This is a genomic window from Burkholderia sp. MSMB617WGS (assembly GCF_001532025.2).
GTDB classification, from domain to species: Bacteria; Pseudomonadota; Gammaproteobacteria; order Burkholderiales; family Burkholderiaceae; genus Burkholderia; species Burkholderia savannae.
On the sequence record NZ_CP013458.1, the window covers coordinates 629,603 to 742,641 of the forward strand.

The 113,039-nt window shown below is 66.6% G+C and carries 111 protein-coding genes, 1 tRNA gene and 1 pseudogene (2 of these 113 running past the window's edge); 71 read left to right on the plus strand and 42 right to left on the minus strand.

The genetic code is table 11. The features are described 5' to 3' along the window. Positions 1-1,045 carry the 3' portion of a CHAD domain-containing protein gene (locus WT60_RS23015; RefSeq protein WP_059671602.1) on the plus strand. 851 nt of this gene lie to the left of the window's left edge, so the window shows 1,045 of its 1,896 coding nt (coding positions 852-1,896); its start codon lies beyond the left edge, outside the window; the stop codon is at positions 1,043-1,045. 34 nt (positions 1,046-1,079) lie between these two features. After that, entirely contained in the window at positions 1,080-1,928 is an 849-nt protein-coding gene (locus WT60_RS23020; protein ID WP_038748124.1) for a TOBE domain-containing protein, read from the plus strand. A 330-nt stretch (positions 1,929-2,258) separates the two neighbouring features. Here WT60_RS23020 and WT60_RS23025 read toward each other — a convergent pair whose 3' ends face one another. From WT60_RS23025 to WT60_RS23045, 4 genes are all read right to left on the minus strand, one after another. Then, complete coding sequence (locus WT60_RS23025) at positions 2,259-2,960, minus strand: ATP-binding cassette domain-containing protein (protein WP_060355640.1); 702 nt, start codon at positions 2,958-2,960, stop codon at positions 2,259-2,261. A gap of 1 nt (position 2,961) precedes the next feature. Next, entirely contained in the window at positions 2,962-3,636 is a 675-nt protein-coding gene (gene modB, locus WT60_RS23030) for a molybdate ABC transporter permease subunit (protein ID WP_038748128.1), read from the minus strand. Positions 3,637-3,648: 12 nt separating this feature from the next. Further along, positions 3,649-4,458: a molybdate ABC transporter substrate-binding protein gene (gene modA, locus WT60_RS23035; RefSeq protein ID WP_060355641.1), complete on the minus strand. Its 810-nt coding sequence runs from the start codon at positions 4,456-4,458 to the stop codon at positions 3,649-3,651. A 407-nt stretch (positions 4,459-4,865) separates the two neighbouring features. Next, positions 4,866-5,564: a phosphatase PAP2 family protein gene (locus WT60_RS23045; RefSeq protein WP_059581261.1), complete on the minus strand. Its 699-nt coding sequence runs from the start codon at positions 5,562-5,564 to the stop codon at positions 4,866-4,868. Between the two features lie 250 nt (positions 5,565-5,814). On the opposite strand from WT60_RS23045, the gene WT60_RS23050 reads away from it, so the two are divergent. Next, a complete protein-coding gene (locus WT60_RS23050; protein ID WP_038755407.1) occupies positions 5,815-6,963 on the plus strand; it encodes a PHB depolymerase family esterase in 1,149 nt (382 codons plus the stop codon). Positions 6,964-7,060: 97 nt separating this feature from the next. Next, complete coding sequence (locus WT60_RS23055) at positions 7,061-7,219, plus strand: DUF3563 family protein (RefSeq protein WP_038755405.1); 159 nt, start codon at positions 7,061-7,063, stop codon at positions 7,217-7,219. Between the two features lie 116 nt (positions 7,220-7,335). On the opposite strand, the gene WT60_RS23060 is transcribed toward WT60_RS23055, so the two are convergent. The 5 genes from WT60_RS23060 to WT60_RS23085 form a co-directional block, all read right to left on the minus strand. Then, positions 7,336-7,755, minus strand: a complete 420-nt coding sequence (locus WT60_RS23060) for an organic hydroperoxide resistance protein (RefSeq protein ID WP_038755403.1) — start codon at positions 7,753-7,755, stop codon at positions 7,336-7,338. Positions 7,756-7,902: 147 nt separating this feature from the next. Then, positions 7,903-8,355, minus strand: a complete 453-nt coding sequence (locus WT60_RS23065) for a MarR family transcriptional regulator (RefSeq protein WP_038755401.1) — start codon at positions 8,353-8,355, stop codon at positions 7,903-7,905. Between the two features lie 497 nt (positions 8,356-8,852). Next, complete coding sequence (locus WT60_RS23075) at positions 8,853-9,662, minus strand: BPSS1780 family membrane protein (protein ID WP_038755397.1); 810 nt, start codon at positions 9,660-9,662, stop codon at positions 8,853-8,855. Continuing rightward, on the minus strand, positions 9,653-10,648 hold the full coding sequence (locus tag WT60_RS23080) for a homoserine kinase (RefSeq protein WP_060355642.1): 996 nt from the start codon (positions 10,646-10,648) through the stop codon (positions 9,653-9,655). The genes WT60_RS23075 and WT60_RS23080 overlap by 10 nt, the downstream gene beginning before the upstream one ends. Positions 10,649-10,744: 96 nt before the next feature. Then, entirely contained in the window at positions 10,745-11,143 is a 399-nt protein-coding gene (locus WT60_RS23085) for a hypothetical protein (protein WP_038755411.1), read from the minus strand. A gap of 156 nt (positions 11,144-11,299) precedes the next feature. Here WT60_RS23085 and WT60_RS23090 point away from each other — a divergent pair, with 156 nt between their 5' ends. Beyond that, positions 11,300-12,826, plus strand: coding sequence for an AMP nucleosidase (locus tag WT60_RS23090; protein ID WP_038755393.1), 1,527 nt, complete (start codon positions 11,300-11,302; stop codon positions 12,824-12,826). A gap of 233 nt (positions 12,827-13,059) precedes the next feature. Here the strand turns inward: WT60_RS23090 and WT60_RS23095 are convergent, their stop codons facing one another. Continuing rightward, positions 13,060-13,344 (minus strand): hypothetical protein, encoded by a 285-nt coding sequence (locus tag WT60_RS23095; protein ID WP_059581275.1) that lies wholly within the window; start codon positions 13,342-13,344, stop codon positions 13,060-13,062. A 430-nt stretch (positions 13,345-13,774) separates the two neighbouring features. Then, a complete protein-coding gene (locus WT60_RS23105; protein WP_038755390.1) occupies positions 13,775-14,524 on the minus strand; it encodes a TIGR00730 family Rossman fold protein in 750 nt (249 codons plus the stop codon). A 1-nt stretch (position 14,525) separates the two neighbouring features. Between WT60_RS23105 and polA the strand changes: the two genes are divergently transcribed. Both polA and WT60_RS23115 read left to right on the plus strand, forming a co-directional pair. After that, positions 14,526-17,297: a DNA polymerase I gene (polA, locus tag WT60_RS23110; protein ID WP_060355643.1), complete on the plus strand. Its 2,772-nt coding sequence runs from the start codon at positions 14,526-14,528 to the stop codon at positions 17,295-17,297. A 294-nt stretch (positions 17,298-17,591) separates the two neighbouring features. After that, positions 17,592-18,965 (plus strand): NAD(P)/FAD-dependent oxidoreductase, encoded by a 1,374-nt coding sequence (locus tag WT60_RS23115; RefSeq protein ID WP_059671318.1) that lies wholly within the window; start codon positions 17,592-17,594, stop codon positions 18,963-18,965. Positions 18,966-19,348: 383 nt separating this feature from the next. Here WT60_RS23115 and WT60_RS23125 read toward each other — a convergent pair whose 3' ends face one another. Both WT60_RS23125 and WT60_RS34675 read right to left on the minus strand, forming a co-directional pair. Continuing rightward, positions 19,349-21,145: a TadG family pilus assembly protein gene (locus WT60_RS23125; RefSeq protein WP_059671319.1), complete on the minus strand. Its 1,797-nt coding sequence runs from the start codon at positions 21,143-21,145 to the stop codon at positions 19,349-19,351. Between the two features lie 271 nt (positions 21,146-21,416). Next, a complete protein-coding gene (locus tag WT60_RS34675) occupies positions 21,417-21,866 on the minus strand; it encodes a hypothetical protein (RefSeq protein ID WP_059576443.1) in 450 nt (149 codons plus the stop codon). 48 nt (positions 21,867-21,914) lie between these two features. Between WT60_RS34675 and WT60_RS23135 the strand changes: the two genes are divergently transcribed. Further along, positions 21,915-22,790 (plus strand): dienelactone hydrolase family protein, encoded by an 876-nt coding sequence (locus WT60_RS23135; RefSeq protein WP_038743363.1) that lies wholly within the window; start codon positions 21,915-21,917, stop codon positions 22,788-22,790. Between the two features lie 52 nt (positions 22,791-22,842). Here WT60_RS23135 and WT60_RS23140 read toward each other — a convergent pair whose 3' ends face one another. Together WT60_RS23140 and WT60_RS23145 are read right to left on the minus strand one after the other, a co-directional pair. Beyond that, entirely contained in the window at positions 22,843-23,712 is an 870-nt protein-coding gene (locus tag WT60_RS23140) for a sulfurtransferase (protein WP_038743365.1), read from the minus strand. A 147-nt stretch (positions 23,713-23,859) separates the two neighbouring features. After that, entirely contained in the window at positions 23,860-24,966 is a 1,107-nt protein-coding gene (locus WT60_RS23145) for an aromatic ring-hydroxylating dioxygenase subunit alpha (RefSeq protein ID WP_060355644.1), read from the minus strand. Between the two features lie 269 nt (positions 24,967-25,235). On the opposite strand from WT60_RS23145, the gene WT60_RS23150 reads away from it, so the two are divergent. The 4 genes from WT60_RS23150 (at position 25,236) to folE2 (ending at position 29,348) form a co-directional block, all read left to right on the plus strand. Then, complete coding sequence (locus WT60_RS23150; protein WP_059576440.1) at positions 25,236-25,529, plus strand: exodeoxyribonuclease VII small subunit; 294 nt, start codon at positions 25,236-25,238, stop codon at positions 25,527-25,529. Beyond that, positions 25,526-26,410 carry a farnesyl diphosphate synthase gene (locus WT60_RS23155; protein ID WP_059576436.1) on the plus strand — a complete coding sequence of 295 codons (885 nt, stop codon included), beginning with the start codon at positions 25,526-25,528 and terminating at the stop codon, positions 26,408-26,410. The genes WT60_RS23150 and WT60_RS23155 overlap by 4 nt, the downstream gene beginning before the upstream one ends. Before the next feature lie 84 nt (positions 26,411-26,494). Further along, a complete protein-coding gene (dxs, locus tag WT60_RS23160; protein WP_038743373.1) occupies positions 26,495-28,399 on the plus strand; it encodes a 1-deoxy-D-xylulose-5-phosphate synthase in 1,905 nt (634 codons plus the stop codon). A gap of 139 nt (positions 28,400-28,538) precedes the next feature. Then, positions 28,539-29,348 carry a GTP cyclohydrolase FolE2 gene (gene folE2, locus WT60_RS23165; RefSeq protein WP_038743375.1) on the plus strand — a complete coding sequence of 270 codons (810 nt, stop codon included), beginning with the start codon at positions 28,539-28,541 and terminating at the stop codon, positions 29,346-29,348. Positions 29,349-29,726: 378 nt separating this feature from the next. Here the strand turns inward: folE2 and tsaD are convergent, their stop codons facing one another. Further along, a complete protein-coding gene (gene tsaD / locus WT60_RS23175; protein WP_059671323.1) occupies positions 29,727-30,767 on the minus strand; it encodes a tRNA (adenosine(37)-N6)-threonylcarbamoyltransferase complex transferase subunit TsaD in 1,041 nt (346 codons plus the stop codon). Positions 30,768-30,888: 121 nt separating this feature from the next. Here tsaD and WT60_RS23180 point away from each other — a divergent pair, with 121 nt between their 5' ends. From WT60_RS23180 to WT60_RS23215, 8 genes are all read left to right on the plus strand, one after another. Next, entirely contained in the window at positions 30,889-32,121 is a 1,233-nt protein-coding gene (locus tag WT60_RS23180) for an NAD(P)/FAD-dependent oxidoreductase (protein ID WP_226377332.1), read from the plus strand. 79 nt (positions 32,122-32,200) lie between these two features. Further along, positions 32,201-32,413, plus strand: a complete 213-nt coding sequence (gene rpsU / locus WT60_RS23185; RefSeq protein WP_004190342.1) for a 30S ribosomal protein S21 — start codon at positions 32,201-32,203, stop codon at positions 32,411-32,413. A 170-nt stretch (positions 32,414-32,583) separates the two neighbouring features. Continuing rightward, positions 32,584-33,030: a GatB/YqeY domain-containing protein gene (locus WT60_RS23190; protein WP_038743383.1), complete on the plus strand. Its 447-nt coding sequence runs from the start codon at positions 32,584-32,586 to the stop codon at positions 33,028-33,030. A 94-nt stretch (positions 33,031-33,124) separates the two neighbouring features. Further along, complete coding sequence (gene dnaG / locus WT60_RS23195) at positions 33,125-35,005, plus strand: DNA primase (RefSeq protein ID WP_060355646.1); 1,881 nt, start codon at positions 33,125-33,127, stop codon at positions 35,003-35,005. Between the two features lie 83 nt (positions 35,006-35,088). Beyond that, complete coding sequence (gene rpoD, locus WT60_RS23205; protein WP_326929467.1) at positions 35,089-37,491, plus strand: RNA polymerase sigma factor RpoD; 2,403 nt, start codon at positions 35,089-35,091, stop codon at positions 37,489-37,491. 123 nt (positions 37,492-37,614) lie between these two features. Then, positions 37,615-37,690, plus strand: a tRNA-Ile gene (locus tag WT60_RS23210). A gap of 182 nt (positions 37,691-37,872) precedes the next feature. After that, positions 37,873-38,205 (plus strand): hypothetical protein, encoded by a 333-nt coding sequence (locus WT60_RS33915; RefSeq protein WP_145986859.1) that lies wholly within the window; start codon positions 37,873-37,875, stop codon positions 38,203-38,205. Positions 38,206-38,392: 187 nt separating this feature from the next. After that, complete coding sequence (locus WT60_RS23215) at positions 38,393-39,007, plus strand: GNAT family N-acetyltransferase (protein WP_038743391.1); 615 nt, start codon at positions 38,393-38,395, stop codon at positions 39,005-39,007. 68 nt (positions 39,008-39,075) lie between these two features. On the opposite strand, the gene WT60_RS23220 is transcribed toward WT60_RS23215, so the two are convergent. The 11 genes from WT60_RS23220 to WT60_RS23275 form a co-directional block, all read right to left on the minus strand. After that, entirely contained in the window at positions 39,076-39,723 is a 648-nt protein-coding gene (locus tag WT60_RS23220) for a 2OG-Fe(II) oxygenase (RefSeq protein WP_060355647.1), read from the minus strand. 61 nt (positions 39,724-39,784) lie between these two features. Further along, positions 39,785-41,098 (minus strand): hypothetical protein, encoded by a 1,314-nt coding sequence (locus tag WT60_RS23225; protein WP_060355648.1) that lies wholly within the window; start codon positions 41,096-41,098, stop codon positions 39,785-39,787. Positions 41,099-41,596: 498 nt separating this feature from the next. Next, positions 41,597-41,953 (minus strand): Mor transcription activator family protein, encoded by a 357-nt coding sequence (locus tag WT60_RS23230; RefSeq protein ID WP_038743397.1) that lies wholly within the window; start codon positions 41,951-41,953, stop codon positions 41,597-41,599. 292 nt (positions 41,954-42,245) lie between these two features. Next, positions 42,246-42,860, minus strand: coding sequence for a DUF3164 family protein (locus tag WT60_RS23240; RefSeq protein WP_038743399.1), 615 nt, complete (start codon positions 42,858-42,860; stop codon positions 42,246-42,248). 73 nt (positions 42,861-42,933) lie between these two features. Next, positions 42,934-43,296 (minus strand): hypothetical protein, encoded by a 363-nt coding sequence (locus tag WT60_RS23245; protein WP_052144968.1) that lies wholly within the window; start codon positions 43,294-43,296, stop codon positions 42,934-42,936. Position 43,297: 1 nt separating this feature from the next. After that, positions 43,298-44,575: an AAA family ATPase gene (locus WT60_RS23250; protein WP_100185380.1), complete on the minus strand. Its 1,278-nt coding sequence runs from the start codon at positions 44,573-44,575 to the stop codon at positions 43,298-43,300. Further along, positions 44,572-46,371, minus strand: coding sequence for a DDE-type integrase/transposase/recombinase (locus WT60_RS23255; RefSeq protein ID WP_060355678.1), 1,800 nt, complete (start codon positions 46,369-46,371; stop codon positions 44,572-44,574). The genes WT60_RS23250 and WT60_RS23255 overlap by 4 nt, the downstream gene beginning before the upstream one ends. 14 nt (positions 46,372-46,385) lie before the next feature. After that, positions 46,386-47,471 (minus strand): DUF3102 domain-containing protein, encoded by a 1,086-nt coding sequence (locus WT60_RS23260; RefSeq protein ID WP_236860913.1) that lies wholly within the window; start codon positions 47,469-47,471, stop codon positions 46,386-46,388. 13 nt (positions 47,472-47,484) lie between these two features. Next, positions 47,485-47,796, minus strand: a complete 312-nt coding sequence (locus WT60_RS23265; protein ID WP_038743842.1) for a helix-turn-helix domain-containing protein — start codon at positions 47,794-47,796, stop codon at positions 47,485-47,487. Further along, the gene (locus WT60_RS34680; protein WP_156432513.1) at positions 47,793-48,251 is read right to left on the minus strand and encodes a hypothetical protein; all 459 of its coding nucleotides are present in this window, start codon (positions 48,249-48,251) and stop codon (positions 47,793-47,795) included. Before WT60_RS34680 ends, WT60_RS23265 begins: the two co-directional genes overlap by 4 nt. Before the next feature lie 46 nt (positions 48,252-48,297). Next, positions 48,298-48,540: a DNA-binding protein gene (locus WT60_RS23275; protein ID WP_038743404.1), complete on the minus strand. Its 243-nt coding sequence runs from the start codon at positions 48,538-48,540 to the stop codon at positions 48,298-48,300. Positions 48,541-48,655: 115 nt separating this feature from the next. On the opposite strand from WT60_RS23275, the gene WT60_RS23280 reads away from it, so the two are divergent. The 12 genes from WT60_RS23280 to WT60_RS23345 all read left to right on the plus strand — a co-directional run bounded on the left by WT60_RS23280 (position 48,656) and on the right by WT60_RS23345 (position 56,859). Continuing rightward, positions 48,656-49,099, plus strand: a complete 444-nt coding sequence (locus WT60_RS23280; protein ID WP_038743406.1) for a helix-turn-helix transcriptional regulator — start codon at positions 48,656-48,658, stop codon at positions 49,097-49,099. A 65-nt stretch (positions 49,100-49,164) separates the two neighbouring features. Further along, positions 49,165-50,004, plus strand: coding sequence for a hypothetical protein (locus WT60_RS23285; RefSeq protein ID WP_059671327.1), 840 nt, complete (start codon positions 49,165-49,167; stop codon positions 50,002-50,004). Between the two features lie 599 nt (positions 50,005-50,603). Beyond that, the gene (locus tag WT60_RS23290) at positions 50,604-50,951 is read left to right on the plus strand and encodes a putative holin (RefSeq protein ID WP_038743408.1); all 348 of its coding nucleotides are present in this window, start codon (positions 50,604-50,606) and stop codon (positions 50,949-50,951) included. Positions 50,952-50,953: 2 nt separating this feature from the next. Further along, positions 50,954-51,562 carry a transglycosylase SLT domain-containing protein gene (locus tag WT60_RS23295; protein WP_059576497.1) on the plus strand — a complete coding sequence of 203 codons (609 nt, stop codon included), beginning with the start codon at positions 50,954-50,956 and terminating at the stop codon, positions 51,560-51,562. Then, complete coding sequence (locus tag WT60_RS23300; protein ID WP_038743410.1) at positions 51,559-52,161, plus strand: hypothetical protein; 603 nt, start codon at positions 51,559-51,561, stop codon at positions 52,159-52,161. Before WT60_RS23295 ends, WT60_RS23300 begins: the two co-directional genes overlap by 4 nt. After that, on the plus strand, positions 52,158-52,496 hold the full coding sequence (locus tag WT60_RS23305) for a hypothetical protein (RefSeq protein ID WP_038743412.1): 339 nt from the start codon (positions 52,158-52,160) through the stop codon (positions 52,494-52,496). The genes WT60_RS23300 and WT60_RS23305 overlap by 4 nt, the downstream gene beginning before the upstream one ends. After that, complete coding sequence (locus WT60_RS23310; protein ID WP_059576390.1) at positions 52,493-52,825, plus strand: hypothetical protein; 333 nt, start codon at positions 52,493-52,495, stop codon at positions 52,823-52,825. Before WT60_RS23305 ends, WT60_RS23310 begins: the two co-directional genes overlap by 4 nt. 114 nt (positions 52,826-52,939) lie before the next feature. Next, entirely contained in the window at positions 52,940-53,527 is a 588-nt protein-coding gene (locus tag WT60_RS34685) for a hypothetical protein (protein WP_186448651.1), read from the plus strand. Positions 53,528-54,191: 664 nt separating this feature from the next. Next, positions 54,192-54,656, plus strand: a complete 465-nt coding sequence (locus tag WT60_RS23330) for a Gp37 family protein (RefSeq protein WP_038743848.1) — start codon at positions 54,192-54,194, stop codon at positions 54,654-54,656. Next, positions 54,653-54,895 (plus strand): hypothetical protein, encoded by a 243-nt coding sequence (locus WT60_RS23335; protein WP_038743417.1) that lies wholly within the window; start codon positions 54,653-54,655, stop codon positions 54,893-54,895. Before WT60_RS23330 ends, WT60_RS23335 begins: the two co-directional genes overlap by 4 nt. Before the next feature lie 4 nt (positions 54,896-54,899). After that, positions 54,900-56,333: a phage tail sheath subtilisin-like domain-containing protein gene (locus tag WT60_RS23340; RefSeq protein WP_038743419.1), complete on the plus strand. Its 1,434-nt coding sequence runs from the start codon at positions 54,900-54,902 to the stop codon at positions 56,331-56,333. A gap of 1 nt (position 56,334) precedes the next feature. Next, on the plus strand, positions 56,335-56,859 hold the full coding sequence (locus WT60_RS23345) for a phage major tail tube protein (RefSeq protein ID WP_038743421.1): 525 nt from the start codon (positions 56,335-56,337) through the stop codon (positions 56,857-56,859). Positions 56,860-56,873: 14 nt separating this feature from the next. On the opposite strand, the gene WT60_RS33920 is transcribed toward WT60_RS23345, so the two are convergent. Further along, on the minus strand, positions 56,874-57,116 hold the full coding sequence (locus tag WT60_RS33920; RefSeq protein ID WP_145986860.1) for a hypothetical protein: 243 nt from the start codon (positions 57,114-57,116) through the stop codon (positions 56,874-56,876). A 155-nt stretch (positions 57,117-57,271) separates the two neighbouring features. On the opposite strand from WT60_RS33920, the gene WT60_RS23350 reads away from it, so the two are divergent. From WT60_RS23350 to WT60_RS23415, 15 genes are all read left to right on the plus strand, one after another. Next, positions 57,272-57,601: a phage tail assembly protein gene (locus tag WT60_RS23350; RefSeq protein WP_038743850.1), complete on the plus strand. Its 330-nt coding sequence runs from the start codon at positions 57,272-57,274 to the stop codon at positions 57,599-57,601. Then, positions 57,582-57,731 carry a hypothetical protein gene (locus tag WT60_RS34690; protein ID WP_162836167.1) on the plus strand — a complete coding sequence of 50 codons (150 nt, stop codon included), beginning with the start codon at positions 57,582-57,584 and terminating at the stop codon, positions 57,729-57,731. Before WT60_RS23350 ends, WT60_RS34690 begins: the two co-directional genes overlap by 20 nt. 374 nt (positions 57,732-58,105) lie before the next feature. Beyond that, complete coding sequence (locus WT60_RS23355; protein ID WP_060355650.1) at positions 58,106-60,664, plus strand: phage tail tape measure protein; 2,559 nt, start codon at positions 58,106-58,108, stop codon at positions 60,662-60,664. A gap of 1 nt (position 60,665) precedes the next feature. Further along, on the plus strand, positions 60,666-61,568 hold the full coding sequence (locus WT60_RS23360) for a phage tail protein (protein ID WP_038743424.1): 903 nt from the start codon (positions 60,666-60,668) through the stop codon (positions 61,566-61,568). Next, positions 61,568-61,774, plus strand: a complete 207-nt coding sequence (locus tag WT60_RS23365; RefSeq protein WP_059642363.1) for a tail protein X — start codon at positions 61,568-61,570, stop codon at positions 61,772-61,774. Before WT60_RS23360 ends, WT60_RS23365 begins: the two co-directional genes overlap by 1 nt. Further along, on the plus strand, positions 61,762-62,982 hold the full coding sequence (locus WT60_RS23370; protein ID WP_060355651.1) for a contractile injection system protein, VgrG/Pvc8 family: 1,221 nt from the start codon (positions 61,762-61,764) through the stop codon (positions 62,980-62,982). The genes WT60_RS23365 and WT60_RS23370 overlap by 13 nt, the downstream gene beginning before the upstream one ends. Beyond that, complete coding sequence (locus WT60_RS23375) at positions 62,979-63,581, plus strand: phage baseplate assembly protein V (RefSeq protein ID WP_038743429.1); 603 nt, start codon at positions 62,979-62,981, stop codon at positions 63,579-63,581. The genes WT60_RS23370 and WT60_RS23375 overlap by 4 nt, the downstream gene beginning before the upstream one ends. Before the next feature lie 42 nt (positions 63,582-63,623). After that, positions 63,624-63,875, plus strand: a complete 252-nt coding sequence (locus WT60_RS33925) for a hypothetical protein (RefSeq protein ID WP_145986861.1) — start codon at positions 63,624-63,626, stop codon at positions 63,873-63,875. Positions 63,876-64,012: 137 nt separating this feature from the next. Next, on the plus strand, positions 64,013-65,095 hold the full coding sequence (locus tag WT60_RS23385; RefSeq protein WP_060355653.1) for a hypothetical protein: 1,083 nt from the start codon (positions 64,013-64,015) through the stop codon (positions 65,093-65,095). Positions 65,096-65,097: 2 nt separating this feature from the next. Beyond that, positions 65,098-65,535: a phage tail assembly chaperone gene (locus tag WT60_RS23390; RefSeq protein WP_231752025.1), complete on the plus strand. Its 438-nt coding sequence runs from the start codon at positions 65,098-65,100 to the stop codon at positions 65,533-65,535. A gap of 199 nt (positions 65,536-65,734) precedes the next feature. Further along, positions 65,735-66,088: a GPW/gp25 family protein gene (locus WT60_RS23395; protein WP_059670435.1), complete on the plus strand. Its 354-nt coding sequence runs from the start codon at positions 65,735-65,737 to the stop codon at positions 66,086-66,088. Next, complete coding sequence (locus WT60_RS23400) at positions 66,085-67,236, plus strand: baseplate J/gp47 family protein (protein ID WP_059642355.1); 1,152 nt, start codon at positions 66,085-66,087, stop codon at positions 67,234-67,236. Before WT60_RS23395 ends, WT60_RS23400 begins: the two co-directional genes overlap by 4 nt. Beyond that, complete coding sequence (locus tag WT60_RS23405) at positions 67,229-67,810, plus strand: phage tail protein I (protein ID WP_059576370.1); 582 nt, start codon at positions 67,229-67,231, stop codon at positions 67,808-67,810. The genes WT60_RS23400 and WT60_RS23405 overlap by 8 nt, the downstream gene beginning before the upstream one ends. Then, positions 67,810-69,768 (plus strand): phage tail protein, encoded by a 1,959-nt coding sequence (locus WT60_RS23410; RefSeq protein WP_060355654.1) that lies wholly within the window; start codon positions 67,810-67,812, stop codon positions 69,766-69,768. Before WT60_RS23405 ends, WT60_RS23410 begins: the two co-directional genes overlap by 1 nt. Positions 69,769-69,783: 15 nt before the next feature. Then, positions 69,784-70,593 (plus strand): tail fiber assembly protein, encoded by an 810-nt coding sequence (locus WT60_RS23415; RefSeq protein ID WP_060355655.1) that lies wholly within the window; start codon positions 69,784-69,786, stop codon positions 70,591-70,593. A gap of 286 nt (positions 70,594-70,879) precedes the next feature. Here WT60_RS23415 and WT60_RS23420 read toward each other — a convergent pair whose 3' ends face one another. The 3 genes from WT60_RS23420 to WT60_RS23430 all read right to left on the minus strand — a co-directional run bounded on the left by WT60_RS23420 (position 70,880) and on the right by WT60_RS23430 (position 74,910). Beyond that, on the minus strand, positions 70,880-71,230 hold the full coding sequence (locus tag WT60_RS23420) for a hypothetical protein (RefSeq protein ID WP_059642350.1): 351 nt from the start codon (positions 71,228-71,230) through the stop codon (positions 70,880-70,882). 242 nt (positions 71,231-71,472) lie between these two features. Continuing rightward, positions 71,473-72,303, minus strand: coding sequence for a class I SAM-dependent methyltransferase (locus WT60_RS23425; protein ID WP_060355657.1), 831 nt, complete (start codon positions 72,301-72,303; stop codon positions 71,473-71,475). Positions 72,304-72,921: 618 nt separating this feature from the next. Then, positions 72,922-74,910, minus strand: coding sequence for an acyltransferase family protein (locus tag WT60_RS23430; protein WP_082759325.1), 1,989 nt, complete (start codon positions 74,908-74,910; stop codon positions 72,922-72,924). Positions 74,911-75,662: 752 nt separating this feature from the next. Here WT60_RS23430 and WT60_RS23435 point away from each other — a divergent pair. Genes WT60_RS23435 through WT60_RS23445 form a run of 3 tightly spaced genes read left to right on the plus strand, consistent with a single transcriptional unit; the run spans position 75,663 to position 78,679 of the window. Next, positions 75,663-77,087 carry a cytosine permease gene (locus WT60_RS23435; protein WP_059642344.1) on the plus strand — a complete coding sequence of 475 codons (1,425 nt, stop codon included), beginning with the start codon at positions 75,663-75,665 and terminating at the stop codon, positions 77,085-77,087. Then, positions 77,084-78,013 carry an NAD-dependent protein deacetylase gene (locus WT60_RS23440; protein ID WP_038743449.1) on the plus strand — a complete coding sequence of 310 codons (930 nt, stop codon included), beginning with the start codon at positions 77,084-77,086 and terminating at the stop codon, positions 78,011-78,013. Before WT60_RS23435 ends, WT60_RS23440 begins: the two co-directional genes overlap by 4 nt. 30 nt (positions 78,014-78,043) lie before the next feature. Beyond that, complete coding sequence (locus tag WT60_RS23445; RefSeq protein WP_060355659.1) at positions 78,044-78,679, plus strand: DUF938 domain-containing protein; 636 nt, start codon at positions 78,044-78,046, stop codon at positions 78,677-78,679. Between the two features lie 291 nt (positions 78,680-78,970). Here the strand turns inward: WT60_RS23445 and WT60_RS23450 are convergent. Next, positions 78,971-79,069 (minus strand): annotated as a pseudogene (locus WT60_RS23450) (6-phosphogluconate dehydrogenase); the annotation flags it as partial. Here WT60_RS23450 and gndA point away from each other — a divergent pair. From gndA to WT60_RS23470, 4 genes are all read left to right on the plus strand, one after another. After that, positions 79,058-80,473 (plus strand): NADP-dependent phosphogluconate dehydrogenase, encoded by a 1,416-nt coding sequence (gndA, locus tag WT60_RS23455; protein ID WP_038743453.1) that lies wholly within the window; start codon positions 79,058-79,060, stop codon positions 80,471-80,473. The pseudogene WT60_RS23450 and the gene gndA overlap by 12 nt on opposite strands. Positions 80,474-80,672: 199 nt before the next feature. Then, positions 80,673-81,005: a DUF4148 domain-containing protein gene (locus WT60_RS23460; RefSeq protein ID WP_038743454.1), complete on the plus strand. Its 333-nt coding sequence runs from the start codon at positions 80,673-80,675 to the stop codon at positions 81,003-81,005. 417 nt (positions 81,006-81,422) lie between these two features. Further along, complete coding sequence (locus WT60_RS23465; RefSeq protein ID WP_059576346.1) at positions 81,423-81,734, plus strand: cupin domain-containing protein; 312 nt, start codon at positions 81,423-81,425, stop codon at positions 81,732-81,734. A 322-nt stretch (positions 81,735-82,056) separates the two neighbouring features. Continuing rightward, complete coding sequence (locus tag WT60_RS23470; RefSeq protein ID WP_186448652.1) at positions 82,057-82,806, plus strand: peptidoglycan DD-metalloendopeptidase family protein; 750 nt, start codon at positions 82,057-82,059, stop codon at positions 82,804-82,806. 99 nt (positions 82,807-82,905) lie between these two features. On the opposite strand, the gene WT60_RS23475 is transcribed toward WT60_RS23470, so the two are convergent. After that, positions 82,906-83,541 carry a Pr6Pr family membrane protein gene (locus WT60_RS23475; RefSeq protein WP_038743460.1) on the minus strand — a complete coding sequence of 212 codons (636 nt, stop codon included), beginning with the start codon at positions 83,539-83,541 and terminating at the stop codon, positions 82,906-82,908. A 275-nt stretch (positions 83,542-83,816) separates the two neighbouring features. On the opposite strand from WT60_RS23475, the gene WT60_RS23480 reads away from it, so the two are divergent. Further along, a complete protein-coding gene (locus WT60_RS23480) occupies positions 83,817-84,353 on the plus strand; it encodes a cytochrome b (protein ID WP_038743462.1) in 537 nt (178 codons plus the stop codon). Here WT60_RS23480 and WT60_RS35315 read toward each other — a convergent pair. Continuing rightward, positions 84,308-84,622 (minus strand): hypothetical protein, encoded by a 315-nt coding sequence (locus tag WT60_RS35315; protein ID WP_100185382.1) that lies wholly within the window; start codon positions 84,620-84,622, stop codon positions 84,308-84,310. The genes WT60_RS23480 and WT60_RS35315 overlap by 46 nt on opposite strands. A gap of 60 nt (positions 84,623-84,682) precedes the next feature. Here WT60_RS35315 and WT60_RS23490 point away from each other — a divergent pair, with 60 nt between their 5' ends. The 4 genes from WT60_RS23490 to WT60_RS23505 all read left to right on the plus strand — a co-directional run bounded on the left by WT60_RS23490 (position 84,683) and on the right by WT60_RS23505 (position 89,874). Further along, complete coding sequence (locus WT60_RS23490; protein ID WP_038743464.1) at positions 84,683-85,072, plus strand: DUF2946 domain-containing protein; 390 nt, start codon at positions 84,683-84,685, stop codon at positions 85,070-85,072. An 87-nt stretch (positions 85,073-85,159) separates the two neighbouring features. Further along, on the plus strand, positions 85,160-87,412 hold the full coding sequence (locus tag WT60_RS23495) for a TonB-dependent copper receptor (RefSeq protein ID WP_100185383.1): 2,253 nt from the start codon (positions 85,160-85,162) through the stop codon (positions 87,410-87,412). Positions 87,413-87,741: 329 nt separating this feature from the next. After that, positions 87,742-88,836: a triacylglycerol lipase gene (locus WT60_RS23500; protein WP_059576334.1), complete on the plus strand. Its 1,095-nt coding sequence runs from the start codon at positions 87,742-87,744 to the stop codon at positions 88,834-88,836. Between the two features lie 3 nt (positions 88,837-88,839). Next, a complete protein-coding gene (locus WT60_RS23505; RefSeq protein ID WP_060355661.1) occupies positions 88,840-89,874 on the plus strand; it encodes a lipase secretion chaperone in 1,035 nt (344 codons plus the stop codon). 120 nt (positions 89,875-89,994) lie between these two features. On the opposite strand, the gene WT60_RS23510 is transcribed toward WT60_RS23505, so the two are convergent. Further along, positions 89,995-91,524 (minus strand): PLP-dependent aminotransferase family protein, encoded by a 1,530-nt coding sequence (locus WT60_RS23510; RefSeq protein WP_038743473.1) that lies wholly within the window; start codon positions 91,522-91,524, stop codon positions 89,995-89,997. Positions 91,525-91,632: 108 nt separating this feature from the next. Between WT60_RS23510 and WT60_RS23515 the strand changes: the two genes are divergently transcribed. From WT60_RS23515 to WT60_RS23530, 4 genes are all read left to right on the plus strand, one after another. Next, entirely contained in the window at positions 91,633-92,733 is a 1,101-nt protein-coding gene (locus WT60_RS23515) for an ABC transporter ATP-binding protein (RefSeq protein WP_059576327.1), read from the plus strand. Between the two features lie 74 nt (positions 92,734-92,807). Beyond that, on the plus strand, positions 92,808-93,854 hold the full coding sequence (locus WT60_RS23520; protein ID WP_059670440.1) for an ABC transporter substrate-binding protein: 1,047 nt from the start codon (positions 92,808-92,810) through the stop codon (positions 93,852-93,854). Between the two features lie 108 nt (positions 93,855-93,962). Next, positions 93,963-95,222 carry an ABC transporter permease gene (locus WT60_RS23525; RefSeq protein ID WP_038743858.1) on the plus strand — a complete coding sequence of 420 codons (1,260 nt, stop codon included), beginning with the start codon at positions 93,963-93,965 and terminating at the stop codon, positions 95,220-95,222. Between the two features lie 28 nt (positions 95,223-95,250). After that, positions 95,251-96,090, plus strand: a complete 840-nt coding sequence (locus tag WT60_RS23530; protein WP_038743860.1) for an ABC transporter permease — start codon at positions 95,251-95,253, stop codon at positions 96,088-96,090. Between the two features lie 126 nt (positions 96,091-96,216). Here WT60_RS23530 and WT60_RS23535 read toward each other — a convergent pair whose 3' ends face one another. Beyond that, a complete protein-coding gene (locus WT60_RS23535; RefSeq protein WP_038743478.1) occupies positions 96,217-97,965 on the minus strand; it encodes a S53 family serine peptidase in 1,749 nt (582 codons plus the stop codon). Between the two features lie 360 nt (positions 97,966-98,325). After that, on the minus strand, positions 98,326-98,931 hold the full coding sequence (locus tag WT60_RS34695) for a hypothetical protein (RefSeq protein WP_186448674.1): 606 nt from the start codon (positions 98,929-98,931) through the stop codon (positions 98,326-98,328). A 368-nt stretch (positions 98,932-99,299) separates the two neighbouring features. On the opposite strand from WT60_RS34695, the gene WT60_RS23545 reads away from it, so the two are divergent. From WT60_RS23545 to WT60_RS23575, 7 genes are all read left to right on the plus strand, one after another. After that, positions 99,300-100,007 (plus strand): hypothetical protein, encoded by a 708-nt coding sequence (locus WT60_RS23545; RefSeq protein WP_060355662.1) that lies wholly within the window; start codon positions 99,300-99,302, stop codon positions 100,005-100,007. Continuing rightward, positions 99,994-100,743, plus strand: a complete 750-nt coding sequence (locus WT60_RS23550; protein ID WP_060355663.1) for a DJ-1/PfpI family protein — start codon at positions 99,994-99,996, stop codon at positions 100,741-100,743. Before WT60_RS23545 ends, WT60_RS23550 begins: the two co-directional genes overlap by 14 nt. Positions 100,744-100,794: 51 nt before the next feature. Continuing rightward, positions 100,795-102,414, plus strand: a complete 1,620-nt coding sequence (locus WT60_RS23555) for a tyrosinase family protein (protein ID WP_059670443.1) — start codon at positions 100,795-100,797, stop codon at positions 102,412-102,414. A 122-nt stretch (positions 102,415-102,536) separates the two neighbouring features. Further along, positions 102,537-102,971 carry a hypothetical protein gene (locus tag WT60_RS23560; protein WP_059642306.1) on the plus strand — a complete coding sequence of 145 codons (435 nt, stop codon included), beginning with the start codon at positions 102,537-102,539 and terminating at the stop codon, positions 102,969-102,971. Positions 102,972-103,460: 489 nt separating this feature from the next. Beyond that, positions 103,461-103,835: a DUF2784 domain-containing protein gene (locus tag WT60_RS23565; protein ID WP_038743862.1), complete on the plus strand. Its 375-nt coding sequence runs from the start codon at positions 103,461-103,463 to the stop codon at positions 103,833-103,835. A 294-nt stretch (positions 103,836-104,129) separates the two neighbouring features. Next, entirely contained in the window at positions 104,130-104,630 is a 501-nt protein-coding gene (locus WT60_RS23570) for an inclusion body family protein (protein WP_038743491.1), read from the plus strand. Between the two features lie 130 nt (positions 104,631-104,760). After that, positions 104,761-105,303 (plus strand): AidA/PixA family protein, encoded by a 543-nt coding sequence (locus WT60_RS23575; RefSeq protein WP_186448653.1) that lies wholly within the window; start codon positions 104,761-104,763, stop codon positions 105,301-105,303. 236 nt (positions 105,304-105,539) lie between these two features. Here WT60_RS23575 and acnA read toward each other — a convergent pair whose 3' ends face one another. From acnA to WT60_RS23600, 5 genes are all read right to left on the minus strand, one after another. Further along, complete coding sequence (gene acnA, locus WT60_RS23580; RefSeq protein WP_038743494.1) at positions 105,540-108,257, minus strand: aconitate hydratase AcnA; 2,718 nt, start codon at positions 108,255-108,257, stop codon at positions 105,540-105,542. A 47-nt stretch (positions 108,258-108,304) separates the two neighbouring features. Then, positions 108,305-109,756, minus strand: coding sequence for a bifunctional 2-methylcitrate dehydratase/aconitate hydratase (locus WT60_RS23585; RefSeq protein ID WP_060355665.1), 1,452 nt, complete (start codon positions 109,754-109,756; stop codon positions 108,305-108,307). Positions 109,757-109,834: 78 nt separating this feature from the next. Next, a complete protein-coding gene (locus WT60_RS23590) occupies positions 109,835-110,344 on the minus strand; it encodes a hypothetical protein (protein ID WP_038743498.1) in 510 nt (169 codons plus the stop codon). 148 nt (positions 110,345-110,492) lie between these two features. Then, a complete protein-coding gene (locus WT60_RS23595; RefSeq protein ID WP_038743500.1) occupies positions 110,493-111,512 on the minus strand; it encodes an aldolase/citrate lyase family protein in 1,020 nt (339 codons plus the stop codon). A 200-nt stretch (positions 111,513-111,712) separates the two neighbouring features. Further along, complete coding sequence (locus WT60_RS23600) at positions 111,713-112,696, minus strand: malate dehydrogenase (RefSeq protein WP_038743502.1); 984 nt, start codon at positions 112,694-112,696, stop codon at positions 111,713-111,715. Positions 112,697-112,994: 298 nt separating this feature from the next. On the opposite strand from WT60_RS23600, the gene WT60_RS23605 reads away from it, so the two are divergent. Next, positions 112,995-113,039 carry the 5' portion of a GntR family transcriptional regulator gene (locus WT60_RS23605; protein WP_081989283.1) on the plus strand. Its footprint extends 756 nt past the window's final position, so 45 of the gene's 801 nt are visible here — the first part of the coding sequence; its start codon is at positions 112,995-112,997; its stop codon lies beyond the right edge, outside the window.

Below are 113,039 nucleotides of genomic sequence, written 5' to 3' on the forward strand. Positions count from 1 at the left end.
CGCCGATGCGGACGAACCCGACGCGCGCGCCGCCGCGCTGCGCGCGCTCTTTCGCGCGGCCCGCGAGCTGAGCGGCGCGTGGCCGGCGTCGCTGTCGCTGACGAGCGTCCTCGATCGCGCGTGCGCGGGCGAGGCGCCGGACGCAATCGGGGCGCCGATGAAGGCGCAATCGGCCGATTTGTCGAACACGCGCACGCAGCGCGCGGCGTTTTTCACGCTCGGCTGCAGCGTGACCGGGCAGTGGCTCGGCAACGAGGCCGGCGTGCGCGGCGGAGCCGATCCGGAATACGTACATCAGATGCGCGTCGCGCTGCGCCGGCTGCGCACGCTCGCGCGACTCTTCCCGCGCTACGCGGACACCGCCTGGAAGGACGCGTTCTCGGGCGACCTTCGCTGGATCGCCGCGATGCTCGGCGCGGTGCGCGACTGGGACGTCTGCATGACGTCGACGCTGCCCGCGCTCGCCGCAGCGCACGGCGAGGACGCGACGTGGGCGGGCACGCTCGATGCGGCCCGCGCGCAGCGCGACGCGGCGCACGTCGAGCTGCGGCAGGCGCTCGGCACCGCGCGCTATGCGCGGCTCGTGTTCGCGTGGCTCGAATGGCTGAGCCTGCTGCCGCTCACGCGGGACGATCCGGCGCACGGCAAGGCCCCGTCGCTCAAGCGGCACGCGGCGAAGCGCGTGAGCCGGCTGTTCGGCCATCTTTACGGCTCGGGGCGGCTGACGACGCTCGACGCCGCCGCGCGCCACCGCGTGCGGATCGACGCGAAGCGGCTGCGCTACGCATTGGAATTCTTTTCGTCGCTCGCGTCGCGCCGCACGCGCGTGGACACGGTGCGGCTGCTCGCGCGCGTGCAGAACGCGCTCGGCGACGCGAACGACGCGGCCGTCGCGCTGCGCTGTCTCGAGCAACTGTCCGCGCCGCCGTATCAGCTCGGTTTCGCGCGCGGCTACGGCGCGGCGGCGCAGCGCTACACGGCGGAGGCGGCCGAGCAGATGCTGCGCGGATTGCGGCCGCCGAGGATCGGCGGCAGAAAGGCGTGACTATAATGGCCGTTCGTCCTGTTTGGCTGCGTCGATGACCGCCGATTCGTCCTCTTCCCGTTTCGATGCGCGCGCCGCGCGCGAGCCGCTCGCGCTGCGCGGCGAGCTGTGGCTGCGTGCGGGCGCCGAGACGCTCGGCGGCGCGGCGCGCATCGCGCTGCTCGCCGCGATCGGCGAAACCGGCTCGATCACGCGCGCGGCGAAGGCGGTTGGCCTGAGCTACAAGGGCGCGTGGGACGCGATCGACACGATGAACAACCTTGCGGGCGAGCCGCTCGTGCTGCGCTCGACAGGCGGCAAGGGCGGCGGCGGCACGACGCTCACGCCGCGCGCAACGGCGCTGATCGCGGCGTTTCGCGCGATCGAGCGCGAGCATCGACGCTTCATCGACGCGGCGAGCGCGGCGGTCGAAGGCTTCGAGGTCAATTGGGAACTTATCGGGAGAATCGGCATGAAGACGAGCGCACGCAACCAACTGTTCGGCAAGGTGCTGGCGGTCAAGCATGGCGCGGTGAACGACGAAGTGGTGCTCGCGCTGCCGGGCGAGCACACGATCGCGGCGGTGGTGACGCACGAGAGCACGCAGGAACTGGGGCTCGAGCCGGGCGTCGACGCGTGCGCGCTCGTGAAGGCGTCGTGGATCGTGCTCGCGGTCGAAGACGGTGCGCCGCTCAAGTTGTCGGCGCGCAACCAGTTGCGCGGCGTCGTCGAGGCGGTCACGCGCGGCGCTGTCAATAGCGAAGTGGCGCTTGCGCTCGACGGCGGCATGACGCTCGCCGCGATCGTCACGAACGACAGCGTCGATGCGCTCGGGCTCGCGAAGGGCGTGAACGCGGTGGCGGCGTTCAAGGCGTCGAGCGTGATTCTGGCGGTCAACGGATGATGTCGCGGCCGCGCCTGCCGAGCGGGACTCGGCGGCGCGGGCGGCGGTGGTACGAAGCCGGCGTGGTGCCGGCTTTTTTTGCGTCCGTCCGCCCGCCGGTTCGATCGGCGAGCGAATGCGCGATCCTGAGTTTTCGTGAGAGAAGGCGTCAAGAACGTCGCTAAATTCTGTTGGATGGCTGGCGTTGCTGAAAGATCGCGGCGGCTGACGATAGGCGTGAGCCGGGTTGTCGGACCGCGTGATGAGCAATCGCGTCCGGGCTCGGCGAGCGGCAAGTGGGGAGCGGTGAACGGTGAACGGCGCTCGCGCGGAAGGTGCGAGCCGATCCCGTCACCGGACGCTCGTCACCCATTCGGCGATCGGCGTGTCGGGCAGCGCGCGGCCCTCCTGAAGCCGCACGACCTGATCGCCGAACGCGGCGACGTCGTCGGGATCGTGCGTGATCAGCACCATCGGAATGTCGAGCCTCATCTGCAAGTCGGTCAGTTCGCGGCGCATCCGCTGGCGCATCGCGACGTCGAGCGCCGAGAACGGCTCGTCGAGCAACAGTATCCGCGGCTGCGCGATCAGCGCGCGCGCGAGCGCGACGCGCTGCTTCTGCCCGCCCGACAACTGCGCCGGATAGTGCCCGGCGAGCGCTTCGAGCTCGAACGCGCGCAGCCAGTACGCGGCGTCGTCGGGCAGCTCCTTCGCGCGCGGATTGCGCCAGCCGCGTTTCAGGCCGAACGCGAGATTCTGCCGGACGTTCAGATGCGGGAAGAGCGCGTAGTCCTGGAACAGGTACGCCACGCGGCGCGCCTGCGTCGGCACGTCGATGCCGCGCGCATCGTCGAACAAGGTGTCGCCGCCGATCGAGATCGTGCCTTGGTCGGGCGCGAGCAGACCGGCGATCGCTTGCAGCGTGAGGCTCTTGCCTGCGCCGGACGGCCCGAACAGCACGATGCGCTGCGCGGTCGACGCGAACGACACATCGAGCGTGAAACGCCGCTCCGGCGTGACGAGCGTCTTGCGGATGTCGACGACGAGGCTCATCTCACCGTGCTCCGACGAGCGCGCGCTGCGGCACGAGCCGCCCCGCGACGAGAAGGATCAGCACGCAGGTCGCCGACGTGACGAGCACAAGGAAGTTCGCGGTGGCGTCGTCGCCCGCCTGCACGGCCGCGTAGACGGCGACCGACAGCGTCTGCGTGCGTCCGGGCAGGTTGCCCGCGATCATCAGCGTCGCGCCGAATTCGCCGAGCGCGCGCGCGAACGCGAGCAGCGCACCCGCGAGAATGCCGCGCGCGGCGAGCGGCAGCGTCACGCGAAAGAAAATCCCGGCTTCGCTGATGCCGAGCGTGCGCGCCGCACGTTCGAGCTGCGGATCGACCGCTTCGAAAGCGGCGCGCGCGGACTTCAGGATCAACGGAAACGCGACCACCATCGACGCGATTACCGCGCCTTGCCACGTGAACACGAGCTGGATGCCGAGCTCGTCGAGCCACGCGCCGAACATGCCGCGCCGGCCGAGCAGCACGAGCAGGTAATAGCCGAGCACCGTCGGCGGGAGCACGAGCGGCAGCGTCAGCAGCGAATCGATCACGTCGCGCGCGCCCGAGCGCCAGCGCGCGAGCGCGTAGCCGGTCGCGACGCCGAGCACGAGATCGAGCGCCGTCGCCCAGCCGGCCACCTTCAGCGACAACAGCAGCGGAACCCAGGCGTCGTGCATCGCGCGTCCCGATCAGTTCGCGGCGCTCGTCGCGTTCGCGGCCGGCTTGAAGCCGTATTTCGCGAGCACGGCCTGGCCCGCAGGCGACAGCACGAACGCGACGAAGCCCTGCGCGGCGCCCGCGTGCCGGCTGTCCTTGACGACGGCGATCGGATAGGTGATCGGCGTTTGCGTCGGGACGGTCAACGCGACTTTCACGCGCTCGGGCATCACGGCCGCATCGGTGCCGAACACGAAGCCCGCGTCGACTTCGCCGCGCGCGACGTAGTCGAGGCTTTGGCGCACGTTCGCGGCGAGCACGCCCTTCGCGCTGACGTCGCTCCAGACGCCGGCCGCCTTCAGCGCGCCCTCGGTGTAGCGGCCGACGGGCACCGACGCCGGATCGCCGAACGCGACGCGCTTCACGGCGGGCGACGTCAGGTCGCGCAGCGAGCCGAACGTCGCGCGGCTGTCGGCGGGCACGATCAGCACGAGCGAGTTCGCGGCGAAATCGCGGCGCGTGCCGTCGGCGATCACGTGTTCGGCGATCGCGCGATCCATCGCTTTCTGGTCGGCCGATGCGAACACGTCGGCCGGCGCGCCCTTCGCGATCTGCTGCATCAGCACGTCGGACGCGCCGAAGTTGAACAGGATCTTCGTATCCGGATGCTGCTTTTCGTATGCGTCGCCGACCGCCTTGAATGCGTTGGTGAGGCTTGCCGCGGCCGACACGACGAGTTCGTCGGCGGCATGCGCGGCCGGCGCGGCGAAACCGGCGGCGAGCGCGGACAGCGTGACGAGACGCAGGAACAGACGGCGGGCGGAGCGGGCGGGAGCGGACATGGCGGGAAACACTGACGTGGGCGGAAACCGTAATCGTAATATACGCGAGGTTATAACGGATTGGATTTCCGAACTGTGCCGGTGCTGCATGACGCCGCAGTGCGGCGGGCGGCGCGGCTGGGGCGGGAAAAGGCGGGGATGGTGCGATCCGCGGTGGAACGGTGGTGCAGCGCAGATGCGGAAAAGCTGAGAAGCTGAGAAGTGGTCGGCTGTTGAGTGGTAGATCAGTTGACTGATAAACCGATTGACCATCGCCAGATCAATAGATCGACGAACCCGCGAACCGAAGAACCGAGGAGAAGAACCGAAGAACCGAAGAACCGAAGAACCGAAGAACCGAAGAACCGAAGAACCGAAGAACCGAGCCGGCAGCCCGACAGCCCCGCACGGCGCAACCCGCGCTCGCGTTACACGTGCTCGACGATCGCGGGCAAGCCGAGCGTCTGCTGCTGGGCCGGCCGCGACGCGGGCCGGTAGTTCGGATTCGCCTTCCAGCGCGCCCGCACGTACGGGCGTTCATGGCCGGAAAGATGCAGCGCGACCGCGGTCACCCACCGATGCGACGGCACGGTAACGCCGTGCAGCGCGATCGTGACGGCCACGAGGCTCGTCGCGACGGCGGGCGCGGACCAGCGGTGCGGCATCGCGCGCCATGAGCCGGCGATGAACGACATCGCGGCGACCGCGCCGATGACGCAGCCCGTCACCGCCTCGGACGGCGAATGCGCATCGAGCGCGACGCGCGACAGTCCGACGGCGACGCCCGCCGCGAGCCCGACGATGATCCCGCCGATGCGCACGACGGGTTTCGCGCGGGCGAGCGCGAGGAACATCGCGACCGGATAGACTGACGTCGACAGCATCGCGTGGCCGCTAAAGCCCGTGAAATCCCACGCGCGCACGCCGATGCCCCAGCCGAGGAACGCGATCTTCGTGAGCGCGACGACGCCGATCGCGACGCCGAGCACGGCGAGCCATGCGGCGGCGCGACGAAGCGAATAGCCGAGCGCGAGCCAGACGGCGATCGTGACGGCGAGGGGCAGTGTCAGGCCGGCACCGCCTAGGGCGGTGATCGAGATCCACAGACGGGGCGGCAAATCGAACATCGGAAGCTGCGGGCGGATACGGGGAATGCGGGATACTTGCTTAACGCATGAGCCGTGAATAGCGACTACAACGAAGACAAGCGCGAGCGCCCAGTATACCGGTCGTCGCGGGCCGCGCTCCGTTCGGACGCCGGCAGGGAACTATCGGGTGTCAGGATAAATCCCAGAAATAGTGCTATTGTGCATTGCACAATCCTGAATGGTCGCGCCCACTGCGGCGTCCCTAATTTCTGACTGCGAGCCCCGACCGATGACCAAAAGTCTGACGAAATTCTGGCTGGGCGGTGTGAAACGCATGCTGCACTTGCCGAACGCGCGCACGCCGAAGTCCGCCGCGCCCGAGTCCGTATTGATGGCGGCCCAAAAGATGGCGGCCGACTGGCCGTTCGCCGATTCGATTTCCACTGCGGCTGCCGTCGCGATGCCCGTCGAGCCGGCCCCGCCCGTCGCGCGCGAATCGCGCGTTCGGCCGCGCGCCGCCGCATGGGCGGCCGGTGAATGGACCCGTGCCGACCACCCGCTGCCGCCCGCGTTCGGGCGCTTCGTCAAGCATCTCGAATATGGGCTGTACGTGCCGCCCGGCGCGGATACGGACGGCCTGCCGCTCGTCGTGATGCTGCACGGCTGCAAGCAGGACATGGATCAGTTCGCGCAAGGCACGCGGATGAACCTGCTCGCGGATCGGCACGGCTTCGCCGTGATCTATCCGGAGCAGTCGCTCAACGCGCACGCGCACGGCTGCTGGCACTGGTACGACGACACCGCGCGCGGCGGGCGCGGCGAGGCGCAAGCGGTCGTCGCGCTCGTCGACACGCTCGTTACCGAGCGGGGCTTCGACGCGTCGCGCGTGTACGCGGCCGGCCTGTCGGCGGGGGCTGGACTCGTGTCGCTGCTCTCGCTGCACTTTCCGCAGCGTTTTGCCGCCGTGGCGCTCCATTCGGGGCCCGCGTTCGGCGACGCGCATTCCGGGATCACCGCGATGGACGTGATGCGCCGCGGCCTGCATCGCCATCCCGCCGTCGTCACTGACGCGCTCGTCGCGCCGGGCTCGCATCCGGGGATGCCGGCCCTCATCGTGCACGGCGACGACGATCGCGTCGTCGCGCCGAAGAATGCAGACGAACTCGCGGTCCAGTTCCTGCGGCTGAATGGCCTCGCGAACGCCGAAGGCGAACCGGCCGCCGTCGAGCGCGTCGAGACGAGCGCGGCGGACGCCCGCACGATCGATTATCGTCGCGACGGCGAGTCCGTCGTGCGCCTCTGCCGGGTCCACGGCCTTGCGCACGCGTGGGCGGGCGGCGACGACAGCGTGCCGTTTCACTCGGCGGCCGGCCCGGACGCGAGCGAGTTGATTTGGTCCTTTTTTGCGTCGCGCACGCGGGCGGTTGTCGCGTCGTAACGACGCACGATTCGAGAACGGCTGGAGTCGGCTCGGGGTTTTCCCTATAATGCGGGTAAATACCTAAGTGAAAGCCCTTGGATTGGAGTGACCGATCATGTACCTGTTGAGCCGCCTGTTCCTGTTTCTGACGAAGTCGCCCGAACAACGCGCGAAGGAGCGCGCCGATGCGTATCTCGCCGGCGCATCCGATCTGTATGACCTCGAATTCCGTATGCGCAAGCTTGATCGCGAAGCCGCACTCGAACGCTCGTGATTTCGCGTTAAGCGCGTACTAAATTTATACGCATAAAGTTGTAAAGTCGAAGAGGGCGCGCCGGCTTGATGGCCGGCGCGCCCTCTTTGTCATTTCGGCGCGTGCGCACCGCGGCGTCAAGCGACGACGAGGCGTACCGCGACGTTGTTGCGCGTCGCGTTCGAATACGGGCACACCTGGTGCGCGCGATCGACGATTGCCTTCGCGGTCGCCACATCAAGGCCGGGCAGCGCGACGCGCAGCTCGACGTCCAGCGCAAATCCGCCTTCCTCGTTCGGGCCGATGCCCACTTCCGCGGTGACGGTCGTATCCGCGGGCAACGTCTGCTTGCTTTGGCCCGCCACATACTTCATTGCGCTCAGGAAGCATGCGGAATAGCCTGCGGCGAACAGCTGCTCGGGATTCGTGCCGTCCGCGCCCGTACCGCCGAGTTCTCGCGGCGCGGCAAGCTTCACGTCGAGCTTCTGGTCTTGGGACGTCGCGCGGCCGTCACGGCCGCCGGTGCTGGTTGCTGCCGTCTTGTACAGAATGTTCATGCTGGACTCCTGTGTCGTGAGAGAAAGGGCCTCGGCGAATCGGGACGCGCGGGCCACGGCACAAATATAGTTCACTAATCATTAGTGTGCAAATTATTTTTTTAGGGCGTGACTTACCGGGCAGAGCGCGGGCAGAGCGACAGTCGATCAGGCGTCGCTGGCGTCCGTCAGCGCTTGCCGCAGCCGCGTCAGATCTTCGCGCAGCCGGATCAGGAAATCGGGCGTCTGGCGCATCGCGCAAAACAGCTCGGCGGGCACGGATCGGGCCTTTTGCTTCAGCGCGGCGCCTTCTGCGGTGAGCCGCGCGTGGACGATCCGCTCATCGTTCGTGTCGCGCACCCGCTCGATGTAGCCGAGCGCCTCCAGGCGCTTGAGGAGGGGCGTGACCGTCGCGGGATCGAGGCTGAGCCGGGCGGCGATGTCCTTGACGGCCATGTCGTCGGATTCCCACAGCACGAGCATCGCGAGGTACTGCGGATACGTGAGCGCGAGCTTGTCGAGAAGCGGTTTGTAAGCCTTCGTCATCGCGAGCGACGTCGAATAGAGCGCGAAGCAGAGCTGGTCGTCGAGCGTGAGCGGGAAGGTTGGCGAATCGTTCATGATGGAGTTTTGGTAAAGCGCAAAAGATTTGTATGCAAATGATTTTGCGCCTAACTGCGACGATTGGCGAGAGGCGCCGAGCGCTCAAGAAGGGGATGAATCGAAAAGGGGATGAATCGATGGTCGACGACGAAGAGGGCGGCGAACTTGGCCGCGACTTCGTTGGCATAAGGCCGGCCCGGCAAGGCGCCGCGGCGACACCGGCGCCGGAGGCCGAATCGGCGGGGCGCGCGAGGGGTGCCAGGTAGCGGCGAAAGGTCGAAAGAAGAATCGGAGAGCGTGCTCTATGGCTAGCGGCGCCTATGTGTCTCGCTTCGGCGGCGAAGCGGCACCGGATGCCCGACGCCAGGCAGGCGGCGATCTTCACTCGTGCGCTGCGTGAACGCCGCTTTCTCCGTCGAAGCATCCGCCGCGTGTGCGCCGGCGATTCCGAACCGCGCGACGACACGCGAAACGCGCGTGCATCGGCGCGGCCGCGCCGATGCCGCTTGCGGCGATTACCGGGAAGAATCCGGCAGTGTCGGCGCGCCCGGCTCCTGCACGCCGTAGCAGCCGCGATAGGTTGCGTAGAACGAGCAGTAGAGCATCGCCGTGATGACGATCGATGCCGGCATCATTACCGTGAGCGCATACGCGCTGGCGCCGAGCGCCTGCATCAGCGCGGCGAGCCCGAACGACACGCCGAGCGCGACCGCGAACCACAGCAGCCCGTAGACGGTGAACGCCCCCTTGTTGCGCCAGCAGCTCACGATGCTGAAAAACAGCGCCTTCATCGGCGGAACGTCGTGCCATGCGGTCAGCACCGGGGCGAACCAGAACATCATCGCGACCGGCACGTACAGCGTGGCCGCGATCAGTACCGCGACGGCGACGCCCGGCGACGCGAGCGCTTCCGATTCGAGGTTCTCGGCGCCTAGGCCGAACATGATCTTCAGCAGCGTGCCGCCGTCGCCGAGCGACGAGCAAGCGAACACGAGCGCCATCGACACGATATAGATTCCGCCGAGCGCGAGGAGCCGCTGCGTGACGACGGGGCCGTATGAGCGGAAGCCGTCGATCAGGATCGTCGGCAGCACCTGCTTGCCGGCGATCGTATCGCGGCACGCCGCCATGAAGCCGACCGCGATGCCGGGAATGAACAGGAGCGGCAGCGCCGCGCCGATCACCGGCACGAGCGACACCAGCATCATCGCGAGCAGGTACGTGAAGAACAGCGTGACGAACGCGAGCGGATTGCGCCGGAACAGCCAGATGCCCTGGCGGAACCACACGTAGCCGGTCTTGGCGGAGACTTCGATCAGTTGCATGCGTGGGTCTCGGGGAGCGTGCCCGCGTGCGCGATGCGCTCGCGCAGGATGCGTTCGAAATGGCCCGGGTCGTGCGGCTTGAGCATCTGCGCGGCGCGGGGAAGATGGAAATCATACAGGCGCGACACCCAGAAGCGGTACGCGCCCGCGCGCAGCATGTCGCCCCAGTGGCGGCGCTCGCTGGCCGTGAACGGACGCACCGTCTGGTATGCGCGCAGCAGCGCGCCGGCGCGTGCGGCGTCGAGCGCGCCGCTCGAGAGGTCGACGCACCAGTCGTTGACCGTCACGGCGACGTCGAACAGCCACTTGTCGCAGCCGGCGAAGTAGAAATCGAAGAAGCCGCCGAGCCGCACCGCGTGGCCGGTGTCCGCATCCGCGTGCGCGAAGAGCGCGTTGTCGCGGAACAGGTCGCAATGGCAGGGGCCTTCGGGCAGCGCCGCGTAGTCGTCCGATGCGAAGAACGCGGCCTGGTGCGCGAGCTCGCTTTCCAGCAGCGCGCGCTGCTCGCCGGTGATGAGCGGCGCGATCTCGGGCACCGTCTCGCGCCACCACGACAGGCTGCGCAGGTTCGGCTGATGCCGCGGATAGTCGCGGCCGGCGAGGTGCATGCGCGCGAGCATCTGGCCGACTTCGACGCAGTGCTCGACGCTCGGCGCGAGCTCCGCCGCGCCCTCGAGCTTGGTGACGATCGCGGCCGGCTTGCCGTGCAGCTCGCCGAACAGCGCGCCGTCGTCGCGCGCGACCGGAGCGGGCACGGGCACGCCGTGCTTCGCGAGATGGCTCATCAAGTCGATGTAGAACGGCAACTGCGCGGCCGTCAGATTCTCGAAGATCGTGAGCACGTATTCGCCGCGCGTCGTCGTCAGGAAGAAGTTGCTGTTCTCGATGCCGGACGGGATGCCGCGGAACGCGACAACGTCGCCGAGATCGTAGTGGCGCATCCAGAGTGCGAGGTCAGCGTCGGAAACTGCGGTGAAAACGGCCATGCAAGAGACGTCGGATCGGGTTGGCGTGCCGGCGGCGCGCCGGTGTCGCAAAAAGGGCGGAAGAGGAGCCGGCGCCGCGGGGCGCCGGCGGTGGCGTCAGTAGTGCAAGTTGACCGACGGCAGGCGCGTGATCGGCACGCCCGCGTCGTGCGGACGCGGAGACGTGTCGGGCGACGCGCTCATCTGATATCGGGTGCCGAAATTCGATTTCACGTTGATCTCGACCGGCTTGCCGCGATCGCGGTATTCGGTGACTTCGGTGCCGTTCTTGCTTTTTTCGTGAAAGCTCGGCGTGCGTCGCACGTCGTTGAAATCGACCTTCGACGTCACTTCGGCGCCCGGGCGGTTGATCTGCGCGAGATCGGGCAGCCCGGCCGCCTCGTTGGCCGCGGCCTGGGCCTTTGCGTCGGCGGCCGCTTGAGCGGCGTCGGCGGCGTAGGCGGGGCCGCCGAGAGCGAGTGCCGTCAGGGCGGCGGCGAAAAGGAGCGGCTTCATCGTGTTTCTCCCAGTGAACCATTGGATTTTAGCAAATACCGGCGTCGTGCCGATGCCGTTCGTCGATGCGCGGCCGGCCTTGCCGCCGCGAAGGGCATCGGCCGCGCGCGCAGGTTCCGTGGTAATGTCAAAGCGATCTTGAAGAGGCATTGCTACATGAAGAACGATCCCAATCGCCGTTCCCGGATGCACATGCCGGGCAGTCCGTCCGTCGAAGCGTTCGATGACCCGATCGCCGCCGTCGCGCGGCTCTCCGAGATCTACGAGACGAACACCGCGTTCCTGCGAGACGCGTTTGCGCGCTACCGCCGCAACGACTCGTTCGACGAGCGCGTGCGCGCATGCTATCCGTTCGTGCGCATCCGCACCGACGTCAACACGCACGTCGATTCGCGCCGCTCGTACGGCTTCGTCGCGGGCCCGGGCGTGTTCGAGACGACCGTCACGCGCCCGGATCTGTTCGCGAGCTACTACCGCGAGCAACTGCGCCTGCTCGCGAAGAACCATCATGTGCGGATCGAAGTGGGCGTGTCGACGCAGCCGATTCCGGTTCACTTCGCGTTTTCCGAAGGAATCCATCTCGAAGGCGAGCTCGACCGCGACCGCCTCGTCGCGATGCGCGACGTGTTCGATACGCCGGATCTCACTTACCTCGACGACCGGATCGTCAACGGCACGTACGAGCCCGCGCCGGGCGAGCCGCACCCGCTCGCGCTCTTCACGGCCGCGCGCGTCGATTTCTCGCTGCATCGGCTGCGCCACTACACGGCGACGCTGCCGACGCATTTCCAGAACTACGTGCTCTACACGAACTACCAGTTCTACATCGACGAATTCGTGAAGCTCGGCCGCGCGATGATGTCGGAGAGCGACGATCCGCAAGTGCGTGCGTACCGCAGCGAATACACGGCGTTCGTCGAGCCGGGCGACGTGATCACGTACAACGCGAACCTCGGCGACGAGGCGACCGAAGGCACGCCGCCGCCGCGCGGGCCGCAGATGCCCGCATATCACCTGAAGCGCGCGGACGGCAGCGGGATCACGATGATCAACATCGGCGTGGGGCCGTCGAACGCGAAGACGATCACCGATCACATCGCGGTGCTGCGTCCGCACGCATGGGTGATGCTCGGCCACTGCGCGGGGCTGCGCAACACGCAGCGCCTCGGCGATTACGTGCTCGCGCACGGTTACGTCCGCGAGGATCACGTGCTCGACGCCGATCTGCCGCTGTGGGTGCCGATCCCGGCGCTCGCCGAGGTGCAGGTCGCGCTCGAGCGCGCGGTCGCGCAGGTCACGCAGCTCGAAGGCGTCGAGCTCAAGCGCGTGATGCGCACGGGCACCGTCGCGAGCGTCGACAACCGCAACTGGGAATTGCGCGATCATCGCGAGCCGGTGCAGCGGCTGTCGCAGAGCCGCGCGATCGCGCTCGACATGGAAAGCGCGACGATCGCCGCGAACGGCTTCCGCTTCCGCGTGCCGTACGGGACGCTCTTGTGTGTGTCGGACAAACCGCTGCACGGCGAGCTGAAGCTGCCTGGGATGGCCGATCAGTTCTATCGCGCGCAGGTCGATCAGCATTTGCAGATCGGCGTGAAGGCGATGGAGATTCTTCGCACGAACGGGCTCGACCGGTTGCATAGCCGCAAGCTGCGCAGCTTTGCGGAAGTGGCGTTTCAGTAACGCGCCACGGCGGCGGCGCGGGGCTGCGGCGATCGCACGAAACACGACGAGGCCGCCCATGATCGATTCATGGACGGCCTCGTCGGGAACATAGTCAGCCTAACTGAAACAGCCCGATCGGTTCGCACCGATCGGGCTGTTTCGTTTCGCATCGGCGGGCTGCGTCGACGGCGGCCGCCGATGGTCTTCGCGCGGCGGCGTCGCGCCGCGCGGCGCGATTCAGGCGCGGCGCATCAGCACTCGCCCTTCTTCGCGTGCCCCGGCGGGCAGAAGCCGCGGTGACGGTGATGCTCTTCCCACTCGCGGCGCTCCCAATAGCGGTGGCCGTCCCAGTAGCGGTCGCCGTGCCAGCCGACGACGACGACGGGCGCGGGGGCGACAATGACGGGCGCGGGTGCCGGCGCGACCACGACGGGCGCGGGCGTGCCGATGTTGACGTCGACGTTTACGGCGTGCGCCGCGCCGGACAGCGCGATGCCGATACCGGTCAATGCAAAGGCGATCAACGAGCGTTTCATGTTTTTTTCCTCACGAGTTGAGACGAGCGTCCGTTCCGACGTGTGCGGGCTTCGAGCCCCGAACCCGCCGCGTCCGTTCCGACGGACACGCTGCAGGACGAAGTGTGGCGGCGTGGCGGATTAATTGGCGTGTGGATTTGTAACGGTGCGTTCGCGCACGGTTCGCGTGGCTGGATGCGGCTAGAGCGTCGCTTGACAATTCGATTGACGCACGCGTCGATCCACGGCGCGTCGCGCGCCGAATTTGACATTTACCCTGCGGTCCGCGAAATGAGCGGTTACGAAGTGCGCGGCGTGCCGCGTTCCGCTCGCCGGTTTTCGATCGCGGCAACGCACAAGAAAAAACGGGCGGGCGCCTGATCGGCCCCGCCCGTGCGCGTGTGGCGATGCGCGCCGCGCGCGCCGCAACGGCATGCGGCGCGCGCGTTCGTCACAGATAGAACATCCGGTCCTCTTCCGGCCGCGGCGGGTGCGCCTCCTCGGCCTCCTCGCCGCGATCCTCGTAGAACGCGAGCACCGCTTCGAGCACCTGATCCGGATCGTCGATCACCTTCATCAGGTTCATGTCGTCCGGATTGATGAGGCCCATCGGGATCATCTGGTCGCGGAACCATTGCAGCAGGCCGCTCCAGAATTCGCTGCCGACGAGCACGATTGGCACGAGGCGCGATTTCTTCGTCTGAATCAGCGTGAGCACTTCGGACAGCTCATCGAGCGTGCCGAAGCCGCCCGGCATCACGATCACCGCGTCCGAGTTCTTCACGAACGTGACCTTGCGCGTGAAGAAGTGGCGGAAGCGCAGCGAGATGTCCTGGAAGTGGTTGCCGGCCTGCTCGTGCGGCAGCTCGATGTTCAGGCCGACGGACGGCGCCTTGCCCGCGTGCGCGCCCTTGTTCGCCGCTTCCATGATGCCCGGGCCGCCGCCGGAGATCACGGCGAAGCCCGCGTCGGACAGCTTGCGCGCGATCTGCACGGCGAGCTTGTAGTGCGGCGAATCCGGCTTCAGACGCGCGGAACCATAGATGCTGACGGCAGGGCGGATCTCGGACAGGTACTCGGTCGCCTCGATAAACTCTGCCATAATCGTGAACATCTGCCACGAAGCGCGGGCCTTCTTCGCCGTCGCGCGTTCTTGATCTGCGAGCGAACGCAGACTCGGAATCACTTTTCTCTTATTCATAATGCCTGAAGAACGAAATCTGGAAGGTAAGACCCTGCTATTGGTTGATGGTTCAAGCTATCTGTATCGGGCTTACCATGCGATGCCTGATTTGCGCGGCCCTGGCGGGGAGCCGACCGGAGCGCTCTACGGAATCATCAATATGCTGCGCCGCATGCGCAAGGATGTCAGTGCAGAGTATAGCGCGTGCGTGTTCGACGCAAAGGGCAAAACCTTCCGCGATGATCTGTACGCCGAATACAAGGCGCACCGCCCGCCGATGCCGCCCGATCTCGCGCTGCAGATCGAGCCGATCCACGCGGCGGTGCGTGCGCTCGGCTGGCCGCTCCTGATGATCGAGGGCGTCGAGGCCGACGACGTGATCGGCACGCTCGCCAAGCAGGCCGAGCGGCGCGGGATGCAGGTGATCGTGTCGACGGGCGACAAGGATCTCGCGCAACTCGTCACCGATCGCGTCACGCTGATCAACACGATGACGAACGAGGCGCTCGATCGCGACGGCGTGCTCGCGAAATTCGGCGTGCCGCCGGAACTGATCGTCGATTACCTGTCGCTGATCGGCGACACCGTCGACAACGTGCCGGGCGTCGAGAAGTGCGGCCCGAAGACGGCCGTCAAATGGCTGACGCAGTACGGCTCGCTCGACGGCGTCGTCGAGCACGCGGGCGAGATCAAGGGCGTCGTCGGCGACAACCTGCGCCGCGCGACGGATTTCCTGCCGCTCGCGCGCAAGCTCGTGACGGTCGAGACCGCATGCGGTCTCGCGCCGCACGTCGAATCGATCGAGACGTCGCTCGCGACCGGAGGCGAAGGCCGCGAAGCGCTGCGCGACATCTTCGCGACTTACGGCTTCAAGACCTGGCTGCGCGAGCTCGACAGCGAGCCCGCCGCAAACGGCGCGGGCGCGGCGGCGGGCGCGGTGCAGGACCCGGCGGGCGGCGCGACGGCCGAGCTGCCGCTCGCCGCCGCGCGCGACTATGCGACCGTGCAGACATGGGAGCAGTTCGACGCGTGGCTCGCGAAAATCTCGGCCGCCGGGCTGACCGCATTCGATACCGAGACGACTTCGCTCGATCCGATGCTCGCGCAGATCGTCGGCCTGTCGTTCTCGGTGGAGCCGGGGCAGGCCGTGTACGTGCCGCTCGCGCATCGCGGGCCGGATCTGCCCGCCCAGTTGCCGCGCGACGACGTGCTCGCGAAACTGAAGCCGTGGCTCGAGGATGCAGGCAAGAAAAAGCTCGGCCAGCATCTGAAGTACGACGCGCAGGTGCTCGCGAATTACGGGATCGCGCTGAACGGCATCGAGCACGACACGCTGCTCGAATCGTACGTGCTCGAATCGCACCGCACGCACGACATGGACAGCCTCGCGCTGCGCCATCTCGGCGTGAAGACGATCAAGTACGAGGACGTCGCGGGCAAGGGCGCGCAGCAGATCGGCTTCGACGAAGTGCCGCTCGACAAGGCGTCCGAGTACGCGGCCGAGGACGCGGACGTCACGCTGCAACTGCATCACGCGCTGTATCCGCAGATCGCGCGCGAGCCGGGGCTTGCGCGCGTGTATCGCGACATCGAGATGCCGGTGTCGCTCGTGCTGCGCAAGATGGAGCGCACGGGCGTGCTGATCGACAGCGACCGGCTGAGCCGGCAGAGCAGCGAGATCGCGACGCGGCTCGTCGAGCTCGAGCAGGGCGCGTATGCGCTCGCGGGCGGCGAATTCAATCTCGGCTCGCCGAAGCAGATCGGCCAGATCTTCTTCGAGCGGCTGCAACTGCCCGTCGTCAAGAAAACGCCGAGCGGTGCGCCGTCGACCGACGAAGAGGTGCTGCAGAAACTCGCGGAAGACTATCCGCTGCCGAAGCTGCTGCTCGAGCATCGCGGCCTATCGAAGCTGAAGTCGACCTACACCGACAAGCTGCCGCGGATGGTCAATCCGAACACGGGCCGCGTGCATACGAATTACGCGCAGGCGGTGGCGGTCACGGGGCGGCTCGCGTCGAACGATCCGAACCTGCAGAACATCCCGGTGCGCACGCCCGAAGGGCGGCGCATCCGCGAGGCGTTCATCGCGGCGCCGGGCTGCAAGATCGTGTCGGCCGACTATTCGCAGATCGAGTTGCGCATCATGGCGCACATCTCGGAGGACGATTCGCTGCTGCGCGCGTTCGCGCAAGGCGAGGACATCCATCGCGCGACCGCGGCCGAGGTGTTCGGCGTGACGCCGCTCGAAGTGACGTCCGATCAGCGGCGCATCGCGAAGGTGATCAACTTCGGCCTGATCTATGGGATGAGCTCGTTCGGCCTCGCATCGAACCTCGGCATCACGCGCGACGCGGCGAAGCTCTACATCGACCGCTACTTCCTTCGCTATCCGGGCGTCGCGCGCTACATGGAAGAGACGCGCGCGCGCGCGAAGGAGAAGGGCTACGTCGAAACCGTGTTCGGCCGCCGCCTGTGGCTGCCCGAGATCAACGGCGGCAACGGCCCGCGCCGTCAGGCCGCCGAGCGCGCGGCGATCAACGCGCCGATGCAGGGCACGGCCGCCGACCTGATCAAGCTGTCGATGATCGCGGTCGACGATTGGCTCGAGCGCGGCGGCTTCGGCGCGCGGATGATCATGCAGGTGCACGACGAACTCGTGCTCGAGGTGCCGGAGAGCGAACTGTCGGTCGTGCGCGAGAAGCTGCCCGAGATGATGTGCGGCGTCGCGAAGCTGAAGGTGCCGCTCGTCGCCGAAGTCGGCGTCGGCGAGAACTGGGAAGAGGCGCACTGACGCGCGGCGCTCGCGTCGCGGGTATGCGCCGTGCATCGCGCACGGTGCGTACCGTTTCCATCGTGCCGCCCACGGTTTCCTTCGCGCCCGATTCGTTTTGAGCGCTTGCGGCCGTCACACAAACTCCGTGACAATGCAGACACAGGCGCCGCCGCATTCGTGCCGCACGGATGCGCGACGCCGAGGCGCTCGCGTGCCTGAAGTGTCCGAACTAGTTAGGATGTCGATTGGCGGCGAATGCAGTCGCGCTCGCCGCCTTGACCGCAAGCAGTCTCGAATCGTAAGGGGAATCGGATGCATCGTTTCATCATCGTCGGCGGCGGCGCGGGCGGACTCGAACTGGCGACCCGCCTCGGGGACCGCTATGGCGCGCGCGGCAACCGGCCCGCGCGCGCGCTCGTGACGCTCGTCGATCGTTACCCGACCCATATCTGGAAGCCCCTGCTGCACGAAGTGGCGGCGGGCAGCATGGACCCGTTCACGCAGGAGCTCGAATACGCGGCGCAGGCGCGCTGGCACGGCTTCGAATTCCATCAGGGCGAGCTGATCGCGCTCGACCGCGCGTCGCGGCGCGTGACGCTCGCGCCCGTTGCCGACAATGACGGCGCCGAGCTGCTGCCGCAGCGCGAGCTTGAGTACGACACGCTCGTCATCGCGATTGGCAGCACGACGCATTATTTCGGTGTGCAGGGCGCGCAGGAGCATTCGATCGCGCTCGATACGGTCGCGGAGGCAGAGCGGTTCCGCAAGCGCCTGATCGCGGCATGCATGCGCGCCGAGCACCAGCCCGCCGAGCCCGTCGCGCAAACCGTTTCCGCGACGGATTCCGCGGACCCGGCAGATCCGGTGGACGCGGGCGCGCCGCGCATCCAGGTCGCGATCGTCGGCGGCGGCGCGACGGGCGTCGAGCTGTCGGCGGAACTGCGCAACACCGCGCAGGTGTTGTCCGCGTATGGGCTGCATAAGCTCGATCCGCGGCACGACGTCGGCATCGTGCTGATCGAATCGGGGCCGCGCATCCTGCCGGCGTTGCAGGAGCGCGTGTCGACGGCGACCGCCGAACTGCTCGAGAAGCTTGGCGTGCGCCTGATGCTCGGCGAGCGCGTGACCGAAGTCGCGCCGGGCGTCGTACGCACCGCGAGCGGCAAGAGCGTGCGGGCGGACTTGACGGTGTGGGCGGCGGGCATCAAGGCGCCGTCGGTGCTCGCGAAGCTCGACGGCCTCGAGGTGAACAAGCTCGGTCAACTGACCGTGCGCCGCACACTTCAAACCGAGACCGATCCGAACGTGTTCGCGCTTGGCGACTGCGCGGGTTGCGTGTGGCCGGGGCACGACCGCAACGTGCCGCCGCGCGCGCAGGCCGCGCACCAGCAGGCGAGCTTCATGCTGCGCGCGCTCGGTTGCCGGCTCGAGGGCCGGCCGCTGCCGGAATTCACTTATCGCGATTTCGGCTCGCTCGTGTCGCTCGGGCACTTCAGCGCGGTCGGCAATCTGATGGGCGGGTTGATCGGCGGCAATATGTTGATCGAAGGGCTCTTTGCGCGCTTCATGTACATGTCGCTGTATCGGCTGCATGTCGCGGCGCTGCACGGCTACCCGCGGATGGTGCTCGACACGATCGCGCATTGGCTGCGGCGCTCGACGCTGCCGCGCGTGAAGTTGCACTAGCGGAGCGAGGCTGCGAGCGGCGGCGTGGCGAGAGGATGCTGACGCCTGCCGCTAGTCGTTCGACGTTCGACGTTCGACGTTCGACGTTCGACGTTCGACGTTCGACGTTCGACGTTCGACGTTCGACGTTCGACGTTCGACGTTCGACGTTCGACGTTCGACGTTCGACGTTCGACGTTCGACGTTCGACGTTCGACGTTCGACGTTCGACGTTCGACGTTCGACGTTCGACGTTCGACGCGTGCGTGACCCCCGATCGGCATGTTTGGTTCAAAGCGATTGCAAGCCGTGGAGTCGCTCCGACGCGCGCCCGCCGTCACGTCACTCGATCGCCGCGCGAATCCACCCGTACGCCGCGCTCCTCTTCACTCGCACTCGCATCGTCAATACACGAGCTGCGACACGCCGCAAGTCAGCGACATGTCGTGGATCGTGCTTTCGCCGATCTGCACGCCGAGCAACTGCAGGAGCGGCACGACCGCGGCGTCGAGCCCCGACAGCATCGGCGGCAGCACGCCGCCCAGGAACGAGTTGAGATCGGTCTGAATCGGGCCGAGCGGCAGGCTGACGCCGAGCAGCGTGATCTGCGTCTGTTGCAGCGAGGTGCCGAGGCCCGACAGCGCATTGCCGAGCACGCTGCCGACGCCGTTCGAGTTCGTGCTCTGATAGCCGCCTGTCGTGCCGTAGAACGTGAGCGGCGGCGCGCTGCCCGCGGGCACGTCGGCCGGTAACGACGCGAGCGCCTTGATCGTCACGAGGTTCGCGACGTTGACGAGCGTCGCGGGTGTCGAGCAGGTGAAAGGCAGCGATGCGGACAGATTGGCCGGCGTGTCGCCGATGCACAGGTTCGCGAGGCCCGTCTGCACGCCGATGGCCGATGCGCAGGTTGAAGGCGAGGACGTGCAGCTCGCCGACTGGAGCCACGCCTGCCCCGGCGCGATCTGCATCGACAGCGGCAGGTTCACCTGCACCGGCACGAGCGCGCCGAGGGTGCCGAGCGGCAGGTTCGCGGTGCCGAGACCGATGTTCAGATAGAGCCGCACCTGTGCCGTGCGCGCGATCGTACGCCATGTCTTCGTGACGGGATCGATGCCCGCTTCGCCGATGCCGAGCACGGGCGGCTGGATGATCTGCACTTGCAGAGTCGCATTCAGCCCGCCGATGTTGAGCCCGTTCGCCAGCGAGAACGCGTTCTGGCCGGTGGCGATCTCGGCCGCGACGAACAGCGCGTCGAACGGGCTGAACGTTGCGTCGAGCGCGGCCTGCGGGTCGGACAGGCCGATCGAGAAGATGCCGGGCGAATTCGCGGTGCCGCCGATCGTGAAAGTCTGTCCACCCGCGATGTTCGCGCTGACGATCGTCTGCAATGCGCCGAGGCTCGTCTGCAGGTTCGCATTCGCAACCGAGGTTTGCGACAGCGCGGTTAACATCCAGCTGGCGAGTTGAGGGACGCTCGTCTGCGTGTTCAGCAGCGCGTTCACGGTGCCGACGTTCGCGGCGGCCATCAGGTCCTTGATCTTGATCCGCGAATTCGCGAGCCCCTGATACGACAGCACCGACAGATTCAGATTCGTACCGAGCAGCCCGTTGAGCAGCGCGTTCACGACGCCGCCTTGGAGTTGCGCGAGCGTCGTGCCGATCGAGTAGGTGCCGACATTGGTCGCCTGCGCGGTGCTGATTGCCGTAACCGTGCGCTGCGAGCCGAGAAAGTAGTACGGCACGCTGCGCGTGACCGTTACCTGAACCGCATTGAGCTGTGCGTCTGCGCCCGTGGCCGTGCCCGACGCCGAGCCCGCGAAGAAGCTCGGCCCCGCGTTGTCCTTCACGTCCCATCGGCCGCAGACGACCGTCATCGATTGTCCCGACGCGGTGCTGTCGAAGCCGTTGCCGAGCGCCGCCGATTGCGCCGTTGCGGTGGGTTTCGCGCAGCCGTCGTCCATCGTCTGGGCGGCCGCGAGCGCGGCCATGTCGGCGCTGCTTTGCAGCGCGCGGCGCTGATAGAACAGATTGCCGAGATCGACCGCGCCGAGCGCGGCGATCACGACGCCGATCGCGATCGCCGCGATGACGGCGAGCGAGCCGCGCTCGCGGGTGGGCGAACGTCGCGGGCGGCGCGGCCGATTCGGCTCGCGACGGTTGGAAAGATCACCGGTGGTCGGGCGGCGTGTCGGCTTGTTCATTCCAACCTCGTCGTGCTTCGTCGGCGTTGCGTATTCTGATGCGCCGATGCGAGATCGATCGGCATCGGACGTTCGTTGTCGCCGACGACGCTCCCGGGCCATATGAATCGCGCGATATTCGCGCGTGCGGGCGTTTTCCATTCCGCCGAGATCGTTGGCGGGAGCGTCGTCGGCTGCGCGCAGGGCGCGCCAGCGAATCATGCGGGCAATCGTGCTTGTTTTGCAATCCGATGTTTTCCCGAAATGCGTGTGTCGACGGTGACTTATCTCGTTATAAAAGGAGAAAAGAAATGTGTGGATAGGAATCCGTATGAATGTGAATGAGAAATTGCAAGTGCGATTCGACCATCGCCGCGGCGTGAACGTGGCGATGCGCAACGCTTGCGTTGCGCGCGCGTCGCGACGGCCGATCGTTCGTGTCGCGCTCGTGCGTCGCGCGGCGTTCGAGGGCGTTGGCAGTTTGCGGATGCGCGCGTGCGTCGTCCGTCGCCGAGCTGCATCTCGACGCGGCATACCGGAATCGCAGGAAAAGGCGATTCGGCGGCGGCGCGCGATTATCCGCTCGCGAACGCGCGGCCGGCGCGGCGATCGCTTTAACTTCTGACAAAAGGTTGACGCCTTTCCGTATGGCGGGCATCGTGTGCGGGTTCCGCTTCGGCGGGGCGGGCGGCGACGCCCGGCGCGGCTGCGTCGCGCGCGGGCCGCCGCGGTTCGAATTCATGTCGCCGCCGCGTGTGCCGCGCGACCACGAGAGGAGAGGAGCGCATCCATGTTGAAACCCGAAGTCGACAGCCTAGTTCCGCACGTTCCGTTCAGCCGTCGCACGTTCGTCAAGGCGGCGCTCGGCGGCACCTTCGCCGCCGCCGTGCTGCCCGTGTCCGCGCAGACGATCACGACCGACAGCGCCGGCCTCGACGTCGATACCGTCGAGATCCGCTCGGGCGATTCGAGCGTGCCCGCCTATCGCGCGCAACCGGCCGGCAAGAGCAACTTGCCCGTGATCGTCGTGATCCATGAGATTTTCGGCGTGCACGCGCACATCGCCGACATCTGCCGACGCTTCGCGAAACTCGGCTATCTGGCGATCGCGCCGGATCTGTTCGCGCGGCAGGGCGATCCGTCGAAGTATCCGTCGATCCAGGCGGTGCTCGAGCAGGTGGTCGGCAAGGTGCCGGATCGCCAGGTGAGCGAGGACCTCGACGCGACGCTCGCGTGGGCGGGAAAGAACGGGGGCGATCTATCGCGGCTCGGCGTGACGGGTTTCTGCTGGGGCGGCCGGCAGGCGTGGCTGTTCGCCGAGCACAACCCGCACGTGCGCGCGGCGGTCGCGTGGTACGGCAGGGTGGTCGGCGAGACGAGCGAGATGACGCCGTTCAACCCGGTCGATCATGCGGCGCAGTTGAAGGCGCCGACGCTCGGGCTGTACGGCGGCAAGGACGACAGCATTCCGCAGAGCTCGCTCGCGCAAATGCGCACGCGTCTCGCGGCGGCCGGCACGAAGGCGGCGCGCGAATCGGAAATCGTCGTGTATCCGGACGCGGGCCACGCGTTCTTTGCCGACTATCGTCCGAGTTACGTGAAGGCGGATGCCGACGACGGCTGGAAGCGCGCCGTCGCCTGGTTCCGGGATCACGGCGTGATGTGACGCCGCCGCGCGCCGCCGCCGCATTCGAGCGGCGGCGCGCGTGCCGTGTCGCTTACGGATTCGCGCCGGTCGCGACAGGGCGGGACGGATCGGCGCTCCACTCGCTCCACGAGCCCGCATAAAGCGCCGGGTCGTGCAGGCCGGCGATCTCCATCGCGAGCGCATTGTGGCATGCGGTGACGCCGGAGCCGCATTGCAGGATCACCTTGTTCGACGGCGTCGAGCCGAGCAGCGGATTGAAGGCCTCGCGCAGTTCGTGGCCGCTCTTGAAGCGGCCGTCCGCCGTCAGGTTGTCCTTGAAGAAGCGATTGAGCGCGCCGGGGATGTGCCCGCCGACGCGATCGATCGTTTCGTTCTCGCCGCGATAGCGGTCGGCGGCGCGCGCGTCGATCACGAGGCGGTCTTTCGTCGAGAGATTCGCGAGCACTGCCTGCGCGTCGACGACCGTCGCGAGCGGCGCGGCCGCGCGGAAATCGCCCGTCGATCGTTGCGGCGTGTCCTGCGACACCGCGTGGCCCGCCGATTGCCACGCTTGCAGGCCGCCGTCGAGCACCGCGACGGAATCGTGGCCGAGCCAGCGCAGCAGCCACCACAGGCGCGCCGCGTACATGCTGCCTTGCGCGTCGTATGCGACGACCTGCTGATTCTGCCTGAGCCCGTGCGCCTTCAGCGTGTCGACGAGCGCATCGCGCGCGGGCAGCGGGTGACGGCCGTTCGTGCCGGTTTTCGCGCCGGACAGGTCGCGGTCGAGATGCAGATAGTGCGCGCCGGGAATGTGGCCGGCCGCGTACGCTTGCTCGCCCAGGTCGGTATCGGCGAGATCGAAGCGGCAATCGAATACGAGCACGCTGCCCGGCGCGGCCGCGATGCGTTCGGCGAGATTGTCGGCCGAGATGAGCGTGGTGTAGTGAGTGTGTGGCATGACGCCTCCCTTGGAGATACGGGCCAGATGCTCTAAGTCTAAACAAAAAAAGACGGGCCGCAGCCCGTCTTTTCCGTGCCGGCCCGGCGCGAGGCCGGATCGAGCGAGGTTTCGGCGAATGTCGCGCGCGGCGTTTCGAGCTCCCGCTCAGATCGCGTCGAGCTGCCGGCGCAGGAACTCGTGGAAGTGCTGCATGCCGTCTTCCATCGGGCTCTGATACGGGCCGACCTGCGATTCGCCGCGCTCCATCAGCGCGCGGCGGCCCGCGTCCATGCGCAGCGCGATCTCGTCGTCCTCGATCGCGGTTTCCATGTAAGCGGCGCGCTCCGCCTCGACGAACTCGCGCTCGAACAGCGCGATTTCCTCGGGATAATAGAATTCGACGATGTTCGTCGTTTTCTGCGGGCCGCGCGGAATCAGCCACGACACGACGAGCACGTGCGGATACCACTCGATCATGAGGCCCGGATAGTAGACCATCCAGATCGCGCCGAACTCCGGCGGCACGCCGTTGCGATAGCGGAGAACCTGATCGTGCCACTTCTGGTACGTCGGGCTGCCCGGCTTCGCGAGCGCATTGTGCACGCCGACCGTCTGCACGCTGTACCAGTCGCCGAACTCCCACTTCAGGTCGTCGCACGATACGAAGCTGCCGAGACCCGGATGGAACGGGACGACGTGATAGTCCTCGAGGTAGACCTCGATGAAGGTCTTCCAGTTGTAATTGCACTCGTGGATTTCGACGTGATCGAACATGTAGTCCGAGAAATCGAAGTGGTGCTTCGTGCCGAGCGTCGCGAGGTCGTGCGCGACGTCGCGGCCCTCGGCTTCGAACAGCAGGCCCTGCCAGTTCTGTAACGGCGTCGCGTGCAGATTCAGACAGGGCTTGTCCGGAAAATGCGGCGCGCCGAGCAGTTGGCCCTCGAGATCGTAGGTCCAGCGATGCAGCGGGCAGACGATGTTCTGCGTGTGCCCGCGACCGTTCAGCATGATCGCCTGGCGGTGGCGGCACACGTTCGAGAGCAGCTCGACCTGCGAAGCCTGGTTGCGAACCAGCACGCGGCCTTCGTTCTCGGAGGGCAGCGCAAAATAGTCTCCCGCTTCGGGCACCATCAATTCGTGCCCGACGTAGCGAGGTCCTTTCTTGAAAAGTGTTTCGATTTCGCGCGCAAGGAGCGCCTCATCGAAATAAGCGGTGACGGGAAGTTGGCTGTGTGCCGACTTCAATTGCAGTGCGTCGCTCAGATTGGACATTCCCACTCCCGGTGAAAGCGTGAAAGCAGTGAACAACCCAACCATCGAAAATTCGATTTAGGGGAACCGGCGATTATACCCGGATCAACTTTCTTGGGGTGATATAAGTGACTGATTTGTGTCAAATTTTTCCCGGAATTCGGACGCACTTCGTGCGATTTGCACACGCGGCGCGCGGCGATCGGGCCCTGCGAAGCCAAGTCAGCAGGTCGGAAAATTTGCTTTTGCCGTAGAATGTCCGACTTGTTTTGAATTTTGACACCCCGTCCATGGCGAAAACCGCAACCCCAGGCGCGTCCGCGTCCGACCCCGGTTCCGGGCCGCTGCCTGAAAACTACGAGATGGCGCTCGCGGAACTGGAGGCGCTCGTCGCCCGAATGGAGGGCGGGACGCTGAGCCTCGAGGATTCGCTTGCGGCGTATCGCCGCGGCGCAGCGCTCGTTGCGTTTTGCCAACAACAATTGGAAAAAGCGGAGCAGCAGGTGCGCGTGCTCGACGGCGCCACGCTCAAGCCGCTTTCCGCCGGAACGGCCGCCGCGGACGGCGAAGACGACGATCTATGACATTCGACCAATGGATGCGCTCGGTGCTCGAGCGCGTCGAGACGGCCCTGGGCCATTACTTGCCGGCCGAGACTGCGGCGCCCGCGCAACTGCACGAAGCGATGCGCTATGCGGTGCTCGGGGGCGGCAAACGGGTGCGTCCGCTGCTGTGCCATGCGGCGGGCGAGCTCACGGGTGCGTCCGAGGCGGCGCTGAACGCCGCCGCGGCGGCGCTCGAGATGATTCACGTGTATTCGCTCGTGCACGATGATATGCCGTGCATGGACGACGACGCGCTGCGTCGCGGCAAGCCGACCGTCCACGTCAAGTACGACGAGGCCACCGCGCTGCTCGTCGGCGACGCGCTGCAGTCGCAGGCCTTCGTCGCGCTGACGGACGCCGCCGCGCTGCCGGCCGGCAGGCAGGCCGCGCTCGTGCGCGAGCTCGCGCTCGCGAGCGGCTCGATCGGCATGGCGGGCGGCCAGGCGATCGATCTCGCGAGCGTCGGCCACGCGCTGTCGCGCGACGCGCTCGAGACGATGCACCGAATGAAGACGGGCGCGCTGTTGCGCGCGTCGGTGCGAATGGGCGCGCTCGCGGGCGAGGCGCCGTCCGAAGACGGGATGCGCGCGCTCGATGCCTACGCGGCCGCCGTCGGCCTCGCGTTCCAGGTGGTGGACGACATTCTCGACGTCACCACCGATTCCGCGACGCTTGGCAAGACGGCCGGCAAGGACGCGGCGAACGACAAGCCGACCTACGTGTCGATCATCGGCCTCGACGCGTCGCGCGCGCTTGCCGCGCAACTGCGCGCCGATGCGCACGCCGCGCTTGAGCCGTTCGGCGCGCGCGCGCAGCGCCTGGCCGAACTGGCGGACCTGGTGGTGAACCGGGTCAGCTGACGCGAAAGCCCGCCGCCGCGCCCACGCTACGGGTGGTGCGCGCAAGAAGTGCGGGCGCGTTTGTTTTCCTACAATGGAACGACGATGTACGACTTGCTGAAAACCATCGACGACCCGGCGGACCTGCGCCGTCTCGATCGTCGCCAACTGCAGCCGCTCGCCGACGAGCTGCGCGCGTTCGTCCTCGACAGCGTGTCGAAGACGGGCGGCCACTTGTCGTCCAATCTCGGCACGGTCGAGCTGACGATTGCGCTGCATTACGTGTTCGACACGCCGGACGACCGGATCGTGTGGGACGTCGGTCACCAGACCTATCCTCACAAGATTCTGACGGGCCGCCGTGACGCGATGAAGTCGCTGCGCCAGCTGGACGGCATCTCCGGCTTCCCGCGTCGTTCGGAGTCCGAATACGACACGTTCGGCACCGCGCATTCGAGCACGTCGATCTCGGCCGCGCTCGGGATGGCGATCGGCAGCAAGCTGAGCGGCGACGACCGCTTCTCGATCGCGGTGATCGGCGACGGCGCGATGACGGCCGGCATGGCGTTCGAAGCGATGAACAACGCGGGCGTGTCCGAGGATGCGAAGCTCCTCGTGATCCTGAACGACAACGACATGTCGATCTCGCCGCCCGTCGGCGCGCTGAACCGCCATCTCGCGCGCCTGATGTCGGGCCGCTTCTATGCGGCCGCGCGCGCGGGCGTCGAGCGCGTGCTGAGCGTCGCGCCGCCGGTGCTCGAGCTCGCGCGCAAGCTCGAGGAGCACGCGAAGGGCATGGTCGTGCCCGCGACCCTCTTCGAGGAGTTCGGCTTCAACTACATCGGGCCGATCGACGGCCACGATCTCGATTCGCTGATCCCGACGCTGCAGAACATCAAGGAGCTGCGCGGGCCGCAGTTCCTGCACGTCGTGACGAAGAAGGGCCAGGGCTACAAGCTCGCCGAGGCCGATCCGGTGCTCTACCACGGCCCCGGCAAGTTCAATCCGGCGGAGGGCATCAAGCCGTCGGCGACGCCCGCGAAGAAGACCTACACGCAGGTGTTCGGCGAGTGGCTGTGCGACGCGGCGGAGCTCGATTCGCGCGTGGTCGGCATCACGCCGGCGATGCGCGAGGGCTCGGGCATGGTCGAGTTCGAGAAGCGCTTTCCGGAGCGCTACTACGACGTCGGCATCGCCGAGCAGCACGCGGTGACGTTCGCGGGCGGCCTCGCGACGGAAGGGCTCAAGCCCGTCGTCGCGATCTACTCGACGTTCCTGCAGCGCGCCTATGACCAGCTGATTCACGACGTCGCGCTGCAGAATCTGCCCGTCGTGTTCGCGATCGACCGCGCGGGTCTCGTCGGCGCGGACGGCGCGACGCACGCGGGCGCGTACGATCTCGCGTTCCTGCGCTGCATCCCGAACATGACGGTGATGGCCGCATCTGACGAGAACGAGTGCCGCCAGATGCTGCACACCGCGCTGCAGCAGCCGAATCCGACCGCGGTTCGTTATCCGCGCGGCGCGGGCACGGGCGTCGCGACCGTCAAGGCGTTCACCGAGATTGCGCTCGGCAAGGGCGAAGTGCGTCGCCGCACGTCGCAGCCGGAAGGCAAGCGCATCGCGATCCTCGCGTTCGGCACGATGGTCGCGCCGTCGCTCGCGGCGGCCGAGGCGCTCGACGCGACCGTCGCGAACATGCGCTTCGTGAAGCCGATCGACGCCGAGCTCGTGCAGGAGCTCGCGCAGACGCACGACTACCTCGTCACCGTCGAGGAAGGCTGCGTGATGGGCGGCGCGGGGTCCGCGTGCGTCGAGGCGATGCTGGAAGGCGGCGTGATCCGTCCGGTGTTGCAGCTCGGCCTGCCGGACCGCTTCGTCGATCACGGCGATCCGGCGAAGCTGCTGTCGATGTGCGGTCTCGACGGCGACGGCATTGCGAAATCGATTCGCGAGCGCTTCCTGAGCCACGGCGCGAACGTCGCGAGCCCGGCGAAGCGCGTCGCATAACGTCGCATCGAGCCGCCGCGCGGCGGGCGCGCGACGGCTTTCCCCTTCATGCATGGGCCTGCGGGCCCATGTTGCATTTCCGGCAGGTCGTGCGGCATACGACGATACGTGCTGCGTGGCCCTACAAGGATCGAACAAGATGAACCTGATGAATCCCGAATTCGTGATGCCCGACGTGCAGAGCACGGTCGACACCCGGCAGATGCCGATTCAGCGCGTCGGCGTGCGCGCGGTCCGGCATCCGTTGACGGTGCGCACCGCCGAAGGCGGGACGCAGGCCACCGTCGGCACCTGGAATCTCGACGTGCATCTGCCGGCCGATCAGAAGGGCACGCACATGTCGCGCTTCGTCGCGCTGCTCGAGGAAAGCGACGGCCCGCTGACGGCCGACGCGTTCCGCGCGATGCTGGCGACGATGCTCGAGAAGCTCGAGGCGCAGGCGGGGCGCATCGAAGTGTCGTTTCCGTATTTCGTGAACAAGACGGCGCCCGTGTCGGGCGTGCGCAGCCTGCTCGACTACGAGGTGACGCTGACGGGCGACGTGCGTGACGGCGTCGCGCGCGTGTTCGCCAAGGTGCTCGTGCCGGTGACGAGCCTTTGCCCGTGCTCGAAGAAGATTTCGCAGTACGGCGCGCACAACCAGCGCTCGCACGTGACGATCGATGCGGAGCTCGCGGCCGACGTGCCGCTCGAGGATCTGATCCGGATCGCCGAGGAAGAGGCGTCGTGCGAGCTGTGGGGCCTTCTCAAGCGTCCCGACGAGAAGTTCGTCACCGAGCGCGCGTACGAGAATCCGAAGTTCGTCGAGGATCTGGTGCGCGATGTCGCGCGGCGGCTCGATGCCGACGAGCGGATCGTCGCGTACGTGCTCGAAGCGGAGAACTTCGAATCGATCCACAATCACAGCGCATATGCGCTGATCGAGCGCGACAAGCGGCGCGCCGCATAAGGCGCGTGCGGCGTTTGTCGTCGCGCTGAGAAAGGGGCCGCTCGATTCGAGCGGCCCCTTTCGTATTGTAGCGCCTAACGGCGAATGCGCGTGTTGCGGGAGCGGCAGTTCTGTTGCGGCCCGGGCGTCGGCTCGCTGCGCGAATCGGCGGCAATCGCGATCGATCAACGTGCCGAGCGGGCGCGGCGCATGACGGCAGGTGCCGAAGGCGCACGCGCGGCGGCGCGGTCGCATCGCCGTCTACGCGTGCTTCTCGTCGCGTATCGAGGTCGCGCAACGCGCCTCCGCGATACGGCATCGCGCAGCGCGGCGATCCCGCAGCGGTAATGTCTCGTCGGATTCGCGCTCGACGGGCGCGCCGTGTTTTTGTTCCGCGCGTTATCGCGCGAGCGACGCGAGATCCCAGCGCGGCTTCACCGTGAACGCATAGTCGCGGCTCGCCTGCGACGGCCAGCGCGCGAGCCGAAGCGCGCCCGCGAGCGCGATCATCGCACCGTTGTCGGTGCAAAGCGCGAGGTCGGGGTAATGAACGTCGAAGCCGCGTTTCGTGCCCGCCGCCGACAGCGCGGCGCGCAGTTGCCGGTTCGCGCCGACGCCGCCCGCGACGACGAGCCGCTTGAGCCGCGTCTTCTTCAACGCGGCGAGCGACTTCGCGACGAGCACGTCGACGGCCGCGTCGACGAAGCCGCGCGCGAGATCGGCCTTCGCGCGCTCGAGCTCGGCGCCGCACGCGTGCGCCGCTTCGAGCTTCTTCATCTGCGTGAGCACCGCGGTCTTCAATCCGCTGAAGCTGAAGTCGAGGTCGCCCGAATGAAGCATCGGGCGCGGCAGCACGACCGCGCCCGGCGTGCCGGTCTCGGCGAGCTTCGACACTTCGGGGCCGCCCGGATAGCCGAGGCCGAGCAGCTTCGCGGTTTTGTCGAACGCTTCGCCCGCGGCGTCGTCGAGCGTCTCGCCGAGCGTCTCGTAGACGCCGACGTCGGTCACGCGCATCAGTTGCGTGTGTCCGCCCGACACGAGCAGCGCGACGAACGGAAACGGCGGCGGCTCGGCGACGAGGAGCGGCGAAAGCAGATGCCCTTCGAGATGATGGATGCCGATCGTCGGCTTGTCCCACGCGAATGCGAGCGCGTTCGCGATGCTCGCGCCGACGAGCAGCGCGCCCGCGAGGCCGGGCCCTTGCGTGAACGCGATCGCGTCGATGTCCTCGCGGCGCGCGCCGCTCGCGGCGAGCACTTCCTCGAGCAGCGGCAGCGCGCGGCGAATGTGGTCGCGCGACGCGAGCTCGGGGACGACGCCGCCGTATTCGCGGTGCATCGCGATCTGCGAGTGGAGCGCGTGCGCGAGCAGGCCGCGCTCGGTGTCGTAGAGCGCGAGGCCGGTTTCGTCGCAGGAGCTTTCGATGCCGAGAACGAGCATGATGGTGTGCCGTGGCCGCGTCGACGCGCGCGCGGCCGGAAATCAACGTAACAGAAAAGTATAACAGTGCGGCCGCTTCGCCCGCCGGCGCGCGGGCGAAGCGGCGCGCGACGCGGGTACAATCCGCGCCATGGAAACTTTCGATATCGCAGTGATCGGCGCGGGCGCGGCCGGCATGATGACGGCCGCGGTGGCGGGGCGGCTCGGCCGGCGCGTCGTGCTGCTCGATCACTCGCCGCGGCTCGCGGAGAAGATCCGCATTTCGGGCGGCGGGCGCTGCAACTTCACGAACCTGTACGCGGGGCCGGACAACTACCTGTCGTCGAATCCGCGTTTCTGCCGCTCGGCGCTCGCGCGCTACACGCCGCGCGATTTCCTCGGGCTGCTGAAGAACTATCGCGTCACGTGGCACGAGAAGCACAAGGGTCAGCTCTTCTGCGACCACTCGAGCGACGCGATCATCGACGTGCTGAAAAGCGAATGCGACGCGGGCGGCGTCGCGTGGCGGCGGCCGGTGTCGGTCGGCGCGGTGCGCCACGCGCACGCGGACGGCTTCGCGCTCGACACGAGCGCGGGCGCGATCGGCGCGCAGGCGCTCGTCGTCGCGACAGGCGGGCTGTCGATTCCGAAGATCGGCGCGACCGATTTTGCCTATCGGATCGCGAAACAGTTCGGCCACAAGCTCGTCGACACGCGGCCGGCGCTCGTGCCGCTGACCTTCGCGACCGACGCGTGGGCGCCGTTCGCGGCGCTGTCGGGCGTGTCGGTCGAGGCGCGGGTGTCGACCGGCGCGAAGAAGGGGGGCGGTGAGTTCGTCGAAGATATTCTGCTCACCCATCGCGGGCTGTCCGGGCCCGGCATCCTGCAGATTTCGAGCTACTGGCGCTCGGGGGAGCCGATCCACGTCGATCTCGTGCCGCAGATCGACGCGGCGAACGAGTTGATCCGCGCGAAGGCGGGCTCGCGGCGGCAGATCGGCACGCTGCTCGCCGAATGGGTGCCCGCGCGGCTCGCGCACGCGTGGCTCGACGCGGAGCGCGTGCACGCGGACGCGCGGCTCGCCGATCTGCCGGACAAAACGTTGCGCCGGATCGGCGAAACGCTGTCGCGCTGGACGCTCACGCCGAACGGCACCGAGGGCTACCGGAAGGCCGAGGTGACGAAAGGCGGGGTCGACACGGGCGAGCTGTCGTCGGCGACGATGATGAGCGCACGCGTGCCTGGCCTTTTCTTCGTCGGCGAGGCGGTCGACGTGACGGGCTGGCTCGGCGGCTACAACTTCCAGTGGGCGTGGGCGTCGGGCGTCGCGGCCGGGCGCGCGGCCGCCGAATGCACGCGCCGCTTGACGGGTTAGTGCGTTTGTGCGAAGCGTCTGCTATACTCGAAAACCTTTCTCCGCAACACCTTTACTTTCTTTTTTTACGTGACGGGTCATGACGATCATCCGCGTTAAGGAAAACGAGCCTTTCGAAGTTGCGATGCGCCGCTTCAAGCGCACGATCGAAAAGAATGGTTTGCTGACGGAGCTGCGCGCGCGCGAGTTCTACGAGAAGCCGACCGCGGAGCGCAAGCGCAAGAAGGCCGCTGCGGTGAAGCGCCACTACAAGCGCATCCGCAGCCAGATGCTGCCGAAGAAGCTCTACTGAGCGTTACCGGCGCCGCGTGGTCCGCTAGGCGGCGCACCGATGGGATTCGAGTACGCCGCGGCCCGTCGATGCCGAATTCGAGCAAACCCGCTTGAGAAGCCGTCTCAAGCGGGTTTTTGTGTTGACGCCGCTGGTCGGCGTCACGTGAAATTTTTCAAACCGGGTATACGATGAGTCTGAGAGACCAGATCAGTGAGGACATGAAGGCCGCGATGCGCGCGAAGGAAAGCGAGCGGCTGGCGACGATCCGTCTGCTGCTCGCGGCGATCAAGCAGCGCGAGGTCGACGAGCGCGTGACGCTGGACGACGCGGGCGTCACCGCGGTCGTCGACAAGATGATCAAGCAGCGCAAGGATTCGATCAGCCAGTTCGAGGCGGCGGGCCGCACCGATCTGGTCGAGAAGGAGCAGGCGGAAGTCGCGGTGCTGACCGCGTACCTGCCGGCGCAGCTGTCGGAGGCCGAGGTCGTGGCCGAAGTGCAGGCGGCCGTCGCGCACACGGGCGCGGCGGGCCCGCAGGACATGGGCAAGGTGATGGGCGTGCTGAAGGGCAAGCTCGCCGGCCGTGCCGACATGACGGCCGTGTCCGCGCTCGTCAAGGCGGCGCTCTCGAAGTAACCCCCGGCCGGCGCGGCGCGCGCCAGCCCGCCAAGCGGCCCGCACCGGCCGAGGCGGCGCGCGTCGGCCGGCACGTTTTCCGATCGATCCAACGGTGATTCCGCATTCGTTCCTGCAGGATTTGCTGAACCGCGTCGACATTGTCGACGTGGTCGGCCGGTACGTGCAGCTCAAGAAGGGCGGCGCCAACTTCATGGGGCTGTGCCCGTTCCACAACGAGAAGAGCCCGTCATTCACGGTCAGTCCGACGAAGCAGTTCTATCATTGCTTCGGCTGCGGCGCGCACGGCACCGCAATCGGCTTCCTGATGGAGCACGCGGGGCTCACGTTTCCCGAGGCCGTGCAGGAGCTCGCGCAGTCGGCCGGGCTCACGGTGCCGCACGAGCCGTCGCCGATGCGTGGAGGCGGCGGGGGGGGCTCGGGCGAAGGCTACGCGCCGCCCGCGGTATCGAAGTCGATCACGACCGCGCTGTCGGACGTCATGCAGACCGCCTGCGATTATTACCGCAAGCAGTTGCGCGGCGCGCCGAACGCGATCCAGTACCTGAAGCGGCGCGGCCTGACGGGCGAAATCGCGCTGCGCTTCGGGCTCGGCTATGCGCCGGACGGCTGGCAGAACCTCGAGTCGACGTTCGACGACTATCGCCACGACTCGCTCGTCGACGCGGGCCTCGTGATCGTCAGTGAGAAGACCGACGCGAATGGCGTCGCGCGCCGCTACGACCGGTTCCGCGAGCGGATCATGTTTCCCATCCGCAACGCGAAGGGGCAGGTGATCGGCTTCGGCGGCCGGGTGCTGGACGGCGGCGAGCCCAAATATTTGAATTCGCCCGAGACACCCTTATTTAACAAGGGCAGCGAACTATACGGATTGTTCGAGGCGCGGCTCGCGATTCGCGAGCAAAAGTATGCGCTCGTCGTCGAAGGGTACATGGACGTCGTCGCGCTCGCGCAGCTCGGCTTTCCGAACGCGGTGGCGACGCTCGGCACCGCGTGCACGCCGGTCCACGTGCAGAAGCTGCTGCGGCAGACGGACACGGTCGTCTTCAGCTTCGACGGCGATTCGGCCGGCCGGCGCGCCGCGCGGCGCGCGCTCGAGGCGTGCCTGCCGCACGCGGCGGACAACCGGACGATCCGCTTCCTGTTTCTGCCGCCTGAGCACGATCCGGACAGCTACGTGCGGGAATTCGGGACGGATGCATTTTCGGAGCAGGTGAAACGGGCGATGCCGCTGTCGCAGTTCCTGCTGAACGAGGCGACGGCGGGCAAGGAGCTCGACCAGCCGGAAGGGCGCGCGAAGGCGCTGTTCGACGCGAAGCCGCTGCTGCAGGCGCTGCCCGCGAACGCGTTGCGGGCGCAGATCATGCACATGTTCGCCGATCGGCTGCAGATTCCGTTCGACGAAGTGGCGGCGCTCGTCGAAGTGGACGCGCGGATCGCCGCGCCGGCCCGCCAGGCGCCCGCGCGCAGCGAGCGGCGGCGCGTGACGGACAACGAAAAGCGCGCGCTGCGCAATCTGGTGATGCATCCGCGCATTGCGGCGGCGCTCGACGACGAGAGCCTCGCGACGCTGCGGGCGCTGCCGAGAAACGGGGAATTGTTCGACGAGGTGGTTGGCCACGCGCGCGCGCTCGGCGAAGGGGCGGAGTTCCGGCTTTTGTCCGATGTGCTACGCAATTCGGCTAACGCGGCCACCTACGACGCAATTTTCCGGGAAATTCTGGTCTATGATGAAAATGTCCGCGACTTGATGCAGCAGAATCCGGAGAGCGACGCAGCGCAGGAGGGGCTGCGCGAGCAGGAACGGATCGCAGGCGAGGAGCTTCAGGCAGCGGTGCTCAAGATGCGCTACGACGCGTGCTGTGACAGGCTCAACAGCCTTTCGAAGCGGTCGGCGCCCACTTCCGAGGAATTGGCGGAAATCAAGGATTTGCATCAGAACCTGGCAGACATGAAACGGAGGCTCGGGCTGTGAACCGGCCGGGGAGGGGTCTGCCTCAGCGTGCTATAATATAAGGTTTTCAGCGGTTTGTTTTCTAAGCAGAGGCGAGAATCGCAATGGCAAAGGCTACCGGCGGAAAAAAAGCGGCGGGTAAGGCGACGGAATCGACCGTAACGGTCGCGACGGCCAAATCCGCAGCTTCCGCAAAGACGTCTTCGGCCCGCGCGGCGCACCCTGCGAGGAAGAGGGCCGCGGCCGGCACCGCCAAGGCTGCGCCGGCGCCGACGGCCAGCGCATCACGGGTCGTCGTGAGGTCCGAGGCGAAGACGGCCAAGCCGCCTTTGAAGCGGGCGAGTGCGAAAAGCGCAAGGGGAGCGGCTGCCGCGCCGGACGAAACGGCAGCTACTCGAGCATCCACGGTTCAACCGGCTGTAGTCCAGCAGCCGCGAGTCGATTTAGCCGGTACGGCGAACTCCATGACGAAAAAGCTGAACGAAGTATCCGTCGATGACGACGCAAACCAGAGCGACGACCAGCCCACCGCTGTGTCGGGTAAAGGCGAGAAAGCCAAGGCGCGCGATCGCCGCGCCAAGGAAAAGGCGCTGCTGAAGGAAGCGTTCGCGACGAGCACGCCCGGCACGGCCGAGGAGCTTGAAGAGCGTCGTACGAAACTGCGCGCGCTGATCAAGCTCGGCAAGGAGCGCGGCTTCCTCACGTATGCCGAAATCAACGACCATCTTCCGGACAACTTCACGGAAACGGAAGCGCTCGAAGGCATCATCGGCACGTTCAACGACATGGGCGTCGCGGTGTACGAGCAGGCGCCCGACGCCGAGACGCTGCTGTTGAACGACAATGCGCCCGCCGCGTCGTCCGACGATGAAGTCGAAGAGGAAGCGGAAGTCGCGCTGTCGACCGTCGATTCCGAATTCGGCCGCACGACCGATCCGGTCCGGATGTACATGCGCGAGATGGGCACGGTCGAGCTGCTCACGCGCGAAGGCGAAATCGAGATCGCGAAGCGGATCGAGGACGGCCTGCGCCACATGGTGATGGCGATTTCCGCGTGCCCGACCACGATCGCCGACATCCTTGCGATGGCCGAGCGCGTCGCGAACGAGGAAGGTCGCGTCGACGAACTCGTCGACGGCCTGATCGACCCGAATGCCGCCGATACCGACGGCTTCTCCGAGAAGGACGCCGAGGAAATCGAGAACGAGGACGAGGAAGCCGAGGAAGCCGAGGAAGAGGAAGAGGACGATGACGACGGCGCCGCGCAGGCGACCGCCAACGCGGCCCAGCTCGAAGCGCTGAAGCGCGCGTCGCTCGAAAAGTTCGCGCTGATCAGCGAATGGTTCGACAAGATGCGCCGCGCGTTCGAGAAGGAAGGCTACAAGTCGAAGTCGTACCTGAAGGCGCAGGAGACGATCCAGAACGAACTGATGTCGATTCGCTTTACCGCGCGCACCGTCGAGCGTCTGTGCGACACGCTGCGCGCGCAGGTCGACGAAGTGCGTCAGGTCGAGCGCCAGATCCTGCACATCGTCGTCGACAAGTGCGGCATGCCGCGTTCGGAATTCATCGCGCGCTTCCCGAGCAACGAGACGGATCTCGATTGGGCCGAGAAGATCGCGGCCGAAGGCCATTCGTACAGCGCGATTTTGTCGCGCAACATCCCGGCGATCCGCGAACAGCAGCAACGCCTGCTCGATCTGCAGGCGCGCGTCGTGCTGCCGCTCAAGGACCTGAAGGAAACCAACCGGCAGATGGCGGCGGGCGAACTGAAGGCGCGCCAGGCGAAGCGCGAGATGACCGAGGCGAATCTGCGTCTCGTGATCTCGATCGCGAAGAAGTACACGAACCGCGGCCTGCAGTTCCTCGACCTGATCCAGGAAGGCAACATCGGCCTGATGAAGGCGGTGGACAAGTTCGAGTACCGCCGCGGCTACAAGTTCTCGACGTATGCGACGTGGTGGATTCGCCAGGCCATCACGCGTTCGATCGCGGACCAGGCGCGCACGATCCGGATTCCGGTTCACATGATCGAGACGATCAACAAGATGAACCGCATCTCGCGGCAGATTCTGCAGGAAACGGGCCTCGAGCCTGATCCGGCCACGCTCGCCGAGAAGATGGAGATGCCGGAAGACAAGATCCGCAAGATCATGAAGATCGCGAAGGAGCCGATCTCGATGGAAACGCCGATCGGCGACGACGACGATTCCCATCTCGGCGACTTCATCGAGGACACCAACACGGTCGCGCCGGCCGACGCCGCGCTGCATGCGAGCATGCGCGACGTCGTGAAGGACGTGCTCGATTCGCTGACGCCTCGCGAGGCGAAGGTGCTGCGGATGCGCTTCGGCATCGAAATGAGCACGGATCACACGCTCGAGGAAGTCGGCAAGCAGTTCGACGTCACGCGCGAGCGGATTCGTCAGATCGAGGCGAAGGCGCTGCGCAAGCTGCGTCATCCGAGCCGTTCGGACAAGCTGAAGTCGTTCCTCGAGGGGAACTGATCGCCCGTTTCCGATCGGTCGCCGCCGGGGCGCAAGAATCCGGCGGCGATTTCCTTACTTAGTTGTTACAATGCCGGCCCGGCCAGTATTTCCGGGTCTTTTTTTGCGTCGCATTCGTTTTTAGGGCCTGTAGCTCAGTGGTTAGAGCAGTCGACTCATAATCGATTGGTCGCGGGTTCGAAACCCGCCGGGCCCACCAAATCCCTGCCAAGGCGTTCGAGGAAGACGTGTCGTCAAGCATAAGCCGGTCATCCGGATAAGCTATGCTTGACTCTCTGATGACGCGCTTCATTTCTTATCGGGACTCATCGAGAGTCGACGCCGATCCGAGCGATTTCTCCGCTGAGAGGCGGGAGACACGGGCGTAACAAAGCCGGCCATTTGGCCGGCTTTGTTTTTCCGGCTCGGCGCAAATTTGTCCTTTGTTTCGCACGTCACGCCGATGGCGTTTCCGATTCGATCGAGGATTGCCGATCCTCCTTGTTCGGTGTGCTGATCGAATGGTTCGGCGAACTGTCGGCGAACATTGTCGACGCCGACGGCCGCAATGCCGCCGCGGACAATTGCGCGTGGGTGGCTTCGGAGTCGGCCGAGCGCGGTCGATTTGCGCTGGTAGTGCGGGGCGCGCATGAGGGCACGCGTTGCCTATTGGTTGTCAAAGGCGGCCGGGATGCACATCACGGGAACTTCGTACTGGTCAAGGATAGTGGGTAGTCACGAGGACAGCGGATCGCCTAAGGTTTGACCGTCGGAGAGGTTGTGACGGCTGATCGGCAACGCTCGATCAGTCATCGCGAATACGATGTGCGATTGGCGGTTCGCCGGAACTGACGTCGAGCCGCGATCGAAACGCGCGGGTTTCCAATCGGATCGGAGCAGCCAAGTTGCGAGAGGTGGAATCATGCAAGAGCATGTCGACGGCGCCGTCGGCCGATCCGCGCCGGTTATCGAGACGGTTCGCTTGATCCTGTCCGGCCATCGCCTGGACGACTTCGACAGCAGCCGGGCACTATGGGCCGATCCCGACGTGACGCGCTTGATACGCGAGGAGCCGTACACGATGGAAGAGTGCTGGTTTCGCCTATTGCGCTATGTCGGGCATTGGCGATTGCTGGGCTTCGGTTACTGGACGGTTCACGAAAAGCAGACCGGGCGTTTCATCGGCGAACTGGGCTTTGCCGATGCCAAGCGCGATATCGTTCCCGCGCTCGACAATGTGCCGGAATTGGGCGGCGCGCTGTCCCCCGCCGCGTGGGGGACAGGTGTCGCACGCGAAGCGTTGTATGCGGTGCTGGATTGGGCGGACGAGCACTTGGCGGCGCGGCGCACCGTTTGCCTGATCGGCCCTGAAAATCGCTTTTGCATTCGACTGGCCGGCGAGTTCGGTTATCGGGAGATAGCCGCTACCGAATACAAGGGCCAGCCGATTCTGCTATTCGAGCGGCCGGCGTGCGAGCCACGGAATCGCAACGACCGGCCGACGATTGCGGTTTCCGACCGGGACAGGCCGGCATAGTACGCAGACGACGGCGAAGCCCGGCGATCGGCTTTGCCTGCTGTCGGCTCACCAGCGGCGTCGCCCGGTCATGCGCGCCGGTTGGCTTTGTCGTGGCGCGAGTAAAAATAGACCAGCGACGTGCGCTCGTTCGTGCGCACCGTTCTGACTTCGTGCCGGTGCATGCAGTTCGTGACGATGACCGTGCCGTAAGTCGGCGCGAAGACGTTCAACGGCCGGCCTTCCGGATGAACCACGAATTCGCCGCCCTCGAACTTATTGCCGAGCTGAATGACGACCGAAAATTCGTAGTCCGGATTGCTTGCCGCGTCGAGGTGGATGCCGATGAAGGAGTCCTTCACCATCCGGTTGATCTGGCATCGCCGGATGAAGTACTCGGCGCGCGTGGCGAACATGTCGCCGAAGAATCGCGTGCGCCGGGCGTCGGTGAGAATGTCCAGGATCTGGTCGGAGTGGGGCCGGTTGACGAGTTGAGGAAGCTCGCCGGCCTGGTCGAGCATGATGCGCCGGACATAGATGTCGTGCGTGTCGCCGGCGTCGCCGGCGGTCACGGATTCCTCCGGCATTTGGGCTTGCAACTGGTCGATGCGCGTTAGCTCGTGCGCGTCGAAGGCCACATAGGCGGGAAGCATCACGGTTCCCACGTCCCTCAACTGCGTGACGTAATCGGCCATTCCTCCTTCGTTGTTACGGAAATGCAGTTCGGCTGTGTCCATGCGCTTCTCCCGGTTGTTGTCGTTGGCGGTTCGATACGCAAATGTTCGGTTCACGTTGAGGCTAAGCGTCCAGTGCCGCGAGAACGGCTTCCTTTTCTGCTCGAGTGGCGACGGCCGCCCAGTGAACTCCCGCGCCGCTGCCCGCATTGACCACGCTCGAAAAGCGATTCGAGCGTAGCACCATGCCGCTCGCCTTGTCGCGGTGGAGATACATTCCCAGCACTGGCTTGTGTTCGGCTGCGACAAAGGTTTCGTCGAAAGGATGGCGAATCGTCGCCACCTCGCGGAAAGCCTGGCAAATCCAGTTTGCCACGCCTTTTTTCCGCAATCGATTGGCGAGCGCGCCGGCCGAATGATCTCTGCCGATCATCACGTCGACGCCTCCATAAGAAACATTCAGTTTGAACACCCATTCGTCTTTGCGGGCCAACGTATCGGCGAGCGTGCTTTCGTCGAGGCGGAAGGTATGCGGGATATAGTTTCGGATCGCGGCGATCTCGTCGTCGTCGAGGAGCGCGTGAAAATGCTCGTCGCATAACAGCGCGAGCCATGTCTTGTTCATTAGCAACTCGGCTTCCAGCCCGTTGGAAAATTTTGCGCCGCTGCGGTGAATTGCATGGAATTTATCGATGTTCACCGTCATGTCGTCATAGACGAAATTCCGGTGAATCAGAATGCCGTTGCCGTTGCCGTCGCCCAGCCACTTCGACGGATAAGTCAATTCCGTATGAACTTCGATCGGTATATCGCTCGCCATGCCCGCAAGGTACCGGCGGGCAAGTTCGGGCGAGGCATATCCGCGGGCGGCGTGCGAACTCCAATCGAGGAGGACCACTCGATCGATACCCAAAGACGCGATGCTGTCCTCGTACAGCGAGCGCAGATTTGTATAAGGGGAACTGTCGAGCGCGACAGCCGGCCAGCCGGCCGCTTGCATGAACCGGCGATAGCAGTCGAACAGTTCGGCTCCCCCGACCGCCGCCGAGAAATTCAATTCGCAAACTGCATAGCCATCCGGCAAGGGGAGGATGTCGACGCGCGCTACCCGGCGGCTGCCGGCTTCCAGTTCCTCCCAGTCGACGTAAGGCATCAGCGCGTCGCTGAGCGAGAATTGCTGGAGGATGTCCGCCCGTGAGCGATGTCGGCAAAGATGACGCGCGATCTTGTTTTGAGCGGACAGCAGATCACGCGCGATTCGGGCGAGCATGTCGAAGTCTTCGGCGGGAAACAGGAGCGGGTGGGGCAGCAGGCGGAAGGCCGCCGCGCCGATGTCGTCCAGCAGCGTCCGTACTTGTCGAGTGGCCCCATTTTCGATGATCTTGCGTTTGTTTCTAATAAACGCGGCAATCACGTCTTTGTTGAATGATTCGAACATGGTTCGCTTTATCGACTGGGTGCGTTATCGATATTTCACCGAATATCGGCAGCGTATTATCGGATGCCGATAATTTGGGGAAGCCTATTTCTAATAGTGAGGCATAGAAGGCGAATCATTATGCTGCCAGATTTTATTGTTCAAGGTGAGAATTCTATTTAAAGAAACCGGCGCGACACGTTTTTGAATGAGGAATGGCGTGTGCATATGCCGTTGTGCCGAATGGGTGCGACGCGACCGAGATCTAGGGCGGTGTCGCGGAGGGCGCGATCGGCGCGATTGCAGCGCGGGTTGACTGCCCCCCCGCGCAACAACCCACCACACCCTCGCGACATAATCACCCCAACCACCGCCCCGGCCACGCCGCGAAGCTCGGCCTCGCGCAATTCCGTACCGCCTGCCGCAACCGCCGCACCAAAACCAAAACCAAAACCAAAACCGCCGATTTCCCAACCCCCGCCCGATTTCCCAGCCCCCGGCTCGCCGCATCGCCACGCCTCATCGATCGGAAAACAGCCGCTTCTGCCGCGCGGCCGTCTCTTCGCGCCCGACCGCCTTGATGATCTTGTAGATCCACTGAATCGACACGCCGTACTTTCGCGCGAGCTCGCCGTGATTGTCGCCGCGGAACTCGTCGTAAATCCTGCGGTCGCGCTGCGACAGCTTGTACGACACCCCCATCGGGAAATACACGTTTTGTCCGCCCCAATGCGCCGCCATCCTGTCGGCGATCTCCCGGCCGAGCTGATCGGCCTCGTCCGTCTTCATCGCCGCCAGCTCCTTGAGCGCCACCGACACATGTTGCGCAAGGTCGACCAGCAGCTCCGGCCCCTTGCTCTTGAAATCCGCCTTCATACAGCCTCCATTCGAACCGTTTCATCCCGGCAAGCAATCATGCGTTCAAGCGCCCGAGCGCCCGAGCACCCAAGCACCCAAGCACCCAAGCACCCAAGCACCCAAGCACCCAAGCACCCAAGCACCCAAGCACCCAAGCGCCCGAGCGCCCGAGCACCCGAGCACCCGAGCACCCGAGCACCCAAGCACCCAAGCGCCCAAGCGCCCAAGCGCCCAAGCGCCCACACGCCCGGCGCCGCCGCCTGACGGCACCCGCCGCCGCCTGACGGCGCCGTCCTCGTCGATCCCGTTCCTACACGCCGGCGATGTCGAGCGGAATCTGTTCGTACTGCTCGGTATCGCCGATACGCTCGTAGATCCGCACGTACGAGCGGCTGCCGATTACCTGCAACGCCTCGCCGATCGCCGTCATCGCGTCCTGCCACCGCGCGTCCGCGATGTCGAGCCGGCGCAGCGCGAGCACGCGGGCGGTGTTGATCTGGCCTTCCTTGTCGGTCGCGAACGCCTGCGCGACGATCGCCTGGATCTCCGGGCGCGCATCGGTCGTCCAGTCGTGCAGGCACGCGTCGATCAGCGCTTTCGCGGCCTGCAGCCGCTCGTCGAATGCGATCCGGTCCTGGATCGCGCGCTGAATGCGATAACGGCCGTCGAACGAATACAGCGTGACGTTGCCTTTCTTGCCGCCGAGCTTGGCCTGGTACGTTTCGGCCGACATGTCGACGAAGGCCGCCACGTCGCCGAAGATCCGCGTCTTCAGCTCGGCGAGCGTGCGCGATACGCGCCGCGCCTCGTCGACGAGCTCGCGCACGAGCCGGTCGCGTTCGCGATCAAGCGGCTTGATCATGTTTTCCGGGACGAGGCAGCCTTTTGCGTCTTTCCAATAACCATTCGGAATCCTTTGTTCCATTGCTTCACTCCTTGCTTGTTTTCGTGTGCGTCGCGTCAGTGGACGCGGCGCGTTCGTTTCTTCGGCGATGTCGTCACACTGTCACTTCCCACGTCACCCGCACGCCCATGAAGTCGACGCAGGCGAAGCCGCGCCCGTCGCGGCGCTCGATCGACACGCCGTTGGCATGCCCGCGCAGCGTGTCGACCGAGGCCGCGCGCGACGACGGTCCGATGCGGATCGTCGGCCGTCCGCCGTCGCGCGGCAATGCATCCTCGTCGAACACGCGATAGCCGAGGCCGCGCAGCGCGCGTGCGCTCGCGTTGAGCAGCGTGAGGCGGGCGACGAAATCGGCGTCGAGCACGCGTGCGTTTTCCGGCGTGGCACGCGCTGGCGCGGGCTCGTGCGGTGCGGCCGTTTCGAGCGACGGCCGTTGCGTTTGCAATCGGGCGTTCATGTCAGATCCCTTTGATCACGTCGGCCGTGACGACCGGCACGCCGAGCCCCGCCGCGAGATTCATCGCCGCGGTCAGCAGATTGCCGACCGCGAGCGGATACAGCAGCGAGATCGTGTCGGCGCGCTCGCGGCGGCGGTCGCTCGCGATCGTCAGCCGCCCGCGCAGCGCGTCGACGCCGCCCGCGTCAATCACGTCGCCAACCCGCTTGTCGAGCCGGCCAAGCTTGAAGGCCAGATACTCGTCGAGCCGCGCGCGGTCGAGCGGCGGCAACTCGATCATTTCGCATCGCTGAACGATTTCGCGAACATCCTGGTTGCGCTCGGACAGCTTGATTTTCAGCTCCGGCTGCCCGATCAGGACGATCGACAGCAGCTTCGCGAAGCCCGATTCGAGTTCGAAGAAACGCTTCAGGTGCTTGAGCGTCGCGATCGGCAGCGCGTGCGCCTCGTCGATCACGAGGCAGTGCCGGCCGCCGGCCGCGTGGCTGTCCTTGAGCGCGCGATGCAGTTGCGCGAAGCGGGCCTGCGGGCTGCTCCTGAGTTTCTCGAGCGGCGCGACGGCCGTGACGATCGCCTCGGCAATGTGCGTCGCTTTCAGCGTCTTGCCTTTGCGATCGCTGTCCTCCATCGCGAGCACGTACGGCTTGATGAGCAGAACCGGCTGATTCTCGCGCGTGATCCGGTCTTCGAGATCGCGCATCAGCGTGGTCTTGCCCGCACCGGATTCCGCGACGACGGCGAGCATTCCGCCATGCTTCGCAGTCTGAAACATCGCCTCGCGCACGTGGCGGATGTCGGGGCTCAGGTACATGTCGTCGTGCGAACGAACGTCGTCCTGGAACGGATCGCGAAACAGGCCGAAGTGTTTGCGCGCGGCGGGCGTCAGCGCTTGTTTGCGCAGTAGCATCGAATCCTCCTGGTTGAGATCGGTGTCGTCGCGTGGCGAACGGCGCGACGAAGCGTGCGATGAGAAGTGCGACGAGTTGCGCGACGAGTTGCAAGAGGAGAACGCCGCGCCGGCCGCCGCGTGTCCGGCCATGCCGTCTCGCATCGAATCGCTCGCCGAATCGAACGCGTCGGCGAGTGCGGCTTCGAGCGCGCCGCGCTGGCGCAGATAGTCGAGAATCCGGCGGCGCAGCGCGTCGGCGTTGAAACTCTTCGGCCACGCGCCATGGTTGACGATCTGCGCGACCGTCGCCTGCGACAGGCCGATGTGCGCGGCGAGATCGGCCTGCTTGCAGCCGATGCGCTGCAATACGTTCTTGAGCTTGAGCATCATCGCCCCCCGGCCGAGGTGCGCACGATCTGCAGCGGCTGATGCAGATCCGAGCGCGGCCCGATGAGCTCGGCGACGATCGCATCGAGCCGGTCCTGCGGAACGCCGTTCGGAAAGCGCTGCTGCAGCCAGCGGAAGCGCTCGGCGCTCCATGTCGCGCCGGCGGCCTCGATGCGCGGCTTGATTCGCATCGCCGCGTCGACGAGCGACAGCGGCGCGTGCGCGACGCGCGGCGCGGCAAGTTCGTGCTCGGTGCCGCGACGCGGCAGGTAAGTCGGGAGCGCGTCGTCGTCGATGTGCTTGTACGGATCGAGGCGGCCGCCGAACGGCAGTGCCTTCGCGCGGCGCCGCGCTTTCGCGTCGGCGCGGGTGTGCGCTCCGGACACGAGCCGCTCGATCTCGTCGACCGCGCGCTGCGCGGGCGTGTCGGCATGGCGCCGGAACGATTCGCCGATCACGGCCGCATCGGTTGCGAAGCCGAGCGCGTCGCGCGCGACTTCGGGCACGACGAAGTACGTCTCGCGGCCGTCGTCGCCGGTCAGCACGATTTGCGCGGCGTCGTCGCGCCACGGGTTGCGCGTGACCATCAGCTTCTCGCCCACCATCACGCCCGGCACCGCCGACACGTCGTACTCGACGCCGCGCAACGACACGCGCAGCTTCGGCGTGACCTTGCGGCTCTCCGGCGCGGCGACCGCGAGCTCGCGGCAGATGTCGAGCGAAGGCGCGTTGACGAGCTGCCGCGCGGTGATCCGCAGCCACGCGTGGCTGCGCGTCGAGCCGTGCCGGCCGTGCGTCGCGGTCGCGTTGAAATGCATTCGCCAGCGCCTGGCGAGCGCGTTGAGCTCGTCGAGGCTGTTGACCGGCTGAAACTTCAGGCCCGGCTCGAACTTGCGTTCGATGAGGTTGCGCGCGTTCTCGACTTGCCCCGTCGCACGTGCGTTGCCGACCTTGTGGACGACGAGTTCGATGCCGAGCGCGCGGCACAGGTTGCGCGTCATCGCGGCGGTGTTCGCGGCGCCCGCATCGAGCATCAGGAAGCGCGGCACGCCGTGCATCAAGTCGGCGCCGCCGCGTTCCTGCATCGCGTTGATGAGCGTCGAGCACAGGTTCTCGCCGGACTCCGCGCCGAGCACGTATTCGACGTAGATCCAGCCGCTCGCGTGATCGGTGATCTCGTAGCTCCACACGCGATCGGCCGCGATGCGCGCGACGTTGCGCGGCTTATTTTTGTAGAACTCCGAATGATCCATCACGCGCAGGCCGTTCGCGCGCGGATCGGCGGCGGGCTTCAGGTAATACAGCACGCACAGGCTCGCGTCGATCTGCCAGACGTGATTCGGATGGCGGCTCGCGAGCTCGGTGACGGGCGCGGGCGCGAGCAACTGGTCCGGATGCACGCCGTACGTGCGCAGCGCGCGCTGGATCGCGCTGTCGGACAACGGGCGCAGCTCGCCCGTCGATTCGTCGAGCGATTCGGCGCGGATCATGCCGTTCGCGCGCAGCGTTTCGACCGCGTCGGCGATCGAATACAGCCGCTTGCCGTTCTTGCGCGTCGATTCGATCAGCAGCGCGGAGATCGTCATCGCCTCGGCGCGCGTCAGCGCGCTGCGGCCTGCGTCGGCGCGGCGCTTGCGCGGCGGCGTCACCGCGACGGCCTTCAGCTTGCGCATCAGCGTCGCGCGCGACAGGCCGAGCTCGCGGCACGCGGCTTCGTAGATCGCATGCTTGTTGCCGTGGCCCGCCGCGCGCGCGGCTCGTGCGACGGACACGATGCGTTCGGTCAATACGGCGTTCATCGCGGGGGGCCTCGTCATTGCGCGGTGGAGAGGGCGGCTGAGTCGACGGCGGGGCTGTCGGCGGGGCTGTCGACGTGCGCGGCTATGCTGGCGTCGCTTTTGGGGTTGGCGTTGGCGTTGGCGTTGGCATTGGCATTGGCATCAGCATCGGCATCGACATCGACATCGGCATCGGCGTAGCCCTCGCCCTCGAAATCCGCATCCGCTCCGCGCAGCCATTCCGGCATGTCGTCGCCGTCGGCCGCCGATTTCACGCCGAAGTCGCTGCGCAGCTGATTCAGCGCGAGCTGGATCTGCCCGAGCAAGCCGGCCATGAAGTCGTCGTGCGGCGTGCCGTGCGTTTGCGCGTGCCGCGCGAGCGTGTCGAACGCCGCGCGCAGCTGGCCGCGGACGACCGATTCGGCCTCGAACGCGATCGCGCTCGCCTCGCCGCGGATCTGCGCGGCCGTTTCGTCGGGCGTCGCGCGCTTCACGTGCGTCGCCTTGCTCGTCAGCTTCGCGGCGAGCTCGTCGAGCTTGCCGTTCTTGTCGGCGAGCAGGCGCGCCTGCGCGTCGGCGTTCTCGCGCGCTTCGCGCAGCGCGGCGCGCAGCTCGCGGGTCGTCATCCGGTCGATGTCGTCCTGCGCGAGGCCCGCAACCGTGCCGCCGTCGGCGAGCACGTCGAGCTCGTCGTCGTCGAGCACCATCAGCTCGTACAGCTTGGTCTTGCCCAGAACGCTCAGCGCTGAGCGCTTCGCGCCGCCGTGCTCCGCGCCGAGAAACTTCACCGATGCCTGCATCATCCGCCGCGCCACCTGCGGCGCGAGCCCGAGCTGCTCTTCGACGATGCGCGTGAAATCGCCATGCGGTTCGTTCTCCTTCAGAAGGATCAGGCGCTTGCCCGCTTCGAGCATCGCCTCGGCGCTCTGCGCCATGTAGAAGCGCGCTTCGTTGACGACGCGGGCGCGCTCGTACGGCAGCCCGTCGCCGAACTGCTCGGCGACGGCGGCCGAATGCGCGGCGAGCGCGTTCGACGCCGCGGCCATTGCGGGAAGGGCGGGGGTGTCGGCATCCGTCACGACGACGGGCTGCGGCGCGACGGCGGAAGGTTTGCGTGCCATTGTCATGGACTCCTTAGCGTGGGGCGGCCAGGCGGCTGGCCAGTTCATCGAGGCGATGTCGCGCGGCGTTCAAGCTCTGCGCGATCGCGACCGCGTGTTGCGCGAACCGCACCGAAGGCCGGATGCGGCCAGTCTCCGGAATGCGTTCGGCGAAGCCGGTTTCTTCGAGCGTCGCGACGTAGCGCGTGATGTTCGACGGCGACAGGCGCGTCGCCTTCGCGAGCTCGCCGGGCGTCAAGCCGTGCGCGAAGTGGCCGAGCAGGACGTTCAGGACTTCGAGCACTTTCTCGGCCGATTTGGTGGTGGTCGTCGTGCCGGCGCTCATCGGGCGGCTCCCGTCGGCGCTGCGGTCCATGCGGCGAACGACGCGCCGCCGTTCGCGCTTATCACACCGCGCGCCGCGCATCCAGTGGCCGCTTTCGGGCGATCGGCAATCGTTTGGCGCTTTTTATCGAAATCGAAAATGCGTTTGAAATCGCGCCGCGCCGCGTATTTAGCGCGGTGCGGCCGCGGGCGAAATGCGCCATTCGCGTCGAAAATCGGCGTAACGAAATCGATTCGTTTGACATCGATGCAACGCATTTGCAGCCAATGGAATCGAAAACGGTTAATCTTCAGGTGATGGAGTGTCATTGCGTTTCGGAATTTGGCGAGCAATCGGTTCGAGGCGCGGCGAATGTGCATGCGATGTGTATTGAATGAGACGGCCATCGCGGCATGCGCCGGCACGGTTCGGATCACGCAGCGCAACGCGCGACGCACGGCGGCGGCCGCGCGCATCGCGGCTTGAGTGCGGGCCGCCGCAGCGGCTTTTGGCGCTGAAGGGTTATGCGGCGGCGCGCCGGTGAATGGGCGCGAGCGCCGTCGCGGGATCGGCGCAGATCTCGCCCGCCTTGAGGCCGAGCTTCACCGCGATGTCGTGCGCCTGGCCGCGAATGCATTTCTTGCGGCCGCCGAGCACCTCGAAAACGAGATTGGGAGAAAATTGATTGGCGATCGCCCATTGGGTGATCGAAACGCCTTTCGATTGAAGCTCGGCGCGAGCTTCGGCGGCGGTGCGCAGTTTCATGGATGCTCCTCGCAAGGGGCCGTCGGCACGGGCAGGTGCCGACTCGATTGCCGTTCGTCGTGTGACGGTGTGAATGAATTATGGTGCAGAAATCTGCACCTTGCAAGGGGTTGATGTGCAGAAATCAGAGATCGGCGCTCGGCTGAAGGAAGAGCGCGAGCGCCTGGCGAAGAGCCAGACCGATTTCGCCGCATTGGGTGGTGTGTCGAAGCGCGCGCAGATCACCTACGAGAAGGGCGAGAGCACGCCGGACGCCGCGTATCTGAACCTCGTCGCGGCCGAGGGCGTGGACGCGCAGTACGTGATTACGGGCGTGCGCTCGAGCGCCGGGCTGACCCGCGACGAGATCGAGCTGATCGAGAAGTACCGGGCCGCGCCGCTCGCGGTGAAATCGGCCGCGATCGGCGCACTGACGGCGGGCGCGCTGCCGGAGGCGGGGCCGAAGTTCGCGATCGATTTCGGCAGCGCGACGATCGGGCAGAACAATACCGTCGCGGGCGGGAGTCACGCTTTCAACGTAACCACCACACCCACCAAACCACCACGCAAGAAAAAATGAACGAAGAATCAACAAGAAAAATCAGTTTCGGGGCCAACGTAGATCAGGTTCACATCGGCGATTCGGTGAGTCACGGAACGCCGATTACGAACAGCAACGTCGTGAACGTGCAGTTCGGCGAGCGCGAGGAGCGCGTCGAGTACGTCACGCAGCATCAGAAGCGGATGATCGCGCAGCTCGTCCAGCGCATCGTCGAGGTCACCGAGGAGGAGCCGCTCGAAGTGTGGCGCAAGGTGCTGGCGCGGGCCGGCGCGCGCAAGGCGCGGCTGATCCTGAAGGGCGCGTACATCGACGTCGAGGAGTATCTCGTCGAGTGGCTCGGGCGCGCGACGCAGACGCCCGCCAAGCAAGCGCCCGCCGCCGCGCCGCCGTCAGCGCAGGCCGTTGCGCAGCCGGTTGCGCAGCCGGTTGCGCCGGCCGTCGCGCAGTCGGCCGCGCAGTCGGTCACGCAGCATGCGGCGTCGCCCGCTGCTTGCGCCGCGGCTCCGGTCGCGTACGCCGCGCCCACCGCGTTCGCGGCTTCGGCCGCCGCGGCCGCTTCCGCCGCGTTCGCGCCGAGCCGGCCGCCCGATGCGTTTTCCTCCGTTCATCCCGCCGCTTGTCCGCACTGCGACGCGAACCGTCGCGACGCGGCGTCGGCGCGCTTCAACATGAAGGTTGCGGTCGGCGTGCTCGGCGCCGCTGCGCTCGCCATCGCGTTTTTCGGCTACAAGGCGAGCGACGCGGCGAGTGCGCTGCACGCGCTGCGCACGGAATCGACGGGCTGCATGTTCGAAGGCAAGTCGTATGCGGTCGGCAGCATCATCGACAATCCGTCCGCGCCGGATATCGAATGCGTTCGAACGCCCGCCGGCAGCTTGCCGGAGTGGCAGACGCTCCGGCCGAGCCGCGTCGCGCGGCGGTGATGGCGGTGGCGTCGGCGTCGGCGTCGGCGATGGCGATGGCGATGGCGGCGGTAGCGGTGGCCATCGCGCGAAGCGAGTGCGGACCGAAATGCCGAACCGGCGCTGAGCGTCGCGTCGACGAGCGAACGATCGGGCCGAATCGGGGTGTTGGAGCGGAGCGTGGATTCGAGGCGGCGAATCGAAGTGCCTAATCGGCGTAATGAGCCGGAACATCGAACTGACCCATCGAAGTGAAGCGGCGAATCGAGGCGGTGAATCGAGGCGGTGAATCGAGACCGAGAATCGAGACCGCGAATCGAAGCATTAAATCGACGCATTAAATCGCAGCAACAACCCACGGCATCGAGCGAAGCATCGTCCCAAAGCGTCGCACCAAAGAATCGAACCGAAGCAGAAAACGAAAGAAATCAGCCGAACTGAACGAATTGAATCGGATCGCGGTCCCAACACGCATTTCCCGCGAATCGAATCGAGCGACGATTCGACAACGCTTTGCGACGCATTCGCCCGAACGCGCCGCGCGCTAAATAAAGCCGATTAAAAGACCTGTCCCGACATGCCGCCGATCATGGCGGCATGTTCATTTTCGGGAGAGGCCGATGCCATTCACCAGACGCTTTCCTCGGCTCACGAGCTGGGTCATCGCCGCGATCGCGCTGATCGCGGCGATCGCATCGATTTCCCCGCAGCAACTGCCCGTGTCGCTCTACAAGCTGAGCCTCGTGAGCCTCGCGGCCGTCGTCGCGTACTGGCTCGATCGCGGGCTCTTTCCGTATGCGCGCCCGGACAGCTATCTGCAGGCCGATTGGCGCCACGGCGCGAGCGGCGAATCGCTCGGCGCCGATTACAAGATCGTCGCCGGCTACGAGCGCGTGTTCGCCGCGGCGATGCTGCGCCGCGCGCTGATCGTCGTCGGCGTCGTGATCGGCGTCGCGCTGGGCCTGTGACGATGCGCGCGACGTTCCTGATCGCGGCGCTGCTGTGCGCGCCCGCCGCAACCTGCGCGCAGATTCCCGCGAATGCATACGCCTATCGCGCCGAGCTCACGCGCAACGCGCGCGCGGTGTGGGGGCTCGGCGCGCCCGTGTCGGCGTTCGCCGCGCAGATTCATCAGGAGAGCAGATGGCGTCCGGACGCGGTCAGCCCGGTCGGCGCGCAGGGGATGACGCAGTTCATGCCGTCCACGACGCAATGGCTCGCGGGCCTCTATCGCGCCGAGCTCGGCGACGCGCAGCCGTTCAACCCGTCGTGGTCGATCCGCGCGCTCGTGCGCTACGACCGCTACCTGTGGGACCGGATCGAAGCCGACGGCCGCTGCGAGCGCGCCGCGATGACGTTGTCCGCATACAACGGCGGGCTCGGCTGGGTGTATCGCGATCAACGCGCGGCCGTCGCGGGCGGCGCGAATCGCGGCCGCTGGTTCGGCCACGTCGAGCGTTTCAACGCCGGCCGCGGCGCGGCTGCGTTTCGCGAGAACCGCGGCTACCCGCGCGCGATCCTGCACACGTTCGAGCCACGCTACATCGGCGCGGGCTTCGGGCCGGGAGCCTGCGCATGAGCCGGCCGATTTCGTTCGCGCGCGGCGGGCTCGGCGCGCTCGTCGTCGCGTCGGCCGCGAGCGCGCTCGTCGCCGGCGCGACGGGCTACGTCAACGGGCAGCGCGCCGGCGCGCGCGCGGCCGACGCGAAGCTCGCCGCCGTCGAGCGCCGGCATGCCGACGCGCTGCGCGATGCCGCCGAACGCGCCCGCGCGCAGGAGCGCGAAGGCACGCTGCGCGCGAACCGCCTCGCCGCCGATCTCTTCACCGCAAACGCGCATCACGCGCTCGAAGCCGACGCATTGAAACGGAGAATCGCCCGTGTCACCCGCCAATACCGCCCGACGCCGGATGCGCGTCCTGAGGCTCTGCCTCGCTGCGTTTTTACCGACGGCTTTGTCGGCGTGTGGAACGCCGCAGCCGGCCGCGACGCCGCCCGTCTGCCCGAGGCCGATCCTGCCGCCGGAGCTGCTGCGCCGGCCGGCTCCGCCGACGACGCTGACTCCGGGGTACGCGCGGACGACGTCCTCGCCAACCACGTCGACAACGCGCGACGCAGCCGAAACATCGAAGCACAACTGAACACATTGATCGACTGGCTCGAGGGGAGCGGGCAGTGACGCTGCAAGTGGAATTCTGGCAATTGGCGTCGATGCTCGCGACGTTCGTCGGGCTGCTGGCCGCGGCGGGCAAGGCGTTGTTCGTGCAGATCGAGCGGCATCAGGCCGATCGCGATCAGAAGCAGGAGGAACAACTGCGAATGTTGCTCGAGCAGATCGGCCGTCAGACCGACAACGTCGCGCGCCTCGAGCGCGATTTCCTGAAGTTTCAGGCGGATCTGCCGTTGCAATACGTGCGGCGCGAGGATTACGTGCGCAATCAGACCGTCATCGAAGCGAAGCTCGACGCGGTCGCCTTGAAGATCGAGAACCTGCAATTGCGGGGGATGTCATGACGCATTGCGCGCCGCTCGGCATCGATCATGCGAAGGTGCGCCGCGAGACGCTGCGCTGGCACCTGATTCTCGCGCTGTACAACGCGCGGCCGGAAGAGGTTGCCGAGGACGTCGTGCAGGCGACGATGCGCTCGATCTACCCGGACGTCACGCCGATCGAAGTCCGCAAGGAGCTCGACTACCTCGCCGATCGCGTGCTCGTGCGGCTGCGCAAGGAGCCGTCCGGGCGCTGGTGGAGCGATCTGACGCGCTATGGCGTCGACGTCGCCGAATACACGATCGATTGCGAGCCGGGGATCGCCCGGCCGGTCAAGTATTGGAATCAGTGACGGGCGGTGGGCGGTGAGGCGGTGGCGGATTCGTGTCGGGTGCTTCGTGAATTGTGCTTAGTGATTCGTGATTCGTGATTCGTGATCAGTACTCCGTGCTTTGCGAGTCGCGGCATGCGCTCCGTGTTTTGGTATCGGGATATTTGCCGTCGCGCACTGAGGAGCGAACTTCGGCGGCGCGCGCGCCGAACGTCGAACGTCGAACGTCGAACGTCGAACGTCGAACGTCGAACGTCGAACGTCGAACGTCGAACGTCGAACGTCGAACGTCGAACGTCGAACGTCGAACGTCGAACGTCGAACGTCGAACGTCGAACGTCGAGCGCCGAACGCCGAGCGCCGAGCGCCGAGCGCCGAGCGCGGAGCGCCGAACGCCGAACGCCGAACACCGAACACTCAACAACGAACGTCACGCGCCAGATGACGAAAAACGAACAACGAGCGCAGAATGTTCCGCTCGAAGCCGCCTCGCTAGGCATCGTGCGTCGATCAACTAATGACGAGCGCAGGCAATCAGCCACCGACCGTCGACCGTCGATCGACGACCGCGCGCCGATGCTTGCGCGCGCGCCAAACGACATCTACATTGACCGCAGTCCGCCGCGCGTCATCAACCCAAAATCCCTGCAGGAGCCTTCCCGGAGCGCTCGGACGCGCAATGTCCTTCATGGCACCGCCGCATCGTCCCGTAAAGGTTTATAAAGGCATCGACGCGTTGCCGGTGAGCCGTCCACATCCCGCGCGCGAGGATAGTCATCGAAGCGCCGAGGCCGTCGCAATCGGCGCGCAATCATAAAGCCGATTAAAAGACCCCCAGCGCTCGCCGCCCGATGATGGGCGGCATGAACGCTACTGCACTTCACCACTTCAATCGCGACACGCAGGCCGGCAGCGCCGGCTGCGCAGGCGCGCATGCGATGCGCGGCGCGCCCGTCAGCATGCGGGCGCATGGGCAAGCGCCGATGCGAGCGCGCATGCAAGTGTTGACGCAAGCGCACACGCAAGCTCGAACGCTGTTGCATACGCAAGTGCAAGCACAAGCACAAGCACAACAACAACCACAACCACGAGCACGAGCACGAGCACAAACGCATAAGCGTACGCATACGAAAGTGGAAGTACACGTGCATACGCATGCGCAAGTGCATACGCATACGCAAGTGCAAGTGCAAGTGCAAGTGCAAGTGCAAGTGCAAACGCAAACGCAAACGCACCCACAGGCCCCCACCGCCTCGCAACCGCACACACGCGCGTTACACCAGAAAACCCAAAACACCCACGCCGCGACGGCGTCCCCCGCGATCGCGCGATGCGCGTCGCGGCGCGCTGTCGCCGCGTGCGGCGCCACCCGCCGGGAGCGCATCTGATGGCGACCACGCAAGAGAAGATCGACGCGCTCGTCGCGCGACTGAGCCGGGCGCTGCCGGAGCTCGCCGTCGAGCATTTCCCCGCGCCGCCGGATGCGTACGCGCTGACGCATCCCGTCGGCGCGCTGCTCGCCGGCTACGCGGGCAGCGAGTACGACACGCGCGTCGACGCCGTGGCGATCGTGCAGCCGCGCCGCGCGAAGTTCGCCGTGACTGTCGTGTCCCGGCAGCTCGCCGGCCGCGGCGGCGCGCTCGACGCGCTCGACGGCGTGCGCCGCGCGCTCGTCGGCTTCGCGCTGCCCGACGGCGAGAAGCTCGCGGCGGCCGCCGAACGGTTCGCCGGCCGCACCGACAGCGAGTGGCGCTATGCGATCGAGTTCGCCGCCGATGCGGTGATCGTCGAGGAGGCCGAGCCGGTCGACGGCCCGTTGTTGACCGAAGTTACCTACGAGGAGAAACCATGAAGTACCTGTACAGCGGCCCGATCAGCGGCGTCTCGCTGCAAGACGGCACGGAAATCCGTGAAGCGATGCTGCATCCGGGCGCGCCGGTCGAGCTGCCCGAGCAGCACGAATACACGAAGACGCTGCTCGCGCTGGGCCATCTGCGCCCGGTCGCGGCGCACGACGAGCCCGCGCGCGAACGCGTCGCGGACGACCAACCGCAAGCCGCGTCGAACGGTGCGGCATCGAAGGGAGCATAAAACGATGGCGGCAAATTATCTGCATGGCGTCGAAACCATCGAGACCGAAAACGGCTCGCGGCCGGTGAAGGTCGTCAAATCCGCCGTGATCGGCCTGATCGGCACCGCGCCGACGGGCCCCGTGAACAAGCCGATCCAGTCGCTGTCCGACCGCGACGGCGCGCAGTTCGGCCCGCAGCTCGCGGGCTTCACGATCCCGCAGGCGCTCGACGCCGTCTACGACTACGGCGCGGGCACGGTGATCGTGATCAACGTGCTCGATCCGAAGCTCCACAAGAGCGTGATCGACGCCGAGGGCGTGACGTTCGACGCGGCGACCGGCCGCGCGACGCTCGCCCACCCGGCCGCGTCGAACCTCGTTCTGAAGAGCGAGAACGGCAACACGACGTACGCAGCCGGCGTCGATTTCTCGCTCGACCCGGTGACGGGCGTGATCACGCGACTGAAGACGGGCGCGATCCCGGCGGGCGCGGCGACCGCGAAGGCCGCCTACGAGTACGCCGATCCGACCAAGGTGACGGCGGCCGACATCATCGGCGCGGTCAACGCGGCGGGCATCCGCACCGGCATGAAGGCGCTGAAGGACACGTACAACCTGTTCGGCTATTTCGCGAAGATCCTGATCGCGCCCGGCTACTGCACGCAGAACTCGGTCGCGGCGGAGCTCGAGGCGACGGCGGGCCAGCTCGGCGCGATCGCGTATGTCGACGCGCCCGTCGGCACGACGTTCGCGCAGGCGCTGGCGGGCCGCGGCCCGGCCGGCTCGATCAACTTCAACACGTCGAGCGAGCGCGTGCGCCTCTGCTACCCGCACGTGAAGGTCTACGATCCGGCGGCCAACGCCGAGCGCCTCGAGCCGCTGTCGTCGCGCGCGGCGGCGCTGCGCGCGCGCGTCGATCTCGACAAGGGCTACTGGTGGTCGAGCTCGAACCAGCAGCTCGTCGGCGTGACGGGCGTGGAGCGCCCGCTGTCGGCGATGATCGACGATCCGCAGTCCGAAGTGAATCTGCTGAACGAGCAGGGGATCACGACCGTGTTCAACTCGTACGGCTCGGGCCTGCGCCTGTGGGGCAACCGCACCGCCGCGTGGCCGACCGTCACGCACATGCGCAACTTCGAGAACGTGCGCCGCACGGGCGACGTGATCAACGAGTCGCTGCGCTATTTCAGCCAGCAGTACATCGACATGCCGATCGACCAGGCGCTCATCGATTCGCTCGTCGAATCGGTGAACGGCTTCGGCCGCAAGCTGATCGGCGACGGCGCGCTGCTCGGCTTCAAGGCGTGGTTCGATCCGGCGCGCAACCCGAAGGAGGAACTGTCGGCGGGCCATCTTCTGATCAACTACAAGTACACGGTGCCGCCCCCGCTCGAGCGCCTCACGTACGAAACCGAGATCACCTCGGAATATCTGCTCACGCTGAAGGGAGGCAACTGACATGGCAGGCGGCATCAAGATCAATCGCATCACGAACGCGAACGTCTACGTGAACGGCAACTCGATGCTCGGCAAGGCCGAGGAAATCAAGCTGCCGGATATCCAGGCGATCATGGCCGAGCACAAGGCGCTCGGCATGATCGGCAAGGTCGAGCTGCCGGGCGGGCTCGACAAGCTCGAAGGCGAGATCAAGTGGAACTCGCTTTACGCCGACGTCGCGCGCGCGATGGCGAACCCGTTCCGGGCCGTGCAGCTTCAGTGCCGCTCGAACATCGAGACGTACGGCGCGCAGGGCCGCGTGCAGGAAGTGAGCCTCGTCACGTACCTGACCGTGATGTTCAAGAAGAATCCGCTCGGCACGTTCAAGCAGCACGAGAACGCGGATTTCAGCTCGTCGTTCGGCGCGACCTACGTGAAGCAGGTGATCGACGGGCAGGAAGTGCTCGAGCTCGACTATCTCGCGAACATCTTCCGCGTCGACGGCGTTGACATGCTGTCGGACTTCCGCGCGAATATCGGCGGTTGAGTGCGGCGGGCGGCTCACGGCGCGTGCGATGCGCGCCGCGGGCTGCGCAGCGTGCGACGGGCGATGTACGATGCGCGGAACGTTGAAGCGTTGAAGCGTTGAAGCGTTGAAGCGTTGAAACGTTGAAACGTTGAAACGTCGAAACGTCGAAACGTCGACACGCCGACACGCTGACGCATCACCGCATCAACACCCCGACACGCGGCGCAATCCGCAATTCGCGGCTCGCGATCTGCGGCCCGCAGCGCGCGGCTCACGGCGCGCGAATCACGATCGACGATTCACGACCCACGATTCACGTCCCGGCCTTTCCGGTTCGACCCGCTTCGGCGGGTCTTTTTTTTAGCCGTCTTCAAAAGCCCTCGCCGGGGCCGCGCCCGACAATGTGCTCTCGATCCCAACGGAGCACACGATGATCATCACCCTCAAGCACCCCCTGAAGCTCGCGACCGGCGAAACCGTGTCGACGCTCACGCTGCGTCGCGGCAAGCGCAAGGACATGGCCGCCGCCGCCAAATACAGCAGCGACGCCGGCGAACAGGAGGATTTTCTGTTCGCACGCCTGACGGGTCTCACCGTCGAGGATATCGGCGAGCTCGATCTCGCCGATGCGAAGCAGCTCGCCGACTCCTTTCGCGACATGGTCGAGGAGCGCGATGCCGCAATCGATGCGAGCGCCGCGGCAAGCGAAGCCGGGCGCGCCGGCCGAATCGACGGACGCGATGCTGAGGCCGCTCGATGAGGTGCTGCTGCTGGTGCTGAAGATGCAGCCGTCCGAGATCGCGGAACTCGATCTTGACGACTACTGGCACTGGATCGACGCCGCCGAGCGGGAGATCAAGCGGCGCAACGATGCGATGGGCGCGTCGTAGCGAACGGCGAGACCGCGCAGCGCTGAGCGCTATGCACTGCATCGCACGGCGCCGCGCGGCGGGCGGCGGGCATCGAGCGACGAGCATTGACCGGCAGGAATCGAACGGCAAGCATCGAACGGTAACCATCGAGCGGCAGGCATCGAACGGCAGGCATCGAGCGGCAAGCATCGAGCGGCAAGCATCGAGCGGCAAGCATCGAACGGTAACCATCGAGCGGCAAGCATCGAGCGGCAAGCATCGAACGGTAACCATCGAGCGGCAAGCATCGAGCGGCAAGCATCGAACGGCAAGCATCGAACGGCAACCATCGAACGGCAACCATCGAACGGCGGGCGGCGATCTCCGCGCGCGTCGCAACGGGCAGGACAGACATGGCAAGCGACATTTACATCGGAATCAGAAACGGCGCGGCGGCGTCCGGCGGCGTCGGCGCTGCGCTATCGAGCGCGAAGGCGACGCTGGAAGACCTCGGGCGCGTCGCGGACGCGCTGCGTGGAAAACACGATCGCCTCGGCGGGGCGATGGCGCGCGCGATCGCGCATCCGCTGCGCGACGTCGGCGAGCTGCGCGCGCAGTACGAGCAGCTCGGCCGCGCGATCGACCGGGCGCAGGCGCGCCATGCGGCGCTCGACGCGCGAATCGCGCGCGGCGCGGCGCTCGGCGACCAGCGCGGCCAATACGTGGCGAAGCTCGGCGAGTTGTCCGCAATCACGAAGACCATCGCCGCGCCGATCGTCGGCGCACTCACGCGCGCAGCGGATTTCCAGGCGGCGCTGCGCGGCGTGGCGATCGACGGCGGCCTGTCGCGCGCCGACGAGCGGAAGCTCGGCGACGCGATCCGCGACGCGGCGCGCGCGACCGGCGCGAAGCACGGCGCGCTGATCGAAGGCGCGGGCGTGCTGATCGGCGGCGGCATGAGCGCGGCCGAAGCCGGCCGTCAGTCGCGTCTGCTCGGCCAGGTCGCGATCGCGTCGGGCGCGGACGTCAAGGACGTCGCCGGCATGTCGTACGCGCTGTCGGAGACGCTCGGCATCAAGGGCGACGCCGCGCTGAAGGACGCGTTCAGCCGCGCCGCATACGGCGGCGGGCTCGGCCACATGAAGCTCGCCGACGTCGTGAAGGCGATGCCGGATCTCGCGTCGTCGTTCGCCGCGCAGGGCGTGACCGGGCAGCAGGCGCTGTCGCAGATCGTCGCGAGCCTCGCAGTGGGCCGCGAGGGCGCGGCGTCCGGCGAGGACGCCGCGGCGAACATGCAGGCGTGGCTCAAGCAGATGACCTCGCCATCGACCGCGAAGGCGTACGAGAAGGCCGGCGTCGATTACAGGAAATCGATGGCGAACATCGTCGGCGCCGGTTATTCGGAGTACGAGGCGTCGCTCGAGATCGCGCGCAAGTTCATCGCGTCGCGCGGCGAAGGTTTCGCCAGCGAATGGAAGCGCGCCGGCGCGCGCGGCGACGTCGGCGCGCAGCGCAAGCTGATCGAGCGCTTCGGGATGAGCGAGCTGTTTCAGGACACGCGCGCGGTCGATCACCTGCTCGCGATGCGCGAGAACTGGGGCAAGTACCAGGCGAACAAGCAGGCGATGGGCGGCGAGCAGGCGGCGGGCGCGCTCGACGAAGACTACGCGCGCCGAATCCAGACGGCGAGCGCCGCATGGGGCAATCTGCAGACGCAGATCGACGGCCTTGGCGAGACGGTCGGCCGCACGCTGCTGCCGCCGCTGACCGACGTGATGAACCTGCTGTCGCCGATGGTCGCTCAGGTCGGCGTGTTCGCGGCCGCGCATCCGAATGCGATTCGCGGCGTTGTCGGTCTCGCGGCCGCGTCGATCGCGATGCGCGGCGCGACGCTCGGCGCGGGCCTCGCGATGAACGTGCTCGTGAAGACGCCGCTCAACGCGCTCGGCACCGCGCTGTCGACGCTCGCGGCGAAGTGGACGCTGCTGCGCTCGCTGCTGCGCGGCGGCGCGAGGCTGTCGACGCTGTTCCAGCTCGGCGGCATGAACGCGGGCGCGGCGGACAAGCTCGCCGCGGGCCTCAACCGCGCGCGCGCGATCGCGCTCGGCGCGGGCCGCTCGATGCTCGCGGCGGGCGGCCGCGTGCTCGGTTTCGCGCCCAGTCTCGGCGCGGGCGCGCTCGGCTCGCTGACCACGCTCGCGCGCGCCGGCGCGACGGCCGGCCGTGTGCTCGGGAGCGGCCTCGCGCGCGGGCTGATGACGGCGGGCCGCGCGCTGCTGTGGGTCGGCCGCGCCATGGTGACGACGCCGATCGGCCTCGTGCTGACGGGCATCGCGGTCGCGGGCTATCTGATCTACCGCAACTGGAACCGCATCGGCCCGGTCCTCACGAGGTTTGTCGCCATCGCGCGCGACAGGCTCACGGCGCTGTGGGACGGCCTCAAGGCGCTGCCCGAGCGATTCATGTCGATCGGCCGCGCCATCGTCGAAGGCTTGCTGAACGGCTTGAACGAGCGGTTCGGCGCGGCGAAGGCGGCGGTGGTCGGCTTTGCCGGGTCGATGAAATCGTGGTTCGCGAGCGTGCTCGGCATTCATTCGCCGTCGCGCGTCTTCATGGGCTACGGCGAGAACATCGCGCAAGGCGCGGCGCTCGGCGTCCGGGGCGCGGCCGAGCTGCCCACGCGCGCGGCCGCGAGCATGGCGACGCAGACGGCGGCCGCCGCCTCGCTGAAGCGCATCGACGCCGCGCGCGCCGGCCTGCCGCTCGCCGGCGCGCACGCGGCGGGCATGGCAGGCGCGGGCGCGGCGAACGGCGTGTCGATTCACTTCGCGCCGAACATCACGGTGCAGGGCGGCTCGGGCGCGAGCGTTGGCGAGCAGGTTGGCCGCGCGCTGAACCTGTCGCTGCGCGAGCTCGAAAAAATGATGGAACGCGTCGTCGCGCAACGCGCGCGGCGCGCTTACGGAGGTTGATATGTTCGCCGTGCTCGGTGACATCCCATTCGATTTGGTCGGCTACTTCGACGGCTTCGACGCGACGTTCGGCGCCGACTACGCGGAGCATGCGCTGATCGACGGCAAGCCGCGTCTGCAACGGATCGCGGACCGGCTCGACGAGATCCGCATCGCACTGTCGTTTCACTATCGCTTCTGCGATCCCGAAGCCGAGCTCGCGAAGCTGCGCAACGCGCAGCGCGCGGGCCAGGCGATGGCGCTCGTGTTCGGCAACGGCGACTACAAGGGCTGGTTCGTGCTGACCGAAGTCCAGGCGACGCACAAGCAGAGCGAGCCTTCCGGCGCGGTGCTCGCGCTCGACGCGTCGATCACGCTGAAGGAATACGTCGGCGAGAAGCTGACCGCGCTCGCGCCGCCCGCGGTGCAGCCGAAGGTGCCGCCCGCCGCCGCGCAGGCGGTGTCGCAGACGGCCGCCGACGTCAAATCGGCGATCAACACCGTGCGCGGCGCGGTGCGGCAGGTCGTGTCGTACGCGTCGCAGGCGCAGGCCGCGCTGCGCACCGCTTCGGACGCGGTGAGCGTCGTGCGCGAGTTCAGGCACGATCCGATCGCGGCGCTCGGCCGCGCGCCCGGCGTGCTGCTCGACATCAAGCGCGCGGCCGAGCCGCTCGAGAAGCTCTCGCCGGCCGTCGCGGCCGTGACCGCGCACATTCCGGACGCCGCGAACATCCTGCGCGCGAGCCACGACGCCGCGGTTGCGGTGCAGGCCGCGTACAAGCCGCTCGCGAACGCGACGCTCGACACGATCGGCGACGCCGTGGACACCGCCGCGCGCGAGCTGTCGAACGCCGTCGACGCGATCGCCTCGGCCGCGCCGAGCGTGAGCAAGCTCGCGGCGGCCGTCGCCACACGGAGGATCTGATGTTTCTGACCCATGTCACGACCGAAGGCGAGCGCTGGGATCAGCTCGCCCATCGCTACTACGGCGATCCGTTCGCGTACGAGCGGATCATCGCGGCGAACCCCGACGTGCCGATCACGCCGGTACTGCCGAGCGGCCTCGCGCTGTCGATTCCGGTGATCGCGCGCGCCGAACTGTCCGAGGACCTGCCGCCATGGAAACGCTGAACCCGCTTGCGGCGCTGCTGCCGCCGGGCGTCGCCGACGTGCCGCGCCCGACCTTCGTGCTGACCTACGAGCAGAAGAACATCACGACCGACGTCGCGCCGTACGTGACGTCGGTCGCGTACACGGATTTCCTGTCGGGCCAGTCGGACGAGATCGAAGTCGTGCTCGAGGACGCCGACGGCCGCTGGCGCGACGCGTGGTATCCGGGCAAGGGCGACGCGCTCGCGCTGCGGATCGGCTACGTCGGCGCGCCGCTCTTGCCGTGCGGGCGTTTCGAGATCGACGAGCTGTCGTTCGACGATCCGCCGTCGACGGTGACGATCCGCGCGCTCGCGACAGGCGTCGCCGCGCCGCTGCGCACGGACCGCTCGAAGCCGTACGAGCGCACCACGCTCGCCGCGATCGCCGCGCGCGTCGCGAAGCGCAACCGGCTCACGCTGACGGGCAAGATCCGCGAGATCCGGATCGACCGCATCACGCAGTACGAGGAGCCCGACGTCGCGTTCCTCGCGCGGCTCGCGCGTGAGTACGGCTACGCGTTCAAGATCGTCGGCCGCACGCTCGTATTCACCGAGCTCGCGGACCTGCGCGACGCCGACGCGGCGCTGCGCTTCACGCGCGGCGATCTGAAATCGATTCGCCTCACCGACAAGATCAAGGACGTCTACGCGGCCGCGAAGGGCGGCTATCACAATCCGGCGACGAAGAAGCTCATCGTGTACGGCGTGAAGGACGGCAAGATCGACGTGGCCGGCGCGGCCGCCCAATCCGGCGCGGCCGGCGAATCCGGCGCGCCGGCGTCGTCCGGCCGCGACACGAGCGCCGACACGCTGCGCGTGACCGCGCGCGCGGGCTCGAAGGCGACGCTCGAGGCGCGCACGCAGGCCGCGCTCGACCGCGCGAACCTGCAGCGGACGACGGGCACGTTCGAGCTCGACGGCAACACGCGGCTCGTCGCCGGCAACGCGATCGAGCTGACGGGCTACGGGCGGCTGTCGGGCAAATATCTGATCGAGACGGCGCGCCACCGGATCGATCGCGGCGGCGGCTACACGACCGAGATCGAGGTGAAGCGCGCGTCGCGCGACGCGCGGCCCGACGGCGGCGCGCAGGCAGGCACGCAGCCCGCTCGGAAGCCATCCGCGAAGCCGCTGATCGCCTACGGCGCGGCCGATCCGTCATCCAACCAGACGAAGGACAAGCAATGAACGACACGCTCGACGCATTCGGCGCGACCGTGCGCTTCGGCACGGTGAGCGCGTCGAAGCCCGGCTTCGCGCGCGTGCGGCTCGCGGACCTCGGCAACCTGCGCACGATGTGGCTGCCGATCGCGTATCCGAAGACGCAGAACGACCAGTGCTGCTGGACCTACGACGAAGGCGAGCAGGTTGCGGTGCTGATGGACGGCCGCGGCGAGGACGGCGTGATTCTCGGCGCGGTCTACTCGGCCGCCGACAAGCCGCCCGTTAGCGATCCGAACAAATTCGTCGCGCGCTTCAAGGACGGCGCGACGCTCGAATACGATCGCGCGACGCACGTGCTCGCGTGCCGCGGAATGGCGCAGGTCGTCGTCGACGCGGGCGCCGAGATCGTGCTGCGCGCGGGCGCGAAGGTGACGGTCATCGCGCCCGAGACGGAGTTTTCCGCGAACGTGACGGTCAAGGGCAAGCTGACCTACGAAGGCGGGATGACCGGCTCGGGCGGCGGCGGCGCGAGCATCGCGGGCAACGTGAAGGTCGACGGCGACATCGACGCGACGGGCGCGATCATGGATGCGGGCGGCAACTCGAATCACCACTCGCATTGAGTTTTAATATCCTCCGAGCCGGGCGCGCGGCACCATGAGCGCATGACCCGGCTTACCGACATCCTCTCCGTGCACCGGCAGCCCGCCCTCGGGCGCGACGATTTCGTCGTTCGCGTTGCCGGCATCGACCAGGCCCATCGCGCGATGCTTCGCATCCCGAAGCGCCGCGATCCACGCAGGCCCGAGCGCGGGCCGGTTCCGACTCATTCTCTTCTCGACGTGCCGATCGACCGGGCGGAGCCGCGCTTCGCACGCGCCGCGCGCACGTTCCGGTCCGCATCCATCGGCATCTGAATTTGCATTCGCATCCGCAATCGCGCGCGCATCGGTGGCGATGCACGGCGAACGCGTGTGCGCAGCTTTCCGCGCGGCGCCGTGCAATCCGGCGGCGCCGCGCTTGACGACGGGTAGTACAACCTCAGGAGCAGCCTATGTCCAAGCTAGTCGAAACTTCCGAGTGGGAAGAAGAGATCTACCAGATCGAGATGTCCGATCCTGTCGAAGGCGGGCCGAACGGCATCTCGAACCGTCAGGCCAAGCAGCTCGGCAATCGCACGCTTTACCTGAAGCAGCAGGTCGAGCAGTCGCAATCCGGCTTGAGCGGGCACGCCGCCGCCGCCGATCCGCATCCGCAGTACGCGACGAAGGTCGATCTCGCGGACCGGATCGCGGCGCTCGTCGGCCAGTCTCCCGCAACGCTCGACACGTTGAACGAGCTCGCGAACGCGCTCGGAAATGATCCGAATTTCGCGACGACGATGGCGTATCAGCTTGCGAAGAAAGCGCCGCTCGATTCGCCGTTTTTCGTCGGGAGTCCGGGCGTGCCCACGCCGGCGCAGTTCGATACGGGGCTGGCCGTCGCCAATGCGGCGTTCGTGCAGCGCGCGCTCGGCAATTTTCAGGCGATCATGGTGCTCGACGCCGCGACCACGCTGACGCCGGCGCAGGCGGGGTCGGCAATCTCGTTGAACGACGGCGCGAGCGTCGTGCTGCCGCTTTACTCGGCGGTGAAAAGAGGCGCGACGTTTCTGTTCATGAACTCCGGCTCGATGCCCAAGACGATTTCGCGGCAGGGCGGCGACATATTCTTCGGACCGTCTGGCGGCTCGCTGTCGTCGACAGTGACGAGCTTCACGCTGCTGCCGGGCGACTGGGCGCTGATCTCGGCGGTTTATCAGTGGGAGATGATGGCCGGCTCTCCGCTGATGACGATCAACAACGGCGCATTCGAGTTCAGCCACGGGCCGACCGGCTACGAGCGTTCGCCCACCGGCAAGATCGAGCAATGGGGGCAGGGCGTGACGGATGCGAACGGGGATATCAACGTCGTCTTTCCGAAGCGCTTTCCCAACGCTTGTTTCAACGTGGCAGCGAATCACGTGGGCCTTGGCGCCGCGATGGTGATCGTCATCCACGGAAGCATGACGCAGGACGGCGTGAAATTGAGGGCTTTCAACGAGACGGGCGGAACGTATCCCGGCTGGCTCGTCTATTGGCACGCAACGGGGAAATGACGATGACGCGAATCTTGGCCGGATACGACACATTGGGATTCATTCGAACCTTCTGCGACGAACGATCGAAGCCGGACGGCCTGACGTTCGTCGAGATCACGCCGGAGCAGCACGCGATGCTGCTCGCGGGCGCGGCGGCGGGCAAGACGATGGCGGTGACGGCGGACGGCCATCCGCTCCTCGTCGACCCCGAGAAGCCCACGCGCAAGCAGCTCGCCGACGCGAAGCGCGCGGCGCGCGATGCGGCGCTCGCCGCGACCGACTGGCTCACGTCGCGCCACCGGGACGAACAGGCGCTCGGCGACGGCACGACGCTGACGCCCGACGAGTACGCGCAGCTGCTGCGATACCGGCAGGCGCTGCGCAACCTCGGTGAAGCGTCGCGCTGGCCGAACGTCGATCTGCCGATGCCGCCGGCATGCGTCGCGACAGCGGCGTAGCGAACGGGAACACGGACGGGGCAGCCGGCTGCATCGCGGAGGCCCCGTGCGTTCCGCCACGACGAAGCGTCGCGCAGCCATGGCGCCGGACGACGACGTGCCGCCCCCGCCCTGCGCGTCTCGCGCTTCCTCCGCGCTCGCCGCGCGCTTTTAAGCTTCGTTAATATCCCTTCGCCCGGCCGCGCGGCAACATGAGCGCATGACCCGGCTAACCGACATCACCTCCGTTCACTGGCAACCCGCCCTCGGCCGCGACGACGTCGTCGAAGGCGTTGCCGACATCGATCAGGCCATCCGCGTGATTCTCGGCACCCCGAAGGGGCGCGACCCGCACCGGCCCGACTTCGGCTCGAACCTGAGCCTCTATCTCGACATGCCGATCGATCGGGCGACGCCGCACCTCGTGCGCGAAGCCGTCGACGCGATCCGCCGTTGGGAGCCGCGCTGCGAGGTGGTCCGCGTGATGCCGGCGATCGACGCGGCGCACGAAACGCTGCGCGTGCAATGGCGGCTCGCCGACGGCGTGATCCGCGAAACCGAGGTGCCCCGATGACCCTATCCGAACCGAATTTCATCGACCGCGATCCGCAGGCGATCACGGCCGACATCATCGCCGAATACGAAGCGCGCACCGGCAAGACGCTGTATCCGGCGCAAGTCGAGCGCGTGCTGATCGACATCGTCGCGTACCGCGAAACCCTCGTGCGCGTCGGCGTGCAGGAAGCGGCGAAGCAGAATCTCGTCGCGTTCGCGCGCGCGCCGATGATCGACTATCTCGGCCAGCTCGTCGGCGTCACGCGCCTGCCCGCGCAGCCCGCGAAGACCGTCGTGCGCTTCTCGCTCGACGCGCCGCTCGCGTCGAGCCTGCTGATCGCGGCCGGCACGCGCGTCGAGACGAGCGACGGCGGCGTGTCGTTCGCCACCGACGCCGACGCGGTGCTCGCGGCCGGCCGCACGTCGATCGACGTCGCCGCGACCTGCGACACCGCCGGCGCGCTCGGCAACGGCTGGCAGCCGGGCCAGATCAACTCGCTCGTCGACGATCTCGGCGACGTCGACGTGAGCGTCGCGAACACGCAGACGAGCGCGAACGGCTACGAAGAAGAGGAGACCGAACGGCTGCGCGAGCGCATCCAGCTCGCGCCCGAGGCGTTCAGCACCGCGGGCCCGCGGCTCGCATACGTGTTCCATGCGAAGAGCGCGCACCAGTCGATCGTCGACGTGAGCGTGATCGGCCCCGAAATGGCGGCGCGCGACGGCCGGCTCGTGTCGGTCAACGGCGTGCCGCCCGGCAGCGTGCGCGTGCATCCGCTCGTCGACACCGGCCTGCCCGGCGACGACATCCTCGCGCGCGTCGCGCAAGCGCTCGACGACGAGAAGAAGCGCCCGCTCACCGATTTCGTCGAGGTGCGCGCGCCGAAGCCCGTCGACTACGCGATCGACGCGCGCCTCACGCTGTACAAGGACGCCGACGCGGGCACCGTGCTCGCGCAGGCGCGCGCCGCGGCGAACGCGTATCGCGCGAACCGCTCGGCGGGCCTTGGCCGCGACATCGTGCCCGCGCAGCTCACGGCCGCGCTGCAGGTGCGGGGCGTCTACGACGTCGACCTGAACGGCCTCGCGCTGCGCGTGCTCGCCGGCGACGAATGGGCGCGCTGCACGAGCGTGTCGGTGGTCGCGACCGGAGTCGCGCATGGCTGACACCCTGTTGCCGCCGCCGCTCGCGAGGGACCGCCGCTTCGCGGCGCTCGCGCAGCTCGCCGCGCGGCACGACAACATCGATCTGTCGCCGATCCTCGTCTACCTGATCGACAGCGTCGACGCGACGGCGCTGCCGCATCTTGCCGAGCAGTTCTCGGTGATGGGCGAGGACGGCTGGAGCCTCGCCGAATCCGACGACGCGCGCCGCGCGCTCATCAAGGGCGCGATCGAGCTGCATCGCTACAAGGGCACGCCGTGGGCGGTGCGCGAAGTGATCCGGCGGCTCGGCTTCGGCGAAGTGGAGCTCGTCGAGAACATCGCGCGCGTGTCGTACGACGGCAAGCGCCGCTACAACGGCTGGATGGTGCACGGCGATCCGGGCCTGTGGGCGGTGTACCGCGTGATCCTGCGCGACCGCGCGATCACGAACGACCAGGCCGCGCTGCTGCGCGCGACGCTCGCCGCGTTCGCGCCGGCGCGCTGTGAACTCGCGAGCCTCGAATACCGCGAAGTGCCCGTGCGCTACAACGGCGCCGCGCGCTACGACGGACAGTACAACCATGGGAGCAGCTAATGTCCAAGCTAGTCGAAACCTCCAAGTGGGAGGAAGACATTTACCAGATCGAGACGTCCGATCCCGTCGAGGGCGGGCCGGACGGCATTTCGAATCGTCAGGCGAATCAACTCGTCAACCGCACGCGTTACCTGAAGGATGACATCGAGCGCCGCGACAAGGGCCGCGTGCTGAAGGCCGGCGACACGATGGAGGGCCCGCTGCTCGGCAAGACCGGCCCGGCCACGCCGCACAACGAGCGCAACGCGGGCTTCGGCTTCGCGAACGATCCGGATACCGGCATGTTCTCGCCGAGCGACGGCGTGCTGCAGCTCGCGTCGCAGGGGCAGCCGGCCGTCGTGCTGTCGGGCGACGGCGGCGCGCGCGTCGGCGCGGCGGGCCCGGTGACGTTCGTGACCGGCAACGCCGAGCGCGTGCGCGTGACGAAGGAAGGGCGCACGCTCATCGGCACGTCCGACGACAATGGCCGCGATGCGCTGCAGGTGCGCGGCAACGCGTCGGCGTCGAACGGCATGATCGCGGGCGGGCTCGACCGCGGCGACGGCGGCCAGTTGCGCGCGTGCGGCAACCAGTACGGCGCGTTCATCCGCAACGACGACGTGTCCGTCTATCTGCTGTCGACGAAGAAGGGCGACCCGCTCGGCTCGTGGAACGACTGGCGGCCGCTCTCGTGGTCGCTCGAGAGCGGGAAGGTGGTCGTCGACGGCAGCGGAGCCGGCGCGGTGTTCGGCGGGGCGGCGAACGTCGCGGGGGATCTGATGGTCGGCCAGAACACGGCCGAAGGGCACGTCAAGCTCGGGCCCGTCGACGGCTATTTCTATACGAGCAAGGATTCGACGGGCTGGTGGTCGCCGACGATCGGCTCGTACCAGTACATGTTTGGCGACCGCACGTTCCGCGTCGACGGCAAGGCCGTCTGGCACGAAGGCACTCTGACGCCGCTCGACCTGAACCGCGGCGGCGCGTTGAAGGGCGATCTGAAGCTCGATCCGGGCGCGCGCGTCGTGCTCGCCGAAGGCTCGGTGGCGTTTCCGTCGCTGACGTTCGCGAACGACGGCGCGCCGGACACCGGCCTGTTCCACATGGCCGACGGGCATTTCGGCGTATCCAACAACGGCATTCAGACCGTGCATTTCTCGCCGGAAGGCACGTATTTCGACAGGCCGGCGTTCGGCAGCCACCCGGACGCCACCGATCGGTCGAACCGCTTTGCGACAACGCAATGGGTTGCCGGCGAAGTTGCATCGGCGATGATCGGTCAGATCGTCTTCGAAATGCGCACGAGCGCGCGCGCCGGTTATCTCAAATGCAATGGCGCACTGCTCAAACGTGCGGACTACCCGGCGCTGTGGGCATATGCGCAGGCGAGCGGCGCGTTGGTCGCCGAGAACAACTGGGGCGGTGCTTCCGCGAACTGGGGATGCTTCACGGACGGCGACGGCGCGACGACCTTCCGGATTCCCGAGCTTCGCGGCGAGTTCCTGCGATGCTGGGACGACGGCCGAGGCGGCGACGTCGATCGAAAGATCGGCACGTGGCAGGACAGCCAGAACCGGTCGCACGCGCACGGCGCGTCGGCGGACGGCGTCGGCGATCACAGCCACAACGCATGGACGGACAACCAGGGCTGGCACGGCCACCATGGATGGACAGCGGGCGTTGGCGATCACCAGCACATCGCGCCTTACTCGGAGGCGAACGTTCAGCCTTGGGGCGCGCATTCGCAGGGACAGGCCGGCTCGCACGGCGGCGTGGACAACGACAATCCGTGGGCTTACACGTCACCGTCGGGCGGCCACAACCATGAATTCAACACGGAAGGTGCGGGGACGCATGCGCACAACATCGGCGTCGGCGGCTCCGGCGCTCACAGCCATGCGATTCACGTCGCGGCCGACGGCGGCAACGAAACGCGCCCGCGCAACCTGGCCGTGCTCGCGATGATCCGCGCTTACTAATTTGAGGAGAACGACGTGCTTTGCAATCAATACGACAACTTGACCGGCCAATACGTGATCAGCTTTCTGGCCGACATCGACCCGATGAACCCGACGCGCTGGCTGATTCCCGCGTTCTGTGAGACGAAGCCGCTGCCCGAGCGCGCGCCGATGACTTGGCCGTTCTGGAAGGACGGCGACTGGGTGCTGCTGCCCGACTATCGCGGCGTACGCCTGTACCGCACCGACACCGGCGCGCCCGCCGAGATCACGAAGGCGGGCGTGACGCCGGAGGACGCGGGCCTGACGACGGCGCCGCGGCCGTCGGACGAATACGTGTGGCGCGACGGGACGTGGGTGGTCGACGCGGCTGTCGTCGCGCGCAAGGAGCGGCAGGCGGCGATGAACGCGTTCATGTCGCGCATGGAGAAGGCGCGCGCGAAGAATCTCGGCAAGGCCGACGCGCTCGCGGCGGGGCAACTCGACGCGTTCGAGCGCGCGCTCTTCGACGCATGGGCGCAGTATCAGATGAAGCTCGTGCGCGTCGTGGAGGCCGCGGATTTCCCGGCTTCGCTCGCGTGGCCGGCGGAACCGGATGAGGAGGCGATCCGCAAGGAGGTCGATGCGGTGCTTCGGGAGGAGAAGGAGGAGGAGAAGGAGGAGGAGAAGGAGAAGGAGAAGGAGAAGGAGAAGGAGAAGGAGAAGGAGAAGGAGAAGGAGAAGGAGCAAGCGGCGGCTGGCGGCGAGCTGGCCGACTCGGCTGCCCCGGGCGGGCAGGGCGCGCAGGCCGACTCGGCGGATCGCGTCGCCGCCGCTGCGGGGCTGGCCGGTCAACCGGCGCCGTGAGCGAAGCCGCCGCGATGCGGCGCGGTTCGCGACGGGGGCAAAGCCGGCGACGGGCGGTCAGGCGGCCGCCTCGAGCCGTCGAGCCGGCTTCGGCCTTTTGAATACGTGCGCATTGCGACGGCATCGCGCGAGGCAATCGCAGGCGAGCGTCGACGGCCGGCGCATCCGGAGGAGAGGCGGCGACGGGCGAGCGTGCCGCAATTGTGTTGCGGGGTGAGGAAATGCGGCGCTCGGGGATTTGTCGCGTGCGGGGGTGGGGGGATATTGCGCGGGGCTTCAGGCGGCCTCACACACGAATATCCGGATACCTCCCGAACGTGAACCGCATGTCGGGAATCGCCAGGCGTACCTGTCCCGCAGGCGCGAGCACGGAATCCAGTTCGATCAACCATGTGACGAGATCGGGCACGTGTCCGATCACATGCGATGCGACGATGTAGTCGACTTTCGGGCCGCCGATTGCTTCGCTCAGTGTGTTTTCGCCCCAGACACCGTCTATGTCGACGATCGCATCGTGCCGAATGGCGGCATCGCGTCGATATTTCCGCTTCAGTGTTGCCGTATCTGCATGGTCGACGTATAACACTTCGCCCATATCGCGTGTAACCAGCGGTTTGTCGAGCGGCGCGATCTCCACTCCGACCGCGCCTCGACATTTCAGTCCCCGTAGAATCGTCGCGCGCCTGTTCATTGCATTTAACTTCATTTTTTTGCAATGATAGCGCAATGTCGGGATACGCTCCGTTCCGGAAACTGGTCGTCATTGCCCCAAAGGCAATGTGAGATGGAAAGGCGAAATCACACTGAAATGACTTTGCGATTCGGCATCCGAATCAGGCACGGGGCCTGCTTGATCATTCGCACGGCTGAATGCGAATTTCAACGATGCTGCATTAGCAGGACGATTTGCTCGGTGGTCAGCACGTCTTCGTGATAAATGTCGGACAGTGCCTTTGGAATCGGCAGGTCCGTCTTCGTGCGATAGTCGCGAACGATCCGGAAACCCGCTTCTTCGATGAGGCGGCAGAGTTGTGGGGCCGTGACCTTGTTCAGCGTCGCATACGTTTCCCAAAGCGCCGCTCGCTCAGCTTCGACATCCGCCGTCAGCGGGATGTAGACCGACCATTCCGATCGAACATGGGCGGGCGTCTGCGGCGCTTGCAGAAGGCGCTCGTGAAAGTCATCCAATGGCATCGACAGGTGCGCCCAAGGTTCCGGTATCCACGGTCCCATGTGTGATCCGTTCGGCGAATAAAATAGCGGGGAGATCTGCAGAAAGAACGATCCGCCCGGCTTGAGTGCTGATTTAATCGATGCGAGAGATCGCATCAGCATGTCTTGCGACACATGCTCGAAAACCGACCACGTATAGACGACGTCGAAATCGCCGAAGCACGTGAGATCCGCGCCCGGTGTGATCCGCCGCAAGAACAGATTGTCCGGGAGCGCGTGCAGGCCGATTTCGCGCCGCGCGATCGGCAGGCATTGTTCGTGCACGTCCAGAATTTCTACGCCGACGACTCGCTGCACATCCTTTCTCAATGCCATTCCGAGCGCCATCGTGCCTTCGCCGCAGCCGAACTCGAGGACATCTTTCTTGTAGACGCCACCGGTTTCGGACAGCCATTCATCGACGATGTCCGGTACGGTCACGAACTTGGTTCGGTAAAGCGGATCGCGGATGGTTTCGATCGACCAGTCGCTAGTCATACGCAAGCTCCACACTGTTCTGCTGCAGGTTGGATATCTGAGTAGCATGTTCCAGCCGAACGCCCACAGGCGTTCGACCTTCAATGTCGCGACGAGTGAGGCCGGACATCGAAAAAGACAAATCGGGCAAGTCGGATTTTCGATGTTCGCCTCAACCGTGCAACGGAAATCAAAGGCATTCGCCGGTACACGCACATGACCGCATGACGAGCCGTGCGCGCGACGTCATTCGCGGTGTGCTGCACGCTGGTCGAACGTTTGGCGACTGGGCGTGCCGGAACGCGATCGGCGTGAATACCTCTGCGTTGACCGTACGCGTCGAACTGAATATTTCACGAGGCCCCCTCGGTTCTCAAGGGACGCCGGACGATGGCGCGCTTTCGGCGGGAAGCGGTTCGTCCGCGCGCGGAGCATGCGAAGGAGGCTGGCGATGTCGGCGCGACGCGCCGCCGCTGCGAGAATGTATCGACAGTCGTTCAACTCAGGCATCCGCGCTTTTCCTTGGTTGCGTTGGCATCGAATGCACTGCTTCGATTTCACGCGAGTGCTTCTGGCGGCGAAACGATGGACGGCTGCTTCGGCGTGGCGAGCGGACCCATACCGTGCGGCGCGAGTGAATCAGCGGACGGCCTCGACCAGCTTGGGAAGGAACGCGTGCGCGATCATCGTGCTCGCATAATCGGATACGTGGTCGCCGTAGCTGTAGAGGTAGTTGCCGTCCTTGCTGATTGGGCATGTGTCGTTGCGGATATCGCACAGGATCGGCGTTGCGTCCAGAACCAGGAGATTCGGGTGGTTCTTTTGCAATTGGTCGACCAGCACCCGATATTCTTTCGTCGTCTCGAGATGTTTGCGATAGCTGAGCGTGCATGCGTTCTCGTTCGGCGACGCGAGCGCGCGGACGATCCGGTATCGCATCGCGCTTCTTTCCATGCAATCGTGCGGGTCTGGCAGCGTCGGATTGTCCACGAGCAGGGCCACGCGTTTGCCGGCGCCTTCGAGCACGCGAATCGTGCCGTCGAGGCCGTGTAACGGTCCTTGCTTGTCGGGCGCGAGCGTCTGCGCATTTGCATAGTCGGGGCCAAACAGCATGCGGCTCGCCGTGGCGATGGTCACAAGCTTGATGTTGGGGTCGGCTGCAACGTGTTGTATTTCCAGTTGCGCGAACTGCGTGCAATCCTTCGGATTGTCGTCGGCATACGACGACGTGCGCACGATACCTGTCAACGGTACACATCCGCTACGATCGAAGAACTTCCAGCGCGAGTCGGGCTGCGATTCTCTTAGGAATCCCCAGATGACGGCTTCCGCCTTGCTGTCGCCGATCATCGCGAATCGCGGCGTGTTGCGTTTGTCGAATGCGCATACGGCGCCCTTCAGATCGTTTTCGGCGATGCCGCAGTCGGTGCTGATGAACTCGTGGCCCGCGCCGTGCGTTGCTGTCGCAATGTCGCCGTATCGGCTGTAGAGCTGGCTTGGAGCCTGCGGCGCCGCTAGAAAGACGAATGCGCCGATCGAACCTGCGACGAGCAGTGCGCAACTCGGTGTGGCGATGGCGATCATCCGGTTCGTGTGATGCCGCACGGGCGTTTCGATGAGCCGATAGGTCAGCCACGCGAGCAGTACGCTCGCGAGCAGCAATGCGATGCGCACCGGTGCAGCGGGTTGGGCGCCGGCGACGATCGCCGCGAACGACAGCAACGGCCAGTGCCACAGATACAGCGGATAGCTGATCTTGCCGATCCACACCATGATCGGGCGTTTGAGCGCCTGGTTCGCGAAGCCGTTGACGCCGCCCGCGATCAGCAGTGCCGCGCCGAGCGTCGGCAGCAGCGCGCGCCAGCCGGGATAGCTTTGTGCGCCATTCAGGCCGAACACGGCGATTGCGCACAGGATGGCGCCGACGATCGATGCGAGACTGCGCAGCGCATGCGGCGCGCGCTGCAGCCTATCCGCGTCGAGCGTCAGCATGCTTCCGATCATCAACTCCCAGAAGCGTGTGAAGGGCGAAAAGAACGCAGCGGACGGGTGATTGGCGACGAGGCCGATGTTCAGCGCGAAGGACGCCGAGAAGATCAGCATGACGGTCGCCACGAGCGCTGCGCGGCTCCGGTGCGTCAGGGCGAGCGCCAGCGGCCACAAGATGTAGAACTGCTCTTCGACGCCGAGCGACCACAGATGCAGCAGCGGTTTGAATTCCGCCGCGCGATCGAAATATCCCGTCTCGCTCCACAGCACGAGATTCGATACGAAGCCCGCGCCCGCGGCTATGTGTTTGCCGAGCTCGCGCAACTCGTCCGTGACGAGCACGCCCCAGCCTATCACCAGGACCGTCGCGAGCACGGCGACCAGCGCGGGGAAGATCCGGCGCGCGCGACGCGCATAGAACGTGGCGATGCTGAACCGATTGCCGCGTACTTCGTCGACGAGGATGCTCGTGATCAGATATCCCGAGATGACGAAGAAAATATCGACGCCGACGAATCCGCCCGAAACCACTCCGGGAAATGCGTGGAAAAGCAAAACCGACGTGACGGCTATTGCGCGTAATCCATCGATGTCAGGCCGGTATATCAGTGACGAAACTTTCGGGGGGGTGTTGGACATAACGGGTCGGAGGGGTAATCGATTTGTAATGCGAATAGTGAGCTGCTTCGTCCCTCGTGCGGAATCATGCCATTCCCACTGCGATTGGCACCTCTTAAATTGTAATGAAATGTAATAACTTCATATGTAATGATGTTCGATCCTTTAGGAAACCGGGATGGTTAGGGGGATGTGTTCGGAATATTTCTTACACATTTATTTCGGCGGGATAAGGCGGATTGTCGAGCGCTCCTTATATCGAAATGAACCGAGCCGGCGAATCGTGTCGTGACGGCGAGTGAGCCGACCGTTCAACGGCCGATACATGTCGATGATTTTGTTTCATGCTTCGCGAAATAACCGAAATTCATATGTGAAGTAAATTCGAAGTCACGAATGCCGAGATTGGCTCCCGAACGTAAAAATCAAACAATCACGTTTCTTGTTTCCTGCAAATTCATTCCTTCGACAAATGGTTATCGATGTGCGCTCGTCGAGTCGGCGCGCGATCGTGCACGTGCTTGCCGGTTGAATGTCGAAACGACGCTCAGCCCTTGGTGGGCGAATGGAATGAAAGACGATGAAATTCGCACTCGATCGGCGTCTTGAACGACAACGAACTTTGCCGCAGCGTACGTTGCATCGTCCGATAAAGGTGTGGTGCGCGATCGCCTGCCTCGGTATAAACCCGAGCCTCCGAAAGAGTTGTCTATACAATTTTGGGCGGTTAGGGTGAGCGCTCCGAACCTCAGACCATTCCCGGACCCGCCACCATGCCGAACGCCATCGACGCTCAACGCCGCCCGCTGCGCGAGCGCCGCACGATCGATTACATTCCCGACCACGAACGTCACGGCAAGCTGTCGAGCCAGTTCACGCTTTGGCTCGGCGCGAATCTGCAGGTAACGGCGATTGTCACCGGCGCGCTCGCGGTCGTGCTGGGCGGCGACGTGTTCTGGTCGCTCGTCGGGCTCGCGCTCGGCCAGTTGCTCGGCGGCGCGGTGATGGCGCTGCACGGCGCGCAGGGCCCGCAGCTCGGCCTGCCGCAGATGATCTCGAGCCGCGTGCAGTTCGGCATCTACGGCGCGGTGATTCCGCTCGTGCTCGTCTGCCTGATGTACGTCGGCTTCTCCGCGAGCGGCACCGTGCTCGCCGGCCAGGCGCTCGCGCAACTTGTCGGCGTCGACGACACGGTCGGCATCTTTGCGTTCATCGCCGTCGTCGTCGTGCTCGCGGTGTTCGGCTACCGGACGATTCACGCGCTCGGCCGCGTGTCGAGCGTGGTTGGCGTGATCGCGTTCGTCTACATGTTCGCGCGGCTCCTCGCCGGGCACGACATCGGCGCGCTGCTCGCGATCCGGCATTTCTCGCTGGCGAGCTTCCTGCTTGCGATTTCGCTGTCCGCGTCGTGGCAGATCGCGTATGGGCCGTACGTCGCCGATTACTCGCGCTATTTGCCGCGCGCGACGTCCGCGCGCCGCACGTTCTGGGCGATCGGCCTCGGCTCGGTGCTCGGCGCGCAGGCGTCGATGGTGTTCGGCGTATTCGCCGCGGCGCTCGCGGGCAAGCAGTTCGCCGGCCACGAAGTGCAGTTCATCGTGAGCCTCGGCGCGGGCGGCGCGGCGGCCGCGCTGCTCTATTTCGCGATTGCGTTCGGCAAGCTGACGATCACGACGCTCAACGCGTACGGCAGCGTGATGTCGGTCGCGACGATCGTCACCGGTTTTTCCGGGCGCGCGCAGATCTCACAGCGCGCGCGCATGGCATACGTGCTCACGATGGTCGCCGCGGTTGCGTGGCTCGCGCTCGTCGGCCGTCACGCGTTCCTGAAGGACTTCTCCGCATTCATCCTGTTCTTGCTCGCGTTCTTCACGCCGTGGAGCGCGATCAACCTCGTCGATTTCTACTGGGTGACGAAGGAGCGCTACGACGTGCCCGCCCTCTACGATCCCGACGGCCGCTACGGGCGCTGGAACGTCGCGGGCGTGTCGGTCTACGCGCTCGGCGTGCTCGTGCAGATGCCGTTCATCGCGACCGAGTTCTATACCGGGCCGCTCGTCGCGAAGCTGGGCGGCACCGACATTTCGTGGATCATCGGCCTCGTCGTGCCCGGCGTTCTGTATTATGTGACGGCACGCAGGCAGACCGCGCACGTCCCCGAGCGGTTGATCCTGCCGGACGAGCCCTCTTTGTCATGACCGATTCCGCCGTTTCGTCGCCGCCGCTTTCGCCTTCGGGCGCGGCTCCCCCAGCCGAATCGCACGCGCTCGACGCGCTGCACGCGTTCGTCGAGCGCCATCCGCGCCTTTTCGTGCTGACTGGCGCGGGCATCAGCACCGATTCCGGCATTCCCGGCTATCGCGACCGCAACGGCGCATGGATGCGCTCGCAGCCGATCCAGTACCGCGAGTTTCTCGAATCCGATCACGCGCGCCGCCGTTATTGGGCGCGCAGCATGCTCGGCTGGCCGGTGGTCGGGCGCGCGCAGCCGAACGCGTCGCATCATGCGCTCGCGAGCCTCGGCGCGGCGGGGCGGATCGCGCGGCTCGTCACGCAGAACGTCGACGGGCTGCATCAGCGCGCGGGCAGCGCCGACGTCATCGAGCTGCACGGCGGCATCGGCGGCGTCACCTGCCTCGATTGCGGCGCGCATCACGCGCGCGCGGCGATCCAGCACATTCTCGAAGCGGACAATCCCGCATTGCTCGATGCCGAAGCGGAGCCGGCCGCCGACGGCGACGCGCATCTCGAATGGCGCGCGCTCGACACGTTTCGCGTGCCCGCGTGCCCCGCGTGCGGCGGGCTGCTGAAGCCGGCCGTCGTGTTCTTCGGCGAGAACGTGCCGCGCGAGCGCGTGGCGGCCGCCGCGCGTTCGCTCGAGGAGGCGGACGCGATGCTCGTCGCGGGCTCGTCGCTGATGGTGTATTCCGGCTACCGGTTCTGCGTGTGGGCGGACGATCGGCGCAAGCCGATCGCCGCGATCAATCTCGGGCACACGCGCGCCGATCCGCTGCTGACGCTGAAGGTCGAAGCGTCGTGCGGGCAGACGCTCGCGGCGCTCGCCGCCCGTCTCGGGCTCGCGGCAAGCGGCGCGCGCGATGCGCGCGGCTCGCCTCACGTTTGACATATCCGACGCACACCGTTTCGCTTCGTCATGCCGATCGATTCCGCTTCGCGCCAATGGGCGCCCGCCGCCGAACGCAATCGCGAGCCGATTCTCGACGTGCTCAAGCGCGTGCTGCCCGCGCGCGGCACCGTGCTCGAGATCGCGAGCGGCACCGGCCAGCACGCGGTGCATTTCGCGGCCGCGTTGCCCGACCTCGTCTGGCAGCCGACCGACACCGAAGCCGCCGCGCGCGCGTCGATTGACGCGTGGGCGGCCGATGCCGCGCTGCCGAACCTGCGCGCGCCGCTCGCGCTCGACGTATGCGCCGAGCCGTGGCCGCTCGCCGCCGCCGATGCGATCGTCTGCATCAACATGATCCACATCGCGCCGTGGGCGGCCGCGTGCGCGCTTTTCGACGGCGCGGCGCGCCTGCTGCCCGAAGGCGGCGTGCTGTATCTGTACGGGCCGTATCGCCGGGGCGGCGCGCACACGGCCGAATCGAACGCGCGGTTCGATGCGCAACTGCGCGGCCGCCATCCGGCGTGGGGCGTGCGCGATCTGGAGGCGGTGGTCGAGCTCGGGCGGGCGGCGGGCCTCGCGCTCGACGAGATCGTGGAGATGCCGGCGAACAATCTGAGTGTCGTGTTCCGCAAGCGCACGCAGGCGCGTGATTCAGGCTCGTGATGCGCGGGTGCGGCATCGCGGCGCTCGCGCCAGGGTCGAGCGCGCGAGCGCGACGCGAGCGTAGCGGCGTGGCCCTTCGGTCGTCGCGGGCGCAACGCGATCCGTTCACGCACATACTCGGAAGCACCCCGAAGCGACGCCGCAATGCCGCCGACGCGGCGTCGTTTCACGCTGGATCGACGCGCGTAACCCGCGTCGAACCGCCGTCGAGCCACAGTCGAACGGTCCTTTAGCCGCCGCCGCGCGGGTGATCGATCGCCGCCGAATCGTCTCCGAACGCCTCCCGTTCCCGGGCGCACTCGCGCGGTTTCCCTTATCCTTGCGCCTATGCGCGCGGCCCCGGTGGGTCGCGCCCTGTTTTTTCCGGAGAATTGAACAATGGGTAAACAAGCAATCGGTGTGGTCGGTCTCGCGGTGATGGGGCGCAATTTGGCCTTGAATATCGAAAGCCGTGGCTATGCGGTGTCGGTCTACAACCGCAGCCGCGAGAAGACCGACGAACTGATCGCCGAATTTCCCGATCGCAAGCTCGTGCCGACCCACACGCTCGAGGAGTTCGTCGCGTCGCTCGAGACGCCGCGCCGCATCCTCCTGATGGTGAAGGCGGGCGAAGCGACCGATGCAACGATCGCGGCGCTCAAGCCGCTGCTCGACAAGGGCGACGTGCTGATCGACGGCGGCAACACGCACTTCACCGACACGATCCGCCGCAACCAGGAGCTTGCGCAGGCGGGCCTGCACTTCATCGGCACGGGCGTGTCGGGCGGCGAGGAGGGCGCGCTGCGCGGCCCGTCGATCATGCCGGGCGGCCAGCGCGACGCGTACGATCTCGTCGAGCCGATTCTCAAGCAAATCGCCGCGAAGGCGCCCGCCGACGGCGAGCCGTGCGTCGCGTACATGGGGCCGGACGGCGCGGGCCACTATGTGAAGATGGTCCACAACGGCATCGAATACGGCGACATGCAGCTGATCGCGGAGAGCTACGCGGTGCTCAAGCAGGTCGCGGGCTTGACCAACGACGAGCTCGGCGCGGTCTACACCGAATGGAATCAGGGCGAGCTCGACAGCTACCTGATCGAGATCACCGCGAAGATCTTCGGCAAGAAGGACGACGAGACCGGCAAGCACCTCGTCGACGTGATTCTCGACCGCGCCGCGCAGAAGGGCACGGGCAAGTGGACGAGCCAGAACGCGCTCGACCTCGGCGTGCCGCTGCCGCTCATCACCGAATCGGTGTTCGCGCGCGTGCTGTCGTCGCTGAAGGATCAGCGCGTCGCCGCGAGCGAAGTGCTGACGGGGCCGGCGCCCGCGCCGCTCGAAGGCGATCGCGCCGCGTTCGTCGAATCGGTGCGCCGCGCGCTGTATCTGTCGAAGGTGATCTCGTACGCGCAAGGCTTCGCGCAGCTCGACACGGCGTCGAAGGAATACGGCTGGAATCTCGATCTCGGCGCGATCGCGAAGATCTTCCGGGCGGGCTGCATCATCCGCGCGCGCTTCCTGCAGAAGATCACGGACGCATACGCGAAGAACGCCGCGCTCGCGAATCTGCTGCTCGATCCGTACTTCCAGGACATCGCCGCGAACTACCAGTCCGCGCTGCGCGACGTCGTGATCGCCGCGGTGAAGGCGGGCGTGCCCGTGCCGGCGTTCGCGTCGGCGGTTGCGTACTTCGACAGCTATCGATCGGCGCGCCTGCCGGCGAACCTGGTGCAGGCGCAGCGCGATTTCTTCGGCGCGCACACGTTCGAGCGCACCGACAAGCCGGGTAGCTTCCACGCGAACTGGGCCGAATGACACCTGGGATCGGTAATTGTTGCACTCGTCACTGTTATTAGTAGGGTTTCTCTAGAGTGAGGCGGTGATTGTTGTCTCTCGCGAAACAGTGTTTTCGTTGATCCATGGTTTTCCCTAAGTGTGTCCGTGACTAGACTGTGATTAATCGCTGCTCGCATGGTGCTTGCGGCGAAGCAAAAAAAGTCACGGAGGTTTGATCATGAAATCGCTTATCGCTACCGTCGCAGTTGCCGCCGCTCTCGCCGTTCCCGCCGTTTCGTTCGCTCAGCAATCGAACGGGCCGGTGACTCGCGCGCAAGTCAAGGCCGAGCTGATCCAGCTCGAGCAAGCGGGTTACAACCCGGCCGCCGACCGCGTGAATTACCCCGAGGAAATCCAGGCTGCGGAAGCCAAGATCCACGGCCAACAAAATGTTGCCGCGCAAGCCGACACGAGCGGTTACGGTGCCCAGCCGGCGGCCGCCGCCGAAGCCGGCGCGCCGAACAAGGTCAAGCGCATCGCCGACGGCGCACCGGTCTACAAGGGCCGTTGAGCGGCACGGTCGTCCGTCGCGCGCCGCGGTTGAACGCGGGCGCGGCGAATCCAGGCCGGCGCATGGCAGTCCACTCAGCCCGCGCGTTCCATTCGATGGAGCGCGCGGGCTGAGTCTTTTGGGGCGGGAAAATGCGCGGCGGCGCGCCGGCCGGCGTCGGGTGCTGTTTCGGCGCGGCCCAAAGGCCAGGGCATTCATATACGGCATACGCGGCCCGACCCGATCCGGGCGGCCGACGGGCCGGCAGTTGTTGGCGCGACGCCGCTCCTCGCGGCGCGCAAGCGCTGCTTGCCGGACAGGGTTGGCCGACCGGCCGACCCCGGGCAATTTACATCGGGCAGGTCGGGCGAGTTACTATCCGTCCGGCTGGGCCGTGCAATCGTCGCACCGGCCGCGGCGACGCCCACGGACCTGCCCATGAAGATCATCCGCAGCAAGAGTTTCACCGCGCCGCGCGCGTGGGGCGCCGTCGACATCGCCAACATGCGCGGCATCACGACCCGCCTGCATTGGACGGATCAGCCGTACAAATGGCACGTGAACGACGGCGAGGAGGTGTTCGTCGTGCTCGACGGCCAGGTCGAGATGCGCTATCGCGACGCCGGCGGCGAGCAGGTGGCCGTTCTCGACGCGGGCGACATTTTCTTCGCGTCGACGGGGACGGAACACGTCGCGTGCCCGATCGGCGAGGCGCGGATTCTCGTCGTCGAAACCGAAGGCAGCGTTTGAGGTCCGATCGGGATGGCCAGGTCGCGATTCGCGGTGCGCTGGCCCGGTCGAGCGCAGCGCGGCCGGGCGCGGTTCGTCCCGATGCATGTCGGCCCCATGCGGCCGGTTGCGGCCCGGTTCGCAGGACGCGGCTCGGCATGACGCGGTGTGGCCGGACGCCGTTCGGCGTGACGCGGCCTCGCCTGCCCGGCCGGGCTCGATATGGCCTGGTCGGACTCGGGGCGGCTTGCGCGGCTCGGCCCGATGCGATTTGGCCGATCGCGCGCGAAGGTCGGAACGGTGGGGCGCGTGGCCGCAGTGAAGTGAATTGATGGAGGTACGCTTGAGAAGAATTCTGTTCGTCGAACGGCCCGACGTGGGCTGGACGGTGCGCGCGATGCTCGTCGCGGCGGGCGCGGCACTCGTCGGCGGTTGCACGGTGACGCCGTGGACCGATTCGTGGCAACCGACGCACGTGCCGCAGCAGCCGGCGCCACGCGCATCGTCCGGCGTGCTGGCCGGCTATTACCGTGTGAATTCGGGCGATACGCTCGCGAGCATCGCGTCCGCGTTCGGGCAGCGCACGCTGGATATCGCGAGCTGGAACCACCTGGCGCCGACCGACATGTTGGCGCCCGGCCAGGTGCTGCGCGTCGCGCCGCCGCCGAGCACGACGACGCTTGCGCCGCCGCCCGCCGCCGCGCAGCCGGAAGCGGCTGCGCCGGCGCTCGCGTGGCCCGCGCACGGCACCGTGACAGCGCCGTTCGGCGCCGGCAAGAACCACGGAATCGTAATCACGGCGACGGGCGGCGACCGCACGGTGCGCGCCGCCGCGCCCGGGCGCGTCGTGTATGCAGGATCGGGCGTTGCCGCCTATGGTCCGCTCGTGATCCTGAAGCACGAGAACGGGCTCATCACCGCGTACGGGCACAACGAGAAGCTGCTCGTCAGCGAGGGCGACGCGGTGAGCGCGGGCGAGCCGGTTGCGGAGATGTCGACCGACGCGAGCGGCCGCTCGACGTTCGAGTTCGAAGTGCGGCGCAACGGCAAGGCCGTCGATCCGCTCGGGCTGCTGCCACGTAACGGCTACTGAACGGCCGCGCGCGCCGCTTGCCGAGCGGAGCGCGGCCTGCTTCGCGGCGCTGCCGCGTCGGGCCGGCGATCCGCGGCGCGCGAATGCGCGGCAACGTCGTCAGGCGTGCTCCGTCTGCGGCGCGAGCGAGCCGGCACGGTTGCCGAGCAGCACGATCAGCGCGGCGAATCCGAGGCTGCCCGCCGCGATCGCGCCGCTGTACGCGGCGACCATCATATAGCCGTGCGTGCGCGGATCGACGAACGGATACGGATACCAGTCGATGAGCGCGCCGCGCACGAGCGTATAGCCGAGATACGCGACCGGAAACGCAAGCCAGCGCGCGAGCTGCGACCAGTCGATCCGCACGCGCGGCGCGACGTACAGCCAGTCGAGAAACACCGCGACCGGTATGATCCGATGCAAGATCCAGTTCGTGTAATAAGGCGTCGCGTGATGCACCGCGTCCAGATGCGCAAGCAGCAACTCGTAGACGATGCCCGTGATCGCCATGTAGAGCACGACGGCGCCGCGCGCGGACTCGTATCGTCGTGACGGCGGCTTCGCCGCGAGCCACAGGCCCGCGAGCAGCACGATGGCCGTGTACAGGCTGCTGAGTTGGGTGAAGTAGCTAAGGAAATTGTCGAGCCGAAAGGTCGGCGCGTTCCATCTGAGTGCGATGCTATGGCACGTCGCGGAAAGGATCAGCCCGCAGCCAGCGAGCCTGTAGGCTGAGACAAAAGCGGCTTTCTGCATGATGGGGCCTTGCGTGTTGCGATGACGCGGGCGTCGTGGCACAACCGTGCCCGACCGCTCGAATATTGAATCGAGAATAGTTCAAGCATCGCTACGCCGACATGCGGCTCTACCCGAGCCTGAGCGTCATGCGAGCGGCGATCCTCGGCCCGCGATCGCGCGGAAACTTGATTCAGCCGCATGGCCCACGCATCGCGCGTCATTACAATCCGATGACGTCGCGCGCGATACGGCGCGCGATGCAGTGGTCCCCCTCAATACGAACGAGACGAATCATGAATCGCATCCTTGCCGGCCAGGCGCGCTACAACCGTCCCGCCGTCTTCTTCCATTGGGCGATCTTCCTGCTCGTCGCGCTCGCGTATCTCGCGATCGAGGTGCGCGGGCCGAAGGGCACCGACAGCCGGGTGTTCTGGTCGAACGTCCATTACCTTGCCGGCGCGCTCGTGCTGGCGTTTGCGGCGCTGCGGATCGTCTGGCGCTTCGCGAGCCGCGCGCCGGACGAATTGCCGCAGCCGGCGTGGCTCGCGCTGCTCGCGAAGCTCGCGCATCTCGCGCTGTACGTGTTCATCGTGGCGCAGCCGCTTCTCGGCATCATGACGCTGAACTTCGGCGGCAAGCCCGTGACGCTCGCATGGATCGACTGGTCGTTCACGCTGTTCAGCCCGAATCCGGGCCTGCGCCCGGCGATCAAGGAAGCGCACGAATTGATCGGCAACGTGTTCTATTACGTGATCGGCCTGCACGCGCTCGCCGCGCTCTGGCATCACTTCGTGAAGCGCGACGAGACGCTGCGCAGAATGACGTTCTGACGCGCTTGGTCTTCACGGCGCGCATCGTTGCGGATGCAACGATGCGCGTGCGCGGCTGGCGCGCAGCCGCAGCCGCAGCCGCAGCCGCAGCCGCAGCCGCTGCAGCCCCGCACCCGCACCCGCACCCGCACCCGCACCCGCACCCGCACCCGCACCCGCACCCGCACCCGCACCCGCACCCGCACCCGCGACTGCACCTGCACCTGCACCTGCGACGGCGACGGCGCCTGCGCCTGCGGCGGAGACCGCGACCGTTTCGCGCTATCCAAGCCCGCAAACATTCTGTAACATTCGGGCGGCTTTACATTTCCTTTACGCAACACCGCGCCATGTCCAACCGATTCCGCAAACTGACTGCCTGGCTGGGCATGCTTGCGATCTGGTTGGCGATCGTCGCGCCGCTCGTCTCGCAGGCGAACGCGCGGCTCGCCGCGCGTTCCGATGCCGTGATCTGCGGCGACGAGCACCACGCTCGGGCGGTCGAAGCGGGCGTCGCGCCGGGCGATGCAGCGCACGGCGGCGCGCACCATGCGCTGCATCTCGACGCCTGCGGATATTGCGCATTCTTCGCGCACGGCCCGGCGATCGGCGTGGCCGCGCCCTCCGTCTTCTCCGCGCACGTGGCGGCCGTCGCGCCGGCCGTCTTCTCTCGCGCAGTCGAGCCTTCGCTCGAGCGCTACACGCGCGCCTATCCGCGCGCCCCGCCGAAAGACGCCTGAACGCCTGATTTCATTTCCGTTCATGCAGTCCCCGCATCCGTTCGATCCGACGATCGCGCGGAAGGGGCGTCTTTCGAGTTTCGATTCATGACATCCAAGTTCTTGTGTCACGCGCACGCCGCGCGTGGAGACCGTGCGCGCCGCCGGCGGCGCGCGATCAGCCTGACCGTCCCCGCGCTCGCGGCGGGCGCCTTCCACCTCGCGCCGGCCGTCGCGCAGACGGCCGGGCCGGGACACCGGCACGATGCGGCCGGCGCGACGAGCAGCACGACGAGCAGCACGACGAGCAGCACGACGAGCAGCACGACGAGCAGCACGACGAGCAGCACGACGAGCAGCACGACGAGCAATACGCCGACCAGCACGCCGGCGGACGCGCCCGTGCTGCCGACGATCGAGGTCGTCGCGGCGCCCGAATCGACGCCGCTCGTCGTCGTCACCGATCCGAAAACGCCGCGCCAGCCGCTGCCCGCGAGCGACGGCGCCGATTATCTGAAGACGATTCCCGGCTTCGCGTCGATCCGCAGCGGCGGCACGAACGGCGATCCGGTGCTGCGCGGGATGTTCGGCTCGCGCCTGAACATCGTCGCGAACGGCATGCCGACGCTCGGCGCGTGCCCAGGCCGGATGGACGCGCCGACGTCGTACATCGCGCCCGAGAGCTATGACAAGGTGACGGTCGTCAAGGGGCCGCAGACCGTCTTGTACGGACCGGGCGCGTCCGCCGGCACGGTACTGTTCGAGCGCGTGACGCCGCGCTTCAAGACGCCGGGCATGCGCTTCGAGGGCAGCGTCGTGGGCGGCTCGTTCGGGCGCAACGACCAGAACGTCGACGTGACGGCCGGCACGCCGGACTTCTACGGCCGCGTGAGCGCGAACCACGCGCATTCGCAGGATTACGAGGACGGCAACGGCCGCACGGTGCCGTCGCAGTGGGACAAATGGAATGCCGACGCGGCGCTCGGCTGGACGCCCGACGACAACACGCGGCTCGAGCTGACGGCGGGCACGGGCGACGGCTACGCGCGCTACGCGGGCCGTGGGATGGACGGCGCGCACTTCCGGCGCGAGACGTTCGGCTTGAAGTTCGACAAGAAGCACATCGGCGACGTGCTCGACCGGATCGAGGCGCAGGTCTTCTACAACGAAGCCGATCACGTGATGGACAACTACACGCTGCGCATGCCCGATCCGACGAGCAGCATGCCGATGCGCATGGCGTCCGAAGTGCGTCGCCGCACGTTCGGCGCGCGCGTCGCGGCGACGCTGCGCTTCACCGACGCGTTCAAGCTCGTGACGGGCGTCGACGCGCAGTCGAACCGCCTCGATTCGCGCTCGGCGATGGGAATGCAGAACTACGGCGACATGCCGTGGAATCCGCAGGCGAACATGTGGAACGCGGGCGCGTTCGGCGAGCTGACCTGGTATGCGAGCGATGCGTCGCGCGTGATCGGCGGCGCGCGAATCGATTACGCGGCTGCGCGCGACAAGCGCGCGATGATCAGCGGCATGATGATGAGCATGCGCAACCCGACGTTCGACGATCTGCGCTCGCGCGTGCTGCCGAGCGGCTTCGTGCGCTACGAGCGCGATCTCGCGTCGCTGCCCGTCACGTGGTACGCGGGAATCGGTCACACGGAACGCTTTCCTGATTATTGGGAACTGTTCTCGGCGAAGCGCGGGCCCGCCGGATCGGTCAACGCGTTCTCGGCGATCGAGCCCGAGAAGACGACGCAGCTCGACATCGGCGCGCAGTACAAGAGCGACAAGCTGGACGCGTGGGTGTCCGCGTACGCGGGCTACGTGCAGGATTTCATCCTGTTCGACTACGCGACGGGCCCGATGGGGCAGACGACCCAGGCGACGAACGTCAACGCGCAGATCATGGGCGGCGAAGTCGGCGCTTCGTGGCGACCGCTCGCGCCGTGGCGCTTCGACGCGTCGCTCGCGTATGCGTGGGGACGCAACGTGCAAAGCGGCGCGCCGCTGCCGCAGATGCCGCCGCTCGAAGCGCGCTTGGGCGTCGAATACTCGCGCGGGCCGTGGTCGGCGGGCGGGTTGTGGCGAGTCGTTGCGCCGCAACATCGCTATGCCCTGAACGAGGGCAACGTCGTCGGCAAGGACTTCGGCCCGAGCGCCGGTTTCGGCGTGCTGTCGCTGCACGCGCAGTACAACGTGAGCAAGGCGGTGCAGATCTCGGTCGGCATCGACAACGTGCTCGACAAGGCTTATGCGGAGCACCTGAACCTCGCGGGCAACGCCGGCTTCGGCTACCCGGCGAACATGCCCGTCACGGAGCCCGGCCGCACCGCCTGGGTCCGCTTGAGCACCAAGCTCTAAGCTTTCGCCGGTCCCTTCCTTTCCCTCGCATCGCGGTGCAGCATCCGCGATGCGGGCGGTCTACCCGCTTCGCATCGCCGCTAGCGTCAATCGATTAGAGAGCCGCGTCTAACCGACGGAAAATTTTCGTTAGGCATGCTTCACTCCGTTAGCCGACGCAGGGGGGCGTTCGTTTAAATCGTCAAAGATCGTCATCGAGCCCTAGGCAGCATCGTTGGGTCGTGCAACTGTGTCGGCGTGCGGGCTGCGTCTTCGCGCGGTGCGAAACGTAGTCATGCGAACAGAAGCGATATCCCCATCCGATACGATTCAAACAACAGGAGACGTACATGGCCAGATCGATGCGATCCAAAGCAGTAGCGGCAGCCGTTGCATTCGCGATGAGCGCGGCGCCCGCCGCGAGCATCGGAACCTTCCTCTCGCTTGCAGGCATGCAATCCGCCGCGGCGGCGACGACAGCCGTGGACACCTACGCGGCGACCAAATACCCGATCATCCTCGTGCACGGCCTGACCGGCACCGACAAATACGCGAACGTTCTCGAATATTGGTACGGCATCCAGGAAGATCTGCAGGCGCACGGCGCGACCGTCTACGTCGCGAACCTGTCCGGCTTCCAGAGCGACGACGGGCCGAACGGCCGCGGCGAGCAACTGCTCGCGTACGTGCAGCAGGTGCTCGCCGCGACGGGCGCGTCGAAGGTGAACCTGATCGGCCACAGCCAGGGCGGGCTCACCTCGCGCTACGTTGCTGCGGTCGCGCCGCAGCTCGTCGCGTCGGTGACGACGATCGGCACGCCGCATCGAGGCTCGGAGTTCGCCGACTTCGTGCAGACCGTGCTGGCTTACGATCCGACGGGCCTGTCGTCGTCGGTGATCGCCGCGTTCGTCAATGTGTTCGGCATCCTGACGAGCAGCAACAACAACACGAACCAGAACGCGCTCGCCGCGCTGAAGACGCTCACGACGGCGCAGACCGCAACCTACAACCAGAACTATCCGAGCGCGGGGCTCGGCGCGCCGGGCTCGTGCCAGACGGGCGCGCCGACCGAGACGGTCGGCGGCAACACGCATCTGCTGTATTCGTGGGGCGGCACGGCGATTCAGCCGACGGTGTCGATTCTCGGCGTGACGGGCGCGACCGATACGAGCACGATTCCGGTCGTCGATCCGGCGAATGCGCTCGATCCGTCGACGCTCGCGATGCTCGGCTCCGGCACGGTGATGATCAATCGCGGTTCCGGCGCGAACGACGGACTCGTGTCGCGTTGCAGCTCGCTGTACGGCCAGGTGCTCAGCACGAGCTACAAGTGGAATCACCTCGACGAGATCAATCAGCTGCTCGGCGTGCGCGGCGCGTATGCGGAAGACCCGGTTGCGGTGATCCGCACGCATGCGAACCGGCTGAAGACGCAGGGTGTGTGATCGATGAAGGGTGAAGGCGGCATCGCGCGACGCGTCGCGCTCTATGGGGCGGCCGGCGTCGTTGCGGCCGGCGCGGTTTGGTACGTCGTCGGCGCGCCGGCGAAGCACGATGCCGGCGCGGCCGGCGTCGCGCCCGCCGCCGCCGCATCGGCGCCCGCCGTCGCGGCGGTGGGCGCCGATGCGGGTTCCGGCGCGAACGCGCTGCCGAAGTCGCTGGCGGGCTCGTCCGCGCCGCATTTGCCGCTCGATGCGCAAGACCATCTCGCAAAAGTGCGCGCGATGCGCGACTTCTTCGATTACTGCCTGAGCGCGCAGAACGAGCTGAGCCCGCAGGCGCTCGATGCGCTCGTCTCGCGCGAGATCGCCGCGCAGCTCGACGGCACGGTCGCGCAGGGCGAGGCGCTCGACGTGTGGAAACGCTATCGCGCATATCTTGCCGAGCTCGCGAAGCTGCCGGACGGCGGCGCGCCCGGCAACAAGTTCGATCTCGCGACGATGCAGCTCGCGCTCGATCAGCGCGCGTCGATCGCGAGCCGCACGCTCGGCGACTGGAGCGCGCCGTTCTTCGGCGCCGAGCAGCAGCGGCAGCGCTACGATCTCGCGCGGTTGAGGATCATGCAGGACGCGTCGCTGACGGATGCGCAGAAGGCCGCGCGCCTCGCGGCGCTCGAGCAGCAGTTGCCGCTCGATCAACGCACCGAGCTCGCGCGTGAAAAGCAGCAGAAGGATGCGATCGCGCAGATCGCGCAACTGCAGAAGTCGGGGGCGTCGCCCGACGAAATGCGCGCGCAGCTCGCGCAATCGCTCGGCGCGCAAGCCGCGGATCGCGTCGCGAAGATGCAGCAGGCGAATGACGCGTGGCGTGCGAAGTACGACGAGTATGCGGCGCAGCGCGCGCAGATCGATGCGCAGAATCTGGCGCCGCAGGATCGCGACGCGCAGGTCGCGCAGCTGCGGCAGCGCTATTTCACGGAGCCGGGCGAGGCGCTGCGCGCGGCGTCGCTCGATCGCGGCGGCGCGGCGACGCAGACGCAATAGCGCGTCGGGCATGCGCGCATGCGGCATGCGCGCGTGCGTGTGCGCATCCCTCGTTCGAGAGCGGGGCGCGCGCGTGCCCGGTTATGCCGCGTCTGCCGCGCATCACGCGCATCACGCACATCACGCGACACGCCGCTTCCCGCTTCGATCCAGATGCACTTCGATTGTTTGCGCGAGCGTATCGAACGCAGGCGCGATACGCTCGTTCGGCACGCACGCATAGCCGAGCAGCAAGCCCTCGCGCGCCGTCTGCGCATGGTTGTAATACGTGGTGAGCGGACGCACGATCACGCCCGCGTCGAACGCGGTTTGCGTGATCGCACGATCGTCGCAGCCGTTCGGCAGTCCGATCACGAGGTGCAGGCCCGCTTCGTCGCCCATTACCGGCAGCGCGTCGCCGAAGCGCGCGCGGATCGCATCGATCAGCAACTGCCGGCGCTCGCCGTACAGCGCGCGCATCCGGCGCACGTGCGACGTCAGATAGCCGTCCATGATGAACTCGGCGAGCACCGCCTGTTGCATCAGCTGTCCTTCGCGATACAGCTCGGACAGCCCCGTCCTGAACGTTTCGACGAGATGCTCGGGCACCACCATGTAGCCGAGCCGCAGGCTCGGGAACAGCATCTTGCCGAGGCTGCCGACGTAGATCACGCGGCCCGCGTCGTCGAGCCCCTGCAGCGACGCGAGCGGCCGGCTGCCGTAGCGGAACTCGCTGTCGTAATCGTCCTCGATGATCCAGCATTGATGCTGCCGTGCATATTCGAGCAGCATCCGCCGCCGTGCGAGGCTCATCACCATGCCGAGCGGATATTGATGCGACGGCGTGACGAGCGCGAGCCGCGGCGGATGCTTCAGGTCCTGCGCGCGCGGCGCGAGCCCTTCGTGATCGACGGGCACGGGCGCGAGCACGAGGCCCGCCGCTTGCAGCACGCTGCGCACGCCCCAGTAGCATGGCTCCTCGACCCACGCGCGATCGCCGACGTCCGCGAGGAGCCGCACCGACAGGTCGATCGACTGATGAATTCCGGTCGTGATGATGATCTGGTCGGGCGAGCATTTGACTGAGCGCGCGACGCGCAGATAGTCCGACAGCGCCCGGCGCAGCGGCCGGTAGCCGCCGCCCGGCGCGTAGGTGAGCAGCTCGGGATTCGCTTCCTTCCACAGCCGCGCCTGCAAGCGGCTCCACGTGCGCGCCGGAAACTCCGACACGTCAGGCACGCCCGGCATGAACGCCCCCCACTGGCGGCGCGACACGCCCGCGTGCTCGATGAGCTGCGCGCCGCGCGTCGACAGCGCGCCGTGCGCGCGCTGCCGCGCGGCGAGCGACTCGTCCGACGCGTGCGTGTGCGCGCCGGCTTGTGCGCGCATCGCCGCGGCGTCGGGGCGCGTATCGGCGACGTAGGTGCCGCTGCCCGTCGTCGTCAGCACGTAGCCTTCGGTCGTCAACTGGTCGTACACGTGCAGCACGGTATTGCGCGCGATCGCGAGATCGGTCGCGAGCGTGCGCGAGCTCGGCAGCTTGGTGCCGGGCGTGAGCTCCCCCGACAGGATCGCCTGCTGCATCAAGCGCAGCAGTTGCCGGTACATCGGCTCGGCCGAGTGCCGCTCGAGCCGCGCGGCGAGCCAGTCGGAGAGGATCACGGTGTCCAAAGTGGTTCTACCGAAAATATTGAAATGGTTCCCTATTGTAGGACCGTGTGCGCCGTATAGTGAATCGCATCTCGAAATATCGAGCCAGGACGAAAAGGGGACGGGACGATGAAGACCGATGATGCGATCGTCAGCTTTCGCGGCGTGCGCAAGACCTACGACGGCGAAACGCTCGTCGTCAAATCGCTCGATCTGGACATCCGGCGCGGCGAATTCCTGACGCTGCTCGGGCCGTCCGGCTCGGGCAAGACCACGTGCCTGATGATGCTCGCGGGTTTCGAATTCCCGACGGGCGGCGAGATTCGCCTCGACGGCGAGCTGCTGAACCACGTGCCGCCGCATAAGCGCCACATCGGCATGGTGTTCCAGAATTACGCGCTCTTTCCTCATCTGACCGTCGCGCAGAACGTCGACTATCCGCTGAGCGTGCGCCGGATGCCCGCCGCCGAGCGCAAGACGCGCGTCGCCGCCGCGCTCGAGATGGTGCGGATGGAGCGCTTCGCGAAGCGCTATCCGGCGCAGCTGTCGGGCGGCCAGCAGCAGCGGATCGCGCTCGCGCGCGCGCTCGTGTTCGAGCCGAAGCTCGTGCTGATGGACGAACCGCTCGGCGCGCTCGACAAGCAACTGCGCGAACACATGCAGTACGAACTGAAGGCGCTGCACGAAAAGCTCGGGCTGACCTTCGTCTACGTGACGCACGATCAGGGCGAGGCGCTGACGATGTCCGATCGCGTCGCGGTGTTCGACAAGGGCGTCGTGCAGCAGCTCGACACCGTCGATCGGCTCTATGAATCGCCGTGCAACGAATTCGTCGCGAATTTCATCGGCGACAGCAACCGGCTGCGCGGCACCGTCGCGAGCGTGAACGGCGAGTTCTGCGAATTCCGGCTCGACGACGGCACGCGTCTCGTCGGCCTGAACGCAGGCAGCGCGCAAGCGGGCGCGGCGGGCGTCGCGTGCATCCGCCCCGAGCGGATGAGCGTCGCGCCGGGCGGCGGCCGCGCGGCGAACGGTGCGGCAAACGCGCTGTCCGGCGAAGCGCGCAGTCTCATCTACTTCGGCGACCACGTGCGGATGCGCTGCGCGCTGCCGGGGCAGGACGAATGCTTCGTCAAGGTGCCGCTCGGCACGGGCGCGCTCGACGCGTTCACGCCGGGCGCGCCGATCTCGCTCGAGTTCCGGCCCGAGCATCTGCGGGTTTTCGCATGATCGCGAGGCCGCGCGCCACGCATCGCGTTTCGCACAACAACCACGCTTCATCACCTGTCACGAGAGGAAACATCATGGACCACACGTTCTCCACGCCGCGCCGCGCGGTCGCGCTGCTGTCGCTCGCCGCGTTCTGCACGGCGGCGGGCGCGGCCGAGCTGACCGTCGTCAACTTCGGCGGCGCGAACGGCGACGCGCAGAAGGCCGCGTTCAACCAGCCGTTCGAGAAGGCGACCGGCAACAAGGTCACGGCCGTCGAGTACAACGGCGAGCAGGCGAAGGTGAAGGCGATGGTCGAGGCGAAGCACGTGAACTGGGACGTCGTCGAGGTCGAATCGGGCGATCTGAATCGCGGCTGCGACGAAGGGCTGTACGAGAAGCTCGACTGGACGAAGATCGCAAAGCAGTCCGATCTGATTCCCGAATCGCCGCAAACGTGCGGCGTCGGTTTCTTCGTCTGGTCGACGGCGCTTGCGTACAACGCGGACAAGCTGAAGAGCGCGCCCGCCGGCTGGGCCGATTTCTGGGACGTGAAGAAATTCCCGGGCAAGCGCGGGATGCGCAAGGGCGCGCGCTACAACCTCGAGTTCGCGCTGATGGCGGACGGCGTCGCGCCGAAGGACGTCTACAAGGCGCTCGCGACGAAGGCGGGCCAGGACCGCGCGTTCAAGAAGCTCGACGAGCTGAAGCCGAACATCCAGTGGTGGGAGGCGGGCGCGCAGCCGCCGCAGTTTCTCGTCGCGGGCGATGTGGTGATGTCGACCGCGTACAACGGCCGGATCGGCGCCGCGCAAAAGGAAGGGAAGAACCTCAAGGTCGTCTGGAGCGGCAGCATCTACGATCTGGACTACTGGGCGATTCCCAAAGGCTCGCCGAACAAGGCGCTCGCCGAGCAGTACATCGCGTACACGCTCTCGCCTAAGCCGCAGCAGGCCTATGCGCAGCACATCTCGTACGGCCCCGCGAACGTCGCCGCGATCAAGGCGCTCGACGCGAAGACGCTTGCGAACCTGCCGAATTCGCCGGCGAACGGCAAGAACGCGGTACTGCAGAACATCACGTTCTGGACCGATCACGGCGACGAGCTCGAGCAGCGCTTCGCCGCGTGGGCGTCGAAGTGACGGCCGCATGAGCCGATGAAGCCACCGGCCGCGCGCGCCGCGATCATGGTGCGGCGCGCGCGGCGTTCCTTCGAACGGCGTTTCGGCCGGAGACAACCGTTGAATACGATGACGATCGCTACGCAGTCGGCGCCGCCGGCTCAATCGCTCAAGCGTGAACTGAAAGCGGCCGAGGCCAGGAAGCGCGCGACGGCGCTCTTGCTCGTCGCGCCGCTCGCGATATTCCTGCTGCTCGTGTTCGTGGTGCCGATCGGCGCGCTGCTCACGCGCGCCGTGCAGAATCCCGAGATCGCGACCGCGCTGCCGCACACGGTGGCCGCGCTGTCGAGCTGGGACCGCAAGGCGCCGCCCGCCGATGCCGCGTACGCGGCGCTTGCCGCCGACCTCACGCGGATCGCCGACGGCGAGGCGATGGGTGCGCTCGCGCGACGCCTGAACACCGAGATTCCCGGCTATCGGTCGCTCGTCGCGAAGACCGCGCGCGCGATGCCGTTGACGCGTGACGCAAACGCGCCGCTCGCGCCGGCCCAGGTGCGCGCGAAGCTGATCGAGCTCGACGAGCGCTGGGGCGATCCGGCGTACTGGCAGGCGATCGCGAAGAACGGCAGCCGCTATTCGCCGTTCTATCTGCTCGCGGCGCTCGACCACCGGCAGGACGGCTTCGGCAGCGTCGTGCCCGCCGATCCCGATCAAGCGATCTATCTCGCGATCTTCGGCCGCACGCTGCTGATCGGCTTCGCGGTCACGCTGTTCGCGCTCGCGCTCGGTTATCCGCTCGCATACTGGATCTCGACGTTGCCCGAGCGCCGCGCGAATCTCGCGATGATTCTCGTGCTGATTCCGTTCTGGACGTCGGTGCTCGTGCGCGTGGCCGCGTGGATCGTGCTGCTGCAAAGCGAGGGGCTCGTCAATCGCGCGCTGATCGACGTCGGGCTGATCTCGCAGCCGCTCGCGCTGCTGTTCAATCGCGTCGGCGTGTACATCTCGATGACGCACATCTTGCTGCCGTTCATGATCCTGCCGCTCTACAGCGTGATGAAGTCGATTCCGCCGAGCTATCAGCGCGCGGCCGTGTCGCTCGGCAGCCATCCGTTCGCCGCGTTCTGGCGTGTGTACGTGCCGCAGACCTATCCGGGCGTGGGCGCGGGCGCGCTGCTCGTGTTCATCCTCGCGATCGGCTACTACATCACGCCCGCGTTGCTCGGCGGTCCGAATGATCAGATGGTCAGCTACTACGTCGCGTACTTCACGAACGTGACGATCAACTGGGGAATGGCGTGCGCGCTCGGCGGCCTGTTGCTCGCCGCGACGCTCGTGCTTTACGCGGTGTACGGCCGCTTCACGCGTTCGCAACCGAGCCTCGGTTGAGCGAAGACGGGTGAACAGGGAAACGAACATGAAACTGCTTGCGAAGCCGCTCTTTGCGCCGCACATGTCGGTGGTCGAGCGCGCGTGGTATTTCGCGCTGCGCGGCCTCGTCGTGCTGACGCTGCTGTATCTGATCCTGCCTGTGCTCGCGATCGTGCCGCTGTCGTTCTCGTCGAGCACGTTCCTCGTCTATCCGATGCCGGGCTTCTCGATGCGCTGGTACGAGAACCTGCTCGCGTCCGACGAGTGGCGGATGGCCGCGAAGAACAGCTTCATCGTCGCGCCGGCGGCGACGCTCGTCGCCACCGTGCTCGGCACGCTCGCCGCGATCGGCCTCACGAAGGCGGACTTTCGCGGCAAGGGCCTGCTGATGGCGGTGCTGCTGTCGCCGATGATCGTGCCCGTCGTCGTGGTGGGCGTCGGCATGTATCTGTTCTTCGCGCCGCTCGGCCTCGCGAACACGTACACGGGGCTCATCTGCGCGCATGCGGCGCTCGGCGTGCCGTTCGTCGTGACGACCGTCGCGGCGACGCTGCAGGGATTCAACCAGAATCTCGTGCGTGCGAGCCTGTCGCTCGGCGCGAATCCGCTGACGACGTTCTTTCGCGTGACGCTGCCCGTGATCGCGCCGGGCGTGATGTCGGGCGCGCTGTTCGCGTTCGCGACGTCGTTCGACGAAGTGGTCGTCACGCTGTTCCTCGCGGGCGCCGACCAGACGACGCTGCCGCGCCAGATGTTCACCGGCATTCGCGAGAACATCAGCCCGACGATCGCCGCGCTCGCGACGATCCTCATCGTGTTCTCGACCTGTCTGCTGCTTGCGCTCGAATGGCTGCGCGGGCGCAATGCGAAGCGCGCGGTGAGTTGAGGCCGTGGTATTCGGAAGCAGGCGCGGCGCGCCTCCGGTCGCGCCGCGCTTGTCGCCTGCCGCCTGCCGCCTGCCGTCAATCGAGCGCCGCGCGGTCGCGCGCCGCGCTCGCCCACGAACGCCGGTTCAATTGAAGCCGCCCGAGCGGATCAGTTGGTTCAGGTTCGAGATGTCGATGCTGCCCCAGCCGGTCGGGTAGTCCCAGCCCTTCGACGCGTTGTAGCCGTAGCCCTGATAGCCGTTGTTGCCGGACGTGATGTCGTAGCGCACGAGCGACGCGTGCGTCGGGATCGAGTGATAGAAGCGCGCGGCCGGGAAGCCGAGGTTCGCGCCGTTCGCCGACAGGATTCGCGCCCAGAAGCCGCTGAAGATCGGCGCGGACAGGCTCGTGCCGCCGATCTGCTGCAACTGGCCGTAGTTGTAGATGTAGGCGCCGGTGCTTTGCGCGGCGTCGAACGACACGTCGGGCAGTTTGCGGTGGCTGCCCGACTGCCACGACGGATTCGGCAGGATCGTGCTGATGCCGCCGCCCGTCGCCCACAGCTTGCCGTTGCCGTCGAGCCCTTCGTTCCACACGGTCTCGTTCGAGAACGCGCCCGACGACGACGTGTAGAGCGTCGTGCCGCCGATCGCGAGCACGTGCGGCGACGACGCGGGCCACGATACCGAGTAGTTCGAACCGTCCGGATAGCCGCGGTTGTTGCATTCGTAGACGCCTTCGTCGCCCGACGACACCGCGAACGTCTGGCCCTGCGCGGCTGCCTGCGTGAAGATCTGCTCCTCGGCGGAGAGCGTGCCGTCGGCGTTCGCGTCGGTCTCGCACCAGCCGAGCGACACGTTGATCACTTTCGCCGCATTGTCCGACACGGCCTGGTTGAACGCCTGCGTGAGGCCGGTGTTGCCCGACGCGTTGAGGTCGGCCATGTAGAAGATCAGTTGTCCGACCTGACCGCCCGCGGAGCCGACGATCGACTGGCTGTCGAGATCCCATTCGCCCTGGCCTTCCTGATCGTCGCCGTAGTTGCCGCCCGAGCCGTTGGTCTGTACGGTTTGCGTCGACACGTCCGGATAGCCGTTCGCGCTCGTGAACTGCTGCAGATCCGACAACGCTTGCGACACGCCGCCGATCGTCATGATGCCGACCGTCGCGTTCGTTGCGGTCGGCACGCCGGTCGCGTCGTAGAGCGCGGGGAATTCAGACGGATAGTGGCCCGTCGCCGTGCCGGACGCGAGCGCCTGCGGCTTCGCGATCGCGCCGATCTTCGAGAGCGGCCGCGCGCGCGCGACGTTCTGCAGGCCGAGCACGGAGCCGACGACATCGCCGAGCGCGCGCGGCACTTGCGCGCTCGACGCGTTCGCAAAGCCCGAGCGGCCCGCGTATTCGAAGTGCACGAGCGACGTGTTGAACGCTTGCTTTACCGTGCCCGCGGTGCCGCGCGCGGAGACGAGCATGCGGTTCGGCGCGACGCGAATGTCGACGAAGCCGCTCTTGCGCAGATAGTCGACGACTTGTTTCACCTGCGCGTTGGTGGGCGCGTAGTTCGACAGGAACTGCGCGCTCGTGATGAATTGCCGGTACTGCGAGCTATGCGGATCGTTGACGTTGCGCGCGACGGCCTTCAGTTGCTCGGCATTGCGCAGCTTCAGGCTGACCACGACGTGCGCCGCTTCGCCGGGCGCGACTTCGAGCGACGCGGCGTTCGCGTTGCGGGCGAGCGTCTCGATCTGCGCGTGATTCAAGAAAGCTTGGGTGTGCGTATCGACCCAATCCGTCGCGCCGTATGCGACGCCGGCGGCGAACGCGAGCGGCCACACGCAGGCAAGGCGCCTGCACAGCGGGGAGAGGGTGAGTGCAAAATCGGCGGTCCTGTTCATCGAGTGTGTCCTTTTGAGAGAGTGCGACGTTGTCAAGCTCTGTCCCTTGTGGGGACGAGAGCGCGCTAAGCGTATGCGAGCACTCCGCTGTCCGGTAACTGACAGTTCGAATAGCTGTCACTGTTGACAGAGAAAAAATGACACGCCCGTTCACTATCTGAGTGATGAACGGATGATGAAAGGAAAAAGGACGGCGAATGAAATTTATTAGGATGATGAATGAAAGAGTGTGACGCGTGCGCGCGACATCTCTGATTTTCGACGGGTTCTTCTAGTAGTTTGCGTCGTGGCGACGGGCGGGGCCGACAGCACGGCGTCGATAAACGCCGTTGCCGATGCGCGCCTGCGCGCCGCCGTGGCTCACGGACGAAGCAGGTCGAAACCGGCGAACACGACGATGCCGCTCATCGCGATCATCGGCACCGAGTGCCGTCCCAGGTAGAGCATCGCGGCCGCTGACCAGCTCGCGATGAAGAACGCACCGATTCGCTTCATGACGGATTCGCGGCAACGGCCGCGTCGACAAATGGCGCGGAACCTGCCTCCGCGCGTGGCTCGATACATGGGCGCGAGTGACTGGATGCATTGCGCGCCGAAGCGCTCATTATAGGGTTTTCCCTTGGTCTGATGTTTGACGCATCGACGCAGGCGCGCCGACGCCAACGCATGCGCTCGCCGTGAGGACTTTTTAACGAAGCGCATCGTTAGGAAGACTTTCGATATCCGTGCGCGCGGGACGCATGCCGACGCCCGCATGCCGCGCGTGAGCGGTACGTCCATTACGTGAAGAGGGCGCGGGCGGCGCGGGCGCGATCGGCGGCGCACCGCGCCGATCGCGCCTACCAATTCTGGCAGTTGGGTATTCGCTTTGCCGCCGTCTAGATTGATCTGGAATGCGTCGAACGGCGATGCTTCGGCATTCGAACGAACGATCGGGGAAAGGCCGGACGGCCTTCGACGAAGCATAGCATCCGTGCGGCCGCCGGCGATTTCGCGACGCGCTGCGCGAGTGCGCTCAACCGCGTCGGCGAGACCCCACCGAACCGGAAGCAGAAGGAGAAGACAAAAGCCGGAACGCCGACGAAACGGGGCCGCACGCATCGACGATATCTGCCTCGCACGGGACGCTCGTCGCGGACGAAGCCGCATGCACGCCTGGCTTGATCGATTCGACGCGCAATGACTCGGCGCGAATGCTTCGCCGTCGAACAAGGTCGTGCGCGGCACCCGTCTTCGACGAGACAAGCGCCGCTGGCGGAAATCGCACGACCCGAATCACGACGACGCACGTATGCGGTCGTGCCACACGAAAAATACATGACGGGGATCTTCAGATGTTCCGCGCATCCAGCATCGGCTTCGTTCGGGCACGCTCGTCGCGCGCCGCCTGGCACGCGTTGGCGGGCTGGGCCGCTTGCGTGCTGCCCGTCGCCGTGTCGCACGCGCCGTTGTTCTCGCCATGGAACGCGGTGGCCGCGATCGCGTTCGCCGGCGTCGGGGCGATGCGCGCTTGCCCCGACGCGCGCGCCGACGTGTCGCACGACGCAATGCCCGATGTGCCGGGCGACGTGTTGCCCGACGTGTTGCCCGACGTGTCGCCCGACGTGTCGCCGATAGCGGGCGCGATCGCGTTGAGCGGCGCACTGCTGGCGGATTTCGCGTCGACCTATCCGGAAGCGGTGCTCGCGTTGTGCAGCGGCGCGTCTTTCGTCGAGGGCTGGGCGCTGCACGTTCGCCTGTTCCCGTTCACGACTGCGGCGATGCTCGGGTTGAGCATCCTGTGCGGCGCGCGCGGCGAGCGAAAGCGGCGAGTCCGCTTGCCGAGGCGGATCGTCGACGTCGTCGTCGCGCTCGGCACGATGATGTTCGCGATGAACCTGTCGGCGATGCTGCTGAAGACATGGGCCGATCTGGCAGGCTGGCCGTGGGGCGCGCACGGGCTCGTCTGCTCGATGCTGGTCGGCATGATGTTCCATCACGCGGCGACGCGGGCGATGGTCGATGCGATGAAGACAACGAGGGCAAGCCATGCGATCAACTGATCTCTATCGAATCGGCATCGTCGTCTATGACGGCGTGGATCTGCTCGACGTCGCGGTGCCGCACGAACTGTTCGACTGGACGGCGCGGATCGAGCCCGACGTGAACCCCGACGCGCCGCGTCGCGAAACGCACCTGATCTCGCTCGACGGGCCGTCCATCACGACGCGCGACCGTGTGACGCTCGGCGGCGATCTGCCGAGCTTTCGCGATTGCGAGCACATCGATCTGCTCTGGGTGCCGGGGGGCGAGCCCGCCGAGTTGCAGCGCCTGATGCTCGATTCGGCGCGCATGGATTTCCTGGCGCGGCAGGCGGCGTCGGCGGACTATGCGGCTTCGGTGTGCGAGGGCGCGCTGCTCGCCGCCGCCGCCGGTTATCTGGACGGCTACAAGGCGACCACGCATTGGGCGTTTCGCTCCTGCCTCGCGCTGTTTCCGCGCATCGACGTGGTGCCGGGCTATCCGCGCTACGTCGTCGATCGCACGCGCATCACGGGCGGCGGCATATCGTCGGGGCTCGATGAAGCGCTGCAAATCATCGCGCTGCTGTCCGGCGAGCTCGTCGCCCGCAAGGTCCAGCTCAGCATCCAGTACAACCCCATTCCCCCATTTTCCGATGGCGATCCTTCAGTCGCTCGCCCGCCCGTGCTCGCGCCGGGCGAGGGCGGCACGTGCGCGTTTCCCGGCATGGCGCAGACCATCGCCCGGGTGCTCGCCGAACGGCTCGGTCATCGGTGAATCCCGCGGCACGCCGAGGGCCCGCAACGCTACACGACAGAAGGAGTGGACATGTCCAACGTGAATGGATTGAGGGTGCGCCGGTCGGTGCGCGATCTTCAGAAGCTGTACGACAAGGGCGAGAAGAAGCCGCTCGAGGATCTCGTGCGCGCGTGGGCCGGCATCCAGGCGTTGCCGGCGTCGGATTTGAAATCGTTCTTCTCGCTCGGCGGCTATCACGGCGAGCCGTTCCAGTATCGGAAGCCGGTCGACGATCTGCCGCCCGAGGACATCTATCCGTACTGGGGCGGCTATTGCAATCACGGCAACGTGCTGTTCCCGACCTGGCACCGGGTGTACGTCTACAAGCTCGAGGAAGCGCTGCAGAGCATCGTGCCGGGCGTGTCGATGCCGTTCTGGGACGAAACGGACAAGTACACGCTCGAGCACGGCATCCCGTCGATCCTGACCCAGGAGACGTTCGAGCTGGACGGCAAGAAGATCGACAATCCGCTGCGCTCGTTCGTGTTGCCCGAAGCGCTGTCGGATCGCCTGCCGGGCGACGGCAACATCTACGAGAAGCCGAAGGGGTACGTCACAGTGCGCTATCCGCTGTCCGGCCTCGTCGGAACGCCGGAGGCGCTCGAGCAGACGAAGATCCACAACGCGAAATTCCCGTCGCCGGAGCAGAACGCCGAACTGCTCAACAGCAACGTGAAGGCGTGGCTGAAGGGCAACTCGCCGACGCCGGACGATCCCAATCCGACTCGCGACGGCGTCTATGCAGAATACATCCGCTGCCTGTCCGCGCCGAATTACACGGTGTTTTCCAACACGACTTCGGCGTCCGTGTGGAACAGCTCGAACCCGGGCCTCGTCACGCCCGTCGAATCGCCGCACAACGACATCCATCTGGCCGTCGGCGGCTTCGATTTCGGCGGCGGGCCCGGCGACGAAGTCGGGCAGATCGCCGGCGCGAACGGCGACATGGGAGAGAACAACACGGCCGGCATGGACCCGATCTTCTTCTTCCATCACTGCAATGTCGATCGCATGTTCTGGGTCTGGCAGAAGCAGACGGGCCATACCGACCATCTCGACATCATCCGCAACTACCCGGGCACGAACGCGAGCGATTCGCAGGGCCCGACGCCCGGCTTCGCCCCCGGCGAGTCGCTCAACCTCCAGACGCCGCTCAATCCGTTCAAGAAGCCCGACGGCGGAATCTACACGTCCGAGGACTGCGTCAACATCGAGCACCAGCTCGGATTCACGTACGGCCCGGGCTCGCTCGACGACGTCACGTCCGAGCTGAAGCAGACGATGCTGGCCGCGCCGAGTGGAAACAGCACGAAGAAGCTGACGGTGACGGGCATCGATCGTGCGCAATTCCAGGGTTCGTTCGTGATGAAGGTGTACGCGACGGTGGCCGATCCGAACGGCAAGACGCGCGAGTATTACGTCGGCCACCAGGCGATCCTGAGCCGCTGGAACGTCGTGCATTGCGCGAACTGCCTGACGCATCTGGACGTCGTCGCGCACTTCCCGCTGAGCATGATTCCGGCCGACGACGTGCCGAAAGCGGTGTTCCGGGTGGAAATCATCCATCGCGGCGGCGGCGTGCCGAGTGCGGCGAAGGCGGCCATCGATGCGGTGTCCTCGTTGCAGCCGCGGTTCGAGGTGAGCGACTGAAGGCGGCCGAGTGCGGCCGAACGACGGCGGCGATGTCGCTCGCATCTTCGCCGGCGATTCTTTTACGTATGCACCCGGGCTCGGCCCAACAGCCGAGCCGGGCGCGACCAAGGAGGGCGAACATGAGCTACGACCCGGAAATCGGCAGCCTGGCGGGCATCTGGACGTACCGCAGCTTGATCAACAATCCCGACTTGTCGAAGGATTTCGACAAGCTGGAGTTCGGCCGCGCGAACATCCAGATCGACAAGGCACCGATGGGCGTCTTCAAGGGGCGCATCTACGGCGACGGCTGGGAGCTGACGCTGAGCGGCTACATCGACTACGGCGCGCCCAATACCGTGAGGTTCCAGGGGCGCGGCAAAGTGGGCGGCGAGGAGTGGATCTACGACTATGTCGGCTACCTGAGCCCGGCTTGGCCGAACGGCGTCAAGCAGCGGCCCGCGCTCGCCGGCTCGATCGTGCGCACCGCGCCGCATTCGAATGGAGCGGGCGGCGTCGCGCCCGCGGGCGTCGTGTGCTCGTGGTACGCGGTGCTCGACAAGCCGGCGAGCTGACGGCCGAATCGACCGATTCTCGCCTGTCAACGGCGGCGGGCTCGGCCGGGCCAGGCGCCGGCCTCGCACGCGTCGGCATGTCGGCATGTCGGCGCGTCGCGGGGCCGTTCAACGCTCATCACTTTCTCCCGCCCGTGCGCGGCGCAAACGTGCGCGGGCGCGATGCCGTCGCAGAGTCCCTGCGGATCGTCGAAGCCGGCCGTCGATCGCCGAGTCGATGCGCTCGGGCATCGGCGTATGCTTCTTAGGCGGATGCCAAGACGCCCGTGCGCGGCACGGCGCGACACGGCGGCTCCTCTCTTGCCGCCGCGCGCGTATTGAACGATCCGGTTCGTCTTCCCGCCGTCATCGGATGGGGAATCGACGTGGCCGGTTGCCGCCGCCTCGGCCACGCGCCGACGTCGTTGGAACGAATGACCGAGGCGGGGCGGCGCCTCGATGCGCGGCGCCCGCCTGCGCGAAACGCCCGCCGCCGCGGCAAAGGACGCGATGACCTGGCTCGCCGATACCGTACTCGTCGTGCATGCGCTGATCGTGCTGTTCATCGTCGGCGGGCTCGTCGCGATCTGGGCGGGCGCCGCGCTCGGCTGGCGATGGGTGCGCGACCGGACGTTCCGGCTCGTGCATCTGCTCGCGATCGGCGTGGTCGCCGCGCTGGCGGCGCTCGGCGTCGATTGCCCGCTGACCGTGCTCGAAGATCGGCTCCGCGCCGGCGCGCCGAGCGCGCAGGGCTTCGTGCAGCGCTGGGTCGGACGGCTGCTGTACTACGACTTGCCGGCGTGGGTGTTCACCGTCGCATACGTGCTGTTCGCGCTGATCGTGTGGCTCGCGTGGCGCCGGATTCCCGCGCGCAGGAACCGATAGTTGCCGCAACGGCAGCACCCGTTCGACCCGTTGCATGCGCGGCCGACCGGCGATCGCAGAACAGATCGCAGACCGGATCGTCGACGGCATCGATGCGCGTCTTCGTTGAGCGAGCGGCGCCGATGCCGAATATCGGCAAAACGCGCCTGTGAGCTTTCGTAGTTGGACGCAGCCGCCGGCGGTTCGTACCTCGATGGATGCGGCATGCGAATGTTTCGTCATACGTAGGATGCGATTCGATCGTCGACACGCATGTTCGCGTTGACTGGCTACCCATGACTACTTGGAGGCGCCATGTCACGTGTGACCGATGTGCTCGTCGCAGTCGATCCGGAAACCATCCTGCAGAATCATCCGAATGCGATGAATTCGGCGAATCCGTTGCTAAGCGATCCGAAGTACATCTACATGATCACCAACAACGATAACGCGATCTCGGGGCAGGCCGGCGGCGAGCTGAATCTGAAGGCGGAGGTCGGCGACCTGATCCGGTGGCGCGAGCAGAGCATCTCGCTCGGCTTCGAAAAGCCGGTGATCTTCTACAAGTTCGTCGCCGACCAGGGCAGCGATCTGATCACGACGCCGACGCCGCGCATGGCGGAGACGTCGCTGCCGGTGCCGAACACGTCGGACCCGACGAAACCGAAATGCCAGACGGTGCGGAACTACTTCTGGTCGTCCGAAGTGCTGAAGCGCGGGAGCGTGACGTATCACTTCCAGTTCATGATTCTCGACCGCCGGTGCCAGATTTGCGGTTGCCATCAGTGGGACCCGTCCATCACGATCAAGTACTGACGTCGACGCGTTCTTGCTCGCGAGGGCGGGAATCCGATTCCGCCGGTCGCCGTCGACGTCGCGCTGCGTGGTGCGATCGCGCATGCGTGAACGGGCGCGGCGCTTGCGCCGATTCCGCTGCGAGGTGGTCATGGCTGAACCCAATCAATCCGTCGATGATCGGGGGCGGTTCTTCGACGTGCTCGTGATCGCCGACGTCGAGACGCTGCTCGGCGCCTATCCGGATGCGAGTCTCGATCCGGATGTGCCGACGCCTGTCGACAGCAAATATCTCTACGTGATTCGCGGCGGCGCCGAGCCGGCGCTCGGCCGCGAAGACGGGCGGATTGTCGCGCCGCTCGTGCCCGGCGACGCGCTTCATCTGCGCGATGGCGCGCTGTCGTATCTGGGCGAGAAGCGCGTGCTGTTCTATCGAATGACGCCCGACGATGCGGGCGTCGTCGGCCCGATCGAGCTGCTGACGCGCGACGCGACGATCGTCGTGCCGAATCCGGGTGATCCGGAGCATCCGGAAACGCGGGACGTCATCGAGCATGTCTGGCGCGTGCCGATCGTGGCTGTCGGCTCGACCGATTGCGACGTGGATTTCATGATCGCCGATCGCGCATGCACGTCGCTGGCGCACTTTACGTGGCGGGTCCGGATCGAGGCGCGCGGCGACGAGTCGTCGTAGTCGGCGCGCAAACGGATCGTGGCGCGCGGGGCGTTCGCGACGCTCGCGGGTGCCGGCGAGCGTGCGCCGGAGGTGTCGACGCGGATGCCGATGTCGATGCCTATGCGCTGCGAGGCCATGTGCCGGCCGCTCGAAGCATGCGCGGCGGCGCTTGAAAAAAAAGCCCGGCCAGGCCGGGCTTCAAATCGACCGCGCACGCATTGCTGCGTTGCGCGGCCCCTGCAAAAACAGGATGCTTACGCTGCGAGCAGCGAGCGCAGCACGAACGGCAGGATGCCGCCGTGCTTGTAGTAGTCGACTTCGATCGGCGTATCGATGCGCAGCAGCACCGGCACGCGCTTCGTTTCGCCGTTCTTGCGATGGATCACGAGCGTGACGTCCTGTTGCGGCTTGAAGTCGTCGCCGAGCCCTTCGATGTCGTACGTTTCGTCGCCGGTGATGCCGAGCGACTGGATGCTGTCCGAGCCCTTGAACTGCAGCGGCAGCACGCCCATGCCGACGAGGTTCGAACGGTGGATACGCTCGAAGCTGCGTGCGATCACGGCCTTCACGCCGAGCAACTGCGTGCCCTTCGCGGCCCAGTCGCGCGACGAGCCCGTGCCGTATTCCTCGCCCGCGAACACGACGGTCGGCGTGTCGGCGGCGACGTACTTCATCGCCGCGTCGTAGATCGACAGCTGTTCGCCGCTCGGCTGGTGGATCGTCAGGCCGCCCTCGACGCGCGAGCCGTCGGCCTTCGCCGGGATCATCAGGTTCTTGATCCGGACGTTCGCGAACGTGCCGCGCATCATCACGTCATGGTTGCCGCGGCGCGAGCCGTAGCTGTTGAAGTCGGCCTTCTGCACGCCGTTCTCCTTCAGCCACTTGCCAGCCGGCGAATCTTCCTTGATCGAGCCTGCCGGGCTGATGTGGTCGGTCGTGACGGAATCGCCGAAGATGCCGAGCGCGCGCGCGCCCTTGACCGTGACGATCTCGTCGGCCGGCTCCATCGAGAATTCCGTGCCGAAGAACGGCGGCTCCGCGATGTACGTCGACTTCGGCCAGTCGTAGACCTGGCCCGATTCGCCCTCGATCTTGCTCCAGAGGTCGCCCTTCTTCGTGAGCTGCGCGTAGTTCTCCTCGAACTTCTTCGGATCGAGCGCGTACTTGAGCAGCGCGTGGACTTCCTCGCTCGTCGGCCAGATGTCGCCGAGGTAGATGTCGCGGCCGCCCTTGCCCTGGCCGACCGGCTCGGTCATCAGATCCTTCGTGATGTTGCCGGCGATCGCGTACGCGACGACGAGCGGCGGCGACGCGAGGAAGTTCGCGCGGATGTTCGGGTGGATGCGCGCTTCGAAGTTGCGGTTGCCCGACAGCACGGCCGCCGCGACGACGTCGTTCTTCGTGATCGCTTCGTTCAGCTCGGGCGTGAGGTCGCCCGCGTTGCCGATACAGGTCGTGCAGCCGTACGCGGCGACTTCGAAGCCGAGCTTCGCGAGGTAGGGCAGCAGGCCCGTCTTCGTCAGGTATTCGGTGACGATGCGCGATCCCGGCGCGAGCGACGTCTTGATGTGCGGCGCGACGGTGAGGCCCGCTTCGACGGCCTTCTTCGCGAGCAGGCCGGCGGCGAGCAGCACGCTCGGGTTCGACGTGTTGGTGCACGACGTGATCGCGGCGATCAGCACGTCGCCGTTCTTCACGGCGACGCCGTTGCTCGTCTTGTACTCGGCGGCGAGGTCGTCCGCCTTCTTCGCGAAGCCGTTTTCCGCGACGGGCTTCGAGAACAGATCGGTGAACGTCGACTTGACGTTGCCGATCTCGATGCGGTCCTGCGGACGCTTCGGGCCCGCCAGCGACGGCGCGACGCTCGCCAGATCCAGCGTCAGCGTCTTCGTGTAGTCGATCTCGCCCGCCTTCGGAATGCCGAATAGGTCCTGCGCCTTGAAGTAGTTCTCGAACGCGGCGATTTCCGCCTTCGTGCGGCCCGTGCCCTTGAAGTAGTCGATCGTCTTCTCGTCGACCGGGAAGAAGCCCATCGTCGCGCCGTATTCCGGCGCCATGTTCGCGATCGTCGCGCGGTCCGGCAGCGCGAGCGTCTTCGTGCCTTCGCCGAAGAATTCGACGAACTTGCCGACGACCTTCTCCTTGCGGAGCATTTCGGTGATCGTGAGCACGAGGTCGGTGGCCGTCACGCCTTCGCGCAGCTTGCCCTTCAGCTCGACGCCGACGACGTCGGGCGTGAGGAAGTACACCGGCTGGCCGAGCATGCCGGCTTCCGCCTCGATGCCGCCCACGCCCCAGCCGACCACGCCGATGCCGTTGATCATCGTCGTGTGGCTGTCGGTGCCGACGAGCGTGTCGGGGTAGTAGACGGCGTCGCCGTCGTCCTTCTTCTTGTGGACGCCGCGCGCGAGGTACTCGAGGTTCACCTGGTGAACGATGCCGACGCCCGGCGGCACGACCTTGAACGTGTCGAACGCCTGCATGCCCCACTTCATGAACTGGTAGCGCTCGTTGTTGCGCTGGAATTCCAGTTTCATGTTCAGGTCGAGCGCGTCCTTCTGGCGGAAGTAGTCGATCTGCACCGAGTGGTCGACGACGAGATCCACCGGCACGAGCGGCTCGATCTTCTTCGGATTCTTGCCCGCGCGCTTCGCGACGCCGCGCATGGCCGCGATGTCGGCGAGCAGCGGCACGCCCGTGAAGTCCTGCAGCACGACGCGCGACACGACGAACGGAATTTCGTCGACGCGCTTCGCGTTCGGCTTCCAGTTGGCGAGCTGCTCGATGTGCTCTTCCGTGATCTTCTTGCCGTCGTAGTTGCGCAGCACGGATTCGAGCACGATGCGGATCGAGACCGGCAGGCGCTCGATCTTCGTCTTCAGTTCCTTGCCGAGCTTCGGCAGCGAGTAGAACTTGCCTTTGCCGGAACCGCTGTCGAATTCCTTGAGTGTTTTGTGGAGATTGTGGGCCATGGTGATTTCCTGGGTTTAAGGCTAGGAAAGAACTCTGTATTTGACGGCTAGATCACATACAGATCGACGTACTCATCGACCGGCATCGCTTCGAGCTTTGCCTGGTCCAGCGACACGTCGAGAATCGCTTGTTGCTGCTTCGCCGGGAACCGGCGCGCGAGATTCGCCCTGAACTTGTCGATGAGGAGCGGAATCCCGTCGGCGCGCCGCCGCATGTGGCCGATCGGATAGTCGACCGTCACTTCGGCGAGCGTCGATCCGTCGTCGAACTCGACCGCGAGCGCGTTCGCGATCGAGCGCCTCGTCGGATCGTGGTAATCCTTCGTGAACTGCGGGTCCTCGACGCACGCGATCTTCGCGCGCAACGCGTCGATCCGCGGATCGGCCGCGACCGCGTCCTCGTAGTCGGCGGCCGTGAGGCGGCCGAACAGCAGCGGCACGGCGATCATGTACTGGATGCAGTGATCGCGATCGGCCGGGTTCGCGAGCGGTCCTTGCTTGTCGATGATGCGGATCGCCGCCGCGTGCGTGCGCACCGTGATGCGGCGGATCTCGTCCGTCGAGCGGCCGGCGGCCGCGAGCTGCGCGTGCAGCGCCATCGCGGCCTCGACGGCCGTCTGCGCGTGGAATTCGGCCGGATACGAAATCTTGAACAGCACGTTTTCCATCACGTACGTGCCGTACGGGCGCTGGAAGCGGAACGGCCTGCCGCCGAACGACACGTCGTAAAAGCCCCAGGTCTTCGCGGTGAGCGCGGACGGATAGCCCATCTCGCCCGTCTTCGCGATCAGCGCGAGGCGCACCGCGCGCGAGGTCGCGTCGCCCGCCGCCCACGACTTGCGCGAGCCGGTGTTCGGCGCGTGGCGGTAAGTGCGCAGCGCCTGGCCGTCGACGAACGCGAGCGACAGCGCGTTGATCAGCTCGTCGCGCGTGAGGCCGAGCAGGCGGCCGACGGCCGCGGTCGACGCGACCTTCACGAGCAGCACGTGGTCGAGGCCGACCTGGTTGAACGAATTCTCGAGCGCGAGGCAGCCCTGGATCTCGTGCGCGTGGATCATCGCGACGAGCACGTCCCTCATCGCGAGCGGACGCTTGCCGGCCGCGATCGCGGTGCGCGACAGCCAGTCGGCCGTCGCGAGGATGCCGCCGAGGTTGTCGGACGGGTGGCCCCATTCGGCCGCGAGCCAGGTGTCGTTGAAGTCGAGCCAGCGGATCGCCGCGCCGATGTTGAACGCGGCCTGCACCGGATCGAGCTGGAATGGCGTGCCGGGCACCTTCGCGCCGTGCGGCACGATCGTGCCCGGCACGATCGGCCCCAGCAGCTTGGTGCAGGCGGGATACGACAGCGCTTCGAGCCCGCACCCGAGCGTATCGATCAGGCAGTGGCGCGCGGTTTCGAGCGCGAGCGCACTGTCGATGCGATGGTTCAGCACGTAGTCGGCGATATCGACTAGCACTGAATCCGGCTCTGGCCGGACGTTCGGGATCGGGGCGGACATCGAAGCTCCTGTCGACCAGTGTTGGCGCTTCGGCGCCGACTCTGGTCCCATGCAAGATGGTTGCTGTCGGGATCGACCTCAGTTCGCCGGCTTCAGCTCGTTCGACTGGGTCGGCGCGACGGCGTTGCCGGCCGCCATTTCGGGCGTCTGGCACTCGTCGGCGAGGCGGCTGTCGTCCTTGTCGCTGAAGAGCATGCCCTTCGTCGGGATCACGACGAGCTTCATGCCGCTTGCCGGGTCGTAGAACACGTCCGCGCCCGTCGTCGTCTGCTGGCGCGGCAGCTTGTAATTCTTGTTGGCCCAGTGGACCGTGACGATCTGGTCGCGCTTCATGTCTCCGGCCAGGTCGTACGAAAGGCCGTCCTTGCACGACCATTTGACCGCGCCTTCCGGCATCGGATCGGTCTTCGCGGCGGCGCGCGCCTGCGCCTTCTTGCTGCGCGGGATCAGGTGACGCTTCGGCGCGGGGCGCTTCGGCGTGGCCTTCTTCGCGGTGGTGGACGAATCCTGAGCGAACGCGCTCGGCGCCGCGGCGAGCATCGTAGCGGACAGAGCGCCGATGACGGTGGCGATCAGCAGTTTCTTCATGGAGTCAGAACCTTACGTTTAATCGGTTGAAAGGGCGGACGCACAGCTCGTCCACCGGGTTGAACTGCACGCGCCCCGGAAGCGCGCAGCGGCCGCTATTTTCACCTATTTGGCCCGTCGAATTCAGTTTTTGCGCCCCGTGCACCGTTCATCGTTCGTGTTGCCCCGTCGTGCGTTCGTCTTCGCCGCGAAAGAGCGGCGCCGATGCGGCCGGCAGCGGCTGGCCGGCCGCGCGCGCGCGGCGCAGCACCGACCAGTAGTACCGGTAGCTCGCGCGGTCGTGCAGCGCGTCGCCGTGGCGCGTCGGCCCCCAGTCGGCGGCCTGCGCGGCGAGCAGGATCTCGGTCGCGCGCGCAATTTCGCCCGCGCGCGGCGCGAACGCCGCGACGATCTCGCGGATCTGCGCGGGATGGATGCTCCACATCCGCGTATAGCCGAATTCCTCGCGCGCGCGGCGCGCGTCGCTCGCGACGACGCGCATCTCGCGCACCTCGGTCGTCACGTTGTGCGACGGCGTCTTGCCGTGCGCATGGCACGCGGCCGCGATCTCGAGCTTCGCGCGGCGCACGAGCGGATGGTCGAACTGGCCGGGCGCGCGCATCGCGTCGTCCGGGATCGCGCCGTGATGCGCGGACACGAAGTCCATCAGGCCGAAGCTCAGCGTCGCGACGCCCGGCAGCGCGGCGATCCGCGCGGCGTCGGCGAGCGCGCCGTGCGTCTCGATCAGCACGTCGACGGGGATCGGCTGCGCGATGCCGAGCTCGACGCGCGAAGCCTCGATGAACGCGCACATCTCGGCCGCGTCGGCCGCGCCGCCGACCTTCGGCAGCGTCAGGTAGGCGGGCGGGCGCGCCGCGCGCAGGATGATGCGGACGTCGTCGCGCCAGTGGGCATGGGAAATGTCGTGAATCCGGGCGCCGACGCGCCCGAAGCGGTTCGCATCGCCGCCGACGAGCGCCGCGACGAGCGCCGCGTGCTCGGCCTCGCGGCCGACGGCCGCGCCGTCCTCGCAGTCGAGCGTGATGTCGAAGACGGGGCCGAGCTCCGCCTGCAGCGCGAGCGATTTCAGCATCAGCTTTTCGCTGCCCGCGTAATGGTCGCAGCATGGCGGGATCGCGGGCGGCGCAACGCCTTCGTACAGCACTTCTGCGGGAGTGAGCGCGGACATCGGTTCTTCTGCGTCAGGTCAGGATCGGGGCCAGCGTGAAAATCGGATTCGTGCGGGCTCTGCGACGGCGGCCGGCGTGCGGCGCCGGGCGTAAAGCCCGTGCGAATCGGATCGATTCGGGTGGCCGGCGCGGCCGGGCGCGACGCCCGGCTCGCCGGCCGTCCGGGCCGCCGCGGCGCGGCGGGCCCGGACGAAGCGCTTTACTTCAGCAGGTGGGCGACGCCGTCGCGCTCTTCGAGCAGCTCGGCGAGCGTGCCGTCCATCTTCTCGCGTGAGAACGCGTCGATCTCGAGGCCTTCGATACGCTTGTACTCGCCGTTTTCACAGGTGACGGGCACGCCGTAGATGATGTCCTCGGGGATGCCGTACGAGCCGTCCGACGGAATGCCCATCGTGACCCACTTGCCGTTCGTGCCGAGCACCCAGTCGCGCACGTGGTCGATCGCCGCGTTCGCCGCCGACGCCGCCGACGACAGGCCGCGCGCCTCGATGATCGCCGCGCCGCGCTTGCCGACGGTCGGGATGAACGTGTCGCGGTTCCAGACGTCGTCGTTGATCAGCTTCAGCAGCGATTCGCCTTCGGCGGTCGCGAAGCGGAAGTCGGGGTACATCGTCGGGGAGTGGTTGCCCCACACGGCGAGCTTCTCGATCGACGCGACCGGCTTGCCCGACTTCGCGGCGAGCTGCGACAGCGCGCGGTTGTGGTCGAGGCGCAGCATCGCGGTGAAGTTCTTCTTCGGCAGATCCGGCGCCGACTTCATCGCGATGTACGCGTTGGTGTTCGCCGGGTTGCCGACGACGAGCACCTTCACGTCGCGGCTCGCGACCGCGTTCAGCGCCGCGCCCTGGACCGTGAAGATCTCGGCGTTCGCCGACAGCAGATCCTTGCGCTCCATGCCCTTCGAGCGCGGACGGGCGCCGACCAGCAGCGCGACGTCGGCGTCCTTGAACGCGACCTTCGGGTCGTCCGTGATCACGACGCCCGCGAGCAGCGGGAACGCGCAGTCGTCGAGTTCCATCACGACGCCTTTGACGGCGGCTTGAGCTTGCGGGAGGTCGAGCAGTTGCAGGATGACCGGCTGATCCTTGCCGAGCAGGTCGCCGTTCGCGATGCGGAACAGCAGCGAGTAAGCGATTTGACCTGCGGCGCCGGTGACGGCAACGCGCTTTGCGGGCTTAGCCATTGAAAATCTCCAGGACATTGAGCGTGGGACGCTAGGGAAAACGCCATTTTATGCGCGTTACGCGAAGCGTTGCTTTAAAGCAGGGCGGAGGACTCGCGGCATGCATGCGCGACGACGCCTGAAGATAGGCAGAGGCACGTGGCCCGGGACGCGCCGCAGCCCCGCGAACCCTTGCTCGCCCCGGAGTTTAGGAGCCGGCACGGGTAAAGTCAAACAGTATCTTATGTCTTATATAAGACAGATGTTTTGCAGGGAAAATTCTAGACGGAAAAGCGCGATTCGTGATGAAATGCGCGCCATGACTTCCAATCAGGCGAGCGCACCCAATCCGAACGGCCAGGCC

Coding starts and splice junctions, on each gene's coding strand:
- WT60_RS23020 (WP_038748124.1), top strand. CDS start 1,080: ATGACCGCCGATTCGTCCTCTTCCCGTTTCGATGCGCGCGCCGCGCGC.
- WT60_RS23025 (WP_060355640.1), bottom strand. CDS start 2,960: ATGAGCCTCGTCGTCGACATCCGCAAGACGCTCGTCACGCCGGAGCGG.
- modB (WP_038748128.1), bottom strand. CDS start 3,636: ATGCACGACGCCTGGGTTCCGCTGCTGTTGTCGCTGAAGGTGGCCGGC.
- modA (WP_060355641.1), bottom strand. CDS start 4,458: ATGTCCGCTCCCGCCCGCTCCGCCCGCCGTCTGTTCCTGCGTCTCGTC.
- WT60_RS23045 (WP_059581261.1), bottom strand. CDS start 5,564: ATGTTCGATTTGCCGCCCCGTCTGTGGATCTCGATCACCGCCCTAGGC.
- WT60_RS23050 (WP_038755407.1), top strand. CDS start 5,815: ATGACCAAAAGTCTGACGAAATTCTGGCTGGGCGGTGTGAAACGCATG.
- WT60_RS23055 (WP_038755405.1), top strand. CDS start 7,061: ATGTACCTGTTGAGCCGCCTGTTCCTGTTTCTGACGAAGTCGCCCGAA.
- WT60_RS23060 (WP_038755403.1), bottom strand. CDS start 7,755: ATGAACATTCTGTACAAGACGGCAGCAACCAGCACCGGCGGCCGTGAC.
- WT60_RS23065 (WP_038755401.1), bottom strand. CDS start 8,355: ATGAACGATTCGCCAACCTTCCCGCTCACGCTCGACGACCAGCTCTGC.
- WT60_RS23075 (WP_038755397.1), bottom strand. CDS start 9,662: ATGCAACTGATCGAAGTCTCCGCCAAGACCGGCTACGTGTGGTTCCGC.
- WT60_RS23080 (WP_060355642.1), bottom strand. CDS start 10,648: ATGGCCGTTTTCACCGCAGTTTCCGACGCTGACCTCGCACTCTGGATG.
- WT60_RS23085 (WP_038755411.1), bottom strand. CDS start 11,143: ATGAAGCCGCTCCTTTTCGCCGCCGCCCTGACGGCACTCGCTCTCGGC.
- WT60_RS23090 (WP_038755393.1), top strand. CDS start 11,300: ATGAAGAACGATCCCAATCGCCGTTCCCGGATGCACATGCCGGGCAGT.
- WT60_RS23095 (WP_059581275.1), bottom strand. CDS start 13,344: ATGAAACGCTCGTTGATCGCCTTTGCATTGACCGGTATCGGCATCGCG.
- WT60_RS23105 (WP_038755390.1), bottom strand. CDS start 14,524: ATGAATAAGAGAAAAGTGATTCCGAGTCTGCGTTCGCTCGCAGATCAA.
- polA (WP_060355643.1), top strand. CDS start 14,526: ATGCCTGAAGAACGAAATCTGGAAGGTAAGACCCTGCTATTGGTTGAT.
- WT60_RS23115 (WP_059671318.1), top strand. CDS start 17,592: ATGCATCGTTTCATCATCGTCGGCGGCGGCGCGGGCGGACTCGAACTG.
- WT60_RS23125 (WP_059671319.1), bottom strand. CDS start 21,145: ATGAACAAGCCGACACGCCGCCCGACCACCGGTGATCTTTCCAACCGT.
- WT60_RS34675 (WP_059576443.1), bottom strand. CDS start 21,866: ATGAATTCGAACCGCGGCGGCCCGCGCGCGACGCAGCCGCGCCGGGCG.
- WT60_RS23135 (WP_038743363.1), top strand. CDS start 21,915: ATGTTGAAACCCGAAGTCGACAGCCTAGTTCCGCACGTTCCGTTCAGC.
- WT60_RS23140 (WP_038743365.1), bottom strand. CDS start 23,712: ATGCCACACACTCACTACACCACGCTCATCTCGGCCGACAATCTCGCC.
- WT60_RS23145 (WP_060355644.1), bottom strand. CDS start 24,966: ATGTCCAATCTGAGCGACGCACTGCAATTGAAGTCGGCACACAGCCAA.
- WT60_RS23150 (WP_059576440.1), top strand. CDS start 25,236: ATGGCGAAAACCGCAACCCCAGGCGCGTCCGCGTCCGACCCCGGTTCC.
- WT60_RS23155 (WP_059576436.1), top strand. CDS start 25,526: ATGACATTCGACCAATGGATGCGCTCGGTGCTCGAGCGCGTCGAGACG.
- dxs (WP_038743373.1), top strand. CDS start 26,495: ATGTACGACTTGCTGAAAACCATCGACGACCCGGCGGACCTGCGCCGT.
- folE2 (WP_038743375.1), top strand. CDS start 28,539: ATGAACCTGATGAATCCCGAATTCGTGATGCCCGACGTGCAGAGCACG.
- tsaD (WP_059671323.1), bottom strand. CDS start 30,767: ATGCTCGTTCTCGGCATCGAAAGCTCCTGCGACGAAACCGGCCTCGCG.
- rpsU (WP_004190342.1), top strand. CDS start 32,201: ATGACGATCATCCGCGTTAAGGAAAACGAGCCTTTCGAAGTTGCGATG.
- WT60_RS23190 (WP_038743383.1), top strand. CDS start 32,584: ATGAGTCTGAGAGACCAGATCAGTGAGGACATGAAGGCCGCGATGCGC.
- rpoD (WP_326929467.1), top strand. CDS start 35,089: ATGGCAAAGGCTACCGGCGGAAAAAAAGCGGCGGGTAAGGCGACGGAA.
- WT60_RS23215 (WP_038743391.1), top strand. CDS start 38,393: ATGCAAGAGCATGTCGACGGCGCCGTCGGCCGATCCGCGCCGGTTATC.
- WT60_RS23220 (WP_060355647.1), bottom strand. CDS start 39,723: ATGGACACAGCCGAACTGCATTTCCGTAACAACGAAGGAGGAATGGCC.
- WT60_RS23225 (WP_060355648.1), bottom strand. CDS start 41,098: ATGTTCGAATCATTCAACAAAGACGTGATTGCCGCGTTTATTAGAAAC.
- WT60_RS23230 (WP_038743397.1), bottom strand. CDS start 41,953: ATGAAGGCGGATTTCAAGAGCAAGGGGCCGGAGCTGCTGGTCGACCTT.
- WT60_RS23240 (WP_038743399.1), bottom strand. CDS start 42,860: ATGGAACAAAGGATTCCGAATGGTTATTGGAAAGACGCAAAAGGCTGC.
- WT60_RS23245 (WP_052144968.1), bottom strand. CDS start 43,296: ATGAACGCCCGATTGCAAACGCAACGGCCGTCGCTCGAAACGGCCGCA.
- WT60_RS23250 (WP_100185380.1), bottom strand. CDS start 44,575: ATGATGCTCAAGCTCAAGAACGTATTGCAGCGCATCGGCTGCAAGCAG.
- WT60_RS23255 (WP_060355678.1), bottom strand. CDS start 46,371: ATGAACGCCGTATTGACCGAACGCATCGTGTCCGTCGCACGAGCCGCG.
- WT60_RS23260 (WP_236860913.1), bottom strand. CDS start 47,471: ATGGCACGCAAACCTTCCGCCGTCGCGCCGCAGCCCGTCGTCGTGACG.
- WT60_RS23265 (WP_038743842.1), bottom strand. CDS start 47,796: ATGAGCGCCGGCACGACGACCACCACCAAATCGGCCGAGAAAGTGCTC.
- WT60_RS34680 (WP_156432513.1), bottom strand. CDS start 48,251: ATGCGCGCGGCCGCCGCCGTGCGTCGCGCGTTGCGCTGCGTGATCCGA.
- WT60_RS23275 (WP_038743404.1), bottom strand. CDS start 48,540: ATGAAACTGCGCACCGCCGCCGAAGCTCGCGCCGAGCTTCAATCGAAA.
- WT60_RS23290 (WP_038743408.1), top strand. CDS start 50,604: ATGCCATTCACCAGACGCTTTCCTCGGCTCACGAGCTGGGTCATCGCC.
- WT60_RS23295 (WP_059576497.1), top strand. CDS start 50,954: ATGCGCGCGACGTTCCTGATCGCGGCGCTGCTGTGCGCGCCCGCCGCA.
- WT60_RS23300 (WP_038743410.1), top strand. CDS start 51,559: ATGAGCCGGCCGATTTCGTTCGCGCGCGGCGGGCTCGGCGCGCTCGTC.
- WT60_RS23310 (WP_059576390.1), top strand. CDS start 52,493: ATGACGCATTGCGCGCCGCTCGGCATCGATCATGCGAAGGTGCGCCGC.
- WT60_RS34685 (WP_186448651.1), top strand. CDS start 52,940: ATGCGCTCCGTGTTTTGGTATCGGGATATTTGCCGTCGCGCACTGAGG.
- WT60_RS23330 (WP_038743848.1), top strand. CDS start 54,192: ATGGCGACCACGCAAGAGAAGATCGACGCGCTCGTCGCGCGACTGAGC.
- WT60_RS23335 (WP_038743417.1), top strand. CDS start 54,653: ATGAAGTACCTGTACAGCGGCCCGATCAGCGGCGTCTCGCTGCAAGAC.
- WT60_RS23340 (WP_038743419.1), top strand. CDS start 54,900: ATGGCGGCAAATTATCTGCATGGCGTCGAAACCATCGAGACCGAAAAC.
- WT60_RS23345 (WP_038743421.1), top strand. CDS start 56,335: ATGGCAGGCGGCATCAAGATCAATCGCATCACGAACGCGAACGTCTAC.
- WT60_RS23350 (WP_038743850.1), top strand. CDS start 57,272: ATGATCATCACCCTCAAGCACCCCCTGAAGCTCGCGACCGGCGAAACC.
- WT60_RS34690 (WP_162836167.1), top strand. CDS start 57,582: ATGCTGAGGCCGCTCGATGAGGTGCTGCTGCTGGTGCTGAAGATGCAG.
- WT60_RS23355 (WP_060355650.1), top strand. CDS start 58,106: ATGGCAAGCGACATTTACATCGGAATCAGAAACGGCGCGGCGGCGTCC.
- WT60_RS23360 (WP_038743424.1), top strand. CDS start 60,666: ATGTTCGCCGTGCTCGGTGACATCCCATTCGATTTGGTCGGCTACTTC.
- WT60_RS23365 (WP_059642363.1), top strand. CDS start 61,568: ATGTTTCTGACCCATGTCACGACCGAAGGCGAGCGCTGGGATCAGCTC.
- WT60_RS23370 (WP_060355651.1), top strand. CDS start 61,762: ATGGAAACGCTGAACCCGCTTGCGGCGCTGCTGCCGCCGGGCGTCGCC.
- WT60_RS23375 (WP_038743429.1), top strand. CDS start 62,979: ATGAACGACACGCTCGACGCATTCGGCGCGACCGTGCGCTTCGGCACG.
- WT60_RS33925 (WP_145986861.1), top strand. CDS start 63,624: ATGACCCGGCTTACCGACATCCTCTCCGTGCACCGGCAGCCCGCCCTC.
- WT60_RS23385 (WP_060355653.1), top strand. CDS start 64,013: ATGTCCAAGCTAGTCGAAACTTCCGAGTGGGAAGAAGAGATCTACCAG.
- WT60_RS23390 (WP_231752025.1), top strand. CDS start 65,098: ATGACGCGAATCTTGGCCGGATACGACACATTGGGATTCATTCGAACC.
- WT60_RS23395 (WP_059670435.1), top strand. CDS start 65,735: ATGACCCGGCTAACCGACATCACCTCCGTTCACTGGCAACCCGCCCTC.
- WT60_RS23400 (WP_059642355.1), top strand. CDS start 66,085: ATGACCCTATCCGAACCGAATTTCATCGACCGCGATCCGCAGGCGATC.
- WT60_RS23405 (WP_059576370.1), top strand. CDS start 67,229: ATGGCTGACACCCTGTTGCCGCCGCCGCTCGCGAGGGACCGCCGCTTC.
- WT60_RS23410 (WP_060355654.1), top strand. CDS start 67,810: ATGTCCAAGCTAGTCGAAACCTCCAAGTGGGAGGAAGACATTTACCAG.
- WT60_RS23425 (WP_060355657.1), bottom strand. CDS start 72,303: ATGACTAGCGACTGGTCGATCGAAACCATCCGCGATCCGCTTTACCGA.
- WT60_RS23430 (WP_082759325.1), bottom strand. CDS start 74,910: ATGTCCAACACCCCCCCGAAAGTTTCGTCACTGATATACCGGCCTGAC.
- WT60_RS23435 (WP_059642344.1), top strand. CDS start 75,663: ATGCCGAACGCCATCGACGCTCAACGCCGCCCGCTGCGCGAGCGCCGC.
- WT60_RS23440 (WP_038743449.1), top strand. CDS start 77,084: ATGACCGATTCCGCCGTTTCGTCGCCGCCGCTTTCGCCTTCGGGCGCG.
- WT60_RS23445 (WP_060355659.1), top strand. CDS start 78,044: ATGCCGATCGATTCCGCTTCGCGCCAATGGGCGCCCGCCGCCGAACGC.
- gndA (WP_038743453.1), top strand. CDS start 79,058: ATGGGTAAACAAGCAATCGGTGTGGTCGGTCTCGCGGTGATGGGGCGC.
- WT60_RS23460 (WP_038743454.1), top strand. CDS start 80,673: ATGAAATCGCTTATCGCTACCGTCGCAGTTGCCGCCGCTCTCGCCGTT.
- WT60_RS23465 (WP_059576346.1), top strand. CDS start 81,423: ATGAAGATCATCCGCAGCAAGAGTTTCACCGCGCCGCGCGCGTGGGGC.
- WT60_RS23475 (WP_038743460.1), bottom strand. CDS start 83,541: ATGCAGAAAGCCGCTTTTGTCTCAGCCTACAGGCTCGCTGGCTGCGGG.
- WT60_RS23480 (WP_038743462.1), top strand. CDS start 83,817: ATGAATCGCATCCTTGCCGGCCAGGCGCGCTACAACCGTCCCGCCGTC.
- WT60_RS23490 (WP_038743464.1), top strand. CDS start 84,683: ATGTCCAACCGATTCCGCAAACTGACTGCCTGGCTGGGCATGCTTGCG.
- WT60_RS23495 (WP_100185383.1), top strand. CDS start 85,160: ATGACATCCAAGTTCTTGTGTCACGCGCACGCCGCGCGTGGAGACCGT.
- WT60_RS23500 (WP_059576334.1), top strand. CDS start 87,742: ATGGCCAGATCGATGCGATCCAAAGCAGTAGCGGCAGCCGTTGCATTC.
- WT60_RS23505 (WP_060355661.1), top strand. CDS start 88,840: ATGAAGGGTGAAGGCGGCATCGCGCGACGCGTCGCGCTCTATGGGGCG.
- WT60_RS23515 (WP_059576327.1), top strand. CDS start 91,633: ATGAAGACCGATGATGCGATCGTCAGCTTTCGCGGCGTGCGCAAGACC.
- WT60_RS23520 (WP_059670440.1), top strand. CDS start 92,808: ATGGACCACACGTTCTCCACGCCGCGCCGCGCGGTCGCGCTGCTGTCG.
- WT60_RS23525 (WP_038743858.1), top strand. CDS start 93,963: ATGACGATCGCTACGCAGTCGGCGCCGCCGGCTCAATCGCTCAAGCGT.
- WT60_RS23530 (WP_038743860.1), top strand. CDS start 95,251: ATGAAACTGCTTGCGAAGCCGCTCTTTGCGCCGCACATGTCGGTGGTC.
- WT60_RS23535 (WP_038743478.1), bottom strand. CDS start 97,965: ATGAACAGGACCGCCGATTTTGCACTCACCCTCTCCCCGCTGTGCAGG.
- WT60_RS34695 (WP_186448674.1), bottom strand. CDS start 98,931: ATGCTTCGTCGAAGGCCGTCCGGCCTTTCCCCGATCGTTCGTTCGAAT.
- WT60_RS23545 (WP_060355662.1), top strand. CDS start 99,300: ATGTTCCGCGCATCCAGCATCGGCTTCGTTCGGGCACGCTCGTCGCGC.
- WT60_RS23550 (WP_060355663.1), top strand. CDS start 99,994: ATGCGATCAACTGATCTCTATCGAATCGGCATCGTCGTCTATGACGGC.
- WT60_RS23555 (WP_059670443.1), top strand. CDS start 100,795: ATGTCCAACGTGAATGGATTGAGGGTGCGCCGGTCGGTGCGCGATCTT.
- WT60_RS23560 (WP_059642306.1), top strand. CDS start 102,537: ATGAGCTACGACCCGGAAATCGGCAGCCTGGCGGGCATCTGGACGTAC.
- WT60_RS23565 (WP_038743862.1), top strand. CDS start 103,461: ATGACCTGGCTCGCCGATACCGTACTCGTCGTGCATGCGCTGATCGTG.
- WT60_RS23570 (WP_038743491.1), top strand. CDS start 104,130: ATGTCACGTGTGACCGATGTGCTCGTCGCAGTCGATCCGGAAACCATC.
- WT60_RS23575 (WP_186448653.1), top strand. CDS start 104,761: ATGGCTGAACCCAATCAATCCGTCGATGATCGGGGGCGGTTCTTCGAC.
- acnA (WP_038743494.1), bottom strand. CDS start 108,257: ATGGCCCACAATCTCCACAAAACACTCAAGGAATTCGACAGCGGTTCC.
- WT60_RS23585 (WP_060355665.1), bottom strand. CDS start 109,756: ATGTCCGCCCCGATCCCGAACGTCCGGCCAGAGCCGGATTCAGTGCTA.
- WT60_RS23590 (WP_038743498.1), bottom strand. CDS start 110,344: ATGAAGAAACTGCTGATCGCCACCGTCATCGGCGCTCTGTCCGCTACG.
- WT60_RS23595 (WP_038743500.1), bottom strand. CDS start 111,512: ATGTCCGCGCTCACTCCCGCAGAAGTGCTGTACGAAGGCGTTGCGCCG.
- WT60_RS23600 (WP_038743502.1), bottom strand. CDS start 112,696: ATGGCTAAGCCCGCAAAGCGCGTTGCCGTCACCGGCGCCGCAGGTCAA.